This is a genomic window from Actinomadura darangshiensis (assembly GCF_004349235.1).
GTDB lineage: Bacteria > Actinomycetota > Actinomycetes > Streptosporangiales > Streptosporangiaceae > Spirillospora > Spirillospora darangshiensis.
Genome location: NZ_SMKY01000005.1, coordinates 1 through 86,618, shown reverse-complemented (window position 1 = coordinate 86,618; position 86,618 = coordinate 1). Strand labels below are relative to the sequence as shown.

Sequence of the window (86,618 nt, the reverse complement as noted above, 5' to 3'; positions counted from 1 at the left end):
GGTTCGTGCGGAACAACTGCTGCCTGTACTACCGGGTGCCTGGTGGCGGGATGTGCGGTGATTGCGGGCTCGCGCGTTGAATGTCCGGGGTGTGAGACGGAAGCCCAAGCAATGAGACGTTTGCAGTAGAGTGCGCGCATGGCTTCGCGCAGCATTCGTCTGGCCGTCATCCCGGGTGACGGGATCGGCCCCGAGGTGGTCGCCGAGGGGCTGAAGGTCCTCGACGCCGTGTCCGGCGACCTCACGTTCGAGCAGACGTCCTATGATCTGGGCGCCGCCCGCTGGCACCGGACGGGGGAGACGCTGCCCGACTCGGTCCTGGACGAGCTGCGCGAGCAGGAGGTCATCCTGCTGGGCGCCGTCGGCGACCCCAGCGTGCCGAGCGGGACGCTGGAGCGCGGCCTGCTGCTGCGGGCCCGGTTCGAGCTGGACCACTACGTCAACCTGCGCCCGGTGAAGCTGTTCCCGGGCGTCGACACCCCGCTCGCCGGGGTGGCCACGGACGACATCGACATGGTCGTCGTGCGGGAGGGCACCGAGGGGCCGTACACCGGTGTCGGCGGTGTCCTGCGCAAGGGCACCCCGCACGAGGTCGCGACGCAGGAGAGCGTCAACACGGCCTTCGGTGTCGAGCGGGTCGTCCGGTACGCGTTCGAAGTCGCCGCGTCGCGGCCCCGCAAGTCGCTCACGCTCGTCCACAAGGACAACGTGCTCACGTTCGCCGGTGACCTCTACCAGCGGGTCCTGAAGCGGGTCGGGCAGGAGTACCCGCAGGTCACGACGGACTACGTGCACGTGGACGCGGCCACGATGTTCTTCGTGAGCCGGCCGCAGCGGTTCGACGTGATCGTCACCGACAACCTGTTCGGCGACATCATCACCGACATCGGCGCCGCGATCGCCGGCGGGATCGGGCTCGCCGCGTCCGGGAACGTCAACCCCGACCGCACCGCGCCGTCGATGTTCGAGCCGGTGCACGGCAGCGCCCCCGACATCGCCGGGCAGGGCAAGGCCGACCCGACCGCCACCGTCCTGTCCGTCGCCATGCTGCTCGACCACATCGGCGAGGGCGACGCCGCCCGCCGCGTCGAGCAGGCCGTCTCGGACGACCTGGCCGAGCGCGCCGCGCTGGGCGCCCGGTCCACGTCCCAGATCGGCGACGCGATCGCCAAGCGAGTATCCGGCTAGGGGCGCGCCTCTCTGCCAGGACAGGGAAGACTCCGGGCGTGCCCTCGCGGCGCGCCCGGTTTTCCGTATGCGCCGCGCGCGTGAGGAGCAGGTCTAGACGAAGTACGACAATAGGGACTAGGAAGCCGATGCGGCGATGGGGCCGCCTGGGCGATCCGCGAGAGGACGAACGGCGATGAGCGACACCCTGGACTTCGAGATCACGCGCACCGAGCGGCCCGCGACCGCCGCGGAACGCGCGCGGATCCTGGCCGATCCCGGCTTCGGCCGGCACTTCACCGATCACATGATCACGATCAGGTACTCGGCGGAGCGCGGCTGGCACGACGCGAGACTCCAGCCGTACGGGCCGATCCCGATGGACCCGGCCTCGCAGGTGTTCCACTACGCCCAGGAGCTCTTCGAGGGACTCAAGGCCTACAAGCAGCCGGACGGCTCGGTCGTCACGTTCCGGCCGTACATGAACGCGGCCCGGATGAACCGGTCCGCGCACCGGATGGCGATGCCGGAGATCCCCGAGCAGCTGTTCGTCGACGCCGTCGAGCTGCTCGTCGGCACCGACAAGGACTGGGTCCCCGACGCCGAGGGGCACAGCCTCTACCTGCGGCCGTTCATGTTCGCCACGACCCGCGCGCTGGGCGTCAACAGCCCGGCGAACGAGTTCCTGTTCATGGTCATCGCGTCCCCGTCCGGCCTCTACTACCCGCGCGGCATCAAGCCCGTCTCGGTGTGGCTGTCGCAGGACTACACCCGCGCGGCGCCCGGCGGCACCGGCGAGGCCAAGTTCGGCGGGAACTACGCCGCCTCCTTCGCCGGCCAGGCCGAGGCCGTCGCGCAGGGCTGCGACCAGGTCGTCTGGCTCGACGCGGTGGAGCACCGCTGGGTCGAGGAGGTCGGCTCGATGAACCTCATGTTCGTCTACGGGTCCGGTGCGCGGGCGCGGCTGCTCACCCCGGCGCTCACCGGGACGCTGCTCGCCGGCATCACCCGCGACTCGATGCTCGAGCTGGCGCCCGACCTCGGCATCCCCACCGAGGAGGGCAAGATCAGCATCGACGAGTGGGAGGCCGGCTGCCGGTCCGGCGAGCTGACCGAGGTGTTCGGCTGCGGCACCGCCGCGATCATCAGCCCGGTCGGCCGGGTCAAGGGCCGCGACCGCGAGTGGACGATCGGGGACGGCGAGCCCGGCGAGGTGTCGATGCGGCTGCGCCAGGAGCTGGTCGGCATCCAGTACGGCACCCGTCCCGACCCGTACGGATGGGTCCACAAGATCGTCTGACCTGGGCGTTCGCGGGCCCCGGCGAGGACGTCCGCCGGGGCCATGGCGTCTCACCATCCGAGATGCATGTCCCAAGTCCGCGAACCATGTGGCAGACTGGCCGCATCATGCGCCACAGCCTCGTGATTATCGGCTGGCGCGCCGGCAGCAGCTAACGGGACATCGCCGGCGCGCAGACCTCTCACGTCCGTGAGGGGTCTTTTTTGTGCCCTGGCGCAGATCCCTTTGGGGGTTCCTCACATGCAAGGCGACGCATTCCACGTCTACGACACCACCCTGCGCGACGGCTCGCAGCAGGAGGGGCTGAACCTCTCCGTGGCCGACAAGCTCGCCGTCGCGCGGCACCTGGACGACCTGGGCATCGGCTTCATCGAGGGCGGCTGGCCGGGCGCCAACCCCAAGGACACGGAGTTCTTCAGGCGGGCTCGAACAGAGCTCGACCTGAGGCACGCGCGGCTCACCGCGTTCGGCGCGACCCGCCGGGCCGGGGTGAAGGCGGCCGACGACCCCCAGGTCGCCGCCCTGCGCGACTCCGGCGCGTCCGTCGTGACCTTGGTCGCCAAGAGCCACGACAGGCACGTCGAGCTGGCCCTCCGCACCACCCTGGAGGAGAACCTCGCGATGATCCGCGACACGGTCTCCCACCTGCGTGCGGAGGGCCAACGAGTCTTCCTGGACGCCGAGCACTTCTTCGACGGCCACAAGGCCAACCGCGCCTACGCGCTGGAGGCCGTCCGCACCGCCGCCGAGGCCGGCGCGGACGTCGTCGCGCTCTGCGACACCAACGGCGGCATGCTGCCGGACGAGCTCGCCGACGTCGTCCACGAGGTCGTCGGGTACGGGGTCCGGGTCGGCATCCACTGCCACGACGACTCCGGCTGCGCGGTCGCGAACACGCTCGCCGCGGTGAAGGCGGGCGCCACCCACGTCCAGGGCTGCGCGAACGGGTACGGCGAGCGCAGCGGCAACGCCAACCTGTTCACCGTCGTCGGGAACCTGCAGCTCAAGCGCGGGATGAACCTCGTGTCGGACGGGCAGCTCGCCGAGATGACCCGCATCGCGCACGCCGTCTCCGAGGTCACCAACGTCGCGCCCGGCTCGCAGCAGCCGTACGTGGGCGTGTCGGCGTTCGCGCACAAGGCGGGCCTGCACGCCTCCGCCGTCAAGATCGACCCGGACCTGTACCAGCACATCGACCCGGCCGCCGTCGGCAACGACATGCGGATGCTGGTGTCCAGCATGGCCGGGCGCGCGTCCGTCGAGCTGAAGGGCCGCGAGCTCGGCTACGACCTGTCCGGCGAGAAGGCCAAGGCCGTCGTGGGCAAGGTCAAGGACCTGGAGTCCACCGGCTACACCTTCGAGGCCGCGGACGCCTCGTTCGAGCTGCTGCTGCGCGAGGAGCTGACCGGCGTCCGGCAGCGGCACTTCGAGGTCGAGTCGTGGCGGTCGATCGTGGAGCGCCGCCCGGACGGGTCCATGGTCAGCGAGGCCACCGTCAAGCTGCACGCCAAGGGCGAGCGGATCATCGCCACCGGCGAGGGCAACGGCCCCGTCAACGCGCTGGACAACGCGCTGCGCATCGCGCTCGGCCGGCTGTACCCGGAGCTGGCGCGGCTGGAGCTGGTCGACTACAAGGTCCGCATCCTGGAGGGCGCGCACGGCACCGACGCGCGGACCCGGGTGCTGATCGAGTCCAGCGACGGCGAGCGCGAATGGGGGACGGTCGGCGTCGAGGACAACGTCATCGCCGCGTCCTGGCAGGCCCTGGAGGAGGCCGTCACCTACTGCCTCCTCCACGCCGGCTACGAGGCCGGCTGATCGGGAATCATCGCGGCCGGGCGGGCATTATCGGGGCATGAGCACCGAGATCACCGACAACGCCGAGCAGAGCCGCTACGAGATCAGGCTGGACGGGGACCTCGCCGGGTTCGCCGAGTACGAGCCCGGCGAGGGCGCCGTCGTCTTCACCCACACCGAGGTCGACTCGGCGTTCGAAGGCAAGGGCGTGGGCAGTGCCCTGGCACGGGGTGCGCTGGACGACGTCCGCCAGAAGGGGCTCTCGGTCGTCCCGCTGTGCGCCTTCATCAAGAAGTGGATCGAAAAGCACCCCGGCTACCAGGACCTCGTCCGCTGATCAGTCGAGGCAGAACTCGTTGCCCTCGGGGTCGGCCATCACGATGTTGCCGAACTGGAGCGGGGGGTCGGGCTCGTAACGGGCGAGCCGGGTGGCGCCGCGGGCGGTGAGCCGCTCGGCCTCGGCCTCCAGGGCCGCCATGCGCGCTTCGCCCTGGAGCCCGGGGGCGGCCCGCACGTCGAGGTGCACGCGGTTCTTGGCCTGCTTGCCCTCCGGCACCCGCTGGAAGAACAACCGGGGCCCCGCGCCCTCGGGGTCGAGCACCGCCGAGGCGTCGTTGCGGTTCTCGGGCGGCACGCCCATCGCCTCCAGGGCCTGGTCCCAGGTCTCGAAGCCACCGGGCGGGTCCTGCAGCCGGTAGCCGAGGACCTCGGCCCAGAAGGCGGACAGGGCGGCCGGGTCGGCGCAGTCGAACGTGACCTGTATTTCGCGGGCCATGTCAGTTGGCTTCCTTTCGGGAGTGGGCGTGCAGGTAGAGGTCGCGGAGCAGGCACACCTCGGCCAGGTGGTGGATCATCTCGCGGTTGATGTGCAGGACCAGCGCCGCCATCGGATACCCAGCGTAAGATCCCTCGGCCTCTCCGCAGGGGCGGGCGAGGCCGGACTCGCCGAGCGACTCGACTCCGTCCACCCAGGTGGCGTACTCGGTGTCGAGCTGGTCGAGCGCTTCCGCCGCGGTCGCGGCGTATCCGTGCTCGTCGTAGCCGGTGGCGGCGCGGCCGAAGTGCGAGGCGCTGCGCATGGCGAGGACGCCGACGATCACGTGCCCGAGCCGCCAGGCGATCGTCGTCAGCGGTTCCGGGACGGGCGGCGGGAAGGCGAAGTCGATGGTCATCGCCCCTGATCCGGCCTGCACCGGTGCGCTACCGGTCCCGCGCGGGCGGACGTTCCAGCATCCGGGCGCCGGCTCCCAGAAGTACTCCTCGTCGGTGAGGCCGTCGAGGCGGGCCCGCAGCTGGTTCGTCCAGTGCCAGGTCAGCTGATCGCGGAGCAGGGGATTCCAAGCGTGGTCGGTCATGGGCCCAGCGTGGCGCCAATAGCGGACAGGATCGTTCCGTGATGTGTGCGACGATGTCCGCGTGACCGTCGAGGCGACGACCGAGCGGGTGCTGCGGCTGCTGGCGCTCCTGCAGCACCGGCCGTCCTGGACCGCCGCCGAGATCGCCGCCGAGCTGGGCGTCACCGACCGGTCGGTGCGCCGCGACGTGGAGCGGCTGCGGGCGCTCGGCTACCCCGTCCACGCGACGTCCGGCGTCGGCGGCGGGTACCGGCTCGGCGCGGGCACCCGGCTGCCGCCGCTCCTGCTGGACGACGGGGAGGCGATCGCGACGGCGGTGTCGCTGCGGCTGGCGTCCGGGGGCACGGTCGCCGGGGCGGGCGAGGCGGCGCTGCGGGCGCTCGCCAAGCTCGACCAGGTGATGCCGCCGCGGCTGCGCGCCGAGGTGCGGGCGGTGCACGGCGCGACCGAGACCCTGGTCGGGCCCGGGGTGCAGATCGACGCGGAACTGCTGGTGACGCTCGCGCGGGCCTGCCGCGACGCCGTCCGGGTGCGGTTCCGCTACGCCGCCCGCGACGGCGGCGAGCGCGAGCGCACGGTCGAGCCGGTGCGGATGGTCGCGACCGGCCGCCGCTGGTACCTGATGGCCTGGGACGTCGACCGCGGCGACTGGCGCACCTTCCGGCTGGACCGGATGCGCGAGGCGGCCGCGACGACCTGGCATTTCCGGCCGCGGGAGCATCCGGACCCGGTCGACTACGTGCAGCGGGCCGTGACCGCGGCACCGTACCGGCATCTGGCCCGGGTCCGGGTGCACGCCCCGCCCGACCGCGTGCGGGAGCTGGTGCCGCCCCAGGTGGGCCGCGTCGAGGACGACCGCGACGGCTGGTCCATGCTCATCACCGGCGGCGGGGACCTGGACTGGCTCGCCGTGCACATGGCCCGGCTCGGCTACGAGGCCGAGATCCTGGAGCCGCCGGAACTGCGGGAGGCGGCCGCCCGGCTCGCCCGCCGCCTCGCGGCCATGGCGGACCGCTAGACCGCCCGCAGCCGCGACTCGCCGCCCTCCAGCATCAGCCACGCCGACAGCGACGCCTCCTTCAGCCGCACCCGGACCCGCGAGTAGCGGCCCGGGTCGACCAGGCCGGGCGCCGGCGTGATCACCGTGTCGAACACGAAGTCGGACGCGACGAACGCCAGGTCGGCGCCCGTCTCGGCGACCCGCCGCTTCACCGCGGGCGCGTCCACCATCCGCCGCGTGGTGATGATGGACATGCCGGAGACGCCTTTCGGGCCGCGCTGCACCGGGCCGACGTGCAGTGCCGCCCGCAGCTGCAACCGGGTGGCCTCGGCGGCGCGCCGGTTGTGCCTGCGCAGCGCCGCCGCCAGGTGCGCGAGCATCGGGTCGACCACCGCCCGCGTCGGCGTGGCCGCCGGCACGATGACGAGCGCGCCGTCCCCGCGGTCCTCGTGGTACAGCCGGGACAGGTCCAGCGCGGACGCCCCGAACGCCTCGCCCATCAGGTCGTACATCGCGTCCAGGACGAACTCTCGGTCGGCGTCGGTGCGCGCCGGGGAGCTGAACGCGGTGATGTCGGTGATGAGGATCGAGCAGTTCCCCTGGGGCCCCTGGAACATCTCCGGCTCGCGCCGCTCGACCTGCCGCCGGTAGACCTGCCGTTCGAGGACGGCCTGGACGCGCGGACGCTCGTCCAGGAAGGCGCCGAAGTCGCAGGCGTCGATCCGCAGCGCCTGGACGTCGCCCTCCGCCGTCACGGTCGCGGACCGGTCCCGCACCGTCAGCGCCGCCCGCTCGCCGACCAGCTCCCCGGCGCCCCGGAACGCGACGATCCGCTGCTCGCAGCCCTCCTGCACCCACACCCGCGTCCAGCCGGACAGGATCACGATGACCTCCCCGGCCGTCCCGCCCTCGCGGCACAGGACGTCCTCCCTGCGGTACAGGTGCCCGCGCGCCCGCGCGATCAGGGCATGCCGCTCGTCCGGCGTCAGCGCGCCCCAGAACGTCTCCTCACTCCGCACGGCCACCTCGGCGGCGGGCGCCAGAACGGGCAGAGCCGACGCCTGCGGGGGACCGGACGTCTCCTGCAGCGTCCCCGCCCGCAGGTACTGGACGGCGGCGTTGGCCACGCTGACCACCACAAAGGCCAGGAACGTCAGAAACCCGGTGACCGCGGCGCTCAGCGGACCGTCCAGCACGTATCCCAGCCCCACGGCCAGGAGTGTCACGGGAGCCGTGACACTGGCGTCCAGCAGGCCGGCCCCGCCTTGCGAGGCCGTCCGCCTCCGCAGCCGCGCCACCCAGCGGTTCGTGCTCACGGAGTCTTCCTTCCCCCGGGAAGGTCCGGCGACCGCGCGCCGTCTCCTCGGCATTGACTCTGCCCCACGTCTCCCGCAACCGATGCTAAGACGACCCCCATACAAAGACCATACGAAAGATGTATGAAAGATGGTGAGTATTCTGTAACGAGATGGCAAGAACCATGCGATGCTGAGATTTCGGATGTTTCCCGGCCATCGGCCGGGGAAGTCTTCCATCTACACCCTGTACGTGGGGCATGGGTTCGCTGCACGATCGCCTGGCAAGCGGCGCGCGGCACCCTCCCCGTGGCGCCGAACGCAAGGTGGGCCGGGCTCCGCGCCCCGGATTGGAGAGAGCGCTCATGACGAACTCCCGGGCAGCCTCCGGCACGTCGGACGCCGACATGGACGCCGACGCCCCCGCGACGGCGGTCCCGCAGAGCGAGCGCGTCACGGTCAACCTGACCGGCAAGGCCGTCCAGGCCCTCCAGCGCCTCCAGGAGCAGACCGGCTACAACAAGACCGACTGCATCAACCGCGCCCTGATCATCGCCGGCGAGATCGAGAGCATGTCCCGCGAACCCGGCGCCGTCTACTGGCGCAAGACCCCCGACACAGACCTAATGCTCGTCCGCTTCGTCTGACCCCTCGCCTACCCGTTTCCCTCGGGGTCGGCCGGCGGGGATTCGCGTGGAGTGTCTTCTGGCGGCGCCAGACCAGGCGCCCTGAGCACGTCGTCCGGGACCTGGCGACGCCTTGTAGTGCGCTTCCAGGTCCTTCTCGGCGGGGAGACGGCGCCTGCCGGACGTCCCGTCTCCCGGGGAGAGGTCACCCGACTCGATGCGGCGGAGCAGGTCATCGGCGATGTCCCGCCAGCGGAGAGGCGTTGTTCTGGCCATCGGCTCAATCCTTCCCCAGCGGGGCGCCGGCGGCACCGGGGTGAACCCGGCCGGTCGTGGCCGCTCTAGGACGGCCACGACCGGAACGTTCCGGGTCAGTAGGTCCGCAGGGCGTCGAACAGGCCGTCGCGCGCGTTCGCCGAGCGGGTGGCCGGCGGCAGGTCCGAGTCGGTGTCGACCAGTTCGGCAAGGGCGACCGGGGACAGCAGGACGCCGCCGCCGAGGCGACGTGCGTCTTTGAGCACGGTGCGCTCACCCTGGCGGCCGGACACGAAGGTGCCTGTCCTCCAGCCGGTCCACTCGTCCCACACGTGGGCGTTGTCGCCGGTGATGATGGTCGCGTCGACAGGCCCCTTGGGGTCGAGCCAGGAGGCGTCCACCCGGATGCCCAGGGCTTCGAACGCCCGCACACCGCACGCGATGTAGGCGTGCGCGGTGTCGACTTCCGGGTCCGGGTGGTGAGCCAGGGTTAGCGAAACGGACATCTTGGTCCTTTGGTGGGTGATGGTGTCGTTGATGGGCGTGACGAGTCAGGAACCGCGTTCCCAGACCTCGGCGGGCACGTCTCCGGCGATGAACCGAATCCGGTTGGTGCCAGGTTTGTAGACGGTGATGGTGAGACGGAACGGCTCACCGCGCTGATCGTAAGCGGTCCGTGTGTGCTCGATCACGGCGAGACTTCCGCGGGAGAGTCCGAAGAACTTCAATTCCTCCTCTTTCGGAGGCCGGGCGTTGAACTCGTCTTCGTATCCGGTCTGGACGTGCCCGCGGCTCTGCAGGTAGGCGACGGTTCCTTCCTCGATGTCGGCGGACTTGAGGAGCGCCTGCGCCTCGATTGCGAGCTCGAGCTTGAAATAGGAGTGCTGGAGCGAGTTCGGTTTGCCGTCCACGAACCGTTGCTGGGATCGGCGGACCACCTGCGGTTGCGGCTGGTCCGGTGGGACCGGCGTGATCCCGAGCGCCTTCATGTGCACGCTCTCCGCGTCCTCGACCTGGACCTCGGGCTTCGAGGAGTTCGCCCGGTGCTCCTGGCGTTCCGCCTCGGCCACGAACGCCCTGCCCTCGCCGCCTCCGAAACCGCGTCCCGGCGCGTTCTCCTCGCCCAGGTCCGTGTGGTTCAGGGTGATGACGAAGGGAGCGGCGGGCTCGGCGACGAAGCTGCCCTTCTGCGGGACGGTGTCGACGAGCCCTTCCTGGCGAAGCTCGTTGACGGCCTTCTTGATCGTGTTGGGCGACACATCCCAGCGTTCTGCCAGCTCTTTCTCCGTCGGCAGCTGGGCGCTGGGCGCGAGTGCCCCCCGCTTGATCTGGTCTCGGAGGTCATCGGCGATCTCGGTGTATCTGGAGACTCTGCCTGCCATGACCACCTCTCATTGCAATCAAGGAAACTAGTTCCAATGATCAGGTTTTGCCCTACTAGTTCCGGGTTACACCACTAGTAGGACGGAAGCCGAGAAAGCTGACGTAGAAGGTTTGAAGGGTCTGATGCTACCGGGGCGATCACCAGGATTTCCAGGGATCGGCCAGTTGAGCAGCCTGATCGGGTTCACCTCCGCCACCCGCTGAGAGGAGCGTGGAAATGAACAGCATCGTTGCTTTCTGGATCGCCGCCCCCGCGGTGCTCTTCCTGGGCCTCACGGCCTGGGTCGCCTTCGTCGGCTACCGCACAAGGGAGCTGCAGTTCCGCAGCCGGATGGGGACTCCGACTCCCGCGATCGGCCGCAGGGGCACACTGGTCAACGTGGCGGTTCCGGCCGACCGGGCACTGCCCTCCGGCGGCGTCCAGTACCTACACACCGATCGGCTGGTCGGCGGCACCCCACCGGTGCGGACGGTCGAGCCGGTCCGGCCGGGCACATGATCCATCGACCGCCGCGGAGCGGAACGCTGACCTAGGGAGGGGTCGACGTGGGAGAGAACCGGATGGACACCGCGCCGAGCGCGCCGTCCCTGACCTCGGGAGCCGGACGGCGCCCGTCCAGCCCGGTAGCGGAGCCCACCGCGGCGGCCGACCCCTACCTGCAGCTCACGCCGGTTCCCGGCCCGCGCGCACCGCGCAACCCCTCCGCAGGGACCGCTGGGGCGGTGGTGACCGGGATCGCGGTCCTGGTGATCACGGCCGAGCTGGGGCGCCGGGCGGGGGCGCCGGCGCGGCTGATCGCCGTCTGGTCCGCGGGTGCCTGTGCCGTGGTGATCGCGCCTCGACTCCTGCCTCTTCCGGGCCTCCGGCACCGGCCGGTCCTCGCGGGCGTGGCATCGCCCGGAAACGGCAGATGACCCGGTGACCGGCCCGAGTCCGAAGGATTCGTGCTCGGGGAGTTCGTCTCCGGGGAGCCCGGCGTCCGTACAGTGCTGCGTGATCCCGTGCGGCTCGGAGGCGGCGTACTGCCGGATCCGGACGCCGTGGCGGATCTGCTGGATCGCGGTGGCGCGGGTGCTCCGGTGCCTCTACGCTCGTTCACCGCAGGTCACGACGGGTTCGAGGACGAACTCGCCCGCTACCGCCTGGATTGAGCCGCTCGTTCGATCGAACGAGGGAGTTTCCGCAGGTATCGGTGTGGTTGCGCAGGAATTCCGCGAAATACGGCGAAACCGGTGGCGGATTTCTGGTGAAGCGTCCACTATAGGGATCTGCACGGCACGTGTGAGGTTTCCGCGTGCCGTGTCCCAGTGAACCGACCTACCGGAGTGATCGTATGCCCGTCCGACCGTGGAGTCCCGAGGACCTTGGGCGTCCTACGGACGGGACCTGGGCGGACATGGCCTTCGGCCTCGGCGAGCTGTACGAGGGCGAAGGCGACCTGGAGCAGGCCGCCGACTGGTTCCGGCGGGCCGCCGAGTCCGGACGCGCCGACGCCGCGCTGCGCCTCGGCTCCGTGCTGGGGCGGATGGCCGACGCCGGATCCGCCGCCGACTCGGCCGAGGACCTGCTGGCCGAGGCCACCCGCTGGCTCAGCGGCGCCCAGGACGCCACCACCCCGGACGCCATCGAGCTGATCACCGACATGCTCAACCGGCAGCTGCGGCAGGCGGCGCGGCGCGGGCTCGAACCGGCCCCGGCGGCCTGACGGTTCCGTCCCGGTGTGAACCGATCCGCCGTATCGGTCGTCGGACTCCATGAGATCGACGACAGGGAAGGTGGACGAGTTGAGCGGCGAGGAGCCCGGGTACGTGCCCCCGGACCACAAGACGACCGCCGAGTTCCGCATCCCGGGCAGGGCCAAGGCTTCGGAAGCCGCGGCGACCGCGCCGGGCGCGCCGGCGGAAGCCGATTCCACCGTCGTCGACGCGGACTTGGACGACCTCCTGGACCCGGACGCCACGTTCCAAGACCTTCCGTCCGACGATCCAGAGGTCACTTTTCAGGACGGCCCGTCCGACGATCCTGGGGTGACGTTCCAGGACGGCCCGTTCGACGATCCGGAAGACGATGCGGAGGACACCGTCCAGGATGAGCCGGCCGATGATTCTGAGGCCGCGTTCCAGGACGGCCCTGAATACGCCCCGGATGCGGCGTTTCAGGACGGCTCGTCAGGCGTCACGTTCGAGAAGGTCACGCCTGCCGATGTGGAGGACGAGGCGCCCGTGACCGTGGTCGAGACCCCGGTCGCCGCCGACGTCCCCGTGGAGCAGGCCGTCCCTGCGCAGGCGGAGCCGGCGGCGTTCGAGCAGGGCGCGATACCGGCGCCGGTGTACTCGCCGGTTCCCGCTCCCGACCAGGGGAACGTCCACGATCAGGGCCCGTCCGCCGAGCAGGCGGCCGTGCCGATGCCGGCGGAGGCGCCCTGGACGGAGCAGTTCTCCTCCGAGGCGGAGACGACCGACCCCGGCCGGGCCGCCGCCTACGCGATGCCCGGAACGCCTCCCGTCCAGGAGACGATCCCTCCGCACGAGTCGACCGCCCCGCCGCAGGTCTTCGCCTCGCCGCCCGTCGGTCCGCCGCCGTCCGGCCGGGGCCGCTCGACGATCATGATCGCGCTGATCGTCGTCGTGGTGGTGCTGGCCCTCGCCGCGGTCGCGTACCTGCTTTACCCCGAGGGTTCCGACACGGAGGGGCAGGCCGGGAAGAGCGCCTCCCCTGCGGCGAGCACTCCCGCGGCGGAGGGCGGCGGGGCACCGGCGACGCCCGGCGAACCCTCGCCCGGTGCCGCACCCGCGACACCCCCGGCGTCCGGCGGCCCCTCGGCTCAGCCGCCCGGCGCGCAGCCGCCCATCTCGCCGCCCCCGGCGACCACCGCCCCGATCGGCCCGCCGGTCAAGGGCGACGGCATCACCTACCAGCTCGTCCAGCAGGACGAGGGGTACTTCGAGGGCAAACTGGTCATCACCAACCGCACCGACAAGCCGATGAAGGCGTGGACGCTGACGTTCAAGTCACCGCGGGCGGACGTGAAGAACATCTGGGGTGCGCGGCTGGTGCACGGCGGCACGACGGTCGAGATCACGAACCTGGACGGCGCCCCGGCGATCCCGCCCGGCGGGACATGGGACGTCCAGTACGGTGCGGCCGGGCCCGCGTCCACCCCGAAGGCCTGCGAGCTGAACGGCGAGGCGTGCGGCTTCTGAACGGCGTACTAGGCTCACGAACATGCGTATTGCCAGGTTCTCCACCGACGAAGGCATGTCCTTCGGTGTGGTGGAGGAGAACACCGTCGCCGCCATCGCGGCCCACCCGTTCGGTGAGCTGACGTTCACCGGGCAGCGTCTCCCGCTCACCGACGTCCGGCTCCTCGCGCCGATCCTGCCCAGCAAGATCATCGCGATCGGGAAGAACTACGCCGACCACGTCCGCGAGATGGGCGGGGACGAGCCGCCCGCCGAGCCGGTGCTGTTCGCCAAGCCGTCCACCGCCGTGATCGGCCCGGGAGAGGCGATCGCCTACCCGCAGAAGCTGTCCGAGCGCGTCGACCATGAGGGCGAGCTGGCCGTCGTCATCGGCCGGATGTGCCGCGAGGTCCCCGCGTCCCGCGCCGCCGAGGTCATCCTCGGCTACACCTGCGCCAACGACGTCACCGCCCGCGACCTGCAGAAGCGCGACGGCCAGTGGACGCGCGCCAAGGGCTTCGACACCTTCTGCCCGCTCGGCCCCTGGATCGAGACCGAGGTCGCCCCCGCCGACCTGGCGATCTCCACCACCGTGAACGGCGACATCCGGCAGGACGCCCGCACCTCCCTGCTGCTGCACGACATCCCCACCCTGGTCGAGTACGTCAGCCAGGTCATGACGCTGCTGCCCGGCGACGTCATCCTCACCGGCACCCCCGCCGGCGTGGGCCCGCTGCAGATCGGCGACGAGGTGACCGTCACCATCGAGAACGTCGGCAGCCTCACGAACCGGGTCATCGCCCGCGACTGAGGAGGCCATGTGTCCACCGGCTTCACCGACGAGGCGTTCGCGTTCTACGAGGGCTTGCAGGGCGACAACAGCAAGCCCTACTGGACGTCCCACAAGGAAACGTACGAACGCCACGTGCGCGAACCCCTGACCGAGCTGTGCGCCGAACTGGAGGAGGAGTTCGGCGCGGTCAAACTCTTCCGCCCGTACCGGGACGTGCGGTTCAGCAAGGACAAGACGCCGTACAAGACGCATCAGGGCGGCCACACCGGCGAGGGCTTCTACATCCAGGTCGACGCCGACGGCGTCATGGTCGCCGGCGGCATGTACGCGCCGACCCCCGGGCAACTCCGGGACTACCGCGCCGCCGTCGACTCCGAGATGTCAGGCGGTGCCCTCCAGTCCATCGTGGACGACCTGCGCGCCGCCGGCATGGAGATCGCGGGCGACCGCCTCAAGACCCGCCCGCGCGGGACGTCCCCGGACCACCCGCGTCTCGACCTGCTGCGGCACCGGTCCCTCTACGCCCACGAAGGCTGGCCCGCCGACCCGTGGATGGCCGACCGGACCGAGGTCCGCAAGCGCGTCCGGACGTCCTGGCGGCGCCTCCGCCCCCTCGTCGACTGGGGCCGCGAGCACATCGGACCGCCCGACTTCACCCGCTGAGCGCGTCCGCCCCAATCGTTTTGGTCGTTGTCCCAAGGTCCTGTATTCTCCTTGAGGCGCGAGCGACCAGCCGGAAACGGCTCGGGAGCCCGTACCTCACTGGGGTATGGTGTAATCGGCAGCACGAGTGATTCTGGTTCACTTAGTCTAGGTTCGAGTCCTGGTACCCCAGCTGCGTCCGCTGTAGCGGCGGACACGCGCCCCCGTCGTCTAGTGGCCTAGGACGCCGCCCTCTCAAGGCGGTAACGGCGGTTCGAATCCGCTCGGGGGTACACGGGTCGGCGTACTCGTTGGTCTTCGACCAACTCCGCCGACCTTTCGGTGTTTATCCAGGGGGACGACCCATAAAACGGCAATGTCGATACGGCGTTCCCCCGCGGCGACCCGCAGCCTCTCAGCCGTCGACTCCCGGCATATCCGCGCTCGACGGTCCGGCTTGACCTTCACACGGATGTGAACCCATACCGTCCTGGGGCATGACATCTGGAACAACCCGTAAGCGTGCATCGATCATCCACGGCTATGGCGCGACCCCTGAAGACCACTGGTTCGGCTGGCTGGCCGAGCGACTCCGAGCGGATGGCATCCCGACCACGATCCCTGCCCTCCCGAATCCGCTATCCCCAGACCCCGCACAGTGGACGGAAGCCGTAGCCCGGTACCTGGGACCGCTCGACGAGCACTCGGTCGTCGTCGCGCACAGCCTGGGCTGCCTGGCCGTGCTGCGCCATCTGCGCTCACTTCCGAGCCCTTGGCGCCTTGGCACTCTCGTGCTGGTCTCCGGATTCGTCGACCGGCTACCGGTGCTTCCGGACCTGAACGCCTTCATAGGACACGGCTGTGACGTTACGGGGATCAGCGACCACATCGACCGACTCACGATCATCCGGTCGGATGCGGACCAGTACGTACCTCCCGGCCACACCGCCCGCCTTGCCGACCAGCTCGGAGTCTCCGCACAGGTGGTCCCCGGAGCCGGTCACTTCCTCGCCTCTGACGGCGTCACCTCCCTACGCGAAGCCCACGAAGCCATCACCCCGTAACAACACTCGCTGCGGTTCGGCCACCACCACTGACTGGTGGAGCGGACGGTGTCACGCCTGAGCGGCCGCCACTATCAGCACCTCCGCCGCGACCCCGAGTAGTGCCCGGGTTGTCAGGGCACCGGCCGACCTGACGCAGCACCGGCTTCCCCCGTTCTGCGCGCGGGCATGGGCTCTCGACCTCGACGTCGGTAGGCCGCCGTTCATAACCAGGGGCGGACGGCGTGAAGGTGGGAAGTCGTCCTGCGCTCCTTGCGGAACCGGTTCGAGGTGGGGGACGGGGTCCGGTAGGCTAGGCGGAGCCCAAGCGGGAGACCGCGAAGGCCATGGTCCTGCCCCCGTCGTCTAGTGGCCTAGGACGCCGCCCTCTCAAGGCGGTAACGGCGGTTCGAATCCGCTCGGGGGTACCAGCGAAAACCGCAGACGCCATCCACGGCGGCCTGCGGTTTCTGCTTTCGCAGCCTTAGTCCAGGAGTTCTTCGGCGCTGGTGATGGTGGCTGCGCGCTGGAGCCAGCGTTCGAGTTGGTCGGTGTCACTGCATTCGCATATGCGTTCGCGGACGTCGTTCGGGACACTGATGCCCCGCGCGTCCAGCACGAGCAGGACCGACCTCGCCTCGCCCTCGGCTTTGCCCTCGGCTTTGCCTTCGGCGATGTGGCGGAGCGCGAAATCCGACTGCCACTCGTGGTTCTCCAGCTTCATGGTCTCCTCCAGGAGCTTTCGAGCGGCGTCGGAGAGCCGCGACATTATGTAGTCATTGTAGAGCGCACCGGTGTCGCCGCTGAGGGTGCCGAGCGCGGCGGACAGGCTGCTGACCACCGCCTGAGCATGCGGCCCGTCGGCGTGAGCGGGTGCGCTGAACACCGCCAGTTCGGGAAGTCGGCAAGCCCTGGCGGGGTCGGTGATGGCCGGAAGCATCCCGGGGTGGACGGTGAGGGGCTTGAGCACCCAATCGGGATGGCCCATGTCGATGGGGGCGGCGCAAGCCTCCGCGATCTTCTGATCGGGACAGAACACCAACAGCGACACCCCGCACTTGCGGCGCAGCCGCAGGAGAGCCAGGTATGCGGGCCAGCTGAAGAGCTTGTCCTCTTTGAATCTGAGCTGCGACTCGACGACGACGCCGAAACTGGGCGCTTCGGGGTCGTCCAGCAGAACGGTGGCGTCACAGCGCAGCTCAGCCGGGTTGAGGCCGGCATACGACTCGGACGTCAGAGTGACGCGGCCGTCGGGCACGTCGAGCCCGAAGACGTTGCGCAGAATGATGGGGACGAGCTGCGGCCGGTTGCGCACCATCTCCAGCGGCAGCTCGTGATCTGTCGTAGGCACCCATGGAAACTAACAGTAATCATTTGATTGCATAGTGTTTACCGGTAGGTAGTGTCCGTCCAGGGTTTGTGAGCTGGTGCGTCCGGACGTTTCAGGACGTTCGGCGCTTGCGCCTGGTCCCGCCGCGCATGCCGAAGACGAGCACGCCGAGCGCTCCCAGCACCAGGATCAGCAGGCCGGTCTTTCCGGTCACGAACGAGCGGACCGTGTCGGTGGTTCGCGTCATCAGCCCGACCTTCGGAGTTGCGGCGGTCTCACCCAGCCAGATCATGCCGTCCGGCGTCGACGACGGGTGCTTCAGCGAAGCCTTGGCCGTCTCTGGCAGCTTCGGGTGCTGCTCCTTCATCTGCGCGGCGCTGATCGGCTTCGTGTCGAGCTTGCTGAAGTCGACGCCCCCGTACACCATCGTGTGCTTGTACCTCGTGCCGCCCTGGTCCGTGACCTGTGTGTACGTGAACTCGCCGTCCTTGATCGAGTGGACGTATTGGTCGTACACCTGCTTCGGCCGCCAGTCGCCGTCGAGCACGGCCGGCCCAAGGTTGCCGGAGTCGATGAGGCGGTCGAAGGACGTCCGGTGCCCGTCCTGGTGCCGCTTGCGGATCCACTGCGCGATGACGCGAGCCAGAAACGCCCGCCGCAGCGGCGCGTACTCCGGCGAGGTGTTGACCGCCTTGACGATCTTCGGTACCAGCATCTTCTGTTCCATGCGCTCGTTCCGCGCGATCGTCTGTGAGTCCGCGTTGCACGAGTACTTGCCCGTGTTGCTGATGTGCATGGCCTGGGCCTTCACATCGAGTTTGGCCTCCAGGACGTACAGCGAGTCCCCGTCCTCACGCACCTCGACGTCCCCCGGAATGATCCACATCCGGGACGTGTAGCAGTTCCCGGCCAGCGAGTCCCAGTACCGTTTACCGAAATCGGTCTTGGGATCCACCAACTTCCCCGAAGTGCGCTTCATCTCCCAGTCAGCCTCAAGCAACGCCCGCCCAGCATTCGTCTTCCCAAGCTGAGGATCAATGATCCGATCAGGCTCATCCGGATTAAGATTCACCCAGAACTTCTGCGGCTTCAACACCAACCACGTCCGCAAATCCGCCGCACTGTTCGTCACCGCATCAAGCCCAGAATCGAAGTCCTGCGTCAACCCAGGTGCGGCCGCCTTGCCCGAGAACGCATACTGCACGCCCCCGGCCTCGGGATCATCAGACATGTACCGCATTTCAACGGTAGAGAAATCAACCCCGCCTAGATCGCTCGAACCAAGCGCCTTTGCCAGCCCGCCCACCTTTTCCGGGGGGCATGGGGAAGTGAGGGGTAGTGCTGTCAACGCCGCCGTCAGTTCGTGTTCACGCACCTGTCTCGTGGAAAATGCCCCGTCGGGGCATGCCATGTCCCATTGTTGAGATGGTGCGTTACTTGCGGCCGCCTTTTTCTCTGCTGTCAACTTGTCCGCCGTCAGCGGAAGTATCGTCGCGGTGACTAGTTTGCAATTAGTGGAGTCCTCCGAGCGGACTTTTCCAAAGTAGGTGGTCGCAGCACGTTTTCTTGCGGGCTTGGTAACGGTGTTGCAGATGTCAAGGCAGAAGCCGTACAGGCTGGCGGCTCCAATGAAGAAGTTGCCGTCCTGCATCAAATTCTCGGCCGATTGACTGGCTTCGGTGACTCCGGCGGGAGTGTCTGGAACCAGTTTATTGGATATGAATATCTCAATTAGAGCGATCTTCATTCGACGTTTTGCGGCGACCTCGGAGTGAATCGTGGGATCCTCGCCGTGGACGCTTGTAATGGCGGTTTCGAGCAGTGGTCGACTTGAGGGTACCTCGAGTTCGTCAAAAAGTGCCTGATTGCGGTCGGGTCCTAGGAGCCTGGTTTCATAGTGATAATTCCCCTCGATGTCGGAGTTGGCTTGGACGTCGCGCGTCGCTCGGTACACCTCCATGGCTGTGGAGGCGGGATATGTGTGACCGTTCAACTTTACGTTCCGCAGTCGGCTCAGATCGAACCAGAACACCGCAGTATTTCCGATCGATTTGGCGCTCAGTGATCCGGATTTATAGTTTCTAAAATAGTTGTGTCGCAGGAGGACTCTCCGAAGCATTGCGTCACTGACCATTTTTTCGGCGCCTTTGTTCATCGCTTCGGCGTTTTGTGGATCGCTGCCGCGGGGAAGCGCGAAGTTGACATCGTCCTGGCTGGACGGTACCGGCTTGGGAGTTGGTGACGGCTTTGGTGCAGCCAGCGAGGGGGTTGTGATGCTCAACACGGCGACGGTTGTGACTATCAGGAGGCCTGGGTGGTGCCGAGGAGACGGATGATAGTTCGATCGCGGTTTGTTGAGCTTAATTCGCATTTGAGCCTCACTGACTGCCTGCGAATGTCGGGCGGCGAGGTCGGGCGGGGCTTTCGATGGTCGGTCAGTAGGGCTGATCGTGATTCGAGGATTGCGGTGGGGGTGGAGGCTGGTGGGATGGAGTGGAGAGTCTTAGGGTGGTGGCAGTTAGGTAGGTGGATAGGGCATGGCGAGAATTGGTGGGGCCGCCGGTTATTGTGGTGGCTCGTTTTAGCGAGCGGGCGGCGATTGCGCCTAGGGCGGCTATGGTCAGAGCGGTTACTATTGCTACGCCGGCCAGGGAGGTTGAGGTCGAGCATTTTTCGCCCATGCCCAAGTTGGGTTTGTTCAGGCTCAGGGTCGGCTTGTAGCCGTAGCTGATGTCGCAGGCTGAGGCTGGTTGAGGGGTTGTTGGAAGGACGAGGCAGGTCAGGAGGGCGGAGCCTATGGTGAGGCGGGCCAGGGTTGCCAGGAGCTTTCTTGTCATTGCTCGGCTCCGGTTTTCAGGTTCATGACCTTTGTCTGGAGGTCGGCGGCCTGCTTGTGGGTGTGCGGGTCGCCGGATTGCTGGTGCTGTCGGCGGCGGGCGGCCAGGGACAGTTGGGTCGTCTGGATTTTGTGCAGGGTGCGGGCGGTCGGCAGGCCGTGGTGGCGCCAGGTTTGGTACAGGGACCACAGGCGTAGGGACGGGTCCATCAGATAGGGGGCCTCGGCTCTGGTTATGGCCGGGCCTGCTGAGAGTTCCGCGGAGATGGCGGCTCGGGCTTCGGCGGCTCGGGTGCGGAGGCCGGTGCGTAGGAGTAGGGCGGCCGTGATGATGAAGGGGGCCTGGGGGAGTAGCCAGAAGAACGGGGAGGCTATGAGGGTGTCGGCGGGGGAACCGGCTGTGACGTCGGCCTGGTGGGCCAGCCAGGGGGCTAGGTTTTCGGTGCCTATGGCGCCGCCTATTGCGGCGGCCAGGCCCAGGTAGGCGAAGCGTTTGTTGTGGTGTTGGGCTGCTAGACCCATGGCGGCGCCTAGGACGGCGCCGAAGGCTACCTGGCTGCCCAGGAGGCCGATCGACTGGCGGATCCAGAATTCGAAGCCCGCAGTTGCGCCGTTGATGGCTCCGAGGGAGCCGAAGAGTTTGATGAACAGGACGCTTTCGACCAGGTTGTAGCCCAGGCCGATGGCGGCTCCGAGGATCAGGCCGGTGACCAGGTCCAGACGGTGGCGGAACATTGCCGTGAGGACGAGGATGCCGCCTGCCAAGACCAGTGCGTTCACCACTTCCATGTGGAGGAGGAGGAAGTCGGTTACGCGGTACTGGGTTTTCAAGAGGGCGTTCATGTCGTTGTGCGCGCCCTTGGCCATGTAGGCGTTGACGGCGCCGAAGAGGAGACCGCCGTAGGCGCGGGAGAGGCCGAAGACGAGCAGGGCGCCCCAGCCGAAGCCCGTGAGGAGCATGGAGAGGGGCATTCGGGCGAAGCGCTGGCCGTGGTGCAGGAGCCAGAGGACGAATGCGGTCCCTGGGACGCAGATCAGCGCTTGGAGCGGGTAGATCGCCACCACTGTCAGGGAGAAGAGGGCGACCGGGCCCAGGAGGGCCGCGAGGGTCGCCCAGGTGAGGTTGGCGGCGCGGCGGCCTTCGGGGCGGGTTATCGCGACGAATGCCTGGAGGGCCGCGCCTATGACGATGCCGGCTATGACCGTCCAGAAGACGGCCTTGGGCATGGCGAGGAGGCGGCCGAGGGAGCCGGACGTCTTCGGCAGGTGCTGGAAGATCGTCAGAGTCGGTTCGTTGTCCTGGAGCTTCGGGCGGGTGAGGTTGAGGAGCAGTTCCAGGAGGTAGAGGCCGATCGCAATGCGGGCGATCAGGAGGGCTCGCGTCCTGGCCAGGACGTCGGCGGGGACCTCTTCGGCGGTGGCCGGAACGGCCGCGCCGGCCGGTACCGCGGCGGTCACGGCGCACCGCCCGGGACCGGGGGCATGGACGGCATGTTCGTCGGCATCTGCGGCATGTTGGTCGGGAGTTGCGGCATACCGGTCGGCATCTGCGGCATGTCCGTGGGGAGTTGCGGCATGTTCGTCGGCGCGCCGGAGGGAACCGTCCGTCCCGGGATGGCCGGCATCTTGGGCATTTCGGGATCGTTGGCGCCGGTCAGATCGACCACGAGCGACGCTGCCAGCATCGCCAGGCCGATCGCGGCGCCGATCGTCAGGAGCCTCAGCTGAGGACGTGGCGTGTCGGTCTCGGTCATTCCTTCACCTGTGGACGCGGGTCTCGGACGCCGGCGACGTCCGTCGGCGCCGCGACGGTAAGCGCGGGCGGTATACGTCCGGAATACGGGCGTCCGGTAACGGCGGGAATGGTCGGCCGCGAGGTGGGGCGGGTATGCCCGCCGGGACGAGACCGTCCAGGAGGGGTGCGTTCATGAGCACGATGCGAGCCGTGCAGGTCGTCGGGTATCACGAGAATTTGCGGATGAGCGAGGTGCCCGTCCCGGAGGCCGACGGGCCGTTCGACGTCGTGGTGCGAATAGGCGGCGCCGGGGTGTGCCGCACCGACCTGCACATCCTTGAGGGGCAGTGGGCGGAGAAGTCTGGGGTCGGGCTGCCGTACACGATCGGGCACGAGAACGCGGGATGGGTGCACGCGGTCGGGTCCGCGGTGACGAACGTCGAAGAGGGCGACAAGGTGATCGTCCACCCGCTGGTGACGTGCGGGCTGTGCCGCGCCTGCCGGTCCGGGGACGACGTCCACTGCGCGAACAGCAGGTTCCCCGGGATCGACGGCGACGGCGGGTACGCCGACTACCTGAAGACGTCGGCGCGCAGTGTCGTGAAGCTGGACGAGTCGCTGGAGCCGGCGGACGTGGCGGCCTTCGCCGACGCCGGGCTCACCGCCTATCATGCGGCGGCGAAGGCGGCGCGGCGGCTGACCCCGCGCGACCGGTGCGTGGTGATCGGGGCGGGCGGGCTCGGGCACATCGGCGTCCAGGTGCTGAAGGCGATCAGTCCCGCCGAGCTGATCGTGGTGGACCGGAACCCGGACGCGGTGAAGCTGGCGGGCGAGATCGGCGCCGACCACGGGATCGTCGCGGACGGCGGGCATGTGGAGAAGGTCCTCGACCTGACCGGCGGTGAGGGCGCCGAGGCGGTCGTCGACTTCGTCGGCGAGGGCGGCGCGACCGCGGAGGGCGTGCGGATGCTGCGGCAGGCGGGCGAGTACCACGTGGTCGGCTACGGCGAGAACATCGACGTCCCCACGATCGACATCATCTCCGCGGAGATCAGCTTCATCGGCAACCTCGTCGGGTCGTACAACGACCTGGCCGACCTGATGGCGCTGGCGGCGCGCGGCTCGGTCACGCTGCACACGGTGAAGTACGCCCTGGACGACTTCCAGTCGGCGATCGACGACCTGGACGCCGGGCGGGTGCGGGGTCGTGCCATCCTCACGCCCGGGTGATGTAGCCCGGCGCGTTGGCCGGGAATGTCCGGTGTGTGGCGAAGCGCTGGTACGGGCCGCTGATGGCGGTCATGGTGCTGGTCACGGTGGACGTGCTGCTGGACGGCCCGCTCCGCCATCTCGACTTCGCCGTCCACGAGTTCTGCGACGCGCACGTCACGGGCGGCCTCCACGCGACGGCGCACGCGGTCACCAAGCTCGGCCAGCGCGGTGACCTGGTCGCGGTGATGGCCCCGGTCGCCGTCGTCGCCGGGGTCCGCGGGCGTTCCTGGCGCTGTCCGCTGATGGCCGCGGTGATCGTGGGCGGGCTGTCGCTGCTGCAGGTCGCCTTGAAGGAGGTGTTCCCCAGGACGTATCCGTTCGGTGACACCGATGTGCTGTTCACGCACGGGGACGCGTATCCGTCGGGGCACACTCTCAACGCGTTCGCGCTCGGGTGGGTCATTCTCGAACTGCTGGTGGTCGCGTTTCCCGCCGTCCGCCCGAGACTGCCGGCGGGCCGCCGCCGGACCATCGCGGTGGTGGCGGGCGCGGTCGCGGCGACGGCCCTCACGGTGGCCGACGAGCACTGGCTCACCGACTGCCTCTTCAGCCTCGCCCTCGGCCCGATCCTGCTCCACGGCCTGATCGTCCTCGACCCCTTCGCGAACCGGCGCTAGACCGTCCGGTCGTGCAGGGCGTTCAGCTGGGCGAGCTCGTCTTCGGTAAGGCGGATCGCTCCGGCGGCGATGTTCTGCTCCAGGTGGACGGGGTCGCCGGTGCCGGGAATCGCCAGTACATGCGCGCCCTTGTGAAGCGTCCAGGCCAGCCTGATCTGCGCGGTGGACGCCTCGTGCGCCCGCGCGATGACGTTGATCGCGGGTTCGTCGTCGCCCGACGCTCCGTCCTCGCGTCGGGTGCCCGCCATTGAGTAGAACGGGACGAACGCGATCCCCTGTTCGCCGCAGAGGCGCTGCACCTGATCCTGCTCGGGGAACGCGCCGATGCCGTACGGGTTCTGGACGCAGACGACCGGTGCGATGGCCCGCGCCTCTTCGAGGTGGCGCGGGAGGATGTTGGACAGCCCGAGGTGACGGATGAGCCCGGCCCGGCGCAGTTCGGCGAGCGCGCCGAAGCGTTCGGCGAATCGGTCGTGATCGTGGACGATGCGCAGGTAGACCAGGTCCAGGTGGTCGCGGCCGAGCTGGCGGAGGTTCTCCTCGACCTGGCCGCGCAACGCCTCCGGCGTCATCGCGTGCGGCGCCCACCGGCCGGCCGCATCGCGGGCCGGGCCGACCTTGGTGGCGACCAGCAGACCGTCCGGATAAGGGGCCAGGGCGCTGTTGACCAGCTCGTTCGCCGACCGCAGCGACGAGAAGTAGAAGGCGGCGGTGTCGATGTGGTTCACGCCGAGCTCGACCGCCCGCCGCAGCACCGCGATCGCCTGCCCGCGGTCGCGCGGCACGGCGTCCGGGACCAGGGCCGTGCCGGTCTGCGGCAGCCGCATCGCGCCCAGTCCGATCCGGTTGACGACCATGTCGCCCAGCGTCCAGGTGCCGGACGCCGCCGCGGTGGTGGTGGTGTTCGAGGTCATGCCGGAAGGATCGGCGTCGGCTCGGCCTGGGCGCAAATGCGGATCGCGGAGGGCCGCTGCCGGGGGGGCCTTCCGGCTGGTCCGGGACGGCGGGGCCGTCCGCGGCCCGGATAGCATGGGCAGGTCAGGGATGAGCAGGCGGATCACCACAGAAAGCCGTGATGTCACAGTTGCCGGTCACCAAGATCCACGGGAGTCGTAACGACATCCTGGTCATCGAGGGCGCGCCCGATGAGCGCTTTCCGGGCGGACGGCTCACCCGGGCGGTGGAGCGGCTCTGCGATCGCCGCCTCGGCCTGGGCTCGGACGGCGTGTACTTCGTCGCCGACGACGGTGACGGGACGGGACGCGCCTGGTTCTTCAACCCGGACGGCTCCCCGGCGCTGCTCTGCGGCAACGGGATGCGCGGGGCGGGCAGGCTGCTGCTGGACCGCTACGGCGCCGAGCAGGTCGTCCTGCACACCGGCCCCTACTCCTTCACGGTGCGCGACGCGGGCCTGACGCCGCACGGCGTGCGGCAGACCGCGGTGGAGCTGCCGCCGGTCGATTTCTCCCCGTCCGACCCGATCGTCGCCGGCGCCGCGGCCCCGATGATCGACCAGGCTCTGACGGCCTACCACGCGTCGCTGCCGGTGAGCGCGGTGGCCGTGCCGAACTCGCACCTGGTCAGCGTCATCGACGCCTATGACGAAGGCGACCTGGTGAAGACCGGCCTGCGGGTGGCGGACACGCCGGAAGTGTTCCCGCTCGGGGCGAACGTCAGCTTCGTCCTGCCGCTGAGCGCGGACATGTCCGAGGTCTACGCGCAGACGTACGAGCGCGGCGCCGGGCTGACGCAGAGCTGCGGCTCCGGCGTCGTGGCGTCCCGCGCGGTGCTGTCGAGGCTCGGCCGGATCGCGCCGGACGTACCGGTGCGCGTGCGCAACCCGGGCGGTGTCGCCCGGTCGTGGCTGCGGGAGCGGGACGGCCGGTGGCAGCCGATCCTGGAGGGCAACGCCACGATCGTCTACCGCGCCGAGTTCGACCCGGACGACCTGACCGGCGACGGGCCGCCGGCGTTCACGCGGGAGGACGACGACGCCGAGACCGCCGCCTTCGACGCGCTGTACCGGGAGCACCGCGAGGTCCTCGCCGCGGCGGGCGTGAACCCCACCGTCTGACCAGGAGGGCCGCCCGGCCGACACCGCCGAGAACGTGATCTTGTGCGGGCCGGGTGGTGAAGACTGGGCACATGGAGTTCTTCGTCTACCACCGCGACCGGCCCGGCTCGATGCCGCTGCGCTACGAGCTGCTGGAAGAGCACTGGTCCTACATGGACCGGTTCGCGAAGGAGCTGATCGCCCGGGGCCCGACCCTGATGGCCGATGACGCCGAGACGGCCACCGGCAGCGTGCACATCGTCGACCTTCCGGACGCGTCCGCCGCCCGCGCGTTCGCCTTCGAGGAGCCCGGCTACCAGGCCGGCGTGTACCGGGACGTGCTGCTGCGCCGGTGGCGCAACAAGCTGGGCCGCACGATGTGGGACTTCCCCGGCGGGCGGACGGACGGCCGCCGGTTCCTGGTGCTGGGCTTCGGCGCAGGGGAGGCCGCCGACCTCGCCGTCCCGTCCGGGCGAGACGACCTGATCGCTTACGGGCCCCTGCTGTCGGACGACGGCGCCACCTGGGTGGGGACGGCGGCACTGGTCCGCGCCTCGGACGAGCACAAGGCAGGCGCCGTCCTCACCGAGGACCGATACGCGTCGATCGAGGTCCACCCCTGGGAGTTCGGCGGACGCCGCTGACCGGAAGGTCTCAGGCGATGGGGACCGTGGCGTCGACGCTGCGCTGCTGCTGTGGCGGGCGGGCCGGCATGAGCAGTGTGAGCACGATGGAGATGGCGGCGAAGCCCAGGACCCACCAGAACGTGTGCCCGTAGGCGCCGGCCAGGCCGTCGGGCGTGATGCTCTTGGTGTCGATGAGATGGTTGATGCGGTTCTGCAGCACGATGATGAGGACGGCCGAGCCGAACGAGGACCCGAGCTGCATGATGATCCGGTTCGCCGCGCTCGCCCGCGGGATCGCCGCTCCCGGTATGTCGCGGATCGCGGCGGCCATCGCGGGGACCATGACCATGCCGATACCGGCGCCGCTGAGCACAAGCGCGCCGCTGAGCAGCACCTCGTCGGTGTGCGTCCCGAGTTGCGTGAACACGATCGAACCCGCGGCGGTGAGCGTCAGTCCGCAGCTGACCAGCAGCCGGGGGGCCGCCCTGTCGGCGAGCCTGCCGACGGCGAACAGGGAGACGGCCATGCCGAGACCCTGCGGAGCCAGCAGGAGCCCGGCCTCCAGCACGCTGTGCCCGCGAGCCTGCTGGTAGTAGAGCGGCAGGACCCCCACCGCACCGAACAGGGCGACGCTGGCGAAGAACAGCACGGTGGATGAGGACAGGAAGCTGCGGACCTTCAGCAGCCGCAGATCCAGGATCGGGGCGTCGGTGCGCAGCGCGTGCACGGAGAACGCCGTGAGCAGGGCGAAGCCGATGACCAGCGGGAGCACGACGTGCCGGTCGGCGAACGATCCGTACCTGCCGGCCTCGGTGAGCGCGAAGACCACCACGGCGCAGCCGGGGGACAGCAGCAGCAGGCCGAGGACGTCGAGCCGTCCGGCGTTCGGTGACCTCCTGGTCGGCATGGTCCGCCAGGCGAGCACGACGGCGGCGACGCACACCGGAACGTTGATGAAGAAGATCCAGCGCCAGTTCCAGTCGTCGACGATGACGCCGCCCAGCACCGGACCCAGCACCGGGCCCAGGGCCGAGGGGACCCCCATCACGCCCATGACGCGACCCAGCCGTGATGGGCCGGCCTCTTGGGCGAGGATCGCCATGCCCAGGGGGAGGACCATGCCGCCGCCCAGTCCCTGGACGAGGCGGAACGCGATGAGAGCGGGCGCGTCCCAGGCGATGCCGCACAGCACCGACCCGAGGAGGAACACGGCGATGCTGGTGATCCACATGGTCCGGGCGCCGAAGCGGTCCAGGGCCCAGCCGCACAGGGCCATCACCGCCGCCATCGCCAGCAGATAGCCGGTGGTGATCCACTGGATGGTGAGCAGTGACGTGTCGAACTCCTTGAGCAGGGTGTTGTAGGCGATGTTGGTCATCGTCGCGTCCATCTGCATCATGATCGACCCCAGCGCGACCGTGATCATGAGGGTGACGAGGCGGGCGGGCAGGCGTCCGCCGACTGCTTGGGTGGTGCCTGTGGTGGAGGTTTTCATCGGTCCTGCCGATCCGGATCGGCGGGCGGGATCGGCAGGCCGGCGGCGAGCTGCCCCAGCGCCTCCCGCAACAGTGGTGTGAGCGGGGCCGGCGGATCGGTCCGCAGCCACTGATCGGTGGCCACGTGGACGGCGGCCGCCACCGCGGCTGCGACCAGCCGCGGGAACAGGTCGCGATCGATGTCGGTTCCGGTGCGCTCGGCGACCGCCGCGGTGAACTCGTCGTCGGCCGCCATGCCGGCCCTCAGCGCCTCGGCCTGGAGGACCGGCTCGCCGGCGATCAGCCGGATGGCGGCGAGCGTGTCCGGAGCCGGGCTGTCGTGCGCCCTGCCCGAGTCCGCCAGCGGTGCGAGGACCGCGTGCGTGATCGCTTCCCACAGTGGTTCACTGGCCGGGCGTTCCCGCAGTTCCCGGGCCGATCGCCGCATCCGGTCGACGTGACGCGCCGCGAGTGCCTCGTACTTGCCGGCGAAGTAGTTGTTGAAGGTCCGCGTCGACACTCGAACCTCGGCGGCGATGTCCTCGACACGCACGTTCTCCAGCCCGCGCTCGATGGCCAGCCGCACCGCCGCCAGTGTCAGCGCCTCCCGGGTCGCCTGCTTCTTCCTTTCCCGCAGCCCGGGCTGCGGGCGGTCTTCGCGTGCACGATCGTCGGCCATGCCCGCACGCTACAAAATTCTTTCTGAATCAGCAAATTTTCTGGTTTAGCAATATTTTGGACGGGTCGCTGCCGGCCTGATCGTTAGACTTCGGGAGCGCGGTTCGCCCAGCGGACGGGAGCCCCTTGTGGATCGACCGGGTGGAATCGACCGCGGGACGCTCGCCGGTCACATCGCCGGCGATGTCGATCGGGTGGCGCCGCTCCTCGCGCGGATACTGCTGGTCCGCGCGGTGCTGAACGTCCGGCACCACCGCTCCGGCCATTCGCTCTGGGTGGCGAAGGACATGGCCGCCGACTGCCGGGACGAACTGGAGGAGGCGGGCGCGGCAACACGGAACCTGGCCCGCGTGCTGGCCCCCACCCACAAGGTCGACCGCGACCTCACCCCCGCGATCACCGCGACTGATCGGCTGAGCTCGGCCGTCAGAAGCGAGGGCGACGCCTACGCGAGGTACTCGCTGGCCACCGACCCCGATATCGCCATTGACAGGGAGCGAGCCGACAAGCGGGGCGACGAGTGGGAAGCGGAGAGGGGCAGCGTCCGCGATGCCCAGCGTGCACTGCCCGCGGATCTGGGGAGCGGGCAGTCCGGGTCGCTGCTGCTGGACCGCGCCCTCGACCGTGTCTTCGAACGGGGCATGTACTACCAGGCCCGCCACTACCTGTTCAGCCGGGAGCCTGAGCGCGCGTGGCGCCGCCGGGTCGCCGGCGTCCTGCACGACGCGGCATGCGTCCGGCTGGCGCGCGGCAACGAGGCGGCCGCCGGGGATCTGGCCGCCCTTGTCCGCACTGGACGGCGGGCGCTCGACGGCACGGCACCGAGCACATGGGCGCGGCAGGCCGCAATCCGCCTCGAAGAGATCGGGGGCCCGGTGTTCGCCGGACGGGAACCGGCCACGGCCGACAAGGCCACCGCGATCCGGCTGCTGGCACTGTGCCTGGCCGGCGAATCGGAGAACTCGGCGGTCGGCGACCCGTTCCGCAGCGTCGTCATCGGAATCACCTTGCTGGAGTCGGATACCGACTGAGCAAGCTCTTAGCGGATGGCTGGAAACAGGTTGCGGTCAGGGGCGGGCAGCCAGTGGCCCCGCGTCGCGAACGCACGGTAGTGGTTCTTCACGTGGGCGATGAGCCGGGGCAATGCCGGGTGGCGGTTCGCCTCGTGCCACATGAGGGACCAGGGATAGACCGGCGTGGGATCGGTGACGGAGATCTGGGCGATATCCGGGTGGCCGGGATACTGCGCCTTGTTGCCGAACGTGATGAGGTCCGCCGAGGCCCCGACCTTCTCCATGATGTGGTCATGGCCGAACACCGGGCCGGACGTGTCGATCCGGACGCCGAACTCCTCGCTGAGGAAGCGGTAGTACTCGGCCCATTCGCTGCCGGGGGCGTTGCCGGGCATCCACGCCGTCAGGCCCGCGAGTTCGGTCATCGGCACGCGCCTGCGTCTGCCCAGCCCGTGCCGGCGGCCGGCCAGGATGGGGATCGGCTCCAGGCAGGCCGGGATGCGCTCGATCCCCGGCGGAAGAGGCCCGGTGACACGGCCGAACGCCGCGTCGACCGAGCCGTCGGCGAGCGCCGTCCACCGTGAGACGCTGCCGCGGGAGACGACGATGTCGACCTCGGCGTCGCCGGCTTCGTAGAAGTCCCTGACCATGTCGACGGGGGCCGCGGCGCGGGCGAGTACGTCGATGCGCAGGGCGCGGTGACGTGCACGCAGCATCGCGGTGGCATGGTCGGCGAGGCCGATCAGCGCTCGGGCCTGCGGGAGGAAGGCCGCACCGTCCTCGGTCGTCCCGGCTCCGGCGCGGGCGCGGTTCAGGAGCGGGACGCCCAGGTCCGACTCCAGCCTGGCGATCCGCTTGGACACGGCCTGCTGGGTCATGCCGAGGCGGTCGGCCGCCCCGGTGAACTGCCCGTCGTCGACGACGGCGAGAAAGGCCCGGACCGCGCCCAGATCCAGCTCCATCCACAACTCCTGGTTGTCTTCCACCGGTGTGTCGGCTGTTGGACACCTCGCGGCGAACTCCGGTCAGATGAGCACGCCGAGCATGACGCGACAACCATCAGGAGTACAAATGACCTCGTCAGACGCCTCCCCTGTGAGCCGACCCGAACTGGAGATCCCGTTGTCGGGGGGCAAGATCACGGAGGGGGTCGTCCGTGTCGGGGACACCGTGCGCCGGCCGGTCGGGCCGCACTCGCCGTTCGTGCACCGGCTGCTCCGGCATTTCGAGGACGCCGGCTGCGACGCCGCGCCGAGGCTGCTCGGCACCGATGACAAGGGCCGCGAGATCCTCAGCTTCCAGCCCGGTGAGACCGTGACCGACTTCCAGGCCCGCGACTGGTCGCCCGCCCAGATCACCGCCGCGGCACGGCTACTGCGCCGACTGCACGACGCGGCCGCCGGCACGCTGATCGCAGGCAGTGAGGAGACGGTGTGCCACAACGATTTCTCCCCGCTCAACGTCACCTTCACCGACGGCCTCCCTGTCTCCGCGTTCGACTTCGACCAGGCGGCCCCCGCCCCCCGCACGCGCGACCTCGCCTACGCCGCCTGGCTGTGGCTGCTCGGCGCCGACATCGCCGCCCCCCTCGACCGCCAACTCGCCCTGTTGCGCACCTTCCTCGACGTATACGGGCTTGAGGACGAACACCGCCGCGACTTCGGCTGGTGCATCGTCGCCCGAGTCGAGGACGAGCTCGACATGCACGAACGCGCCGGCCGCATCACCGCCCCCGGAACCTGGCTCCACAACGAGATCGCCTGGCTGAAGGAGCACGCCGACGCGATAGCCACCGTCCCGCACCCCTGACATGCGGGGGCCACATCCGCTGGGTTGGCGGGTGGGAAAAGAAGGGGAAACGGCTGGCCGGGTGCGGCACCATGGCGATCATGCCGCGACGTGTGCGAGGGAACCCGGACGTCGGCCCATGGCCCGGCAGCGCCGAGGAGAGGGAGGCGCTGCGCGCCCGCGCCGAAGCCGACCGGCTGGCGCGCGAGCGGGTGGCCACCGCCCTGCGGATCGCCGACTTCGGCGCCGCCGAAGCGGCCGGATACGAGTCCGCGGCCGTCCGCCGGCTCGCCCTGCTCAACGCCGAGACCGGCGGCGACCTGCGCGATCTCGCGCACCGGCTGAACATCGAGGGGCACGCCGGGCAGGATGGGTCGGCCTGGGACGCCATCAGGGTCGCCGACTGCATAGCGCTCCTGTGGCCGTACGACTCCCATGATCGGTGGCCGAGTGAGTTCGGCACCTATCCCGGGTATCTCGGCGGGCTGCGGGACGGGCTCACGATCACCATGCCGTTCCAGGCGATCGGTCCGCGCCGGCACCAGTTCCGGTGCACTCGCTGCGATGCCTTGTGGCCGACGGGCTGGCCGGACGCCGACCACCGCGACCCGTACCAGCGGCACTGCCCCGACTGCCGGATGCCGGGCGGCGCGACGGGCGTGGAGGAGGAGGGACGCGAACACAGCATCATCGATCTGCACTGGCTGATGTTCCGGTTCGCGCCGTCCCCCGCCGGACCCTGCCCCGTGTGCGGCGGCGCGCGGGAACTGGTCGCCCGCGGCTACTTCGGGATCCAGGAACGCGTCCTGTACTGGTCGTGCGGACAGGCCGACGAGCTGGGCACCCGCGGCCAGCCTGACAGCCACTACATGCGGTCGCTCACCCGCGCCGAGTGGGAGTCGGCCGGCGCACACCACGCGTACTGGCTCGCCGTCGACATGCTGCGCATGGCCGGGCACACCGGGGAAGTGACCGAGCTGCCGGTCGGCGCCGAGTACGAAGCCCTGGACGGCAGCGGCGAACGCTGGACCTACCGCGAGTCCGGCTGGGAGTCCGGGGCCTCCTGCTGAGGCGGAGGAGTTGCGGTTGCCGGTATGGGGACGGATATGGTCCTTTGCGTGCGCGGTTCGCGGAGGCAATGGCCCCAGGTTCTGGCCTTTGCTCTGGTCATCGCCGGCTTGGTCATGTTCTTCGTCAACGGCGAGGCCGTCGTGAACGGCGCCGCCGTCGAGTGTGACGGCAGCCCGATGAGACCTGGTCAGTGGTGCATGAGCACAAGCGGCGGCGGAGCCACCAGCTACGACGAGGAGAAGAGGAACGAAGCCAGGGGGAAACTCGTCGGCTATGCGGGGGCGGGCGTCTTCACCCTCGGCATCGTCGTCTTCATCGGTAACGGGATCGCACGACGAAAGAACCGATAGCCCCGCCGCTTTCTCGCTTACCTGCCTGTGGTGGCGTCTATCGGCGTGTGCTGCGTTGTTGGGGGTGGCGTGGTGTTCTGGCGGGCGGGCCACCAGAAGCGGGGGCCTGCGTCCAGGGCCAGGGCCGGGACGATCACGGACCGGACGAAGAAGGTGTCCAGGAGGACTCCGAGGGAGACCAGGACGCCTATCTGCACCATCATCGTGACCGGCATGCTGCCGAGGACGCCGAACGTGGCGGCCAGGACGAGGCCCGCGCTGGAAATGACGCCGCCGGTGACGCCGAGGCCGCGCAAAACGCCGGTGCGGTGGTCGGTGCGTCCTACTTCCTCGCGAATGCGGGAGACGAGGAACAGGTTGTAGTCCACGCCGAGGGCGACCATGAACAGGAAGCCCATGAGGGCCACCTGGATGTCCAGGGCCGGGAAGTCGAACGCGTACCGGAAGAGGAGCCAGGCGGCGCCCAGGGCCGCGAAGTACGACGCTACGACCGTGGCGATCACCAGGAGCGGGGCGACCAGGGCGCGGAGCAGGACGATCAGGATGAGCAGCACGACGGCCAGGACCAGTGGGATCACCACGCGGCGGTCATGGGACTGCGCGTCGGCCAGGTCGATCTCGCTGGCGGTGCTCGCGCCGAACAGCGCGTCCGGGACGGTCTCGCGGAGTTCGCGGACGGTCTCCTTCGCCGCCGCGCTGTCAGGCGGGGAGGTGAGGACCATGTCGAACCTGGTCAGGTGGCCGTCCGAGGAGGGTTGGGGTGATCCCACGCGGGCCACGCCGGGGGCGTCTTGGAGTGCGGTGCGCACGGCGGACGGCTTGCCGGTGATCGCTTGGAGCGGGCGTCCCTGGCCGCCGGGGTAGTGCTTTGCGAGAAGTTGCTCGCCGAGCGTCGAGCTGGGCGTGGTGGTGAGGAAGTGGGCTCGGTCCAGGCCGGTCGAGATGCCCAGGCATGCGGAGGCGAGCGCGGCCAGCACGACCAGGCCGCCCACCCAGACCAGGCGGGGACGTGCGGCGATGCGGTGGCCGATGCGGTCCCAGATGCCGCGGGCGGGTGCGGGGTCGCCGTAGTGGGGGATGCGCGGCCAGAACACCCAGCGGCCGAAGATCACCAGGAGCGCGGGCAGCAGCGACATGACGACCACGAGGCCGCCCAGGACGCCGATCGCGCCGATCGGGCCCAGCGCGTAGTTGAAGCCCATGTGCGCGGCGAGCAGGCAGAGCAGGCCCAGGGAGACCGTCGCGGCGGACGCGGTGATGGGGGCGGCGGCGCGGCGGAGGGCGGCCCGCATCGCGGCGTGCCGGTCGCGGTGGCGGCGGAGTTCCTCCCGGTAGCGGGCGAGGAGGAGCAGCGCGTAGTCGGTCGAGATGCCGAAGACGAGCGCGTTGAGGATGGTGGACGTCCCGTCCGCGACGTAGAGGCCGGCGTGCTCGCCGAGGAGGTACACGACGGCGCCGGTCACCTGCAGGGCGATCGCCGCGTTCACGATCGGCAGCAGCCACAGGACCGGGCTGCGGTAGGTGAGGAGCAGGACGACCGCGACCAGGACGATCGTGGCGATCAGGACGGGTTTGTCCACCTTCTTGAAGGCGTCCCCTACGTCCAGGGCGGACCCGGCCGGGCCCGTCAGCCGCACTTCGAGGCCCGGCGGGACGTCCGCAAGAGAGCGGTCGCGGAGCTTCTCGGCCTTGTCGCTGAGCGTGTCGTCGTCCTTCAGCGGCACGTTCAGCATGAGCGCCCGGCCGTCGCGGGACGGGACGGGTCCGGCGATCGTCCCGGCCGCGGCAGGGGCGAGCGCGCGGCGGTCGGCCTCGGCCTTCGCGCGGTCGGTGGCCGTGATCCCCGACGGCCGGACGTAGGCGATGATCCCTGGGGCCTGCTCGCCGTCCGGGAAGCGGGACGTGAGTTCGTCCACCTTCGTCGACTGGGCGCCGCGCGGCAGTTCGGCGGACGACTTCGCCTGCACGACGTCCGAGAGCCGGCCCGCCGCCGGGACGGCCAGGATCGTGACCACGACCCAGATCAGCAGGACCGCCCATTTGAGCAGGCGTCGTTTGCGCGAGAGCAGCATGAGGTGCTCTCCTTTCCGTGGGGGCTCGCGTTGCGTGGAAACACGCCGTTCGGCGTGGTGATGCGGGCTTCCGCCCGTCCGGGCCGGCGAGGGGCAACTCGGCGGCCCGGACTTTTTCAGACCTCCGGGAACGCCAGGAATCTGGCGTGCAGGGTCCGCGCGTCCGGCGGCGGGTCGTCGTCGGCGCGCTTGTAGCGGTAGAGGAGTGCGATGTACTCCTCGAAGAAGGGACGCACCTGGTCCGGGGTCAGCGTGACGGTGGAGATCGAGAAGAGCAGGGCGTCCGACCACGGGCCCGTCTCGTCGCGTTCCCGCTGGTAGCGCGTGAGCAGGTCGAGCTCGTTCGCGAACTCCAGGCGGGTCAGCTCCTCGACGGCCTCGCGCATCTTCGGCGACTGCTCGCTGTACGGGGGCAGCCGCCGGTCGCCGGGCACGGCCCGCCACCAGCGCTCCCGTCCGCGCGCCGGCTCCGGGACCTCCTCCACGAACCCGTGCCTGGCGAGCTGCCGCAGGTGGTAGCTCATCGAGCCGGTGCTCTCGCCCAGCTCGCGGGCGAGGGTGGTGGACGACACGGGGCCGCGCCGCATGATCTCGGCGATCCGCTGCCGCAGCGGGTGCGCGAGCAGCCGCACCTGCTGCGGATCGGTGATCACCTCGGGCGGCGGTTGTTCCTTCATGGGCAGGACGCTAGGAGTTGCAAAGGCCCTTTGCAACGGTTCTTGGCAAAGTTCACCGAAGCGGATGAGGTGCCCGCGACCCGCGGGGTAGGCGGCGTCTCCCTCTGTGGTTCCGGCGCCACGGCATCGCGCCGGCCGCATGTCCTTGGCTGACGAACGTGGATGTGGTCAACTTAAATCGCTGGCGATGGGGGGAGAGGGAGACGATGCGGCATCATGCGGAGGAAGTGTCACCGGGGGCGTCGCTCGCCGAGAAGGTCGAGTGGCTGATCCAGAATCTGTGGCCGGCGGACGCCGGGCCGCCGCGCAACAACGTGGAGACGGCCGCGGCCATCGCGCACGCCACCGGTGAGGACATCTCGTCCACCACCGTGTGGAAGCTGCGCACCGGACGGCAGGAGAACCCGCAGCTCAAGACGCTCACGGCGCTCGCCACGTTCTTCGCCGTGCCGATCGGCTACTTCGGCTTCCCGGTCGAGTCCGAGCCGATCCGCGACGACCTGACGCTGACGGCGCTGCGCCGGGACGTCCAGCACGGCGTCATCCGGCCGGAGGTGCTGCGCGCCCTGGTCGACCTGTCGCCGGAGGCGCGCTGGGTGGTGGACGAGATGATCCTCGCCGCCGCCGAGGCCGACCGCGAGCGCCACGCCTAGTGCCGCGGCTGCTCGCGGTCGCCGTGCTGCGCGGCGCGGTGGCGGCCGGCGTCGCCGCGCTCGGGTTCGCGGCGGCCGCGGCCTCCTACCTGTGGTGGGGGACGACGGGCGCGGCGGTGTCGGCCGTGGCGGGTTCGATCGCCGGGGTGCTCGCGCTCGCGTGGCTGTATCGGGCGCGGCGCCCGCTCCGGTTCGCGGGCGTGCCGCTGACCTTCGGCGTCCTGGCGTTGTTCGTCGTCTACGGCGTCGGCGTCGTCGGCATCCGCGACGTCGCCATATCGCGGGTCGGTGTCGACGCCGACGCCGTCGTCACCCGCACCTGGAAGACGAGGGGCCGCGGCAACTCCTCGACCCACCACTGCACGCTGCGCCGCACGGACGGCACGCCGATCCCGCGCGAGCTGGCGACCAACTGCGAGGGGTACGGGCGCGGCGACACCATCGGTGTCGTCCTCGATCCGGACGGGCGGCTCGCACCGGTCGGCGGCTCCAAGGAGGACCTGCCCACCACGGGGGAGGCCCAGGTGGCCGGGGGTGCCGCGCTCGTGCTGCTGCTCGCGATCGCGGTCGGCAGCGCGCCGGCCCGGCCGGGCGATGTTTCGCGGCGGGCCTGATCAGGTAGAGGCCGACTAGCGCCCGGTCACCCGTACCCCGGAGGGGCACATGCCGCCTTATGCCGTCGTCCTCTCGGTGCTCGGGCTGGTGGCGGCCATGGTCGCCGGGCTGTACGCCGTCTCGTTCGTGATGACGCCGCGGGGGTTCGAGAGCGGGCCGTTCCTGTCGGGGGCGCGTCCGGCCGAGCATGCGCTGTCGCGGTACCACGTGCGCTGGTACGCGGTGTCGATGGTCTTCCTCGCCTTCGACATGGAGATGGTCTTCATGTACCCGTGGGCGCTCGTCGTCGCGTCGGTCGGCGTGAAGGCGGTCGTGGAGATGTTCGCCTTCCTGGCGCTGCTGCTGGTCGGCGTCCTGTACGCGTGGCGGGAGGGGGCGCTGCGGTGGGCCTGAGACGGTTCGCGGCGCAGCGCCCGTTCGTCGTCTCGGCGGCGGACGGGACGCGTGACCGGCTCGCGGTCGAGGCGCAGATGCGGCGGCGCCGGTGGCGGCCCGCCCTCTCGCCCGCGGAGACGGGGATGCTCGTGGTGTGCGGGAATCCGGGCGCCGCGCTGGCGGAGGCCATCGACGTGGTGTGGCGCGACATGCCGGAGCCGCGCGTGCGCGCCTCCGCTCGTGATCTGGACGGCGTGACCGGCGGCTCCCGGCCCGCTCTGGAACTGGACGCGGACATGGCCGACCGCGCGGACGACCGGGACGGGCTGCGGCTGGACGTCCTGCATGTGCCGCTCGGGCCCGTCCTGTCGCACTGGCCCGCCGGGTTACGGGTCGACCTGACGTTGCAGGGCGACGTCGTCCAGGCGGCCGAGGTCACCGCCGTCGACACCGGGGACGGGACGTTCTGGACCGAGGGGCGGCGGGCCGCGTCCCGCCTCGACAGCCTCTCGCGGTTCCTGCACGTCGCGGGGTGGGAGGCCGCCGCCGAGCGGGCCGCCGTACTTCGGGACGAGGCCCTGTCGGGTGCGGACGATGAGGTGCTGGCGCCTCGGCTCGCGTCGTTCGCCCGGAGGGTCAGGTGGTCGCGGGCGCTGCGTTGGATGATGCGTGGCGTCGGCGATGTCCAGGAGCGGCTGGACGGGTGGCTGCGCGACCTCGATCCGGCCCGCGGACAGGCCCCTCGCAGCGAGCCGCTCGCCACGCTGCCGTCGCTGCTCGAAGGCGCGGAGCTGGGACAGGCCCGGTTGATCGTGGCGAGCCTCGATCCGGACCTCGGGGCTGGCCGCGATGGTTGAGGTCGTCGTCCTCGGGATGCTGGCCGTCGCCGCGGCCTCGCTGAACGGCGCGTTCGCGGGACGTCCCGCCGAGCCGTTCCAGGAGGCCGCACGGCTGCTGACGCTGCAGCGGCGCCGCACGGCCAGGGCCGATGTGCTGCTGACGAGGATCGGGGTCGTGTCGTTGCCGCTCGCGGCGGCGCTGGCGGCCCTCGTCGTGCCGTTCGGTGACCGGGCGGCGGTCGGCTCCGGCGTCGGCGTCGTGTGGTTCAACGCGATGGAGGTCGTCGCCTGGGGGGCGGTGTGGCTCGCCGGGTGGGGCGTCAACTCGGCGTTCGGGCTGGTCGGCGGCTACCGGTTCCTCGCGCAGGGGCTCGCGTACGAGCTGCCGCACATGTTCGCGCTCATCACCGCCGCGCTCGCCGCGCACTCGCTCGACCTGCGGATCATCGGGGAGGCGCAGGGCGGGCTGTGGTTCGCGGTGTGGATGCCGGCCGCGTTCGCCGTCTACCTCGTCTCGGCGCTGGCGATGGCGTTCTGGGGACCGTTCGGCCATCCGGTGGGCGGTGACGCGGCCGGGGGAGTCCTGGCCGAGCTGTCCGGGCCCGACCGGCTCGTCTTCCTGGCGGGACGGTACGGGCTGCTGACCGTGGCGGCGGCCGTCGCCGTCCCGCTGTTCCTCGGCGGCGGGGCGGGGCCGTGGCTGCCCGCCTGGCTGTGGTCGCCGGTGAAGACGTGCGCCGTCCTGGCACTGCTGGTGTGGACGCGGCGGCGGTTCCCGGTCCTGCGCATGGACCGCGCCATGACCGTGGCGTGGACGGTCCTGATCCCCGCCACGGTCCTGCAGATGCTCGTCGTGGCAATCGTCGTCGTGTGAGGAGGCGGTCGTGGAGGACGTCGCGTTCTGGGTGCTCGCCGTCGCCGCCGTCGCGTCCGGCGTCGCCGTGTTCGTCGTGGACTCGATGGCGCGGGCGACGTTCGCGCTGCTGGCGTCGTTCCTGTGCGTGGGCGCCGAGCTGCTGCTGATCGACCTGCACTACCTCGGCGTGCTGGTCATCCTCATGATGATCATGGAGATGCTGGTGATGGCGGTCTTCATGGTCATGTACATGATGAACCCGGCCGGGCTGATGCCGATGACGATGCTGCACAACACGCGGGGCGCGCTCGCGATCTCGGGCGGCGCGTTCGTCGTGCTCGCCGCCGGGATCTTCACCGTCCCGTGGCCGGAGCGCGCGGGGCGCCCGCCGCGCGATCCGACGCTCGCCCTGGGGGAGTCGGTCATGGGGCCGAAGATGCTGGTCATGATGGTGATCGGCATCGCGATCCTGGCCACCATGATCGCCACGGTGGTGCTGGCCACGCACCGGGGACGCTACGACCGGGACGGTGCGCCATGACCCTGGAGACGTTCCTGCTGCTCGCCGCCGCGCTGTTCTGCGTCGGGCTGTTCGGGGCGCTGTCGCAGCAGTCGATCGTGATGCTCATGATGGGCCTCGAACTCATGATCAACGGTGTGGTGGCCGCCGGGGCCGGGTTCTGGTTCTGGGTGTCGCCCGGCACGGCGGACGGGCAGGTCCTGGTGCTCGTCGCGATCACCGTGATGGCGCTGGAGATGGCGATGGGGTTCGCCGTCGTCACCGCGCTGTTCCGGGCCCGTGACGTGGACATGACCGACGATGCCGGAGATCTACGCGGATGATGCTGCCGGGATGGCCGGGCGGACTGGCGGTGGACGGGCTGTCCGCCGTCCTGCTGGCGACGCTGGCCGTCGTCCTGGTGGCGGTGCTCGTCCACGCGGCCGGGGAGAAGTTCGGCGCCCGGTTCTACGTGCTGATGCTGGTCTTCGCGGCGGCCATGGCCGTCACCGTCACCGCGGCGGATCTGGTGCTGCTGCTGATGGGCTGGGAGGTCATGGGCGCGATGTCGTACGCGCTCATCGGCTACCTGTGGCCGGACGCCGAGCGGGTGCGGTCGGCGGACGTCGCGTTCCTGACGACCCGGGCCGCCGACCTGGGGCTCTACATGGCGGCGGGGTTCGCCGTCGCGGGAGCCCACTCGCTGCGGCTCGACGATCTGGCCGCGGCCGAAGCGCCTTGGCGGGATCTCGTCGCGGCCGGTGTCGTGGTCTCCGCGCTGGGGAAGTCGGCGCAACTGCCGTTCTCGTTCTGGCTGTCGCGCGCGATGGCGGGGCCGAGCCCTGTGTCGGCGCTGCTGCACTCGGCGACGATGGTCGCCGCCGGTGCGTATCTGCTGCTGCGGCTCCACCCGTTGCTGGCGGCGACCGGGTGGGCGGACACCTTGGTGAGCTGGGTGGGGGCTCTGACCGCGTTGGTCTTGGGCGCCGTCGCGTTGGCGCAGCGCGATCTCAAGCAGCTCCTTGCCGCGTCCACCTGCGCGCAGATCGGCTTCATGGTGCTGGCGGCCGGGCTCGGCTCGGTGGCCGGCGGGACGGCGCACCTCGTCGCGCACGCCGCGGTGAAGAGCCTCCTGTTCCTCTGCGCCGGTGTGTGGCTGAGCGTGCTCGGGACGCAGCGGCTCGGCGAGCTGCGGGGGGCCGCCCGCCGCCACCGGCCGGTCGGGGCGGCGTTCGGTGCGGGGGCGCTCGCGCTGGCCGGCGTCCCGCCGCTGTCGTTGTGGGCGACGAAGGACGAGGTGCTCGCGGACGCCGGCGGCGGCCTGCTCGCGGTCGGGCTCGCCGCCTCCGTCCTGTCGGCCGCCTACGCCGCGAAGGCGTTGCTCGCCGTGTTCCGCCCGGCCGAGGGCGGCGCGTTCCGGGTGCCCCTCCTGGAGTCGGTGCCGTTGGCCGTGCTGGCTCTCGGTGCCGTCGTGCTCGGGATTCCCGCGCTGGCGGGTGCCTGGGGGCGGGTGCTCGGGGTGCCCGAGAAGTCCGATGTGCGGGTCGCTGCCCTGTCCGGTGTGCTGGCGGTGGTCACGGTGGCGGCGGTCGCGGGCGTCCGGCGGGTTCCGGAGCCCGCGTGGGCGGTGAACTGGCTCTGGTCGGAGCGGGTCGCGCTGGCCGTCGCGGTCCGCCCGGTGTTCGCGCTCGCGCGGGCACTGGCCCGGTTCGACGACCAGGTCGTGGACGGGGCGGTGCGCGGAATCGTCCGGGGCGGGCGCTGGGCGGCGGGCCTCACCGGGCGCCGCGTCGAGTTGCGCGTGGACGGCCTCGTCGACGCGGTCGGGCGGAGCGCCCGGTGGCTGGCCGCGCTGGCACGCCGCCCGCAGACGGGGCAGGTCCACATGTACTACGCCCAGGCCGCGGTGGTGCTCGCGGTCCTCGTCCTCGTCGCCCTCCTGGCCGGGTGAACCGATGCTGGCCTTGGTGATCTTCCTGCCGCTGGCGGTGGCGTGCGCGCTGCCGGCCGTCCCGGGGCGCGCGGTGGCCTGGACGTGGATCGGCGCCGCCGTCCTCGACCTCGCGCTGGTCGCGGCCATGTGGGTCGGGCACGGCACGGGCGGCGGGGTCTCGTTCGAGACGAACGTGCGGTGGATCCCGTCCGTCCGGGCCGGCTACCACGTCGGGGTGGACGGCCTGTCGCTGCCGCTGCTCGCCCTGACCGCCGTCCTGTTCGCCGCGTGCGCCGTGTACTCGCTGCGGCGGACGCATCGCGTGCGGGCGTTCGCGATCCTGTTCCTCTTCCTGGAGACGGTGTGCCTGGGCCTGTTCGCGGCCCTCGACCTCCTGCTGTTCTTCGTGTTCTTCGACCTGTCGATCGTCGGCATGTACTTCGTGATCCTGCTGTGGGGGCACGGCGACCGGTCGCGGTCGGCACTGAAGTTCTTCCTGTACACGTTCCTGGGGTCGCTCGTCCTGCTGCTCGGATTCATCGGCCTCTACCTGGGCGCCGACCCCAACACGTTCGACATGGTGGAGCTGACCCGCACGCCTCCGCTGCACGGCGGCCTGGGCGGGCTGACGCTCCTCGCCATCGGGATCGGGCTCGGGATCAAGACGCCCGTCGTCCCGTTCCACACGTGGCTGCCGCCCGCGCACACCGACGCTCCCGCCGCCGGGTCGGCGATCCTCGCCGGGGTCATGCTGAAGATGGGCACGTACGGGTTCGTCCGGATCGCGATGCCGATGCTGCCGGACGCCTGGCGCCGCTACGCGCTCGTCATGCTGATCGTCGGGCTGGTCAGCGTCCTGTACGGGGCGCTGGTCGCGCTGGCGCAGGACAACGTCAAGCGGCTCGTCGCCTACACGTCCGTCAACCACATGGGGTACATCCTGCTGGCGCTGGGTGCGGCCGGGTACGCGTCCGGCGACGCAGGCGCGCGGCGGCTCGCGGTGACCGGCGCCGTCACGCAGATGGTCAGCCACGGCCTGGTCACCGGCGCGCTGTTCCTGCTGTGCGGGGTGCTGGACGACCGGGCCGGAACCTATGACCTCGGACGGTTCGGCGGCATCGCGCACAACGCTCCCGTCCTCGCCTGGCTGATCGGGATCGCGGCGTTCGCCTCGCTCGGGCTGCCGGGGCTCTCAGGGTTCATCGCCGAGTTCCAGATCTTCGCCGGAACGATCGGAACCGGCACGGCGGCGACGGCGGTCACCGGCGCCCTGGCCGTCCTCGGCATCCTGATCACGGCCGCGCTCTTCCTGCGCGTTCTGCACCGGGCCGTCCTCGGGCCGCCGGGCGAGCTGACCGCGCGGGTGAGCGAGGTGCGGCGACCCGAACTGGCGGCGCTCGTCCCGCTGCTGGCGCTGTCGCTGCTCATCGGCGTCGTGCCCCGCGTCCTGCTGGACACGATCGAGCCGCTGTCGGCGGCCGTCGTCGCGCTGGTGGGACGGTGATGAACGAGAACCCCGCCGACCTCGCCCCCGAGCTGTGCGTGCTCATCGCCGCCGTCCTCGGGCTGGCCGGCGGGCTGTTCCTGCCCCGGCGCCGGCAATGGCAGGTCGCGGTGGTCTGCGCGGCCGGGCTCGTCGCGGGCCTCGCCGCCGCCGGTGTCGCGGCGACCCGCGCCGACCTGATGGCGTTCGACGCCTTCGCCGTCGACCCGGTCACGCACGTCACCCGGATCACCGTGCTCGGCTCGACGCTGGCGGTCGTCGCGCTGGCCCGCGGGCAGGTGCGCGACCATCCGCGGGAGACCGAGCACTACGTGCTGATCCTCCTGTCGGCGCTCGGGACGGTCGTGCTCGGCGCCACGTCCGACCTGCTGGTCCTCGTCGCCGCATACCTGCTGGCGAGCATCCCCGCCTACGCGCTCGCCGGGTTCGGCAAGGACGCCCCCGGAACCGAGGCCGCGCTGAAGTACTACCTGATGGGGGCGCTGCTCGGCGTGCTCATGCTCGCCGGTGTCACGCTGCTGTCCGGCATCGGACGCGGCACGGCCTATCCGGTGCTCCGTGTAGGGCTGGCGGACGCGCCCCAGGCGGCGGTCGCGGCCGGCGTCGTCGCGCTGCTCGCCGGACTGCTGTTCAAGGCGGGCGCCGTCCCCGGCCACTTCTGGGTACCGGACGTGGCCGAGGGCGCGCCGCCCGCCATCGCCGCCTACGTCACGACCGTCCCGAAGATCGGCGCGTTCGCCGCCCTCTACCGGTTCGGCGCCGAGACGCTGCCGGACGCCTGGCCCGCCCTCCTCGCCGTCGTCGCGGCGGCGACGATGACGCTCGGCAACCTCGCCGCGTTCGGGCAGGACAACGTCCGCCGGCTGCTGGCGTACTCGACCGTCAGCCAGGCGGGCTACCTCCTCGTGCCGGTCGCGATGGCGGGCCGGACGGACCTGGCCCAGCCGGCGGTCCTCTACTACGTCGCCGCCTACGCGGTCACGAACCTGGGCGCGTTCGCCGTCGTCGTCGCCACCGGCCGCGACGACCTGGCCGAGTACGCGGGACTGCTCCGCGGTTCCCCGCTCGTGGGCCTCTCGCTCGTCGTCTGCCTGCTCGGCTTCATCGGGACGCCGCCGACCGCCGTGTTCGTCGGCAAGGTCCTGATGTTCGGCGCGGCGCTGGACGGCCACTACGCCTGGCTGGCCGTGGTCGCCGCCGTCAACACCGCCGCGAGCGTCTTCTACTACCTGCGCTGGATCGTCCCGCTGTTCCGGCGGCCGTCCGTCCCGTCGCCTCCGGCGCGGGGTGCATCGGCCGTCGCCGTCACCGCCGCTCTGTGCTCGCTGGCGCTCGGCATCGGCAGCGGCATCGCTCTGTCATGACGCCGATCGGCCAGGCCGCGTCCGAGCCGAGCGCGGGTCAGGATGCCTGACTTCGGCGCAGCCAGGCCACGTGGTCGGCCACGGCGGCCTCGATGTCGTAGGCGAGGGTGAATCCGGTGTCGCCGTGGAGGCGGGACGTGTCGAGGACGAGGTTCTCGTCCGGTGCGTCCGGCGAGCGGCCGTCGGCCAGCTCGATCGCGGCGTCCGGGACGACCTTCTCGACGGCCGCGGCGACCTCCGCGTTCGTCGTGGCGTGTCCGGAGCCGATGTTGTAGATGCCGTGGTGCACCTTCTCCGTCGTCTGGAGGAGCGCGATGGCGCGGCCGCAGTCCCGCGCGTAGAGGGCGTCGATGCCGTCGCCGGCGTACGCGGTGCACGGCTCGCCGCGGACGGCCGCGTTCACCAGGCCCGGGATCGCGAAGAACGGGGAGGACGGGCGGCCGAGCGGCCCCCAGATCGCGCCGATCCGCAGGATGACGGCCGTCTCGCCCGACACGACGGACGTCAGCTCCTCCGCGGCCCGCTTGAACGCCGGGATCGTGTGCGGCGTCCCCGGCGGGAGCGGCGCGTCCTCCCGCAGCGGATTCTCCCGGACGCCCCCGTACACGCCGATCGTGCTGGCGACGCAGATGCGGCCGACGCCCCAGTCGCGGGCGGCTTGCAGCGCGTTGAGCAGGCCGGACGTGTTGGCGCGCAGCTCGTCGATCGGGTCGAGCGCGCCGAGGCCGACGCCGGCGAGATGGACGATCCCGGTGATCGGATGCCGGTCGCCGAGGCCGAGGAACGCGTCCCGGTCGGTCATGTCCAGCGGCTCGACGGCGACGCGTCCGGCGGGACGGAGGAAGGCGGGCGGCGGGCCGCTGCGGTGCCGGGTCAGAACGCATTCCTCGCCGAGATCGAGAAGCGCCTGCGCGACGTGGGAGCCGATGAAGCCGAGGCCGCCGGTGACGAGGATCATGCCGTCTCCAATCGTTAGCACGCTATTGAGAGCGTAGGGCGGCACATCGCTAGCATGCAAACGATTTGTAGGATTTCCGGATGGAAGACCTGCTGAGGCTGTTCACGCGAGCGCACAAGCTGCTGCGGGCGGAGACCGACGCGGCGATGAGCGAGCACGGCGTGCGCGTCGGGCAGAACCTCGTGCTGGAGGTCCTCTGGGAGGAGGACGGCCTGGCGCCGGGCGAACTGGCCGCGCGGCTCGGGCTGACCACTCCGACGATCGTCAACACCGCCACCCGGATGGAGACCGCGGGCCTGGTCGTCCGGCGGCGGGACCCGGCCGACGCGCGGCTCGTCCGGCTCTACCTCACCGACCGGGCGCGCCGCGCGGAGGCACCGATCAGGAAGGCGCGGCGGCGACTGGAGGAGCGAGTCACCGCCGCGCTGACGGAGGAGGAGCGGCGCCACCTGGGCAGCGCCCTGGAGAAGATCATCGACGAGCTGTCATAGGCGCGTCCTGGAAGCGCGGGTGCCGCATGTTGACCAGGCTGTCGAGCTTGTGGGCCCGCTCGTCGTGGCCGATCTGGCGGAGCAGGTCGGCGACCGTGTCGTACCGGCCGTACTCGGCGGCGTACGTGGCGGGCGCCGGGACGTGCTCCAGCTCGGGGTGCTCGGCGACGTAGGACATGTACTCGTGCTCGGCGTGGTCCTCGAAGTCGGCGTTGAGCCGGTAGCTCAGCTCGGGCCGCACCAGGAACAGCAGCCACGACACGTGGTAGTAGAAGAACGCCACGAGCCACGGCGCCAGCCGGTGCAGCACGAACGACTGCCTCAGGCCGTCCCGCTGGACGAGGTCCTGGAGGATCAGCAGGTGCCACTGCTCGTTGTCCTGCTCCTCACGGGTCTCGGCGATCCGCTCGTACACGCGTTTGGCGAGCGCCGAGCGACGCCGGTTCCGGGACAGCGACAGGTAGCCCATCCGCTCCCACGCCTGGTAGGGGACGCGGGCGATGAACTCCAGCATCGTGAACTTCACCAGCGTGCGCTCGCGGCCGTAGACCAGGTCCATCTGCTTGAACAGCATCCGGGCGAGCAGGCCGTACTTCAGCCGCGGGCTTTCGAGCGTCTCGATCTGCGCGGCGCGCAGCTCCATGCGGGAGAGCTTCGGCGGGCCGGCGTGGACGGGGACGTCGGGTCGGGTGAGGGTCTGCGTCGTGTTCGTCATGGCAAGGATGCTCCGTGCACGGCATGGCCGGGGGCATCGGCCCACAAGAGGCACCTCGCCTACGCTCGCCGATCACCTTCCCGCGCCCCGGATACCGCCGCGGGCGTAAGGGACGACCCTGAGAGCGACTAGGGGACGTCAGGTGAGGAGGCCGTGTTCGCCGGCGAGGTCCAGGGCCGCCTGGGCCGCGGGGGCGAGGAGGTGGCGGTCGGACGTGCCCACGTAGACGTACTCGTCCACCTCGCCGGCCGCGGCCATCGCGCCCTGGTAGGCGGCGGTGAAGCAGGCCATGCGGACGTGGGTGAAGTCGGGCTGGTCGTGGGCGGGGGCCCGGATGACGCCCAGCTCGCGGAAGGACGTCCGGTCGAGCTCCAGGTCCAGCTCCTCGCGGACCTCGCGGGACAGCGCCGACCAGTCGTCCTCGCCCGGCTCGCGCTTACCGCCGGGGAGGTAGAGGAGGTCGCGGCCGCGCGACCGGACGGCGAGCATCCGGCCGTCCGACACCTGGATCCATGCGACGACGTCGAGGTCTTCCACGGTGATCAGTCTCCTACAGGCGGCGGGACGCGAGGACGCGGCGCAGGAACTCGCGGGTGCGGGGCTCGGCGGGCTCGGCGAAGATCTGCTCGGCCGGGCCGCGTTCGAGCAGGACGCCGTCGTGCAGGAAGCAGACCGTGTCGGCGATGTCGCGGGCGAAGCCCATCTCGTGCGTCGCGAGGACCATCGTCATGCCCGCGTCCTTCAGCTCCCGGATGATGCCCATCACCTCGGTGACGAGCTCCGGGTCGAGCGCGGACGTCACCTCGTCCAGCAGCAGGAGGCTCGGCCTCCCCGCCATCGCCCGGATGATCGCGACGCGCTGCTGCTGGCCGCCGGACAGCCGGTCGGGATACTCGGCGGCCTTGTCGGCGAGGCCGAACCGGTCCAGCAGCTCGCGGGCCTGCTCCACCGCCTCGGCGCGCGAGCGCTTGTGGACGCGGACCGGCGCGAGCGTGATGTTGTCCAGCACCGACATGTGGGGGAACAGGTTGTAGGACTGGAACACCATGCCGATGCGCTTGCGGACCTCGTCGGGGTCGGCGCCCGGGTCGGTGATGTCCTCGCCCTCCAGGAAGACGGCGCCGTCGTCGACCGTCTCCAGGACGTTCACGCACCGCAGCAGCGTCGACTTGCCGGACCCGGACGCGCCGATCAGGCAGACGACCTCGTGCGCCGCGACGTCCAGGTCGACACCGCGCAGCACCGGCTGCGCCTGGTAGGTCTTCCACACGCCTTCGACGCGCAGCAGCGGATCGCTCATGTGCCGCCTCCGGGGGCGCGGCGCCGCTCGGCGCGTATCGCGAGATGGTCGGTGAACCGGGCCATCGGCACCGTCAGCGCGATGAACAGCACCGCCGACGCGAGGAACGGCGTGTAGTTGAAGGTGTCGGCCGAGTGGATCTGCGCCTGGCGGAGCGCCTCCAGCGGGCCGAGGACGGCGACGAGCGCGGTGTCCTTCTGCAGGGACGCGAAGTCGTTCAGCAGCGGCGGGACGACGCGGCGCACCGCCTGCGGGAGGACGACGAAGCGCAGGCTCTGCGCCCGGGTGAGGCCGAGGGACCTGGCCGCCGCCTGCTGGCTCGGATGGATCGAGTCGATGCCGGCGCGGAACACCTCCGCGACGTACGCGCCGTAGGAGAGGACCAGCGCGAACCCGCCCAGCACGGCCGGGTCGTCCGGGACGCCCTGGAGCCGCAGCGCGGGCAGGCCGAACCCGACCAGGTACACCAGCAGGATCGTCGGGATGCCCCGGAACACGTCGGTGTAGGCGACGGCCAGCGCCCGCAGCGGGAAGAACAGCGGGTTGCGCAGGCCGCGGGCGAGCGCGACCAGCAGCCCGGCGGCCAGGATCACCGGCTCGGCGATCAGGAAGATCCGGACGTTCAGCCAGAAGCCGCGCAGGACGTCCGGAAACGCGCCGGCGAACTCGTCCCAGTTGAAGAACGTCTCGTGCACCCGGGGCCAGCCGGGCGACGACACGACGACCGCCACCACGACGACGGCGCAGAGAATCGTCGACGCGCTGGCGAGCGACGCCGACCGCACGCCCGCGCGGCGGCGGCGCCGCTCCCGTTCGAGCTGCCGCTCGCTCTTGACCCAGGTGCCTCCGGTGGCGGTCACGTCGCCGCGGTCACTTCAGCACGGGCGCGCCGGCCGACGCGGTCAGCCAGCGCTCCTGGATCTCGGCCAGCTCGCCCGACGCCTTCAGCTCGCCGATCGCCTTGTCCAGACAGCCGGCCAGGGCGTTGCCCCGCTCCAGCAGCAGCCCGAAGTGCTCGGTCCCGCCGCCCTGCGTCTGCGGCAACTGCCCGACGATCTTGGCGTCCTCGACCTGGGCGGCGGTCACGTAGAACGCGGTCGGCAGGTCGACGACCAGCACGTCCACCTGCTTGTTCTTCAGCGCGTTGATCGCGTCGATCTGCGTGTTGAAGATCTTCGGCTGGCCGTCGGGCCGGAGCTGCTTCTGCACCGCCTGCAGCGCGGTCGTGCCCACCTGCACGGCGATGCGCGCCTTCTTCAGCTCGGCGATGGTCGTCGCGTCCGCGTACTTCGTGTCCTTCAGCGCCACGACGCCCTGCTGGACGTCGTAGTAGCCGGTGCTGAACGTGACGGCCTTCTCCCGGGCCGGGGTGACCGAGACCTGGTTGACGTCGAAGTCGAACTTCTTCGACCCGGGCGCGTAGGACGACTCGAACGACTCGACGGTCCAGGTCACCTCGTCCTTGGTGAAGCCGAGCCTGTTCGCGACCGCGTAGGCGACGGCGCTCTCGAAGCCCTGCCCGTTCTTGGGGTCGTCGTCCTTGAACCAGGGCTCGAACGCGGGCTTGTCGGTGGCGACGGTCAGCTTGCCGGGCGTCTTCAGGGGCAGCTTGTCCTTGGCGCAGGACGCCGGGCTCTTGGACGGGGACACCGCGTCGTCCTCCTGCGGGGCGCAGGCGGTGACGGCGAGGGACAGCGCGGCCAGGCCGGTGAGGGCGGCCGACAGGGGGCGGCGTATCAAGGGGTGCCTCCAGCTTTCATGGTCAGGAGTGGGGGGCGGCCGCGCGGAGGGTGAGGGCCTGGACGCCCGCGAGGCCGAAGATGTCGGTGGCCGAACCCTGGTTCACGGCCAGGCCGAGCCAGCCGGACGAGTCGATCCACAGGAGCGGGTCGCCGGTCGCGACACCGCCGAAGGTCTCCTCGAACGTGACGCGTGCGGAACCGGGTTCGGGAACGGTCCAAGCGACGTCCAGGGGCGAACCCGGGGCCAGGTCGCCGAACGCCGCCGTCAGATCGTCGCGCTCGGCGCCGAGGACGAGGCTGCCGAAGCGGTCGGTGTAGAGCACCGGGACGGTCAGCCCACCGCCGGCCGAGGCCGGTGGCGGGACGTCGAGGGGGAGTGGGTCGACCCGCCGTCCGAGGCCGGCCACGTCGACGCCGTTCGCGATGTGCGCCGCGGCGGGGGAGAAGATGTCGCGGCCGTGGAACGAGGTCGACACCTCGGGCAGCCGGTACGCGGGATTCTCCAGCGCGTGCGCCCGGACGGCGCCGCCCAGCTTCTCTGCGGCCGGGACGAGGAGGCCGTTGTCCGGCCCCACGAGCACGTCGCCGCGCCCGGTCTCGATCGCGACGGGCAGCCGGGGCGTGCCGACACCCGGGTCGACGATTCCCGTGTGCACGCCGACCGGAAGGTACGGCAGCGCCTGCCGCAGGAGCATCGCGCCCTCGCGGACGGCGAACGGCGTGATCTCGTCGCTCAGCACGAGCACGTTCGCCGCGGGTGCGATGGAGTACACGACGCCCGCGCAGATCGCGGTGTACGCGGCGCCGAAGTCGGTCGCCAGGCTGATGAACGGGCGGCTCTCGGACATGGGCGACCTCGGCGGGACCTGCGGGGATGACGGTGCGGAAGGCGAGAAGAGTACCAAGCGGGGAGATCATCCCCGAACCGCGGCCAGGCCGTATCCTGCCTGGGGTGCGCGCCGAAGCCCTGGACCCCGTCCTGCTGCGGACCTTCGTCGCCGTCGCCGACCTCGGCTCGTTCACCGCGGCCGCCGCCGCCGAGGGCTATACGCAGTCCGCCGTGTCCCGGCAGATCGCGGCGCTGGAGGACGTCTGCGGGGTGGAGTTGTTCGCGCGCGGGGCGCGGGGCGTCCGCCCGACCCCGGCGGCCGAGCACCTGCTGCCGCACGCGCGCGGCCTCCTCGACCGCCTCGCCGACACCGCCCGCGCGCTCGAAGGGCTGCGCCGGCTCGACACCGGGACGCTGCGGGTCGGCGCGTTCCCCACCGCGAACGCCGCGCTCGTCCCGCGCGCCCTCGCCCTGTTCCGGACCCGGCATCCGGGGGTGCGGCCGGTGCTGCGCGAGGGCACGACCGAGCGGCTGCTGCCGATGCTGGAGGCCGGCGACCTCGACATCGCGCTGGTCAGCACGCACAAGGTCCCGTCGATCGACGCCGACGGCCTGGTGCCGCTGCTGGACGACGCGCTCCTCGTGGCATTGCCCGCCGGCCACCGGCTCGCCGCCAGAGAGCGCGTCCCGCTGGCGGACCTGGCGGACGAGCCGTGGATCGTCGCCGACGATCCCAACGCGATCGCCGCCCTGCGCGCCCGCTGCGAGGCGGCCGGTTTCGACCCGCGGACGCCGCTGCGGGTCGCCGAGTGGATCTCCAAGCTGGGCCTGGTCGCGGAGGGGTTCGGCGTCACGCTCGTCCCGGCGCTCGCGGCGGCCGCCATGGCGCGGGACGGCGTCGTGCTGCGCGCCGTGACGTCCGGCCGGCCGCGCCGCACCGTCTACGCGGCCGTCGGACGCCACGCGCGCCGCTCCCCGCCCGCGACCGCGTTCCTGGCGATGCTGCGCGAGGCGGCGGCCGGGCTAGGGGAGCGCGGCGACGACCTCCACCTCTAGCAGCGCGTCGGGGTGGAACAGGCGGGACACCTCGACGGTCGTGCTGGTGGGCGCCGGACCGGTGAAGTGCTGCCTGCGGACGGCCCCGTACTCCGGCAGCCGGTCCAGGTCGGTGACGAACGTCCTGATGTTGACGACGTCGCCGAAGCCGGCCCCGTGCGCGGCGAGGATCCGGTCCAGCAGCGAGAAGATCACCTCTGACTGCCGGGTCATGTCGCCGGGCGCGTCCACCTCGCCGTCCTCGCCGAGGGCGATCTGCCCCGACACGTACAGCATCGCGCCCTGCGTGACATGGGCGGTGTGGGAGTAGTTGCTGTTCGGCGGCGCCGGGACGGACGCGGGGTTGTCGAGCGTGAGGCGCATCGGCGCGCTCCTCCTGATGTGGTCGGCGAGTGCGATGATGTCGTGGCCGCCCAGCCCGGCTTCGAGCGCGGCGTCCGTGCGCTCGCGCACGGCGGACAGGACACCCGATGGGGTGGAACCGTCCAGGGCGAGGGCGAGGTCCTTGGCGGCCAGGGCGAGCGTGAAGCGCGGCGGGTCGCCAGGGGCGCTCTCCCCCAGGCGGCGCGCCTGGGGGCTGGTGCGGCTCAGCGCGTCCAGGGCCAGGCCGGTGTCGGTGCCGAGCCGGTCGGCCATCGCCAGTGCCTCGCCTAGAACGGCGAAGCTCGCGACGAGGACGCCGTTCAACACGAGCTTGAGCGCGGCGCCCGAGCCGGGCGGCCCGGCGTGCCGGATCTGCCCGAGGGCCGCCAGCGCATCGGTGCAGCGGGCGAGGTCGTCGTCCTCGGCACCCGCGAAGATCACCAGCTCGCCCGCCTCCGCCTGCGGGATGCTCCCCGAGACGGGCGCGTCGACGTACCCGATGCCTTCGGGCAACCGGTCGCGGATCCGGTGGACGGCGTCCGGGCCGATGGTCGACATGTCGGCGATCACGGCGCCCGGCGGCAGGGCCGGAGCCGCGCCGCCGGGACCGAACAGGACGTCCTCGACGGCGTCCGCGTCGGTGAGCATCGTGATGACCAGGTCGCGGTCCTTGCCGGCCCCGGCGGGCGTGCCGGCGACGGCGGCCCCCGTGAGCGGTGCCGCCCTCGCGGGGGTGCGGTTCCAAACTGTCAGGTCGTGGCCGGCGGCGAGCAGCCGCCCGGCCATGGGGACGCCCATGCGTCCCAGTCCGAGAAAGGCGATTCGTGTCATGGCGTGATCGACGTTAGGCGCCGGGGCAGCCATGTCACCAGCGCAGACTTCGCGCGTCGGCCATGCGAGCCGCGCATACCTCAGACTGTGAAGAGGATGGCCACGAGCCCCAGTAGGACGGTCAGCCCGGTCGTGATCAGGACGGAGACCGGGTCGGCCGCGCCCTGGGGAAGGTGTCGGCGGGCGTGCAGGCCCATCCGGGTCCGGCGCAGCATCAGCGCGGCGCTGCCGCACACGACCGCCGCCGCGGCGGCCGCGCCCGGCGCGGAGGGAGCGAGCCGCACGCACAGCAGCCCGGCGACGACCAGCGAGAGCGTGGTCCGGGACCAGGCCAGCGCCGTCCGCTCCGGCTGCGCTCCCGGGTCCCGGAGCCTCACCTGGTGGCCAGCAGGGCGGCGAGCAGGACGATCGCGGCGACGGCCAGGCCGTAGGACATGATCGGGGCCAGCGCGGGCGGCGGCAGCGTCTCGGCGCGGCGCAGGGCGCGTTCGGTGCGCAGCCAGCGGCGGAACGCCAGGGCCGCGACCAGCGCGCCGGTCGCGGCGAACCCGGCGGCGAGGACGTTGCGGAGCACCGGCTCGACGAGGTCGCCGGCGAGCGCGAGGCCGATGCCGCCCGCGATCAGGGCCAGCGCCGTCCGGATCCAGGCCAGGAACGTGCGCTCGTTGGCCAGGGTGAAGCGGGGATCGGGATCGCTGCCCTCGGCGAGCAGGCGGTCGGTCCACCTGCCGCCGGGGGGATCCGGGGGCTCTGTCGCGCTCATCGCCTCTCATGGTAGGCGACGAAAACCCACCTAATTCCTCGGAAAACCCTGGTCAGGCGTGGTCGAAGCGGCGGGCAGAGGCGTTCTCCTGCGCCATCCGGTGCAGGGCCGTGAGCACCTGCTCGTAGAGGATGGTGGAGACGAGCAGGGAGTGGACGGTCCGGGCCCGGGGCGTGCCGGCGGGGACCCGGCCGACCTCGTGCTCGGCGACCTCGGCGGCGGCCTTCACGTAGGGGCGCAGGTCCTTGAGGGTGATCGGGTAGCCGAGCCGGCGAAGCGCCACGAACGTGTGGGCGAGCAGGTCGCGGGAGGGGGCGCCGGCGCCGACCGTCCAGCCGAGCTCGCCGACGAGGGCGTCGACGTCCTCGCGGGCGGCCCGCCAGTGCGGGTCGTGCGGGGCGGCGACGTGCGGGCCGACCGCGTGCTGGGCGGCGGCGAACAGGTCGTGCAGGCTGACGCCGTCGTCCTCGATGGCCCCGACGATCTCCTGGATCGCCGAGATCGGCAGCTCGCCGACCTCGCGCAGCGCGCTGATCAGCCGGAGCCGCTCCAGGTGCCGTCCGTCGTAGTCCGAGCGCGTCGCGCTCACCGCCGAGCCCTTCGGGAGCAGTCCCTCCCTGATGTAGAACTTGATCGTCTGAACCGTGAGCCCGCTCCGATCGCTGAGCTCGGAGATCTGCACCGTCGCACCCCTTGACCGCTTGCTGGAAGGCAACGGTATCGAGGTCGGGGGATCGGAAACCGGCACTATCCAGAGTCTGTCCGAGTTGTGGTGATTCGCGGCGACCGTCAGGACGCGGTGCGGCGCATCCCCTCGGAGATCTTCTCGGCGGCGGCGGCGACCGGGGCGGCGTGCAGGCGGCCGGGGGAGCGCGACAGGCGCTCGAGCGGGCCGGACACGGAGACGGCGGCGATCACCCGTCCGGCGGCGCCGCGGATGGGGGCGGAGACCGAGCCGACGCCCTGCTCGCGCTCGCCCACGCTCTGCGCCCAGCCCCGGCGCCGGACGGACGCGAGCGTCGTCGCCTCGAACTTGGCGCCGCGCAGCCCGCGGTGCAGCCGGTCGGGCTCCTCCCAGGCGAGCAGGATCTGCGCGGCCGAACCCGCCGTCATCGGGAGCGCGGCGCCGACCGGGATGGTGTCGCGCAGGCCGCTGGTGCGCTCGGCGGCGGCCACGCAGACCCGGACGTCCCCCTGGCGGCGGAACAGGGAGGCGCTCTCGCCGGTGAGGTCGCGCAAGTGGGCCAGGATGGGCTGCGCGATGGCGAGCAGGCGGTCCTCGCCCGCCGCGACCGCGAGCTCGGCGAGCCGCGGCCCGAGGATGAAACGCCCCTGCGTGTCGCGGTGCACGAGGCGGTGGTGCTCCAGCGCGACGGCCAGCCGGTGGGCGGTGGGGCGGGCCAGCCCCGTCGTCTGGACGAGCTGGGCGAGCGAGGCCGGGCCCGCCTCCAGCGCGTTCAGTACGAGAACCGCTTTGTCAAGTACGCCGACTCCGCTAGAGTTGTCCATGCCTTGATATTGCCGTCTCGAAATTTGAGATGCAAGCCGAGGTGACAGAGACACGGCGCACCGGTGGCCGGCACCGGGCGACGACGATCATTACAGGTGAGGTGAACGTGATGGGCCGAACACTGGCCGAGAAGGTGTACGACGCGCACGTCGTACGGCGCGCCGAGGGCGAGCCGGACCTCCTCTACATCGACCTGCACCTGGTCCACGAGGTCACGAGCCCGCAGGCGTTCGACGGGCTGCGGATGGCGGGCCGCCAGGTCCGCCGGCCCGACCTGACGATCGCCACGGAGGACCACAACGTCCCGACCACGGACCTGCTCAAGCCGATCGCCGACCCGGTGTCGCGCACGCAGGTCGAGACGCTGCGCAAGAACTGCTCCGACTTCGGGGTCAGGCTGCACCCCATGGGCGACGACGGCCAGGGCATCGTGCACGTCATCGGCCCGCAGCTCGGCCTGACCCAGCCCGGCATGACCGTCGTGTGCGGCGACTCGCACACCTCCACGCACGGCGCGTTCGGCGCGCTCGCGTTCGGCATCGGCACGAGCGAGGTCGAGCACGTCCTCGCCACCCAGACGCTGCCGCAGGTCCAGCCGAAGACGATGGCCGTCACGGTGAACGGCACGCTGCCGGGCGGCGTCACCGCCAAGGACCTGATCCTGGCGATCATCGCGCGGATCGGCACCGGCGGCGGCCAGGGCCACATCATCGAGTACCGCGGCGAGGCCGTCCGGTCGCTGTCGATGGAGGGCCGCATGACGGTCTGCAACATGTCCATCGAGGCCGGCGCCCGCGCCGGGATGATCGCCCCGGACGAGACGACGTTCGAGTACCTCAAGGGTCGCCCGCACGCGCCGTCCGGTGCCGACTGGGACGAGGCCGTCGAGTACTGGACGTCGCTGCGCACCGACGACGACGCGGTCTTCGACCGGGAGGTCGTGATCGACGCGGCCGAGCTGACCCCGTTCGTCACCTGGGGGACGAACCCGGGCCAGGGCCTGCCGCTCGCCGGGTCCGTCCCGGACCCGGCGTCCATCGGCGACCCGGTCAAGCGGCAGAACGCCGAGCGCGCCCTGGAGTACATGGGCCTCACCGCCGGGACGCCGCTGCGCGAGATCGCGGTCGACACCGTCTTCGTGGGCTCCTGCACCAACGGCCGCATCGAGGACCTGCGGGCCGTCGCGGGCGTCCTCGAAGGCCGCAAGGTCGCGGGCGGCGTCCGGATGCTGGTCGTGCCCGGCTCCATGAAGGTCAAGAAGCAGGCCGAGGAGGAGGGCCTGGACGCGGTCATCTCCGCGTCCGGCGCCGAGTGGCGCGAGGCCGGCTGCTCGATGTGCCTGGCGATGAACCCCGACAAGCTCGCCCCCGGCGAGCGCAGCGCCTCCACGTCCAACCGCAACTTCGAGGGCCGGCAGGGACCCGGCGGCCGCACCCACCTGGTGTCGCCCGCCGTCGCCGCCGCGACCGCCGTCACCGGCCGCCTGGCCGCTCCCGCCGACCTGTAAGGACACACGATGGAAGCGTTCACCACCTACTCCGGGCACGCGGTGCCGCTGCGCCGCAGCAACGTCGACACCGACCAGATCATCCCGGCCGTCTGGCTGAAGCAGGTCAGCCGCACCGGGTTCGACAAGGGCCTGTTCTCCGCCTGGCGCGAGGACCCGGACTTCGTCCTGAACCGGCCGCAGTACGACGGCGCCGGCATCCTGGTCGCCGGGCCCGACTTCGGCACCGGCTCGTCCCGCGAGCACGCCGTCTGGGCGCTGCAGCAGTACGGGTTCCGCGTCGTCATCGCGCCGCGCTTCGGCGACATCTTCCGTAACAACTCCACCAAGATGGGACTGCTGCCGGTCATTCTTACGGCCGAGCAGGTCGAGGCATTGCAAAGCGCCGTCGAGAATGACCCGGCCCTGGACATCACCGTCGACCTGGAGAAGCGCGAGGTCCGCTGGGGCACCGAAGCCGCGTCGTTCGAGATCGACGACTACACCCGCTGGCGGCTCCTGGAGGGCCTCGACGACATCGGGCTGACCCTGCGCCACGCCGAAGCCATCAACGAATTCGAAAAAACTCGCAACCCGCTCCTCCCGACCGCCGCCTGAGCCGCAGCCGCCCAGGCGGCGATACCGCCTGGGCCGCTGACTACCATGCTTACGGACGCACCTACATCAGCCATCGCCGCACCACGCAGCAAGCTCAATCGCCGCGATCGCGTCCGAAGGCAGGGTCGAGCGAAGCAAGACCCTGATCGCGCAGTGAGCCGCTAGGCGAGCCGGAGCGATGCAGCGATCGCACGCGGTGCTCGACGATGGAGGGCCGCCAGGCCCGAAGGAGGAGAGCACTGCCATGGACGCTGAATGGGACGATCCGGCGTTGACGCAGCTCGCGAGGCAGTTGCGTGACGCTCACCGGGCCGTGGCGCCGCTCCCCGCGCAGGACCGGCAGCGGCTCATCCGCCACCTGCTGGCGATCACCGATCTGGCGAAAAGGGACGCCGAACTGGCCGCCCGCAGGCTGGACGCGTTCCTGGCCGATTTCCAAGACAGGCCCGACGTCGGTTAGCGTGCGCAGTGGCCGGATCCGGTCCGGTCACCCGGCGAGACGGGGGCGAGGCCGACAAAAACGCCAGCGACACGCCAACTCTTGCGTGCAGGTGATTGTGTCCATGCTGAGGGTCCCTTAGTTTCGTTCGGGCAAGGGGGGAACTAGAGGAGTAACCCATGAACAAGCGTGAGCTGGTCGACGCGATCTCTGACCGGCTGGGCAGCAAGAAGGCCGCAGCCGAGGCCGTCGACGCCATCCTGGAGGCGATCCAGACCGCCGTCGCCAAGGGCGACAAGGTCGCGATCACCGGGTTCGGTTCGTTCGAGAAGGCCGACCGGCCTGCCCGTACGGCCCGCAACCCCGCAACGGGCAAGACCATCGAGGTTCCCGCGACGTCCGTGCCGAAGTTCAAGGCGGGCGCCGACTTCAAGAACCTGGTGGCCGGCAAGAAGTAAGCCGCACCGCGTCAGCGCCCGGGACCGTGCCAATACGGTTCCGGGCGCTGAGGCATCTCTGGGGCCGGGGCGGCCGGAGGGGTCAGCTGGGGAGCGGGAACGTCGACAGGGTCACCGCCGAGACCCGGTCGCCGGCCAGCGCCAGGTTCACCCGCTGGCCGAAGCGCAACAGCCGCAGGCCGCCCGCCGCGAACGCCTCCGCGTCGAACGGCAGCTCCGTCCCGTCGTCGAGCAGCACGCTGCCGGTCCGCGTCTCCGCGTCGAACGCCTTCACCGTCCCCTGCATGACCGGAACTCTAGGCCAACGACGGCAGCCGGGACGCGATCTCGGCGGTGCGCGGACCGGTGCCCAGGGCGAGGGCGGCGCGCAGGTCCTCGGGGGTGTCCACGTCGCGGCGGACGCTGTCGGTGCCGGGCAGCAGGATCTCCCTGGCGCCGCGGGCGCGGTGCGCGGTGCGGGAGTCGCCGCCGAACGCCGGGGAGAACGGGACGCCGGGACGCGCCGTGTAGAGGGTCGTGCCGATGCCTGCGGCGTCCGGGACGAACGACTCGGGCGCGTTCCCGGCCGCGTCGAGGACGCGGGCGAGTTCGTCCGGCCGCAGCGCGGGCAGGTCGGCGGAGAGCGCGCCCACCCCCGCGTCCGGGGACAGCTCGCGGCCCCGCCCGGCGCCGTGCACGAGCGCCGGGTTCAGGCCCGCGTCCGGGACGTCCGGGACGATCCGGGCGCCGAGGGCGGCCAGCTCGGCCGCCGGAAGGGGATCGTCGGTGACCACGATCACGTCGCGGACCCGGTCGCAGCGCAGTGCCGCGGCGACCGTGTCGGCCGCGACGGCGAGCGCGAGCGCCTCCCGGTGCGGGCCCGCCGCCGCCGACATGCGGGTCTTGGCCTTGGCGAGGACCTTCACGGGCACGACGAGCGACCAGCGCAGCGAGGGCGTGCCGCGCGCTGCCGTGGACGGTGCTGGTGTAGACATGGCAACTCGACACTATGCGCACGCAACCGCGACACTTGAGGACACCCCACGTTCACTCCCCGGGGACGGATCCAGAGAGAAGGGGACGGGCATGAGCCACGGGTATTCGCCGGCTTGGCGGAAGCTCACGATCGTCATCCTGCGCCCGCTGCTGTTCGGCCTGCTCAAACGGGACTGGCGCGGCCGGGGCAACGTACCCGGGAAGGGCGGCGTCATCATCGCCGCCAACCACATCTCCGAGTCCGACCCCTTGGCGCTCGCCCACTTCGTCTACGAGTCGGGCCGCTACCCCGTCTACCTGGCCAAGTCCACGCTGTTCGACGTGAGGTTCATCCGGGCCGTGCTGCGCGGCACCGGCCAGATCCCCGTCTACCGCGACCGCGCCGACGCGTCCCGCGCCCTTGAGGCCGCCGAGAAGGCCCTGGTCGACGGCGAGTGCCTGATGTTCTACCCGGAGGGCAGCTGCACCCGCGACCCGGAGCTGTGGCCGATGACCGGCCAGACCGGCGTCGCGCGGATGGCGCTGCAGACCGGCGCCAAGGTCGTCCCGGTGGCGAGCTGGGGCCCGCACGAGCTGATGCCCTACAAGAAGGGCGAGCAGAAGGGGCTGGCGGGCAGCCTGAAGAAGGGCTTCCACCCGCTGCCGCGCAAGACGATGCGGGTGATGGCCGGGCCGCCGGTCGACCTGTCGGCGTACGCGGGCCGGCCGCTCGACCGGGACACGCTGCGGGCCGCCACCGACGACATCATGGCCGCGATCACCGGCCTGCTCGGCGAGCTGCGCGGCCAGGAGCCGCCCGCGGAGCGCTACGACCACCACAAGGTGCTCGAAGAGCGCCGCGCCGCGGTGGCCGACCCGGCCCGCCCGGAGGCCGCCGAGCCGAAGGCGGCCGACTCGTGACCTTCCGTACCGCGGTGATGGGCTCCGGGTCCTGGGGCACCACGTTCGCGAAGATGCTGGACGACGCCGGCGGCGAGGTCACCGTATGGGGACGCCGCTCGGAGGTCGTCGAGGGCATCAACGAGCGGCACGAGAACACCGAGTACCTGCCGGGCGTGCCGCTCCCCGAGGGCGTCCGCGCGACGCTCGACCCGGCGGAGGCGCTGCGCGGCGCCGACTTCGTGGCGCTGGCCGTCCCGGCGCAGACGCTCCGGGAGAACCTCGGCGGGTGGGTCCCGCTGCTGCCGCGCGAGGCCGTCCTCGTCAGCCTGATGAAGGGCGTCGAGCTCGGCACCACCCGGCGCATGTCGGAGGTGATCCGCGAGGTCGCCGACGTCCCCGAGGAGCGGGTCGCGGTGTTCAGCGGCCCGAACGTGGCGCGCGAGATCGCCACCGGCGAGCCCAGCGCCGCCGTCGCCGCGTGCGTGGACGAGGACGCCGCGCGCGGCCTCCAGGCGGCGACCATGACCTCCTACTTCCGCGTGTACACCTCCACCGACGTGATCGGCTGCGAGCTGGGCGGCGCGGTGAAGAACGTCGTCGCCCTCTGCGTCGGGATGTCGGCCGGGCTGGGGTTCGGCGCCAACACCCAGGCCCTGCTGATGACCCGGGGGCTCGCCGAGATCACCCGGCTGGGCGCGGCGCTCGGCGCCGACGAGCACACCTTCGCGGGCCTCGCCGGGATGGGCGACCTCGTCGCGTCCTGCGTCTCGCCGCTCGCGCGCAACCGGACGTTCGGCGAGAACCTCGGCCGCGGCATGACCCTGGACGAGGTCATCGCCGTCACCAGGCAGACGGCGGAGGGCGTCAAGTCGGCGGAGGCGGTGCTGGAGCTGGCCCGCAAGCACAACGTGGAGATGCCGATCACCGAGGCGGTGACCGCCGTGCTGCACCGCGGCATGCCGATCAAGGAGGCGGCCATCTCGCTGATCTCGCGGTCCCCGAAGCCCGAGCGGTACGGAGTGTGAGGGCGCGGCGGCGGACCGCGCCCGGATCGCTCGTGGCCGATCCGGGCTGATCACCGGTAGGCTCGGACCCCATGTCCCAGGTTTCTAAGATCCGCGTGGCCGTGGTCTTCGGCGGGCGCAGCTCCGAGCACGCGATCTCCTGCGTCACCGCGGGCGCCGTCATGGCCGCCATCGACCGGGACCGGTACGAGGTGGTGCCGATCGGCATCGCCCGCGACGGACGCTGGGTGCTCCCGCCCGGGGACCTGCGCCTCGCGATCGAGGACGGCCGGCTGCCCGAGGTGACCGGCGCCGGCAGCCTCCTCGCGCTGCCGTTCGATCCCGAGAACCGCGGCCTGATGGCGATCGAGCCGGGCAAGGTGCCCGCGACGCTCGGCGACGTCGACGTGGTGCTGCCGCTGCTGCACGGCCCCTACGGCGAGGACGGCACCATCCAGGGCCTGCTCGACCTGGCGGGCGTCCGCTACGTCGGCGCCGGCGTGCTGGCCAGCGCCGTCGGCATGGACAAGGGGTTCATGAAGCTCGTCTGGCAGGCGCAGGGCCTGCCCGTCGGCCCGTACGTCCTGGTCGGCGACCGGGAGTGGCGGCGCGAGCGCAAGCGCAAGATCGACGAGATCAAGGAGCTGGGCCTCGCCGCCGGCACCCCCGTGTTCGTCAAGCCGGCCCGCGCCGGGTCGAGCATGGGCATCACGCGCGTCACCGACGAGGCCGATCTGGAGGCGGCGGTCGAGACGGCCCGCGAGCACGACCCGAAGGTCATCGTGGAGGCCGCCATCGAGGGCCGCGAGATCGAGTGCGGCGTCCTGCAGGGCCTGGACGACGGCCCGGCGGAGGCGAGCCCGCCCGCCGAGGTGCTGGTGGCGGGCGACCACGCGTTCTACGATTTCGAGACCAAGTACCTCGACGGGGCCACGACGATGGCGATCCCGCCGGACCTGCCGCCCGCCGCGATCGAGGAGGTCCGCCGCATCGCCGTGCAGGCGTTCGACGCGCTCGACTGCGAGGGGCTCGCCCGGGTCGACTTCTTCCACACCCCCGACGGCCGGTGGATCCTCAACGAGATCAACACGATGCCGGGCTGCACGCCGACGTCGGCGTTCCCGAAGATGTGGGCCGCGACGGGGCTCGACTATCCGGCCCTGGTCGACCGGCTGATCCAGACGGCGCTGCGGCGCTCCACGGGGCTGCGCTAGCCAGCGGGCGGCTGACTAGTCGTAGGGGAGCCGGTCGCCGTCCTTGAGGGTGGACGCGTCGACGGCGCGGGCACCGTCGTCCGAGAACGTCCAGAGGGTGTCGCCGACGACGAGTGAGCGGGTGACGCCCGTGCCGGGAGTCTCGCTGGGGTTCCGGACGGTACCGGCCATCGTGATGCCGGTGCCCGTGACCTTGAGGGCGAGCGCCTCGGGCGTCCCGCCGTCACGCTGCCGCACGGGGACGACGGTCAGGCCGGTCTTCGGCCAGTACAGGAACGCGTGCGGATCGAACTCGACTTGGGACGTCGTTCCGGGGAGCGTGTAGGAGCCGATCCGGCGCGGCTCGCCGGAGACGTCGAAGAGGGAGACCTGGAGGCCGCTCGTCCGTCCGGAGGCGTCGGCGTCCTGGCCCACGCCGAGTAGTCTCCCGTCGGCCGTGGGGTGCAGGTACGCGGAGTAGCCGTTGATCTTCAGCTCGCCGGTGAGGCGCGGCCGGCGCGGGTCCTTCAGGTCGACGACGTACAGCGGGTCGGTCTGCCTGAACGTCACGACGTAGGCGGTGGGGCCGATGAACCGCACGGAGTGGATGCGCTCGCCCTTCCCGAGCCCGTCGAGCCGCCCGATCTCCTTGAGGCTTCCGCCTTGCTGCGCCAGGACGTACACCGAGCTCTGGGACGACCTGTCGTCCGGCTCCACCTGGCTGGTCGTCGTGGCCATGCGCAGGTTCCCGTCGTGCTCCGACATGGAGTACTGGTTGAGCAAGAAGCCCTTCACCGAGCCCGCTGCCACATAACGGGGGCGTCCCTTGCCGCTGACGTCGAACTTGTACACGTCCGTGTGCGACTCAGGAGTCTTCTTGCGCGGCCACGTGAACAGCTGCGGGGGAGTGCCCGTGACGTACAGGCTCTTCCCGTTGCCGTAGACGGTCGAGCCGTCGGCGGTCACCGCGACCGGCCGCGGGTCGCCGAGGCCCTTCGCCAGGTCGAACGTCAGCACGGTCAGCATCGACGAACCGGCGTACGAGGACGGGCGGCTGACCTGGTCGCACGGCGTCCGGAAGCTCTGCCCGCCGTCCAGCTGGAAGGCGGGGAGCCAGGCGTCGAGCGGAGCCTCCCAGACGGCGTCCCGGTTGGCCGCCACGGACTTCTTCCGGCCGTTCCCGCCCGGGAAGTAGATGCGCGGCCGGGAGTGCACGACGACGCGCACCGTCGAGCCGCTCTGCCGCGCGTCCAGGTAGTCGGTGCCGGACGTCATCGACCCGGCGACCTTCGGGGCGCCGGAGAGGTCGACCAGCGTCAGGCGCATCGTCTGCTGCGGCGACGGGAGGGGACGCTGTCCCGGTGCCGGCCGGTCGAAGGGCACCATCCGTGCGCTCCGGCTGAGGACGAGCGCACGGTCGCCGCTCAGCAGCAGCTCCCCGTCGCCGGACCGGTGGCCGCCCGGCAGTTCGAGGGTGTGCGTCACCTTGCGGGTGGCCGGGTCGATGACCCTGAGCCGCCCGTCCGCGACCGTGACGATCCTGCGGCCGTCGGTCTTCACCTGGTCGGGCTCGTCCGCGCCGGGCTCGTGGGAGTTGGTGGTGGAATGCTCCGGTGCCGCCCCGGGCGCCTTGGCGGCGCTCGGAGCCTTCCCCAGCGCCCGGATGCCGTCGGCGGGAAGCGCGGGCGTGTCGTCCAGGCCGAACGGGCCGACCTTGTCCGCCGTGGCGCGCTGGAGCTCCTCGTGGAGCTTGTCGCAGCCGTCATAGGCGACGAGCCGTACCGGCGGAGCGCTCGGGACCGTCCGGTCGCCGCGGCCTGGGGACCCTGAGCATCCGGCGATCCCGGCCAGCAGGAGCGCCACCGCGGCCGGTGCGAGGAGACGACCGTCCATGGACCTTGGACGCTCGCACCGGCCCGCCGGTTGCGCTATCCGCCCTTCTTCTTCCGTTTCTCGTGTTTCGCGATCAGGGTGTCGATCTGCACGCTCAGCTTCGAGCCGAGCGGCCAGCCGATGTAGTGGGTCAGGAAGATGCCGATCTCGCGCAGCTCGTCCGGCGACAGCTCCCCGTTGGCCAGCGCCGCCAGGATCTGGATGTCGAGGACGTCGTTGAGCCCCTGGCCGGCGAGGACGCCGACGAGCAGGAGGCGCCGGTCGCGCAGGCTCAGCCCCGGCCGCGTCCAGATGTCGCCGAAGAGGTGGTCGACGGTGAGGCCGAAGAACTCGCCGGGCGCGTCCCCGATCTCCCAGCCGTAGACCTGCCGCATCATCTCCAGCCCGCGCTCGCGCCGCTCGTTCGTGCCGCTCGGAGGCCGCTGATCCCCCACGCCCCCGGGCTCGCCCTGCTCAGCCATCGTTCTCCTCCGCCAGGCCGAGGCCGGGGCCGAAACGCTCCTTGGCGATCTGGGCGAGCGGGGTGTCCACCCCGAGTTCGTCCGCCAGTTCCAGCGCGAGGGCCAGGTCCTTCTCGCCGAGGTCGCGGGTGTGCCGCAGGACGTCGTACAGGTCGTCGTCCGGTTTCATGGGCGCGGTCGTCGGCCGCAGCATGAGCATGCCGGGGCCGCCGGTGAGCGCGTCGGTGTGCCGGACGATCCGGCCCAGCTTGCGCAGCGACACCCCGGACGCCTCCGCGAGCCGCTGCGCCTCGGCGGCGGCGGTGTACCCGACGAAGGTGAGCATGTTGCGGGCCAGCTTGGTGCGGGTGCCGGCGCCGACCGGCCCCATGTGCAGGACGAGCTCGGCCCACGCGCCGAACGGCTCCCGGCAGCGCTCGAACGCCTCGTCCGTCCCGCCGACCATCACCGCGAGGGTGCCCGCGCTCGCCCCCATGAACCCGCCGCTGACCGGCGCGTCCACCACCTCGATCTCGTACCGGCGGGCCCGCGCGGCGAGGTCCTCGGCGGTCTTCGCGCGGATCGTCGAATGGATCGCGAGGACGGTGCCCGGACGCGCGCTCGCGAGCACCTCCGCGCCCACCTCGTCCACCTGGGCGTCGTCCCGGACCATGATCGAGACGAGGTCCGCGTGCGCGGCCACGTCGGCGACGCTCCTGGCGGCCCGCGCGCCCGCCTCCACCAGCGGCGCCATCGCCTCGGCGCGCGTGTCGTACACGATCAGGCCCTCGCCGGTCAGGTGCCCCGCCATGGGCGCGCCCATCTGCCCGAGCCCGATGAAACCGGTCGTCATGAGCGGAACACCTCGCCGCCGTCCACGTTGATGATCTGCCCGGTGATCCAGGCGGCCTCGTCCGACAGCAGGAACAGGCACGCGCCGACGAGGTCCTCGGGCGAGCCCATCCGCTTCAGCGCCATCTTCTCCTGGACGATCTTCTGCGACATGTTGCCGGGGACGACGGTGCGGTTCGCCTCGGTGTCGATCGGGCCGGGCGCGATCGCGTTCACGCGGATGCCCATGCTGCCCAGCTCGTGTGCGAGCTGCTGGGTGAGGCCGTTGATCCCGACCTTGGCGAGCCCGTAGAAGCCGGAGTACTGCCACGCCGCCGTGGACGACTGGTTCACGATGGAACCGCCGCCGCGCGCCTGCATGTGGGGGAGGCAGGCGCGTGCGCAGAGGAGCGCGCCGTCCATGTTCACGGACATGAACCTCTTGTAGTAGTCCCAGTCGACGGTGAAGAGGAAGTCCAGCTTCATCGTCCCGAAGATGGCGGCGTTGTTGACGAGATGGTCGATCCCGCCGAACCGCTCCACGGCCGCGTCCGCCATGGCCTGGACCGAGGCGGGGTCGGAGACGTCCGTCCGGACGAACAGGCCCTTGATGTCGTCGGCGACGGCCCGGCCGCGCTCGTCGACGTCCGCGACGACCACGTGCGCTCCCTCGGACGCCAGCGCCCGCGCGTACGCCTCGCCGATGCCCTGCGCGGCCCCGGTGACGACCGCGACCCTTCCCTCGAACCTCATGACGCACTCTCCGCGATCGCCTTGGTCTCCAGGTACTCCTCGAAGCCGGCCACGCCCATCTCGCGGCCGATGCCCGACTGCTTGTAGCCGCCGAACGGCACGTCGGCGCCGTACCAGACGCCGCCGTTCACGCTGACCGTCCCGGCGCGCAGCCGCTTCGCGACGGCGCGCGCCCGCTCGGCGTCGCCGCCGTGCACCGCGCCGGACAGCCCGTAGGGCGAGTCGTTGGCGATCCGGACCGCGTCGTCGTCGCCGTCATGCGGCAGCATCACCAGCACCGGCCCGAAGATCTCCTCGCGCGCCGCGCGGGAGTCGTTGGTCAGCCCGGTGACCAGGGTCGGCTCGACCCAGAAGCCCTTGTCCCGGCCCTGCGGGCGGCCGCCGCCGCACGCGAACGCGCCGCCCTCCTCGACGGCCAGCTCCAGGTAGCCCTCGATCCGGTCGCGCTGCCGGGCGGAGATGACCGGGCCGCAGATCGTCCGGTCGTCCTGCGGGTCGCCGGTGCCGAGCTTCGCCAGCGCCCCGGCGGTCACCTCGGCGGCCTCGTCGTAGCGGTCGCGCGGGACGAGGATCCGCGTGGTGATCGCGCAGCCCTGGCCCGCGTGCGCGATCCCGGCGAACGCCGCGTACGAGCACGCGGCCCGGAGGTCGGCGTCGTCCAGCACCACGAACGCCGACTTGCCGCCGAGTTCCAGGAACACCCTCTTGAGCGTGGCGGCGGCGCTCGTCATCACGCTGCGGCCGGTCGCGGTGGAGCCGGTGAACGACACCAGATCGACGCGCGGGTCCTGGGCGAGCTGCTCGCCCAGCCCGTGGTCGGACGACGTGACGACGTTGACGACGCCGGGCGGGATGTCGGTCTCGTCCGCGACGACCTCGCCGAGGACGGCCGCGCACCAGGGCGTGTCGGGCGCCGGCTTCAGCACCACCGTGTTCCCCGCCGCCAGCGCCGGGCCCAGCTTGGCCAGGTTGATCTGGTGCGGGAAGTTCCACGGGGTGATGGCGCCGACGACGCCCGCCGCCTCCCTGCGGACCCACCGGTCGCTGGGCATCCCCATCGGCTCGGCGCGTCCGAGGCCGCGCTCCCACTCGTAGCCCTCGGCGAGGTCGGCGAACCAGCCCAGGTCGTCCACGGGCGCGTCGAGCTGCGCCCCGAACGTCAGGAACCTGGGCGCGCCCACCTCCTTGATCGTGAGTTCGCGCAGCTCGTCGGCGCGCCTGCGCAGCCCCTCCCGGAGCTGCCGCAGGCACCGCACCCGGAACGCGTGGTCGGTGGCCCAGCCGGTCTCGTCGAACGCGCGGCGGGCGGCGCCGATCGCGCGGTCCATGTCGGCGGCGGTGGCGTCGGCGGCGGTGCCGAGCACCTCCTCGGTCGCGGGGTTGATCGTCTCGAAGGCGCCGCCGCCCGTGCCGGGGACGAGCCGCCCGTCCAGCAGAAGCAAGCGGTCGATTGTTCTGGACACGTGTCCAGACTACAGTTCAGGGCAGGCGGGAACGCAAGGGCCGATCCGGCGGAATCGATCCCGCGGCGGTCAGGGCGAGGGCCGTCTCGTTCCGCAGCGCGTCGGGCTCGGACAGTGGCGCCTGGGTCAGGATCGAGGTCCGGGCGGCCCGCAGGGCCGGTTGCGGCAGGGACGCGATCCGGGTCGCCAGGGCGAGTGCCGTCTTGAGTGCTTCGCCGGGAGCCGTGAGGGTGGTGATCAGCCCCCACCCGGCGGCTTCCCGCGCGGGGATGCGGCGGGCCGTGAGAAGGGCGTCCAATGCCCGGGAGTGCCCGGCCAGGCGGGGGAGGCGGACGGTCGCGCCGTCCAGGGACGGGAGGCCGTGCTCGAAGTTGAGCAGGCCGAACTCGGCGGTCTCGGAGGCGACCCGGAGGTCGCACCAGAGGGCCAGTTCGAAGCCGCCGCCGAAGCAGTAGCCTTCGATCGCGGCGATCACCGGCTTGGACGTGCGGGTCCGCGTGACCGCCATCGGGGGCGGGCCGTCGAGCGCCGGGGCCGGGAACTCGCCGGCGGCCATCGCCTTCAGGTCGCTGCCCGCGCAGAAGGTGCCCCCGGCGCCGGTCAGCACGGCGACCCTCGCATCGCCCGCCTCGAAGCCGTGGACGGCGGCGGCCAGTTCGCGGGCCGCCGGGGCGTCCACCGCGTTGCGGCGGGACGGGCGGTCGAGCGTGATGATCTCGACCGGTCCCTCGTGTTCGGTTCGCACGGTTTCGGTTCGCGTGGTCATGCGTCCTCCCTGTCTAGATCGATCGTCATAGTAGATAGACCGATCTAGTGACGGCAATGGCTAGGGTGGCGGGCATGACGCGCGACACACGGACCCGGCTGCTGGAGGCGAGCGCGCAGCTCTTCCGCGAGCAGGGCTACACGGGGACGGGGCTCAAGCAGATCACCGCGGCCGGCGAGGCGCCCTGGGGGTCGCTGTACCACTTCTTCCCGGGCGGGAAGGAGCAGCTGGGGGCCGCGGCCGTCCGGCATTCGGGGGACCGGTACCTGCGGCTGTTCGACCTCGTCTTCGCGCGGGCCGAGCAGGACACCGTGCAGTCGGTGCGCGACTTCTTCCAGCTGAGCGTGGAGGCGCTGCGGAAGTCGGACTGGGGTGACGGGTGCCCCATCGCGACGGTGGCGCTGGAGGTCGCCGGCACGAGCGAGCCGCTGCGCCACGCGTGCGCGGAGGTGTTCGCCTCGTGGGAGGCGGCCATCGCCCGGCGGCTGACCGCGGCCGGGATCGCGGCGGAGCAGGCCGGAGACCTGGCCACCTATGTGCTGAGCGCCTTCGAGGGGGCGCTCGTGCTCAGCCGGACGGCGCATGACGTCCGTCCGCTGAACGTGACCGCGGACATCGTGGCGGAGACGCTGCGGGCCCGGCTTGGCTGAGGCGTTCCGCCGGCGCGTCAAGGTCGGCGCCGTCTACGGCGGCGCGCTGCTCGGCCCGCTCGGCGGCGGGGTCGTGGCGCCGATGCTGCCCGAGATCGGGCGGGCCGTGCACGTGTCGGCAGGGGCGGCCGCCTCGTCGCTGACCGCCTACTTCGTGCCGTTCGCGCTGGTGCAGGTGGTCTCCGGGACGGTCGGCGAGCGGTGGGGGCGGCGGCGCACCGTCCGGATCGCCTACCTCGCCTACGCCGTGGGGGCCGTGGTGTGCGCGGTCGCGCCGTCCCTGCCCGTCTTCCTCGCCGCGCGGGCGGTGCTGGGGACGGCGAACGCGTTCACCTCGCCGCTGCTGCTCGCCGGACTCGGCGACATCGTGGCCCGCGACCGGCTCGGCCGCGCCGTCGGCGTGTACTCCAGCTGCCAGGCGGCGGGCCAGTCGTTCGCCCCGCTCGTCGGCGGGATCGCGGCGGCGTCGTCCTGGCGGCTCGGGTTCGTCGTCGTGGCCGCGGCGGCGGGCCTGCTGGCGTTCGCGCCGCCGCCCGGGGAGCCGCGCCCGGCCACCGCGGCGCCGCCGTGGCGGCCGCTCGTCAGCCGGCGGATGGGCCTGCTGTCACTGGCGTCGCTGATGTCGTACATCGGGGCGTCGGCGCTGCCGTTCATGGTCGCGCTGTACGCGCGGGAGCAGCTCGGCGTGAGCCCCGGCCTGACCGGTGTCGCGCTGCTCGGGTTCGGGGTGGCGGGGCTCGTGCTGGGCGCGGTGTGGGGCCGGGTCGCCGAGCGGTTCGGGGCGCGCCGGTGCGGCGGCGCCGCGGCCGTGGTCACCGGGGTCTTCGTCGCGGTCGCCGGGCTGTCCGGGACGGCCGGTGAGCTGGCCCTGTGGTGGACGCTCGCCGGGGCGGGCGCCTCGATGATGATCGTCGCGCTGCAGAGCCTCACGCTGCGGGCCGTCCCGCGCAACCGGGGCGGGGCGCTGTCGGCGGTGTCGGCGTTCCGGTTCGGCGGCGGCGCGGTCGCGCCGCTGGTGTGGCTGCCGATCTACCACGCGCGGCCGGCCGCGGCCTTCGTCGCGGCCGCGTGCTCGCTGCTCGTGGTGGTCCCGGCGCTGGCGCTCCTCGGCGACCCCCCGGCGGAGTGATCGTGACCATGCGGACTGTCCGGATGTGCCAGGCTTGTACGGCCGAGCCCCGTCCCGAGGAGAACCTCCCGTGCCGCACCCCGACCTGCCGGAACGCATCGGGCCCTACCGGATCGTGGACCGGCTCGGCGAGGGCGGCATGGGCACGGTCTACGCCGGCCTGGAGGAGTCCGGGCGCAAGGTCGCCATCAAGGTGATCAGGCGGGAGTTCGCCGCCGACCGGCAGTACCGCGCCCGGTTCGAGGCGGAGGTGGCGGCGGCGCAGCGCGTCCGCCCGTTCTGCACGGCGCCGGTCCTGTCCGCCGACCCCGCCGCGGACCCGCCCTACCTGGTGACCGAGTTCGTCAACGGCCCGAGCCTGGACGCCGCCGTCGCGAAGGAGGGGCCGCTGCGCGGCGCCGACCTGGAGGCCGTCGCCGTCGGGATCGCGACCGCGCTGACCGCCATCCACGACGCGGACGTCGTGCACCGGGACCTGAAGCCCGCCAACGTGCTGCTGTCCACGTTCGGGCCGCGCGTCATCGACTTCGGCATCGCCCGCTCCATGGACGGGACGCGGCTCACCGCGACCGGCGGCATCGTCGGCACGCCGTCGTTCATGGCCCCCGAGCAGTTGGACGGACGCGGCGCCACCCCGGCGTCCGACGTGTTCGCCTGGGGCGCGACCGTGGCGTTCGCCGCACGCGGCGGCCCGTGCTTCGGCGGCACCTCGCTCCCGGCCGTCATCCACCAGATCGTCAGCGGCGAGCCCGACCTGAGCGGGCTGGAGGGCACACTGCTCAGCGCCGTCCGGGCGGCGCTCACCAAGGACCCGGCGCGGCGCCCGTCCGCGCAGTCGCTGCTGGACGGCCTCATCTCCAGCGGCGTCCGGGAGCAGCAGGCCGCGCCGTCCCGGCCGCCCACGCAGGCGCCGCCCGTGCACACGTCCGCGACCTTCCCGCCGCCGGCGCTCGCCGCGGGCGAGGCGGCGGCGCTCGTCGAGCGCCAGTACCGGCAGGCCGCGCAGGCCGGCGACCCGGCCGCGATGCGCAGCCTCGCCGTGCTGCTCAGCGGGCAGGGCCGGGGGGCCGAGGCGGAGACCTGGAGCCGCTACGCCGCCGCGGTCGAGTCCCGCCCCGACATGTACCGGCAGCAGACCGGCTACCACGGCCAGCCCACGCAGGCGCCGCACCAGTACCAGGCCGCGCACCATCCGCACGCCCGGCCGCCCCTCAACAGCCTCGCGATCTACGCGGCGTGCATGGGCGCGATCGGGCTGATCACGTGCGGGCTGCCGTCCATCCCCGCGATCGTCGCCGGCCATGTGGCGTGGGTGCGGCTGCGGCGCAAGGGGCAGCGCGGGCTCGGCCTCGCGGTGACCGGCATCGCGCTCGGCTGGCTCATGATCGCGTTCTGGGCCCTGGTCGCCTACGGCTCGACCCTCCCGGACGAGCCCTGACCGTTAAATGCGTTGCGGCGGATCGCCCGCCGGTGGCACCGTAGACGACGTCAGCCCGTCCAAGACGGAGCACTTGAGAGGAGGACCGGCCATGGCTCTGGAGCAGTATCGACTTCGACTGCCCTCGGCGTCGCACGCCCGCCCCGGCCGGTATCCCGTCTCCTAGAGACTCCCCGGCCGAGCCGCCGCGAGTGACGCCCGACCTCGCGATCTCCTTGCGGCTCTACTCCAATCGGTAGAGAGGCCACTCTCAGGAAGTGGATGTTCCGGGTTCGAGTCCCGGGGGCCGCACGCATGCCTCCGTAGTCCAACGGTAGAGACAGCGGCATGAGGTGCCGTGTGGTGCAGGTTCGAATCCTGTCGGAGGTACGAGCGGGCCGGACCGGCCCGCGCAAGGGGCGGCGCCGACGTCCGGAGAGTCGGGCCTGGCTGTAACCCAGGTGCCTCGCGCTGAGTGGGTTCGAATCCCACCCGCCCCACCGACCCGCACAGCTCGTCAGAACAGGAACGAGCGACGGGTCAGGGACGCACCTTCTGGAATTCGATTCCGGTGGGCACGTGCTGGTCCCACTCCTGAGGTGTCAGCGTACGGCCGGCCACTGCGCAGACGGCGCCGACAAGGTTGGTGGGGGTCGCCACGTCCCAGAGCCACGTTGTGCCATCGGCGCTGTCGGTGGACAGGTCGTCGCTGACGGTGGCGAGGGTGCGGCCGTCCGGCCCGAACACCACCGAGCTGATGTTGCCGATGTTGGGGGTGAGAGGTGTGCCGATCTGGCGGCGGGTCTCCACATCCCACAATCGCGCTGTGTCATCTTCGCTGCCGGTGGCCAGGGTCCGGCCGTCCGGACTGAAGTCGACGGATCGGATGGGGCCGGTATGGCCTGTGAGGGGGGTGCCGATCTGGCGGCGGGTCTCCACATTCCACAACCGCACCGTGCCCTCGCTATAGCCGCCGGTGGCCAGGGTGCTGCCGTCCGGGCTGAAGGCCACCGAGGCGACGTCGACGGCCTTGAGGGGTGCGCCGGCCTTGCGGCGGGTCTTCACATTCCACAACTGCACCTTGTCGCCACCGCCGGTGACCAGGATACTGCTGTCCGGGCTGAAGGCCACCGAGTTGACGAGGTCGGTGCCGTCGCGGATAAGGGGCGCACCGATCGGTCGGCGGGTCGGCACGTCCCACAGCCGCACCGCTCCGCCACGCCTGCCGCGGGTGATGGCCAAGGTACGGCCGTCTGGGCTGAAGGCCATCGACTTGACCGGACCGATGTCGCCTTCGTTGAGGGGTTCGCCGATCTGGCGGCGGGTTTCCACATTCCACAATCGCACTGTGCCGTCGTCGTCGCCGACGGCCAGGACAGGGCCGTTCGGGCTGAAGGCCACGGGGCCGAAGCCGTTGAAGAGGGGGTCGCGGTTGCTGGTGAGGGGTGCGCCGATCTGGCGGTGGGTGCGCATGTTCCACAATCGCACCGTGCCGTCCGCGCTGCTGGTGGCCAGGATGCGGCCGTCTCGGCTGAAGGCCGCCGAGTTGATGGGGTCGGTGTGGCCGGTGAGGGGGACGCCGGACAGTGAACGTGCCCCCACATCCCACAGTCGCAGTATGCCCATGTAGCCGCCGACGGCCAGGGTATGGCCGTTCGGGCTGAAGGCCAGCGGATTGATGTCGGCCCTTCTCTGGGGTGCGGCGAGGGGTGCGCCGATTTGGTGGTGGGTGTGCACGTCCCACAGGCGCACCGTGTCGGCGCCGCTGGTGGCGAGGGTGTGGCCGTCTGGGCTGAAGGCGACTGAGTTGATGTCGGTGTTGGTGAGGGGTTCGCCGGTCGGTTGGCGGGTGCGCGCGTCCCACAGCTGTACGCCGTCGGCGCCGCTGGTGGCGAGGGTGTGGCCGTCTGGGCTGAAGGCGACTGAGTTGATGTCGGTGTTGGTGAGGGGTTCGCCGATCGGTTGACGAGTGCGCACGTCCCACAACCGCATCATGCCCTCAAAGGCGTTGGTGACGGTGGCCAGGGTGCGGCCGTCCGGGCTGAAGGCCAGCGCGGAAACGGTGTTGCGGGAGTCGGGGTCGACGGTGAGGGGTTCGCCGATCGGTCGGCGGGTGCGCGCATCCCACAACCGGACCGTGCCGGCGCCGCTGCCGGTGGCCATAATGCGGCCGTCCGGGCTGAAGGCCACCGTTTCCGCGCCGGTGTGAAGGACGGCGCGCTCCGGTTTGGCGAGGACGTTGAGGAGACCGGCGCGGCTTTCCGGGGTTTCCTGAATCCGCCAGGCCGCCGCGGCGAGGAGGGCCGATACCGTCGGATCGTTGGTCTGTCCGCTTTTCGTGACGAGTTGGCGGGAGACGATGGCGTCGCGCTGGCGGGTGGCGTTGTCGCGCTGCTGGGCGGCGTTCTGTTGTGCCCGGATCGCCCATCCGGTCGCGGTGAGCGACAACAGTGTGGTGATGGCCAGCACCAGGGCGGCGGCGCGGGTGCGGCGGGTACGGATGGTCTGGGCACGGGTGCTGGCGTCCAGCAGGCCGCGTTCGATCCGGTTGAGAGACGGCCGGCGCCCGGTGCTGGCCCAGCCCACGGCGTGGTCCAGGTAAGCGCCTGTCAGCACGTCACCGCGGCGCTGCCCGTTGTCATCCCAGACACGTGCGGCCTGGCGGATGCGATGATGGACGGGTAGTTCCTGGCGTTGTTCCTCGACCCAGTCCCGCAGCCGGGGCCACGCTCGCAGGACCGCCGGCCGAGCCAGAACGATCTGCTCGGGAGCGCGCCGGCCCTCCCGCTCGCCTGTGTGTTCGCCGTTGCCGGTCAGCAGGGGCGCGAAGGCCCGGACCATCCGCTGCAGCGCCTCCCCTTCGGCGGGGTCCTGGCGGTCGAACAGTTCCGCGACCGGCACCGGGCGGGTGGACAGGCCCGCGCCTTCGCCGGGCACCACGCATCGCAGGAAGACTTCCGGGACCAGCCTCTGCTCGTCGGGCGGCAGGGCGGTGTAGGCGTCCTCGGCGAGCTTGCCCAGCGCCGGGTCACCCGGCTCCCACCCGCTGAACGGCCCGGCCTGCGCGACTCCGATGCCCACCAGGTCTGGTGGATCGCCGACCCCCTTGTGCGGATCACTGGTCAGCGCCGCCAAGATCGCCCGCGCCGACGGCCGTTCCAGCGGATCCTTGGCCAGCGCCGTCGCCACCAGCTTGCGCAGCGGGTCGGGCAGCACGGTCAGGTCGGGATCGTGGGTGCGGATCTGGTAGGCGATCCCGGGCAGGTCGGAGCCGGTGAAGGCATGCTCGCCGGTCGCGGCGAACACCATGATCGCGCCCCAGGCGAACACGTCGGCCTCGGCCCCGGCCCGCTGTCCGGCGTACACCTCCGGGGCCATGTACCGCAGCGTCCCGACGAACCCGCTGCCCCGGGTGGCCGAACCGGTGTCCAGCACCCGCGCGATCCCGAAATCGATCAGCCGGGGGCCATCGGGGCCGAGCATGATGTTGCCGGGCTTGAGGTCGCGGTGCACCACCTTGGCCTGGTGAATGGCCGTCAGCGCGGTGGCGATCCCGATGCCCAGCCGGTACAGATCGTCCCCGCCGAACCGTCCCGACCGCTCCCCGGAACCGGTGACGGCAGCCTGCAGGCTCAGCCCATCGATGTACTCGCTGACGATATAGGGCCGCGGCGGCTCCAGCCGCACTTGCACGATCTTGGCGGTGCAGAACGAGGCGACCCGCTGCGCCGCACGCGCCTCGGCCGCCATCTGCGCCAGTTCCGCCGGCGACTCCTGCGCCCCGTGCAGCACCTTGATCGCCACCCGCGTCCCGTCGGGGCCGTAGGCGTCATAGACCACGCCCTGCCCGCCGGCGCCCAGCCGGCCCGCCAGAACTCCCCGATCTGCCCCGGATCCCCGGACTCCAGTCGATCCACCAACTATGACCCCTTCCATCACCGACCGCAGCGAGCATCGCACCCCCAGCAACACCCACTGGGACGCCGCCGATCCGAACAGAGTTCGCCACGAAACGGACGGACACTCCGCCGGAGCTTTCACCAGCCGCAATGCAAATGATGGCGAGCGCCCGCCGGCGCACGCGGCGCGCGGTGAACGCGGCCATCGCCGGGGCCGGGCCGGCGCTGCTCGTGATCGGAGCCGTCAGCCTGCATCGCCGGGCGGACGACGTCTCCACGGGGCGATCTGGTGCCCTGAGCACGCGCCGGTCATTGCGTGCCGGCTTTTTCTGAACTAATGTCTGGACACGTGTCCGGCAAACAGGATCTGACGACCGAGCCCACCCGGCGCCGCCTCACCGAGCGGCAGGCCGACACGGTGCGGCGGCTCACCGACGCCGCCGTGGCGGAGGTCGGCGAGTCCGGCTACGAGGGGCTGACCGTCCGCAACGTGGCCCGCCGCGCCGGGGTCGCGCCCGCGACCGCCTACACCTACTTCGCCTCCAAGAACCACCTGATCACCGAGGTGTTCTGGCGGCGGCTCAGCGCCCTGCCCCCGGTGGAGGCGGACGGGGCGTTGCTGGAGCGGGTGACCGGGACCCTGCGCGAGATCGCGCTGCTGGTGTCGGACGAGCCGGAGCTGGCGGGCGCGTGCACCACCGCGCTGCTCGGCACCGACCCCGACGTCCGCGAGCTGCGGGAGCGGATCGGCGTCGCGATCCGCGAGCGGCTCCGCGCGGCGCTGCGCGACCACGACGACCCCAAGATCCTCGGCGCGCTGGAGCTGGCCTACACCGGCGCGCTGGTGCACGCGGGCATGGGCTACACCTCCTACGCCCGCATGGCCGACCGGCTCGCCGAGATGGCGGAGCTCATCCTGCCCGACCCCCCGGAGTGAGGTGACGGCCGTGGACCCTGCCGCGCAGGTCTCCTACAGCCCGTTCGACTACGCCGTCCATGAGGACCCCTATCCGCTCTACGCGCGCCTCCGCGAGGAGGCGCCCCTGTACCGCAACGACGAGATCGGTTTCTGGGCGCTGTCCAGGCACGCCGACGTCGCGGCGGCCTTCCGCGACCACGCGACGTTCTCCAACTCCCACGGCGTCTCGGTGGAGCCGAGCGCCTGGGGCCCGCAGGCGCATCGGACGATGTCGTTCCTGGCGCTCGACCCGCCCCGGCACACGCGGATGCGGGCGCTGGTGTCCAAGGGCTTCACGCCGCGGCGGGTGAAGGAGCTGGGCGAAGGCATCCTGGCGCTGACCCGGCGCCACCTGGAGCCCGCCCTGGAGAAGGGCGAGTTCGACTTCGTCTCCGACTTCGCCGGGCTCCTGCCCATGGACGTCATCTCCGAGATGATGGGCGTCCCGGAGGCCGACCGGACGGAGGTGCGCCGGCTCGCCGACACGGTCGTGCACCGGGAGGAGGGGCTCAACGACGTCCCGCCCGCCGGGATGGACGCGGCGCTCACCCTCGTCGGCTACTACCAGGACATGGTCGCCGAGCGGCGCCGCAGGCCGGCCGGCGACCTGACGTCGGCGCTGCTGGACGCCGAGGTCGACGGCGACCGGCTGGCCGACACCGAGATCATCGCGTTCCTGTTCCTCATGGTCGTCGCCGGCAACGAGACCACGACGAAGCTGCTGGCCAACGCCCTGTTCTGGGGGTCGCGGAACCCGGAGCAGGCCGCCAAGCCGCTCCGCGACCCGGCCCGCGTGGACGACTGGGTGGAGGAGACGCTCCGCTACGACACCTCCAGCCAGATGCTCGCCCGCAAGGTCGTGCAGGACGTCGAACTGCACGGGCGGCAGGTGAGCGCGGGCGACCGGATGCTGCTGCTCGTCGGGTCGGCCAACCGCGACTCGCGCGTCTTCGACGAGGCCGACGCCTACGACCTCGACCGGGACACGTCGCAGCTCGTCAGCTTCGGCGGCGGGCGGCACTTCTGCCTCGGCGCCAACCTGGCCCGGCTCGAGGCCCGGATCGCGCTGACCGAGCTGGTGCGGTGCGTGTCGTCCTTCGAGGTCGACGAGGCGCGGGCCGAGCGGGTCCATTCGGTGAACGTCCGCGGGTTCGCCTCGCTGCCGGTTCGTGTGGGGGTGCGGTAGATGCCGCGGTTCGATCCTCATCCCGAGCGGCGTCCGGCCGTCGTCACTGGCGCGTCGTCCGGCATCGGCGCGGCGACCGCCACGGCCCTGGCGATGGCCGGGCATCCGGTCGCGCTCGGCGCGCGGCGCACCGGCAAGTGCGAGGAGCTGGCGGCCACGATCCGGGCCGGCGGGGGAGAGGCGTTCGCGCACCCGCTGGACGTCGGCGACTCCGACTCCGTCAAGGCGTTCGCGGCGGCGGCCGGCGACGCGCTCGGCCCCGCCGAGGTCGTCGTGTCCAGTGCGGGCGACCTGGCCGCCGGGCGCATCCACGAACTCGACTCCGCCGAGTTCCTCGCGCAGCTGCAGGTCCACCTCGTCGGAGCGCACCGGCTCGTGTCGCACTTCGTCCCGCAGATGGTGGCGCGGCGCCGCGGCGACATCGTGTTCATCTCCTCCGACACCGTCCCCGAACCGCGCTCCTGGACGGGTGCCTACGTCGCGGCCAAGAACGGCGTGGAGGGGATGGCCCGCACCATGCAGATGGAGCTGGAGGGGACGGGGGTGCGGGCGTCGATCGTCCGGCCCGGCCCCACCGCGACCGGCATGGGCATGACGTGGGACGCGGAGACGACCGGTGCCGTCCTGGAGGACTGGGTGAAGTGGGGCCACGCCCGCCACCCGTACTTCCTGCGCCCGTCCGACGTCGCCGCCGCCGTCGCCGCGGTCGTCGCGACCCCGCGCGGCGCCCATCTCCGGCTCGTCGAAGTACAGCCCGAAGCCCCCTTGGAGGAATCATGACCGCTCTGGTGGAGCCGCGCGCCGTGTCGGGCGGGCCCGACCATCTGGAGGAGCTGCGGTCCGACCCGATCGGGCTGATGCGCCGCGTCCGCGACGAGTGCGGCGACGTCGGCGAGTTCACGCTCGCCGGGCGGCGCGTCGTGCTGCTGTCCGGCGCGGAGGCCAACGAGTTCTTCTTCCGCGCCCCCGACGAGGTGCTGGACCAGGCCGAGGCGTACCCGTTCATGACGCCGATCTTCGGGGAGGGCGTGGTCTTCGACGCCACCCCCGAGCAGCGCCGCGAGGCCCTGCACAACCAGGCGCTCAAGGGCTCGTTCCTGAAGGGGCACGCCGCGACGATCGCCGCCGAGGTCGACCGGATGGTCGCCGGCTGGGGCGACGAGGGCGAGATCGACCTGCTCGACTTCTTCGCCGAGCTGACGATCTACACCTCGTCCGCGTGCCTCATCGGGCGCAAGTTCCGCGAGCAGCTCGACCACCGGTTCGCCGACCTGTACCACGACCTCGAACGCGGCACCGACGCGATCGCCTACGTCGACCCGTACGCCGACATCGAGAGCTTCCGGCGGCGGGACAAGGCGCGGGCCGCGCTCGTCGCCCTCGTCCAGGGGATCATGGACGGCCGGCCTCCGAACCCTCCCAAAGAGGACCGCGACCTGCTCGACGTCCTCATGTCCATCCGGGACGAGGACGGCACGCTCAAGTTCGACGCCGACCAGGTCACCGGCATGTTCATCTCGATGATGTTCGCCGGGCACCACACCACGTCCGGCACCGCCGCCTGGACGCTGATCGAGCTGCTCCGCCACCCGGACGTCCTGGACGGCGTCGTCCGCGAGCTGGACGAGCTGTACGACGACGGCCGCGAGGTGTCGTTCCAGGCGCTGCGCGCCATCCCGAAGCTGGAGTCCGCGGTCAAGGAGGCGCTGCGGCTGCATCCGCCGCTGATCCTGCTGCTGCGGGTCGCGCAGTCCGACCAGGAGGTGCTCGGCCACCGCATCCCGGCCGGCACGATGGTCGGCTGCAGCCTCGCCGTCTCCAACCGGATCGAGTCCGACTTCCCGGGCGCCGACGCCTTCCGCCCGGAGCGCTACGCCGCGCCCCGCGAGGAGGACCTCCTCAACCGGTGGACGTGGGTGCCGTTCGGCGCCGGGCGGCACCGCTGCGTCGGCGCAAACTTCGCGATGATGCAGCTCAAGGCCATCTTCTCGGTGCTGCTGCGGGACTTCGAGTTCGAGCCCGCCCAGCCGCCCGAGACCTACCGCAACGACCACTCGAAGATGGTCGTCCAGCTCGCCCAGCCGTGCCTGGCCCGCTACCGCAGGAGGCTCGATGACCGCAGCGAAGCGAGGATCGCCGGGCCTCCGGACCCGGGGGTCTGGGGGTCGCCCCCCAGAAAGGAAGAGCGGCGGTGAGGGTCGAGGCCGACCTGGACCTGTGCCAGGGACACGCCATGTGCGAGCTGGAGGCCCCCGACGTCTTCGAGGTCCCCGGCAAGGGCCGAGGTGGTAGGTCGGGGTCGGTTGGTCGGGGCCCACAGGTGCGGGTCCTGGACGCCGAGCCGGCGGAGGACCTGCGCGCCGAGGTGACCGCCGCCGTCCGCTACTGCCCCACCCAGGCCCTCAAACTGCTGGAGGCATGATGCCGTCGTTCCCGCGCGAAGAACTCGACGCGATGGTCGAGCACTGGCTGGCCGAGAACCGCCGCTGCGAGGAGGCGGGCGACTGGCGCCCGCTCGCCGACCTCTACACCGAGGACGCCACCTACGGCTGGAACATCGGCCCCGACCAGGACTTCATGGCCGTCGGCCGGGACGAGATCCGCGACATCGCGCTCGGCTCGGAGATGGGCGGCCTGGACGGCTGGACGTACCCGTACCAGAGCATCCTCGTCGACGAGGCCAAGGGCGAGGTCGTCGGGTTCTGGAAGCAGGTCGCCGACGCCAAGCGCCACGACGGGACGCCCTACGAGGTGCTCGGCATCGGCGGGTCCTGGTTCCGGTACGCGGGGGACCGGCGGTGGTCCTGGCAGCGCGACTGGTTCGACCTCGGCAACGTCACGTCCGTGTTCGTCGAGATGATGAAGGCCGGCGTGCTGTCGGACGGGATGAAGCGGCGCCTGGACCGGGCCGCGGCCGGCGAGCCGATCCCCGGCTACTACCCGCGCGGGGAGAGCCCGGTCCCCATCTGGTGATCAGATCTGGCCCTCGGGCTTGGCCGGGATCGTGGCCTTGATCGAGGGACCGAGCTCGATCAGCACGTCCCCGGCCGGGTTGTACTTGGGCGGCACCGTCACCTCGACGTACGCCTGCCGGCCGACCGCGGTGAACGTGACCGGCCGGTCGGCGGGCAGCCCGAACCAGTCGATCCCGTTGATGGTCACCAGCTCGGACGCGGGCCGCAGCGTCGGAGGGCGCGGGACGCCGCAGCGCAGCGCGATCGCGGGCGACCCCCACGCGGCGGTGAGCGGCGAGCCCGGGGAGGTGTCGCGGCGCTTCTGCCCGTGCACCTTCTCGGGCAGCCGCAGCCCCTGGCACAGCCGCTGCGTCGCCGCGCCGGGGCTCGGCACTGGAACCTGGACCGCTCCGTCGCCGCAGGCGGCCGCGAGCAGCGCCGCGCCGAGGGCGAGCGCCGGCTTAGATATGGACGATCGGGCAGGTGAGGGTGCGCGTGATGCCCTCGACCGCCTGGATCTGCGCGACGACGAGCTTGCCAAGCTCGTCCACATTCCGCGCCTCCGCTCGGACGATCACGTCGTAGGGTCCCGTGACGTCCTCCGCCAGGGTCACGCCCGTAATACCGGAGATGTGACCCGCCACCTCGGCGGCCTTGCCCACTTCGGTCTGGATGAGGATGTAGGCCTGCACCATCACGTCCTCCCCGGGCGGAGAATCAACCGTTGGACGGTTCACCGTATCGTGTTACGCGCCGCTGCGGGCGGCCGGGGTACGGCGTGCCCGGTGAGACCGGTGGGAAACGTGCGAACACGGGGGAACGGGGCGAATGGGCACGATCGGTGACCTGGGCGAGTTCGCCCTGATCGGGCGCCTGACGCGGCGGCTCCCGCAGGGCCCCGCGGTCCGGCTCGGGCCCGGCGACGACGCGGCGGTCGTCGCGGCGCCGGACGGGCGCGTCGTCGCCACCACCGACCTGCTCGTGGAGGGGCGGCACTTCCGCCGCGACTGGTCGGGTCCCTATGACATCGGGCGCAAGGCCGCCGCGCAGAACCTCGCCGACGTCGTCGCGATGGGCGCCCGCCCCACGGCGCTGCTCGTCGGTTTCGCGGCGCCGCCCGGCACCGGCGTCGAGTGGGCCGAGCGGCTCTACGACGGGCTCGCCGACGAATGCCGCGTCGCGGGCGCGTCCGTCGCGGGCGGCGACGTCGTGGGCGCGCCGGAGGTCGCGCTCGCGGTCACCGCGCTCGGCGACCTCGGCGGCGCGGCGCCGCTCACCCGGTCCGGGGGGCGCCCGGGGGACGTGGTGGCCGTCCGGGGACGCCTCGGCTTCGCCTCCGCGGGGCTCGCGTTGCTCGCGGCCGGGCGCGACGGGCCCGCGGAGCTGATCGCGGCGCACCGCCGTCCTGAGCCTCCCTACACGGCAGGGGACGAGGCGCGGGCGCACGGTGCCACCGCGCTGCTGGACGTGAGCGACGGGCTCGTCCAGGATCTCGGGCACATCGCCGAGGCCGGCGGCGTCCGCATCGAGGTCGACTCCGCGGCGGTGCCCGTCCCGGAGATCCTCGGGCCGGACGGGCTGCGGCACGCGCTCACCGGCGGGGAGGACCACGGGTTCGCCGCGACCTTCCCGGAATCGGCCGCCCTGCCGCCCTCCTGGAGGACGATCGGGAGGGTCGTGGAAGGGACCGGAGTCCGCGTGGACGGGCGCGACCCGCCCGCCGGTGCATGGGACCATTTCCCGGTGTGAACGCGGGGGTGCACGCTGCGCGTACAGCCGTGTGCGTTTACGTATCCGGTAGGCATGTTTGGTACGGGTTTGGTATACATCCTGTGATCGAAGAAGGATGGGATGGGACGACACTCCAGGGCTGGGCAACCCGGCGACGAACCCGTACCGGGCGCTGAGGCGTCCCAGGGTCCGTACTCCGGCGCTCCCGCCGACCCCTCCTACGAGATCTTCTCCGGGCCGACCGACGACCGCGTTTACGTGTCGCCGCATGACCGGGTCCGGTCAGGCCCGTCCCCGGGTGCGGAACCCCGGAGCGATCCGCGGGGCGCGCAGCAGTTCGACCCCCTGCCGGGGGACTACCCCGGCGACTACCCGGGGGCGCCGTCCGCCACGCTGCCCGAGCAGCCGCGGGGCCTGCCCCCCGATCCGCCCGATCCGCCCGCTCCGCCCGAGCAGCCGGGTCCCGGCAAGGACGCGGCACCGTCCGGCCCCCCGTCCCAGGGGCGCGGCTGGATGAAGTTCGTCTCGGTGCTGCCCATGCCGCTGCTCCCGATCGTCGCGCTGGTCATCGCGGTGGGCATCGTCTCCTACGCGCTCAGCACCCAGCAGATCTCCCTCAACTTCGCGGGCGGCGGCTCCCCGAAGACCACGCAGAACGACCCGCGCGACAGCCAGGTCTCCCAGCGCGGCCCCGGCGAGCGCGCCGGCCGCGGCGCCGGCCGCGCCGACGGCCTGCTGATCGCCTTCCGGGTCGCGTCCCGGGCCCCCGGCGGGTTCAAGGCCACCGCCACCATCGCCAACAAGGGGCAGCGGCCCGTCCCCGCGTGGGCGCTCGCCTTCAAGATCCGCAACGCGTCGGTCACCGCGGTCAGCGGCGGCACCAACGTCCGGACCGGGGAGCTGGCCTTCGTCCGCGGCCGCACCGGCATCGCGCCCGGCGGCACCGTCAGGATCGTCTTCACCGCGCGCGGCACCGCGTCCAAGCCGTACGCCTGCGTGCTCAACAAGCTGCCCTGCGCCTTCGTGTGAGGCCACCGGCGCCTGAGATCGCCGGTTCCGGCACGCCGCCATAAAGTGGGCGGCATGACGCGCACTCCCACGGCCCCGCCCCTCGTCCTCACCATCGCGGGCTCCGACTCCGGCGGCGGCGCCGGCATCCAGGCGGACCTGAAGACCATGCTCGCCAACGGCGTCCACGGGATGAGCGTCATCGCCGCCGTCACCGCGCAGAACTCCCTCGGCGTGCAGGGCTACTGGGAGCTGCCCCCCGAGGCGGTGCGCGCCCAGCTCGACTCGGTGCTGTCCGACATCGGCGTGCACGCGATCAAGACGGGGATGCTCGCGTCCACCGCCCTCGTCGAGATCGTCGCCGCGGCCCTCGCCGCGTCGGACGCGCCCGCCGTCGTCGACCCGGTCGGGGTCTCCAAGCACGGCGACTCGCTGCTCGCCCCGGACGCCGTCGCCGCCGTCCGCTCGGCGCTGCTGCCCGCCGCGACCGTCGTCACCCCGAACCTGTACGAGGTCGAGCAGCTCACCGGCGTCAAGGTCGTGGACGAATCGGGGATGCGGGAGGCGGCCGAGGCGGTCAAGGCGCTCGGCCCCGCCTGGGTGCTGATCAAGGGCGGGCACCTGCCGGGCGAGCCCGCCGACCTGCTGTTCGACGGGGAGCACGAGCGGCGCTTCACCGCGCCCCGGCTCGACAACCGGCACACCCACGGGACCGGCTGCACGCTCGCGTCGGCCATCGCGTCGCAGCTGGCGCTGGGCGAGGACGTCCCGGCGGCCGTGGCGAAGGCGAAGGAGTACGTGACGGGCGCGATCGCGGCGGGCTTCCCGCTCGGCGCCGGCATCGGGCCCGTCGACCACGCCTGGCGCCACCGCTGACAGCCCTCGGCCCCGGCCCATGCCGGGCCTCTGTCCGGCCGGTGACGAGACCGGCCGGAGGCGCGATGCGGGGCATGCAAAAAGGCCGACTCACCGGATGGGTGAGCCGACCCGAGTGCCGAGCCTGAATCCGCCGCGGGGCGGTCAGACCGTGGGCTTGACGACCTTGCCGGCCTTGATGCAGGACGTGCAGGCGTTGATCCGCTTGGTGGTGCCGTTCACGACGGCGCGCACGCGCTGGATGTTGGGGTTCCAGCGGCGCGGGGTGCGGCGGTGCGAGTGGGAGACGCGCATGCCGAAACCGGGTCCCTTGCCGCAGACGTCGCAGACGGAAGCCACGGGAAACTCCAAGTGGTGTCGATGCTCTGAACCGGAACGCCGCCCGGTGCCGCCGCGGGCGGGCCGGGCATCATGGACGCTCACCGATGAGCGCCTCGGACGAGGCGCATGGATCAGAGTAGCCGACTGCCCGTCGGCTAGGCGAATCGGACGGCGGCCGGAATGACGGCGACCGGAGCACGGCGTGCGAAGCTTGCGGCGGGGAGAGGAGCACTGTGGGGCAGTCCGATCGACGTGCCGTCCTCGACGGCGGGACGGTGCGGCGCTGGTGCAGGCTGGCGGCGGACGCGCTCGGCCGCACCCGGACCGAGATCGACGCGCTCAACGTGTTCCCCGTCCCGGACGGCGACACCGGCACCAACCTGCACCTGACCGTGATCGCGGCGGCGGACGCGCTCGACGAGCTGGCGCCGGACGCCGCCGGCGCCGACGCATGGCGGGCGCTCTCCCAGGGGGCGCTGCTCGGCGCCCGGGGCAACTCGGGCGTGATCCTCAGCCAGGCGTTCCGGGGCCTCGCGGACGTCCTCGGCCCGCTGGCGGCGCCACCCGACGGCACCGCCTTCGCGGGGGCCCTGGACCACGCGTCGGGGCTCGCGCGCGGCGCCGTCGAGCACCCCGTGGAGGGGACGATCCTGAGCGTCCTCGCCGAAGCCGCCACTGCCTGCGCGGCGGCCCCGGACCTCACCGAGGCCGCCCGAGCCGCCTCCGCGGGAGCCCGGCAGGCACTGCGCCGCACGACGGGCCAGCTCGACGTCCTGGCCCGCAGCGGCGTCGTCGACGCGGGCGCCGCCGGCCTCTGCGTCGTGCTCGACGCCCTCGTCGCGGTGCTCACCGAGGAGTATCCCGAGCGGTACGAGATCCCGGCCCGCGCCTCCGGGACGTCCGCGCCCGCGGCGGAGCCGCCGGAGCCGCAGGGCCCCGGCTACGAGGTGATGTACCTGCTGGACGCGCCCGACGACGCCGTCCACACCCTGCGGGAGCGGCTCGACGGCCTCGGGGACTCGCTCGTCGTCGTGGGCGGCGAGGGGCTGTGGAACGTCCACGTCCATGTGGACGACGCCGGGGCCGCGATCGAGGCGGGCATGGCGGCGGGCCGCCCGCACCGCCTCCGCGTCACCTACCTGCACGCCGCCGGTGGGCCGCACGCGCCGCACACCGGCCGCGCGGTGATCGCCGTGACCGCCGCCGACGGGCTGGCCGCGCTGTTCGAGGAGTGCGGCGCGCGGGTCGTCCGGCGCGAGCCCGGCGCCGTCCCGCCGCTCGCGGTGCTGGCCGACGCGATCCTCGCGGCGGGCGACGAGGTGACCGTCCTGCCGAACGAACCCGAGGTCCTCTCCCTCGCCGAGGCCGCCGCGGAGCGCGCCCGCGACGGCGGAGCGCGCATCGCGGTGGTGCCGACGAAGGCGTCGGTCCAGGGCATGGCGGCGCTCGCGGTGCACGACCCGCTGCGCCGCTTCGCCGAGGACGTGATCGAGATGACCCGCGCCGCGGGCGCCACCCGCTTCGGCCACCTGGAGGTCGCCGCAGAGGAGGCGGTGACGAGCGTCGGCCTGTGCCAGCCGGGCGACGTCCTCGGCCTGATCGAGGGCGACGTCGTGACGATCGGGGCGGACGTGGCGGGCGTGGCGGGCGCCCTGCTGGACCGGATGCTGTCCGGCGGCGGCGAACTGCTCACCCTGATCGCGGGCCGGCACGCGCCGCCCGGCCTCGCCGCCGCCCTCGAAGGGCATCTGCGCCGCGCGCACCCCGACGTGGAGACCGGCGTCTACGACGGCGGCCAGGAACGCTACCCCCTCCTCATCGGCGTCGAATGATTCCCGTCGCCCCCATGGGCTAGAAAAGACGACGTGGCGAATCTCGACGAGCCGTTGCGCAAGGTCCTCGGCGACAAGACGGCCAAGGCGCTGGAGAAGGGCCTCGACCTGCACACGGTCGGCGACCTCCTGCACCACTACCCCCGCCGCTACGCCCACCGCGGCGAGCTGACCCAGCTCAGCGGCCTGCAGGACGACGAGCACGTCACGGTCATGGCGGAGGTCGTCAAGGTGCAGGGCCGCACCCTGTCCCGCAACCCCGGCTACGTCCTGGAGATCACCGTCACCGACGGCACCGGCGAGCTGAAGCTCAGCTTCTTCGGCCGCAAGGGCTCCTACCGGCCCGAGAAGGACCTGTCGCCCGGCACCCGCGGCCTGTTCGCCGGGAAGATCAGCACCTACCGGCCGCGCAGCGGCAGGCCCGTGCGGCAACTGGCGCACCCGCAGTACAAGGTCGTCCACGAGAAGGCCGAGGAGGCCGCGCAGGAGTGGGCGGACGAGATCATCCCGATCTACCCGTCCACGAAGTCGCTGCCCATCGAGGCGATCAGCACGTCCGTCGAGACCGTCCTGTCCCAGCTGGACCTGCCCGCCGACCCCGTGCCGGCGGCCCTCCTCCAGCGCCGCGGCCTGATCGGCCTCCGCGACGCCTACGACGGCATCCACCGTCCCCGCACATGGGACGAACTGGGCCGCGCCCGCAAACGCCTCAAGTGGGACGAGGCGTTCGTCGTCCAGATCGCCCTGGCGCAGCGCCGCATGGCCGCCGCGGCCCTGCCCGCCAAGCCCCTGTCTCTTATACACATCTGACGCTGCCGACGACTAGTC

At 71.5% G+C, this 86,618-nt stretch carries 95 protein-coding genes and 6 tRNA genes; 62 read left to right on the top strand and 39 right to left on the bottom strand.

Annotated elements, in window-relative coordinates:
• Positions 1-5: 5 nt before the first annotated feature.
• From E1293_RS50625 to E1293_RS02370, 5 genes are all read left to right on the top strand, one after another.
• Positions 6-80, top strand: coding sequence for a (2Fe-2S)-binding protein (locus E1293_RS50625; RefSeq protein WP_132193292.1), 75 nt, complete (start codon positions 6-8; stop codon positions 78-80).
• A gap of 58 nt (positions 81-138) precedes the next feature.
• Complete coding sequence (locus E1293_RS02385) at positions 139-1,188, top strand: 3-isopropylmalate dehydrogenase (protein WP_132193264.1); 1,050 nt, start codon at positions 139-141, stop codon at positions 1,186-1,188.
• A gap of 175 nt (positions 1,189-1,363) precedes the next feature.
• Entirely contained in the window at positions 1,364-2,467 is a 1,104-nt protein-coding gene (locus E1293_RS02380; protein ID WP_132193262.1) for a branched-chain amino acid aminotransferase, read from the top strand.
• Between the two features lie 240 nt (positions 2,468-2,707).
• Entirely contained in the window at positions 2,708-4,285 is a 1,578-nt protein-coding gene (cimA, locus tag E1293_RS02375) for a citramalate synthase (RefSeq protein ID WP_132193260.1), read from the top strand.
• A gap of 37 nt (positions 4,286-4,322) precedes the next feature.
• The gene (locus E1293_RS02370; protein WP_132193258.1) at positions 4,323-4,601 is read left to right on the top strand and encodes a GNAT family N-acetyltransferase; all 279 of its coding nucleotides are present in this window, start codon (positions 4,323-4,325) and stop codon (positions 4,599-4,601) included.
• Here the strand turns inward: E1293_RS02370 and E1293_RS02365 are convergent, their stop codons facing one another.
• Together E1293_RS02365 and E1293_RS02360 are read right to left on the bottom strand one after the other, a co-directional pair.
• On the bottom strand, positions 4,602-5,039 hold the full coding sequence (locus E1293_RS02365; RefSeq protein WP_132193256.1) for a VOC family protein: 438 nt from the start codon (positions 5,037-5,039) through the stop codon (positions 4,602-4,604).
• 1 nt (position 5,040) lies between these two features.
• Complete coding sequence (locus tag E1293_RS02360) at positions 5,041-5,619, bottom strand: DinB family protein (protein WP_132193254.1); 579 nt, start codon at positions 5,617-5,619, stop codon at positions 5,041-5,043.
• 61 nt (positions 5,620-5,680) lie between these two features.
• On the opposite strand from E1293_RS02360, the gene E1293_RS02355 reads away from it, so the two are divergent.
• Positions 5,681-6,637: a helix-turn-helix transcriptional regulator gene (locus tag E1293_RS02355; protein WP_132193252.1), complete on the top strand. Its 957-nt coding sequence runs from the start codon at positions 5,681-5,683 to the stop codon at positions 6,635-6,637.
• Here E1293_RS02355 and E1293_RS02350 read toward each other — a convergent pair.
• Positions 6,634-7,935: a Crp/Fnr family transcriptional regulator gene (locus tag E1293_RS02350; protein ID WP_165978045.1), complete on the bottom strand. Its 1,302-nt coding sequence runs from the start codon at positions 7,933-7,935 to the stop codon at positions 6,634-6,636. The two genes, E1293_RS02355 and E1293_RS02350, sit on opposite strands and share 4 nt — an antisense overlap.
• Positions 7,936-8,279: 344 nt before the next feature.
• Between E1293_RS02350 and E1293_RS02345 the strand changes: the two genes are divergently transcribed.
• The gene (locus E1293_RS02345) at positions 8,280-8,561 is read left to right on the top strand and encodes a hypothetical protein (RefSeq protein ID WP_207938631.1); all 282 of its coding nucleotides are present in this window, start codon (positions 8,280-8,282) and stop codon (positions 8,559-8,561) included.
• Positions 8,562-8,911: 350 nt separating this feature from the next.
• Here E1293_RS02345 and E1293_RS02340 read toward each other — a convergent pair whose 3' ends face one another.
• Together E1293_RS02340 and E1293_RS02335 are read right to left on the bottom strand one after the other, a co-directional pair.
• Positions 8,912-9,301: a DUF6292 family protein gene (locus tag E1293_RS02340; RefSeq protein WP_132193248.1), complete on the bottom strand. Its 390-nt coding sequence runs from the start codon at positions 9,299-9,301 to the stop codon at positions 8,912-8,914.
• Positions 9,302-9,346: 45 nt separating this feature from the next.
• Positions 9,347-10,177 (bottom strand): GntR family transcriptional regulator, encoded by an 831-nt coding sequence (locus E1293_RS02335; RefSeq protein WP_132193288.1) that lies wholly within the window; start codon positions 10,175-10,177, stop codon positions 9,347-9,349.
• A 218-nt stretch (positions 10,178-10,395) separates the two neighbouring features.
• On the opposite strand from E1293_RS02335, the gene E1293_RS02330 reads away from it, so the two are divergent.
• The 11 genes from E1293_RS02330 to E1293_RS02280 all read left to right on the top strand — a co-directional run bounded on the left by E1293_RS02330 (position 10,396) and on the right by E1293_RS02280 (position 16,270).
• Positions 10,396-10,677 (top strand): hypothetical protein, encoded by a 282-nt coding sequence (locus tag E1293_RS02330; protein WP_132193246.1) that lies wholly within the window; start codon positions 10,396-10,398, stop codon positions 10,675-10,677.
• A gap of 47 nt (positions 10,678-10,724) precedes the next feature.
• Positions 10,725-11,093: a hypothetical protein gene (locus tag E1293_RS02325; RefSeq protein WP_132193244.1), complete on the top strand. Its 369-nt coding sequence runs from the start codon at positions 10,725-10,727 to the stop codon at positions 11,091-11,093.
• Between the two features lie 30 nt (positions 11,094-11,123).
• Positions 11,124-11,330 carry a hypothetical protein gene (locus E1293_RS02320; protein WP_132193242.1) on the top strand — a complete coding sequence of 69 codons (207 nt, stop codon included), beginning with the start codon at positions 11,124-11,126 and terminating at the stop codon, positions 11,328-11,330.
• Positions 11,331-11,512: 182 nt separating this feature from the next.
• Positions 11,513-11,884, top strand: a complete 372-nt coding sequence (locus E1293_RS02315) for an SEL1-like repeat protein (protein ID WP_132193240.1) — start codon at positions 11,513-11,515, stop codon at positions 11,882-11,884.
• 79 nt (positions 11,885-11,963) lie between these two features.
• Entirely contained in the window at positions 11,964-13,382 is a 1,419-nt protein-coding gene (locus E1293_RS02310; RefSeq protein ID WP_165978044.1) for a cellulose binding domain-containing protein, read from the top strand.
• A 22-nt stretch (positions 13,383-13,404) separates the two neighbouring features.
• On the top strand, positions 13,405-14,172 hold the full coding sequence (locus E1293_RS02305; protein WP_132193236.1) for a fumarylacetoacetate hydrolase family protein: 768 nt from the start codon (positions 13,405-13,407) through the stop codon (positions 14,170-14,172).
• A gap of 9 nt (positions 14,173-14,181) precedes the next feature.
• The gene (locus tag E1293_RS02300; protein WP_132193234.1) at positions 14,182-14,817 is read left to right on the top strand and encodes a DUF2461 domain-containing protein; all 636 of its coding nucleotides are present in this window, start codon (positions 14,182-14,184) and stop codon (positions 14,815-14,817) included.
• A gap of 100 nt (positions 14,818-14,917) precedes the next feature.
• Positions 14,918-14,989: transfer RNA gene (locus tag E1293_RS02295), tRNA-Gln, on the top strand.
• 27 nt (positions 14,990-15,016) lie between these two features.
• Positions 15,017-15,089: transfer RNA gene (locus tag E1293_RS02290), tRNA-Glu, on the top strand.
• A gap of 204 nt (positions 15,090-15,293) precedes the next feature.
• Positions 15,294-15,860, top strand: a complete 567-nt coding sequence (locus E1293_RS02285) for an RBBP9/YdeN family alpha/beta hydrolase (protein ID WP_132193232.1) — start codon at positions 15,294-15,296, stop codon at positions 15,858-15,860.
• A gap of 334 nt (positions 15,861-16,194) precedes the next feature.
• Positions 16,195-16,270, top strand: a tRNA-Glu gene (locus E1293_RS02280).
• Between the two features lie 53 nt (positions 16,271-16,323).
• On the opposite strand, the gene E1293_RS02275 is transcribed toward E1293_RS02280, so the two are convergent.
• The 4 genes from E1293_RS02275 to E1293_RS02260 all read right to left on the bottom strand — a co-directional run bounded on the left by E1293_RS02275 (position 16,324) and on the right by E1293_RS02260 (position 21,759).
• The gene (locus E1293_RS02275) at positions 16,324-17,190 is read right to left on the bottom strand and encodes a hypothetical protein (RefSeq protein ID WP_132193230.1); all 867 of its coding nucleotides are present in this window, start codon (positions 17,188-17,190) and stop codon (positions 16,324-16,326) included.
• 91 nt (positions 17,191-17,281) lie between these two features.
• Positions 17,282-19,450, bottom strand: coding sequence for a hypothetical protein (locus E1293_RS02270; protein ID WP_132193228.1), 2,169 nt, complete (start codon positions 19,448-19,450; stop codon positions 17,282-17,284).
• Between the two features lie 552 nt (positions 19,451-20,002).
• Positions 20,003-21,463 (bottom strand): PrsW family intramembrane metalloprotease, encoded by a 1,461-nt coding sequence (locus E1293_RS02265; protein ID WP_132193226.1) that lies wholly within the window; start codon positions 21,461-21,463, stop codon positions 20,003-20,005.
• A complete protein-coding gene (locus E1293_RS02260; protein WP_132193224.1) occupies positions 21,460-21,759 on the bottom strand; it encodes a hypothetical protein in 300 nt (99 codons plus the stop codon). Before E1293_RS02260 ends, E1293_RS02265 begins: the two co-directional genes overlap by 4 nt.
• Positions 21,760-21,941: 182 nt before the next feature.
• On the opposite strand from E1293_RS02260, the gene E1293_RS02255 reads away from it, so the two are divergent.
• Together E1293_RS02255 and E1293_RS02250 are read left to right on the top strand one after the other, a co-directional pair.
• Positions 21,942-22,970 (top strand): NAD(P)-dependent alcohol dehydrogenase, encoded by a 1,029-nt coding sequence (locus E1293_RS02255; RefSeq protein WP_132193286.1) that lies wholly within the window; start codon positions 21,942-21,944, stop codon positions 22,968-22,970.
• Positions 22,971-23,005: 35 nt separating this feature from the next.
• Positions 23,006-23,629, top strand: a complete 624-nt coding sequence (locus E1293_RS02250; protein ID WP_132193222.1) for a phosphatase PAP2 family protein — start codon at positions 23,006-23,008, stop codon at positions 23,627-23,629.
• On the opposite strand, the gene E1293_RS02245 is transcribed toward E1293_RS02250, so the two are convergent.
• Complete coding sequence (locus E1293_RS02245) at positions 23,626-24,543, bottom strand: aldo/keto reductase (RefSeq protein ID WP_132193220.1); 918 nt, start codon at positions 24,541-24,543, stop codon at positions 23,626-23,628. The two genes, E1293_RS02250 and E1293_RS02245, sit on opposite strands and share 4 nt — an antisense overlap.
• A gap of 161 nt (positions 24,544-24,704) precedes the next feature.
• On the opposite strand from E1293_RS02245, the gene dapF reads away from it, so the two are divergent.
• Both dapF and E1293_RS02235 read left to right on the top strand, forming a co-directional pair.
• Positions 24,705-25,703: a diaminopimelate epimerase gene (dapF, locus tag E1293_RS02240; protein WP_132193218.1), complete on the top strand. Its 999-nt coding sequence runs from the start codon at positions 24,705-24,707 to the stop codon at positions 25,701-25,703.
• 71 nt (positions 25,704-25,774) lie between these two features.
• On the top strand, positions 25,775-26,326 hold the full coding sequence (locus tag E1293_RS02235; protein ID WP_132193216.1) for a YciI family protein: 552 nt from the start codon (positions 25,775-25,777) through the stop codon (positions 26,324-26,326).
• A 10-nt stretch (positions 26,327-26,336) separates the two neighbouring features.
• Here the strand turns inward: E1293_RS02235 and E1293_RS02230 are convergent, their stop codons facing one another.
• Both E1293_RS02230 and E1293_RS02225 read right to left on the bottom strand, forming a co-directional pair.
• Positions 26,337-27,803 carry an MDR family MFS transporter gene (locus E1293_RS02230; RefSeq protein ID WP_132193214.1) on the bottom strand — a complete coding sequence of 489 codons (1,467 nt, stop codon included), beginning with the start codon at positions 27,801-27,803 and terminating at the stop codon, positions 26,337-26,339.
• Positions 27,800-28,462, bottom strand: coding sequence for a TetR/AcrR family transcriptional regulator (locus E1293_RS02225; RefSeq protein ID WP_132193212.1), 663 nt, complete (start codon positions 28,460-28,462; stop codon positions 27,800-27,802). Before E1293_RS02225 ends, E1293_RS02230 begins: the two co-directional genes overlap by 4 nt.
• Before the next feature lie 127 nt (positions 28,463-28,589).
• Here E1293_RS02225 and E1293_RS02220 point away from each other — a divergent pair, with 127 nt between their 5' ends.
• Positions 28,590-29,492 carry a hypothetical protein gene (locus E1293_RS02220; protein WP_132193210.1) on the top strand — a complete coding sequence of 301 codons (903 nt, stop codon included), beginning with the start codon at positions 28,590-28,592 and terminating at the stop codon, positions 29,490-29,492.
• A gap of 8 nt (positions 29,493-29,500) precedes the next feature.
• Here the strand turns inward: E1293_RS02220 and E1293_RS02215 are convergent, their stop codons facing one another.
• Positions 29,501-30,436: a LysR family transcriptional regulator gene (locus E1293_RS02215; RefSeq protein ID WP_132193208.1), complete on the bottom strand. Its 936-nt coding sequence runs from the start codon at positions 30,434-30,436 to the stop codon at positions 29,501-29,503.
• 109 nt (positions 30,437-30,545) lie between these two features.
• Here E1293_RS02215 and E1293_RS48455 point away from each other — a divergent pair, with 109 nt between their 5' ends.
• The 3 genes from E1293_RS48455 to E1293_RS02200 all read left to right on the top strand — a co-directional run bounded on the left by E1293_RS48455 (position 30,546) and on the right by E1293_RS02200 (position 32,683).
• The gene (locus E1293_RS48455; RefSeq protein WP_207938630.1) at positions 30,546-31,283 is read left to right on the top strand and encodes an aminoglycoside phosphotransferase family protein; all 738 of its coding nucleotides are present in this window, start codon (positions 30,546-30,548) and stop codon (positions 31,281-31,283) included.
• An 80-nt stretch (positions 31,284-31,363) separates the two neighbouring features.
• On the top strand, positions 31,364-32,332 hold the full coding sequence (locus E1293_RS02205; protein WP_207938629.1) for a hypothetical protein: 969 nt from the start codon (positions 31,364-31,366) through the stop codon (positions 32,330-32,332).
• 48 nt (positions 32,333-32,380) lie between these two features.
• Positions 32,381-32,683 (top strand): hypothetical protein, encoded by a 303-nt coding sequence (locus E1293_RS02200; protein ID WP_207938628.1) that lies wholly within the window; start codon positions 32,381-32,383, stop codon positions 32,681-32,683.
• Positions 32,684-32,700: 17 nt separating this feature from the next.
• Here the strand turns inward: E1293_RS02200 and E1293_RS02195 are convergent, their stop codons facing one another.
• Both E1293_RS02195 and E1293_RS02190 read right to left on the bottom strand, forming a co-directional pair.
• Positions 32,701-34,755, bottom strand: a complete 2,055-nt coding sequence (locus E1293_RS02195) for an MMPL family transporter (RefSeq protein ID WP_132193206.1) — start codon at positions 34,753-34,755, stop codon at positions 32,701-32,703.
• A gap of 116 nt (positions 34,756-34,871) precedes the next feature.
• Positions 34,872-35,432 carry an ArsR/SmtB family transcription factor gene (locus E1293_RS02190; RefSeq protein WP_132193204.1) on the bottom strand — a complete coding sequence of 187 codons (561 nt, stop codon included), beginning with the start codon at positions 35,430-35,432 and terminating at the stop codon, positions 34,872-34,874.
• 206 nt (positions 35,433-35,638) lie between these two features.
• On the opposite strand from E1293_RS02190, the gene E1293_RS02185 reads away from it, so the two are divergent.
• Genes E1293_RS02185 through E1293_RS02140 form a run of 10 tightly spaced genes read left to right on the top strand, consistent with a single transcriptional unit; the run spans position 35,639 to position 44,070 of the window.
• On the top strand, positions 35,639-36,085 hold the full coding sequence (locus E1293_RS02185; protein WP_132193202.1) for an XRE family transcriptional regulator: 447 nt from the start codon (positions 35,639-35,641) through the stop codon (positions 36,083-36,085).
• Positions 36,085-36,699 carry a hypothetical protein gene (locus tag E1293_RS02180; protein ID WP_132193200.1) on the top strand — a complete coding sequence of 205 codons (615 nt, stop codon included), beginning with the start codon at positions 36,085-36,087 and terminating at the stop codon, positions 36,697-36,699. The genes E1293_RS02185 and E1293_RS02180 overlap by 1 nt, the downstream gene beginning before the upstream one ends.
• Positions 36,700-36,748: 49 nt before the next feature.
• Positions 36,749-37,093: an NADH-quinone oxidoreductase subunit A gene (locus tag E1293_RS02175; protein ID WP_132193198.1), complete on the top strand. Its 345-nt coding sequence runs from the start codon at positions 36,749-36,751 to the stop codon at positions 37,091-37,093.
• Positions 37,084-37,932 (top strand): hypothetical protein, encoded by an 849-nt coding sequence (locus tag E1293_RS02170; protein WP_132193196.1) that lies wholly within the window; start codon positions 37,084-37,086, stop codon positions 37,930-37,932. Before E1293_RS02175 ends, E1293_RS02170 begins: the two co-directional genes overlap by 10 nt.
• A complete protein-coding gene (locus E1293_RS02165) occupies positions 37,925-38,788 on the top strand; it encodes a complex I subunit 1 family protein (RefSeq protein WP_132193194.1) in 864 nt (287 codons plus the stop codon). Before E1293_RS02170 ends, E1293_RS02165 begins: the two co-directional genes overlap by 8 nt.
• A 10-nt stretch (positions 38,789-38,798) precedes the next feature.
• Positions 38,799-39,311, top strand: a complete 513-nt coding sequence (locus E1293_RS02160; RefSeq protein WP_207938627.1) for an NADH-quinone oxidoreductase subunit J — start codon at positions 38,799-38,801, stop codon at positions 39,309-39,311.
• The gene (gene nuoK / locus E1293_RS02155) at positions 39,308-39,613 is read left to right on the top strand and encodes an NADH-quinone oxidoreductase subunit NuoK (protein WP_132193192.1); all 306 of its coding nucleotides are present in this window, start codon (positions 39,308-39,310) and stop codon (positions 39,611-39,613) included. The genes E1293_RS02160 and nuoK overlap by 4 nt, the downstream gene beginning before the upstream one ends.
• Positions 39,610-41,220, top strand: coding sequence for a proton-conducting transporter transmembrane domain-containing protein (locus E1293_RS02150; RefSeq protein WP_132193190.1), 1,611 nt, complete (start codon positions 39,610-39,612; stop codon positions 41,218-41,220). Before nuoK ends, E1293_RS02150 begins: the two co-directional genes overlap by 4 nt.
• 4 nt (positions 41,221-41,224) lie before the next feature.
• Positions 41,225-42,706, top strand: a complete 1,482-nt coding sequence (locus E1293_RS02145) for a complex I subunit 4 family protein (RefSeq protein ID WP_132193188.1) — start codon at positions 41,225-41,227, stop codon at positions 42,704-42,706.
• Positions 42,706-44,070: an NADH-quinone oxidoreductase subunit N gene (locus E1293_RS02140; protein ID WP_132193186.1), complete on the top strand. Its 1,365-nt coding sequence runs from the start codon at positions 42,706-42,708 to the stop codon at positions 44,068-44,070. The genes E1293_RS02145 and E1293_RS02140 overlap by 1 nt, the downstream gene beginning before the upstream one ends.
• 37 nt (positions 44,071-44,107) lie before the next feature.
• Here the strand turns inward: E1293_RS02140 and E1293_RS02135 are convergent, their stop codons facing one another.
• Positions 44,108-45,028, bottom strand: a complete 921-nt coding sequence (locus E1293_RS02135) for an NAD-dependent epimerase/dehydratase family protein (protein ID WP_132193184.1) — start codon at positions 45,026-45,028, stop codon at positions 44,108-44,110.
• Positions 45,029-45,108: 80 nt separating this feature from the next.
• On the opposite strand from E1293_RS02135, the gene E1293_RS02130 reads away from it, so the two are divergent.
• Positions 45,109-45,519: a MarR family winged helix-turn-helix transcriptional regulator gene (locus E1293_RS02130; protein ID WP_132193182.1), complete on the top strand. Its 411-nt coding sequence runs from the start codon at positions 45,109-45,111 to the stop codon at positions 45,517-45,519.
• Here the strand turns inward: E1293_RS02130 and E1293_RS02125 are convergent.
• From E1293_RS02125 to E1293_RS02100, 6 genes are all read right to left on the bottom strand, one after another.
• Positions 45,500-46,234, bottom strand: coding sequence for an alternative oxidase (locus tag E1293_RS02125; RefSeq protein WP_132193180.1), 735 nt, complete (start codon positions 46,232-46,234; stop codon positions 45,500-45,502). The genes E1293_RS02130 and E1293_RS02125 overlap by 20 nt on opposite strands.
• Before the next feature lie 138 nt (positions 46,235-46,372).
• On the bottom strand, positions 46,373-46,771 hold the full coding sequence (locus E1293_RS02120; protein WP_132193178.1) for an NUDIX hydrolase: 399 nt from the start codon (positions 46,769-46,771) through the stop codon (positions 46,373-46,375).
• A 13-nt stretch (positions 46,772-46,784) separates the two neighbouring features.
• Positions 46,785-47,534, bottom strand: a complete 750-nt coding sequence (locus E1293_RS02115) for an amino acid ABC transporter ATP-binding protein (protein ID WP_132193176.1) — start codon at positions 47,532-47,534, stop codon at positions 46,785-46,787.
• On the bottom strand, positions 47,531-48,394 hold the full coding sequence (locus E1293_RS02110) for an amino acid ABC transporter permease (protein ID WP_132193174.1): 864 nt from the start codon (positions 48,392-48,394) through the stop codon (positions 47,531-47,533). Before E1293_RS02110 ends, E1293_RS02115 begins: the two co-directional genes overlap by 4 nt.
• A 10-nt stretch (positions 48,395-48,404) precedes the next feature.
• Positions 48,405-49,274, bottom strand: coding sequence for an ABC transporter substrate-binding protein (locus E1293_RS02105; RefSeq protein WP_243715962.1), 870 nt, complete (start codon positions 49,272-49,274; stop codon positions 48,405-48,407).
• Positions 49,275-49,296: 22 nt separating this feature from the next.
• Positions 49,297-50,124 carry an SAM hydrolase/SAM-dependent halogenase family protein gene (locus E1293_RS02100; protein ID WP_132193172.1) on the bottom strand — a complete coding sequence of 276 codons (828 nt, stop codon included), beginning with the start codon at positions 50,122-50,124 and terminating at the stop codon, positions 49,297-49,299.
• Between the two features lie 104 nt (positions 50,125-50,228).
• Here E1293_RS02100 and E1293_RS02095 point away from each other — a divergent pair, with 104 nt between their 5' ends.
• Entirely contained in the window at positions 50,229-51,161 is a 933-nt protein-coding gene (locus E1293_RS02095) for a LysR family transcriptional regulator (protein WP_279472860.1), read from the top strand.
• On the opposite strand, the gene E1293_RS02090 is transcribed toward E1293_RS02095, so the two are convergent.
• The 5 genes from E1293_RS02090 to E1293_RS02070 form a co-directional block, all read right to left on the bottom strand.
• Entirely contained in the window at positions 51,129-52,355 is a 1,227-nt protein-coding gene (locus tag E1293_RS02090) for an NAD(P)-binding domain-containing protein (protein WP_132193168.1), read from the bottom strand. The genes E1293_RS02095 and E1293_RS02090 overlap by 33 nt on opposite strands.
• Before the next feature lie 80 nt (positions 52,356-52,435).
• Complete coding sequence (locus E1293_RS02085) at positions 52,436-52,732, bottom strand: DUF202 domain-containing protein (RefSeq protein WP_132193166.1); 297 nt, start codon at positions 52,730-52,732, stop codon at positions 52,436-52,438.
• Positions 52,729-53,118, bottom strand: a complete 390-nt coding sequence (locus E1293_RS02080) for a YidH family protein (RefSeq protein WP_132193164.1) — start codon at positions 53,116-53,118, stop codon at positions 52,729-52,731. Before E1293_RS02080 ends, E1293_RS02085 begins: the two co-directional genes overlap by 4 nt.
• Before the next feature lie 52 nt (positions 53,119-53,170).
• Positions 53,171-53,800, bottom strand: coding sequence for a MerR family transcriptional regulator (locus E1293_RS02075; protein WP_132193162.1), 630 nt, complete (start codon positions 53,798-53,800; stop codon positions 53,171-53,173).
• Between the two features lie 107 nt (positions 53,801-53,907).
• On the bottom strand, positions 53,908-54,627 hold the full coding sequence (locus E1293_RS02070; RefSeq protein ID WP_132193160.1) for an IclR family transcriptional regulator: 720 nt from the start codon (positions 54,625-54,627) through the stop codon (positions 53,908-53,910).
• A gap of 110 nt (positions 54,628-54,737) precedes the next feature.
• Between E1293_RS02070 and leuC the strand changes: the two genes are divergently transcribed.
• From leuC to E1293_RS02050, 4 genes are all read left to right on the top strand, one after another.
• Positions 54,738-56,135 (top strand): 3-isopropylmalate dehydratase large subunit, encoded by a 1,398-nt coding sequence (gene leuC / locus E1293_RS02065; protein ID WP_132193158.1) that lies wholly within the window; start codon positions 54,738-54,740, stop codon positions 56,133-56,135.
• 9 nt (positions 56,136-56,144) lie between these two features.
• Positions 56,145-56,732: a 3-isopropylmalate dehydratase small subunit gene (gene leuD, locus E1293_RS02060; protein WP_132193156.1), complete on the top strand. Its 588-nt coding sequence runs from the start codon at positions 56,145-56,147 to the stop codon at positions 56,730-56,732.
• Positions 56,733-56,976: 244 nt separating this feature from the next.
• Positions 56,977-57,192, top strand: coding sequence for an SCO5555 family protein (locus E1293_RS02055; protein WP_132193154.1), 216 nt, complete (start codon positions 56,977-56,979; stop codon positions 57,190-57,192).
• Positions 57,193-57,350: 158 nt separating this feature from the next.
• Positions 57,351-57,629, top strand: coding sequence for an HU family DNA-binding protein (locus tag E1293_RS02050; protein WP_026403810.1), 279 nt, complete (start codon positions 57,351-57,353; stop codon positions 57,627-57,629).
• A gap of 82 nt (positions 57,630-57,711) precedes the next feature.
• Here E1293_RS02050 and E1293_RS02045 read toward each other — a convergent pair whose 3' ends face one another.
• Both E1293_RS02045 and cofC read right to left on the bottom strand, forming a co-directional pair.
• A complete protein-coding gene (locus tag E1293_RS02045; RefSeq protein WP_132193152.1) occupies positions 57,712-57,915 on the bottom strand; it encodes a S1 domain-containing protein in 204 nt (67 codons plus the stop codon).
• Positions 57,916-57,925: 10 nt separating this feature from the next.
• On the bottom strand, positions 57,926-58,603 hold the full coding sequence (gene cofC, locus E1293_RS02040) for a 2-phospho-L-lactate guanylyltransferase (RefSeq protein ID WP_132193150.1): 678 nt from the start codon (positions 58,601-58,603) through the stop codon (positions 57,926-57,928).
• Between the two features lie 91 nt (positions 58,604-58,694).
• Between cofC and E1293_RS02035 the strand changes: the two genes are divergently transcribed.
• The 3 genes from E1293_RS02035 to E1293_RS02025 all read left to right on the top strand — a co-directional run bounded on the left by E1293_RS02035 (position 58,695) and on the right by E1293_RS02025 (position 61,704).
• A complete protein-coding gene (locus E1293_RS02035) occupies positions 58,695-59,504 on the top strand; it encodes a lysophospholipid acyltransferase family protein (protein WP_132193148.1) in 810 nt (269 codons plus the stop codon).
• Positions 59,505-59,521: 17 nt separating this feature from the next.
• Positions 59,522-60,511: an NAD(P)H-dependent glycerol-3-phosphate dehydrogenase gene (locus tag E1293_RS02030; RefSeq protein ID WP_132193274.1), complete on the top strand. Its 990-nt coding sequence runs from the start codon at positions 59,522-59,524 to the stop codon at positions 60,509-60,511.
• Between the two features lie 71 nt (positions 60,512-60,582).
• Positions 60,583-61,704 (top strand): D-alanine--D-alanine ligase family protein, encoded by a 1,122-nt coding sequence (locus E1293_RS02025; protein ID WP_132193146.1) that lies wholly within the window; start codon positions 60,583-60,585, stop codon positions 61,702-61,704.
• 15 nt (positions 61,705-61,719) lie between these two features.
• Here E1293_RS02025 and E1293_RS02020 read toward each other — a convergent pair whose 3' ends face one another.
• Genes E1293_RS02020 through E1293_RS01995 form a run of 6 tightly spaced genes read right to left on the bottom strand, consistent with a single transcriptional unit; the run spans position 61,720 to position 67,829 of the window.
• Positions 61,720-63,576, bottom strand: a complete 1,857-nt coding sequence (locus E1293_RS02020) for a beta-propeller domain-containing protein (protein ID WP_207938626.1) — start codon at positions 63,574-63,576, stop codon at positions 61,720-61,722.
• Positions 63,577-63,611: 35 nt separating this feature from the next.
• Entirely contained in the window at positions 63,612-64,037 is a 426-nt protein-coding gene (locus tag E1293_RS02015; RefSeq protein WP_132193144.1) for a carboxymuconolactone decarboxylase family protein, read from the bottom strand.
• Positions 64,030-64,869: an NAD(P)-dependent oxidoreductase gene (locus E1293_RS02010; RefSeq protein WP_132193142.1), complete on the bottom strand. Its 840-nt coding sequence runs from the start codon at positions 64,867-64,869 to the stop codon at positions 64,030-64,032. The genes E1293_RS02015 and E1293_RS02010 overlap by 8 nt, the downstream gene beginning before the upstream one ends.
• Positions 64,866-65,600 (bottom strand): SDR family oxidoreductase, encoded by a 735-nt coding sequence (locus E1293_RS02005; RefSeq protein ID WP_132193140.1) that lies wholly within the window; start codon positions 65,598-65,600, stop codon positions 64,866-64,868. The genes E1293_RS02010 and E1293_RS02005 overlap by 4 nt, the downstream gene beginning before the upstream one ends.
• Entirely contained in the window at positions 65,597-67,063 is a 1,467-nt protein-coding gene (locus E1293_RS02000) for an aldehyde dehydrogenase (protein WP_207938625.1), read from the bottom strand. Before E1293_RS02000 ends, E1293_RS02005 begins: the two co-directional genes overlap by 4 nt.
• A 16-nt stretch (positions 67,064-67,079) precedes the next feature.
• Positions 67,080-67,829, bottom strand: a complete 750-nt coding sequence (locus tag E1293_RS01995) for an enoyl-CoA hydratase-related protein (RefSeq protein ID WP_132193138.1) — start codon at positions 67,827-67,829, stop codon at positions 67,080-67,082.
• A gap of 74 nt (positions 67,830-67,903) precedes the next feature.
• Between E1293_RS01995 and E1293_RS01990 the strand changes: the two genes are divergently transcribed.
• The 6 genes from E1293_RS01990 (at position 67,904) to E1293_RS01965 (ending at position 71,525) form a co-directional block, all read left to right on the top strand.
• Positions 67,904-68,479, top strand: a complete 576-nt coding sequence (locus tag E1293_RS01990; RefSeq protein ID WP_132193136.1) for a TetR/AcrR family transcriptional regulator — start codon at positions 67,904-67,906, stop codon at positions 68,477-68,479.
• Positions 68,472-69,608, top strand: coding sequence for an MFS transporter (locus E1293_RS01985; RefSeq protein ID WP_132193134.1), 1,137 nt, complete (start codon positions 68,472-68,474; stop codon positions 69,606-69,608). The genes E1293_RS01990 and E1293_RS01985 overlap by 8 nt, the downstream gene beginning before the upstream one ends.
• A 70-nt stretch (positions 69,609-69,678) precedes the next feature.
• Positions 69,679-71,046, top strand: a complete 1,368-nt coding sequence (locus E1293_RS01980) for a protein kinase domain-containing protein (protein WP_132193132.1) — start codon at positions 69,679-69,681, stop codon at positions 71,044-71,046.
• Positions 71,047-71,263: 217 nt separating this feature from the next.
• A tRNA-Leu gene (locus E1293_RS01975) sits at positions 71,264-71,337 on the top strand.
• A gap of 5 nt (positions 71,338-71,342) precedes the next feature.
• Positions 71,343-71,415 (top strand) — tRNA-Leu (locus E1293_RS01970).
• Between the two features lie 26 nt (positions 71,416-71,441).
• A tRNA-Tyr gene (locus E1293_RS01965) sits at positions 71,442-71,525 on the top strand.
• Between the two features lie 40 nt (positions 71,526-71,565).
• On the opposite strand, the gene E1293_RS01960 is transcribed toward E1293_RS01965, so the two are convergent.
• Positions 71,566-74,961: a WD40 repeat domain-containing serine/threonine protein kinase gene (locus tag E1293_RS01960; RefSeq protein WP_279472862.1), complete on the bottom strand. Its 3,396-nt coding sequence runs from the start codon at positions 74,959-74,961 to the stop codon at positions 71,566-71,568.
• A 312-nt stretch (positions 74,962-75,273) separates the two neighbouring features.
• Here E1293_RS01960 and E1293_RS01955 point away from each other — a divergent pair, with 312 nt between their 5' ends.
• The 6 genes from E1293_RS01955 to E1293_RS01930 are packed head-to-tail and all read left to right on the top strand — an operon-like array spanning position 75,274 to position 80,041.
• Complete coding sequence (locus E1293_RS01955; protein ID WP_243715961.1) at positions 75,274-75,861, top strand: TetR/AcrR family transcriptional regulator; 588 nt, start codon at positions 75,274-75,276, stop codon at positions 75,859-75,861.
• A gap of 10 nt (positions 75,862-75,871) precedes the next feature.
• The gene (locus tag E1293_RS01950; protein WP_207938623.1) at positions 75,872-77,068 is read left to right on the top strand and encodes a cytochrome P450; all 1,197 of its coding nucleotides are present in this window, start codon (positions 75,872-75,874) and stop codon (positions 77,066-77,068) included.
• Positions 77,069-77,848: an SDR family oxidoreductase gene (locus tag E1293_RS01945; protein ID WP_132193126.1), complete on the top strand. Its 780-nt coding sequence runs from the start codon at positions 77,069-77,071 to the stop codon at positions 77,846-77,848. It begins immediately after the preceding gene.
• The gene (locus E1293_RS01940; protein WP_132193124.1) at positions 77,845-79,263 is read left to right on the top strand and encodes a cytochrome P450; all 1,419 of its coding nucleotides are present in this window, start codon (positions 77,845-77,847) and stop codon (positions 79,261-79,263) included. Before E1293_RS01945 ends, E1293_RS01940 begins: the two co-directional genes overlap by 4 nt.
• Positions 79,260-79,490, top strand: a complete 231-nt coding sequence (locus E1293_RS01935; protein WP_132193122.1) for a ferredoxin — start codon at positions 79,260-79,262, stop codon at positions 79,488-79,490. Before E1293_RS01940 ends, E1293_RS01935 begins: the two co-directional genes overlap by 4 nt.
• Positions 79,487-80,041 carry a Cif family virulence factor gene (locus tag E1293_RS01930; protein ID WP_243715960.1) on the top strand — a complete coding sequence of 185 codons (555 nt, stop codon included), beginning with the start codon at positions 79,487-79,489 and terminating at the stop codon, positions 80,039-80,041. Before E1293_RS01935 ends, E1293_RS01930 begins: the two co-directional genes overlap by 4 nt.
• Here the strand turns inward: E1293_RS01930 and E1293_RS01925 are convergent, their stop codons facing one another.
• Both E1293_RS01925 and E1293_RS01920 read right to left on the bottom strand, forming a co-directional pair.
• Positions 80,042-80,491 carry a DUF3515 domain-containing protein gene (locus tag E1293_RS01925; protein WP_341770169.1) on the bottom strand — a complete coding sequence of 150 codons (450 nt, stop codon included), beginning with the start codon at positions 80,489-80,491 and terminating at the stop codon, positions 80,042-80,044. It lies immediately after the preceding gene.
• Positions 80,484-80,717: an Lrp/AsnC family transcriptional regulator gene (locus tag E1293_RS01920; RefSeq protein WP_121435375.1), complete on the bottom strand. Its 234-nt coding sequence runs from the start codon at positions 80,715-80,717 to the stop codon at positions 80,484-80,486. The genes E1293_RS01925 and E1293_RS01920 overlap by 8 nt, the downstream gene beginning before the upstream one ends.
• A 133-nt stretch (positions 80,718-80,850) precedes the next feature.
• On the opposite strand from E1293_RS01920, the gene E1293_RS01915 reads away from it, so the two are divergent.
• The 3 genes from E1293_RS01915 to thiD all read left to right on the top strand — a co-directional run bounded on the left by E1293_RS01915 (position 80,851) and on the right by thiD (position 83,637).
• Positions 80,851-81,771 carry a thiamine-phosphate kinase gene (locus E1293_RS01915; protein WP_132193118.1) on the top strand — a complete coding sequence of 307 codons (921 nt, stop codon included), beginning with the start codon at positions 80,851-80,853 and terminating at the stop codon, positions 81,769-81,771.
• Positions 81,772-81,873: 102 nt separating this feature from the next.
• Complete coding sequence (locus tag E1293_RS01910) at positions 81,874-82,782, top strand: cellulose binding domain-containing protein (protein WP_132193116.1); 909 nt, start codon at positions 81,874-81,876, stop codon at positions 82,780-82,782.
• Positions 82,783-82,836: 54 nt separating this feature from the next.
• Positions 82,837-83,637, top strand: coding sequence for a bifunctional hydroxymethylpyrimidine kinase/phosphomethylpyrimidine kinase (gene thiD / locus E1293_RS01905; RefSeq protein ID WP_132193114.1), 801 nt, complete (start codon positions 82,837-82,839; stop codon positions 83,635-83,637).
• 144 nt (positions 83,638-83,781) lie between these two features.
• On the opposite strand, the gene rpmB is transcribed toward thiD, so the two are convergent.
• Entirely contained in the window at positions 83,782-83,976 is a 195-nt protein-coding gene (gene rpmB, locus E1293_RS01900; RefSeq protein WP_132193112.1) for a 50S ribosomal protein L28, read from the bottom strand.
• 215 nt (positions 83,977-84,191) lie between these two features.
• On the opposite strand from rpmB, the gene E1293_RS01895 reads away from it, so the two are divergent.
• Together E1293_RS01895 and E1293_RS01890 are read left to right on the top strand one after the other, a co-directional pair.
• The gene (locus tag E1293_RS01895; RefSeq protein WP_132193110.1) at positions 84,192-85,790 is read left to right on the top strand and encodes a DAK2 domain-containing protein; all 1,599 of its coding nucleotides are present in this window, start codon (positions 84,192-84,194) and stop codon (positions 85,788-85,790) included.
• 33 nt (positions 85,791-85,823) lie between these two features.
• Positions 85,824-86,600: an OB-fold nucleic acid binding domain-containing protein gene (locus tag E1293_RS01890; protein ID WP_243715958.1), complete on the top strand. Its 777-nt coding sequence runs from the start codon at positions 85,824-85,826 to the stop codon at positions 86,598-86,600.
• Positions 86,601-86,618: the final 18 nt, after the last annotated feature.

Coding starts and splice junctions, on each gene's coding strand:
- cimA (WP_132193260.1), top strand. CDS start 2,708: ATGCAAGGCGACGCATTCCACGTCTACGACACCACCCTGCGCGACGGC.
- E1293_RS02115 (WP_132193176.1), bottom strand. CDS start 47,534: ATGAGCGATCCGCTGCTGCGCGTCGAAGGCGTGTGGAAGACCTACCAG.
- E1293_RS01910 (WP_132193116.1), top strand. CDS start 81,874: ATGGGACGACACTCCAGGGCTGGGCAACCCGGCGACGAACCCGTACCG.
- E1293_RS02010 (WP_132193142.1), bottom strand. CDS start 64,869: ATGACGACCGGTTTCATCGGGCTCGGGCAGATGGGCGCGCCCATGGCG.
- E1293_RS01945 (WP_132193126.1), top strand. CDS start 77,069: ATGCCGCGGTTCGATCCTCATCCCGAGCGGCGTCCGGCCGTCGTCACT.
- E1293_RS02205 (WP_207938629.1), top strand. CDS start 31,364: ATGCCGCGACGTGTGCGAGGGAACCCGGACGTCGGCCCATGGCCCGGC.
- E1293_RS02385 (WP_132193264.1), top strand. CDS start 139: ATGGCTTCGCGCAGCATTCGTCTGGCCGTCATCCCGGGTGACGGGATC.
- nuoK (WP_132193192.1), top strand. CDS start 39,308: ATGACCCTGGAGACGTTCCTGCTGCTCGCCGCCGCGCTGTTCTGCGTC.
- E1293_RS02070 (WP_132193160.1), bottom strand. CDS start 54,627: ATGGACAACTCTAGCGGAGTCGGCGTACTTGACAAAGCGGTTCTCGTA.
- E1293_RS02100 (WP_132193172.1), bottom strand. CDS start 50,124: ATGTCCGAGAGCCGCCCGTTCATCAGCCTGGCGACCGACTTCGGCGCC.
- E1293_RS02340 (WP_132193248.1), bottom strand. CDS start 9,301: ATGTCCGTTTCGCTAACCCTGGCTCACCACCCGGACCCGGAAGTCGAC.
- leuD (WP_132193156.1), top strand. CDS start 56,145: ATGGAAGCGTTCACCACCTACTCCGGGCACGCGGTGCCGCTGCGCCGC.
- E1293_RS02020 (WP_207938626.1), bottom strand. CDS start 63,576: ATGGACGGTCGTCTCCTCGCACCGGCCGCGGTGGCGCTCCTGCTGGCC.
- E1293_RS02030 (WP_132193274.1), top strand. CDS start 59,522: ATGGGCTCCGGGTCCTGGGGCACCACGTTCGCGAAGATGCTGGACGAC.
- E1293_RS02380 (WP_132193262.1), top strand. CDS start 1,364: ATGAGCGACACCCTGGACTTCGAGATCACGCGCACCGAGCGGCCCGCG.
- E1293_RS02055 (WP_132193154.1), top strand. CDS start 56,977: ATGGACGCTGAATGGGACGATCCGGCGTTGACGCAGCTCGCGAGGCAG.
- E1293_RS02370 (WP_132193258.1), top strand. CDS start 4,323: ATGAGCACCGAGATCACCGACAACGCCGAGCAGAGCCGCTACGAGATC.
- leuC (WP_132193158.1), top strand. CDS start 54,738: ATGGGCCGAACACTGGCCGAGAAGGTGTACGACGCGCACGTCGTACGG.
- E1293_RS01930 (WP_243715960.1), top strand. CDS start 79,487: ATGATGCCGTCGTTCCCGCGCGAAGAACTCGACGCGATGGTCGAGCAC.
- E1293_RS02130 (WP_132193182.1), top strand. CDS start 45,109: ATGGAAGACCTGCTGAGGCTGTTCACGCGAGCGCACAAGCTGCTGCGG.
- E1293_RS02035 (WP_132193148.1), top strand. CDS start 58,695: ATGAGCCACGGGTATTCGCCGGCTTGGCGGAAGCTCACGATCGTCATC.
- dapF (WP_132193218.1), top strand. CDS start 24,705: ATGTCACAGTTGCCGGTCACCAAGATCCACGGGAGTCGTAACGACATC.
- E1293_RS48455 (WP_207938630.1), top strand. CDS start 30,546: ATGACCTCGTCAGACGCCTCCCCTGTGAGCCGACCCGAACTGGAGATC.
- E1293_RS02315 (WP_132193240.1), top strand. CDS start 11,513: ATGCCCGTCCGACCGTGGAGTCCCGAGGACCTTGGGCGTCCTACGGAC.
- E1293_RS02365 (WP_132193256.1), bottom strand. CDS start 5,039: ATGGCCCGCGAAATACAGGTCACGTTCGACTGCGCCGACCCGGCCGCC.
- cofC (WP_132193150.1), bottom strand. CDS start 58,603: ATGTCTACACCAGCACCGTCCACGGCAGCGCGCGGCACGCCCTCGCTG.
- E1293_RS02190 (WP_132193204.1), bottom strand. CDS start 35,432: ATGAAGGAACAACCGCCGCCCGAGGTGATCACCGATCCGCAGCAGGTG.
- E1293_RS01920 (WP_121435375.1), bottom strand. CDS start 80,717: ATGGTGCAGGCCTACATCCTCATCCAGACCGAAGTGGGCAAGGCCGCC.
- E1293_RS02150 (WP_132193190.1), top strand. CDS start 39,610: ATGATGCTGCCGGGATGGCCGGGCGGACTGGCGGTGGACGGGCTGTCC.
- E1293_RS02145 (WP_132193188.1), top strand. CDS start 41,225: ATGCTGGCCTTGGTGATCTTCCTGCCGCTGGCGGTGGCGTGCGCGCTG.
- E1293_RS02245 (WP_132193220.1), bottom strand. CDS start 24,543: ATGACCTCGAACACCACCACCACCGCGGCGGCGTCCGGCACCTGGACG.
- thiD (WP_132193114.1), top strand. CDS start 82,837: ATGACGCGCACTCCCACGGCCCCGCCCCTCGTCCTCACCATCGCGGGC.
- E1293_RS02005 (WP_132193140.1), bottom strand. CDS start 65,600: ATGAGGTTCGAGGGAAGGGTCGCGGTCGTCACCGGGGCCGCGCAGGGC.
- E1293_RS02015 (WP_132193144.1), bottom strand. CDS start 64,037: ATGGCTGAGCAGGGCGAGCCCGGGGGCGTGGGGGATCAGCGGCCTCCG.
- E1293_RS02260 (WP_132193224.1), bottom strand. CDS start 21,759: ATGACCGAGACCGACACGCCACGTCCTCAGCTGAGGCTCCTGACGATC.
- E1293_RS02080 (WP_132193164.1), bottom strand. CDS start 53,118: ATGAGCGCGACAGAGCCCCCGGATCCCCCCGGCGGCAGGTGGACCGAC.
- E1293_RS01995 (WP_132193138.1), bottom strand. CDS start 67,829: ATGACCACGCGAACCGAAACCGTGCGAACCGAACACGAGGGACCGGTC.
- E1293_RS02360 (WP_132193254.1), bottom strand. CDS start 5,619: ATGACCGACCACGCTTGGAATCCCCTGCTCCGCGATCAGCTGACCTGG.
- E1293_RS02330 (WP_132193246.1), top strand. CDS start 10,396: ATGAACAGCATCGTTGCTTTCTGGATCGCCGCCCCCGCGGTGCTCTTC.
- E1293_RS02165 (WP_132193194.1), top strand. CDS start 37,925: ATGGTTGAGGTCGTCGTCCTCGGGATGCTGGCCGTCGCCGCGGCCTCG.
- E1293_RS02045 (WP_132193152.1), bottom strand. CDS start 57,915: ATGCAGGGGACGGTGAAGGCGTTCGACGCGGAGACGCGGACCGGCAGC.
- E1293_RS02235 (WP_132193216.1), top strand. CDS start 25,775: ATGGAGTTCTTCGTCTACCACCGCGACCGGCCCGGCTCGATGCCGCTG.
- E1293_RS02090 (WP_132193168.1), bottom strand. CDS start 52,355: ATGACACGAATCGCCTTTCTCGGACTGGGACGCATGGGCGTCCCCATG.
- E1293_RS02175 (WP_132193198.1), top strand. CDS start 36,749: ATGCCGCCTTATGCCGTCGTCCTCTCGGTGCTCGGGCTGGTGGCGGCC.
- E1293_RS02285 (WP_132193232.1), top strand. CDS start 15,294: ATGACATCTGGAACAACCCGTAAGCGTGCATCGATCATCCACGGCTAT.
- E1293_RS02025 (WP_132193146.1), top strand. CDS start 60,583: ATGTCCCAGGTTTCTAAGATCCGCGTGGCCGTGGTCTTCGGCGGGCGC.
- E1293_RS02230 (WP_132193214.1), bottom strand. CDS start 27,803: ATGAAAACCTCCACCACAGGCACCACCCAAGCAGTCGGCGGACGCCTG.
- E1293_RS02135 (WP_132193184.1), bottom strand. CDS start 45,028: ATGATCCTCGTCACCGGCGGCCTCGGCTTCATCGGCTCCCACGTCGCG.
- E1293_RS02335 (WP_132193288.1), bottom strand. CDS start 10,177: ATGGCAGGCAGAGTCTCCAGATACACCGAGATCGCCGATGACCTCCGA.
- E1293_RS01940 (WP_132193124.1), top strand. CDS start 77,845: ATGACCGCTCTGGTGGAGCCGCGCGCCGTGTCGGGCGGGCCCGACCAT.
- E1293_RS01960 (WP_279472862.1), bottom strand. CDS start 74,961: ATGGAAGGGGTCATAGTTGGTGGATCGACTGGAGTCCGGGGATCCGGG.
- E1293_RS02215 (WP_132193208.1), bottom strand. CDS start 30,436: ATGGAGCTGGATCTGGGCGCGGTCCGGGCCTTTCTCGCCGTCGTCGAC.
- E1293_RS02255 (WP_132193286.1), top strand. CDS start 21,942: ATGCGAGCCGTGCAGGTCGTCGGGTATCACGAGAATTTGCGGATGAGC.
- E1293_RS02050 (WP_026403810.1), top strand. CDS start 57,351: ATGAACAAGCGTGAGCTGGTCGACGCGATCTCTGACCGGCTGGGCAGC.
- E1293_RS02185 (WP_132193202.1), top strand. CDS start 35,639: ATGCGGCATCATGCGGAGGAAGTGTCACCGGGGGCGTCGCTCGCCGAG.
- E1293_RS02125 (WP_132193180.1), bottom strand. CDS start 46,234: ATGACGAACACGACGCAGACCCTCACCCGACCCGACGTCCCCGTCCAC.
- E1293_RS02305 (WP_132193236.1), top strand. CDS start 13,405: ATGCGTATTGCCAGGTTCTCCACCGACGAAGGCATGTCCTTCGGTGTG.
- E1293_RS02140 (WP_132193186.1), top strand. CDS start 42,706: ATGAACGAGAACCCCGCCGACCTCGCCCCCGAGCTGTGCGTGCTCATC.
- E1293_RS01915 (WP_132193118.1), top strand. CDS start 80,851: ATGGGCACGATCGGTGACCTGGGCGAGTTCGCCCTGATCGGGCGCCTG.
- E1293_RS02225 (WP_132193212.1), bottom strand. CDS start 28,462: ATGGCCGACGATCGTGCACGCGAAGACCGCCCGCAGCCCGGGCTGCGG.
- E1293_RS02195 (WP_132193206.1), bottom strand. CDS start 34,755: ATGCTGCTCTCGCGCAAACGACGCCTGCTCAAATGGGCGGTCCTGCTG.
- E1293_RS02345 (WP_207938631.1), top strand. CDS start 8,280: ATGACGAACTCCCGGGCAGCCTCCGGCACGTCGGACGCCGACATGGAC.
- E1293_RS01990 (WP_132193136.1), top strand. CDS start 67,904: ATGACGCGCGACACACGGACCCGGCTGCTGGAGGCGAGCGCGCAGCTC.